General features: G+C 73.9%; 100 protein-coding genes and 1 riboswitch (2 of these 101 running past the window's edge). Of the genes, 48 read left to right on the top strand and 52 right to left on the bottom strand.

The genetic code is table 11. The annotated features are described in order from the left end of the window. Positions 1–570, bottom strand: the 5' portion of a protein-coding gene (locus tag ACIQF6_RS22205; RefSeq protein WP_400897579.1) for a PucR family transcriptional regulator. 1,026 nt of this gene lie to the left of the window's left edge; 570 of the gene's 1,596 nt are visible here — the first part of the coding sequence; its start codon is at positions 568–570; the stop codon falls past the left edge of the window. Between the two features lie 295 nt (positions 571–865). On the opposite strand from ACIQF6_RS22205, the gene pruA reads away from it, so the two are divergent. Continuing rightward, positions 866–2,494, top strand: a complete 1,629-nt coding sequence (pruA, locus tag ACIQF6_RS22200) for an L-glutamate gamma-semialdehyde dehydrogenase (RefSeq protein WP_400897577.1) — start codon at positions 866–868, stop codon at positions 2,492–2,494. 139 nt (positions 2,495–2,633) lie between these two features. Continuing rightward, complete coding sequence (locus tag ACIQF6_RS22195) at positions 2,634–3,563, top strand: proline dehydrogenase family protein (protein ID WP_400897575.1); 930 nt, start codon at positions 2,634–2,636, stop codon at positions 3,561–3,563. Positions 3,564–3,632: 69 nt separating this feature from the next. Here the strand turns inward: ACIQF6_RS22195 and ACIQF6_RS22190 are convergent, their stop codons facing one another. From ACIQF6_RS22190 to ACIQF6_RS22180, 3 genes are read right to left on the bottom strand one after another with little or no spacing between them, the layout of a single operon-like run. Then, positions 3,633–3,830: a hypothetical protein gene (locus ACIQF6_RS22190; protein ID WP_400897826.1), complete on the bottom strand. Its 198-nt coding sequence runs from the start codon at positions 3,828–3,830 to the stop codon at positions 3,633–3,635. Then, positions 3,800–4,063 (bottom strand): hypothetical protein, encoded by a 264-nt coding sequence (locus ACIQF6_RS22185; RefSeq protein ID WP_400897573.1) that lies wholly within the window; start codon positions 4,061–4,063, stop codon positions 3,800–3,802. The genes ACIQF6_RS22190 and ACIQF6_RS22185 overlap by 31 nt, the downstream gene beginning before the upstream one ends. Then, on the bottom strand, positions 4,060–5,214 hold the full coding sequence (locus tag ACIQF6_RS22180; protein ID WP_400897824.1) for a TerD family protein: 1,155 nt from the start codon (positions 5,212–5,214) through the stop codon (positions 4,060–4,062). The genes ACIQF6_RS22185 and ACIQF6_RS22180 overlap by 4 nt, the downstream gene beginning before the upstream one ends. A gap of 139 nt (positions 5,215–5,353) precedes the next feature. On the opposite strand from ACIQF6_RS22180, the gene pepN reads away from it, so the two are divergent. Next, a complete protein-coding gene (gene pepN, locus ACIQF6_RS22175; RefSeq protein WP_400897571.1) occupies positions 5,354–7,846 on the top strand; it encodes an aminopeptidase N in 2,493 nt (830 codons plus the stop codon). A gap of 175 nt (positions 7,847–8,021) precedes the next feature. On the opposite strand, the gene ACIQF6_RS22170 is transcribed toward pepN, so the two are convergent. Next, entirely contained in the window at positions 8,022–8,939 is a 918-nt protein-coding gene (locus ACIQF6_RS22170) for a hypothetical protein (RefSeq protein WP_400897569.1), read from the bottom strand. Positions 8,940–9,229: 290 nt separating this feature from the next. On the opposite strand from ACIQF6_RS22170, the gene ACIQF6_RS22165 reads away from it, so the two are divergent. Beyond that, entirely contained in the window at positions 9,230–9,730 is a 501-nt protein-coding gene (locus tag ACIQF6_RS22165) for an SsgA family sporulation/cell division regulator (protein WP_400897567.1), read from the top strand. Here ACIQF6_RS22165 and ACIQF6_RS22160 read toward each other — a convergent pair. The 3 genes from ACIQF6_RS22160 to ACIQF6_RS22150 all read right to left on the bottom strand — a co-directional run bounded on the left by ACIQF6_RS22160 (position 9,646) and on the right by ACIQF6_RS22150 (position 12,538). Continuing rightward, positions 9,646–11,058 carry a GAF domain-containing protein gene (locus ACIQF6_RS22160; protein WP_400897565.1) on the bottom strand — a complete coding sequence of 471 codons (1,413 nt, stop codon included), beginning with the start codon at positions 11,056–11,058 and terminating at the stop codon, positions 9,646–9,648. The genes ACIQF6_RS22165 and ACIQF6_RS22160 overlap by 85 nt on opposite strands. Positions 11,059–11,180: 122 nt before the next feature. Further along, entirely contained in the window at positions 11,181–12,173 is a 993-nt protein-coding gene (locus ACIQF6_RS22155) for a M56 family metallopeptidase (protein WP_400897563.1), read from the bottom strand. Beyond that, positions 12,170–12,538 (bottom strand): BlaI/MecI/CopY family transcriptional regulator, encoded by a 369-nt coding sequence (locus ACIQF6_RS22150; protein ID WP_400897561.1) that lies wholly within the window; start codon positions 12,536–12,538, stop codon positions 12,170–12,172. The genes ACIQF6_RS22155 and ACIQF6_RS22150 overlap by 4 nt, the downstream gene beginning before the upstream one ends. A 188-nt stretch (positions 12,539–12,726) precedes the next feature. Between ACIQF6_RS22150 and ACIQF6_RS22145 the strand changes: the two genes are divergently transcribed. From ACIQF6_RS22145 to ACIQF6_RS22130, 4 genes are all read left to right on the top strand, one after another. Then, positions 12,727–13,365 carry a phosphatase PAP2 family protein gene (locus tag ACIQF6_RS22145; protein WP_400897559.1) on the top strand — a complete coding sequence of 213 codons (639 nt, stop codon included), beginning with the start codon at positions 12,727–12,729 and terminating at the stop codon, positions 13,363–13,365. A 96-nt stretch (positions 13,366–13,461) separates the two neighbouring features. Beyond that, a complete protein-coding gene (locus ACIQF6_RS22140; protein WP_400897557.1) occupies positions 13,462–14,583 on the top strand; it encodes a TIGR03364 family FAD-dependent oxidoreductase in 1,122 nt (373 codons plus the stop codon). Between the two features lie 35 nt (positions 14,584–14,618). Next, entirely contained in the window at positions 14,619–15,299 is a 681-nt protein-coding gene (locus tag ACIQF6_RS22135) for a phosphonatase-like hydrolase (protein WP_400897555.1), read from the top strand. Positions 15,300–15,393: 94 nt separating this feature from the next. After that, positions 15,394–16,605, top strand: a complete 1,212-nt coding sequence (locus ACIQF6_RS22130) for a glycoside hydrolase family 3 N-terminal domain-containing protein (protein ID WP_400897553.1) — start codon at positions 15,394–15,396, stop codon at positions 16,603–16,605. Between the two features lie 48 nt (positions 16,606–16,653). Here the strand turns inward: ACIQF6_RS22130 and ACIQF6_RS22125 are convergent, their stop codons facing one another. From ACIQF6_RS22125 to ACIQF6_RS22090, 8 genes are all read right to left on the bottom strand, one after another. Further along, positions 16,654–17,220, bottom strand: a complete 567-nt coding sequence (locus ACIQF6_RS22125; RefSeq protein WP_400897551.1) for a DUF6584 family protein — start codon at positions 17,218–17,220, stop codon at positions 16,654–16,656. 31 nt (positions 17,221–17,251) lie between these two features. Next, on the bottom strand, positions 17,252–17,764 hold the full coding sequence (locus ACIQF6_RS22120; protein WP_400897549.1) for a DUF6584 family protein: 513 nt from the start codon (positions 17,762–17,764) through the stop codon (positions 17,252–17,254). A gap of 52 nt (positions 17,765–17,816) precedes the next feature. Then, positions 17,817–18,137 carry a DMT family transporter gene (locus ACIQF6_RS22115; protein WP_400897547.1) on the bottom strand — a complete coding sequence of 107 codons (321 nt, stop codon included), beginning with the start codon at positions 18,135–18,137 and terminating at the stop codon, positions 17,817–17,819. Then, complete coding sequence (locus ACIQF6_RS22110) at positions 18,137–18,805, bottom strand: HAD family hydrolase (protein WP_400897545.1); 669 nt, start codon at positions 18,803–18,805, stop codon at positions 18,137–18,139. The genes ACIQF6_RS22115 and ACIQF6_RS22110 overlap by 1 nt, the downstream gene beginning before the upstream one ends. A 167-nt stretch (positions 18,806–18,972) precedes the next feature. Then, complete coding sequence (locus ACIQF6_RS22105; protein ID WP_400897543.1) at positions 18,973–20,040, bottom strand: ABC transporter ATP-binding protein; 1,068 nt, start codon at positions 20,038–20,040, stop codon at positions 18,973–18,975. A gap of 22 nt (positions 20,041–20,062) precedes the next feature. Further along, positions 20,063–20,890, bottom strand: coding sequence for an ABC transporter permease (locus ACIQF6_RS22100; RefSeq protein ID WP_400897541.1), 828 nt, complete (start codon positions 20,888–20,890; stop codon positions 20,063–20,065). Further along, positions 20,878–21,834 carry an ABC transporter permease gene (locus ACIQF6_RS22095; RefSeq protein WP_400897539.1) on the bottom strand — a complete coding sequence of 319 codons (957 nt, stop codon included), beginning with the start codon at positions 21,832–21,834 and terminating at the stop codon, positions 20,878–20,880. Before ACIQF6_RS22095 ends, ACIQF6_RS22100 begins: the two co-directional genes overlap by 13 nt. 8 nt (positions 21,835–21,842) lie before the next feature. Then, entirely contained in the window at positions 21,843–23,009 is a 1,167-nt protein-coding gene (locus ACIQF6_RS22090) for an ABC transporter substrate-binding protein (RefSeq protein WP_400897537.1), read from the bottom strand. A gap of 289 nt (positions 23,010–23,298) precedes the next feature. Here ACIQF6_RS22090 and ACIQF6_RS22085 point away from each other — a divergent pair, with 289 nt between their 5' ends. The 3 genes from ACIQF6_RS22085 to ACIQF6_RS22075 all read left to right on the top strand — a co-directional run bounded on the left by ACIQF6_RS22085 (position 23,299) and on the right by ACIQF6_RS22075 (position 26,296). Beyond that, complete coding sequence (locus ACIQF6_RS22085) at positions 23,299–24,066, top strand: GntR family transcriptional regulator (RefSeq protein WP_400897535.1); 768 nt, start codon at positions 23,299–23,301, stop codon at positions 24,064–24,066. A 43-nt stretch (positions 24,067–24,109) separates the two neighbouring features. Continuing rightward, the gene (locus ACIQF6_RS22080) at positions 24,110–24,553 is read left to right on the top strand and encodes a RidA family protein (RefSeq protein ID WP_400897533.1); all 444 of its coding nucleotides are present in this window, start codon (positions 24,110–24,112) and stop codon (positions 24,551–24,553) included. Positions 24,554–24,712: 159 nt separating this feature from the next. Beyond that, entirely contained in the window at positions 24,713–26,296 is a 1,584-nt protein-coding gene (locus ACIQF6_RS22075) for an MBL fold metallo-hydrolase (RefSeq protein ID WP_400897531.1), read from the top strand. 102 nt (positions 26,297–26,398) lie between these two features. Here the strand turns inward: ACIQF6_RS22075 and ACIQF6_RS22070 are convergent, their stop codons facing one another. Further along, positions 26,399–27,976: a TauD/TfdA family dioxygenase gene (locus ACIQF6_RS22070; protein WP_400897529.1), complete on the bottom strand. Its 1,578-nt coding sequence runs from the start codon at positions 27,974–27,976 to the stop codon at positions 26,399–26,401. Positions 27,977–28,116: 140 nt separating this feature from the next. Between ACIQF6_RS22070 and ACIQF6_RS22065 the strand changes: the two genes are divergently transcribed. Then, positions 28,117–28,797, top strand: a complete 681-nt coding sequence (locus ACIQF6_RS22065) for an SMI1/KNR4 family protein (RefSeq protein WP_400897527.1) — start codon at positions 28,117–28,119, stop codon at positions 28,795–28,797. Between the two features lie 39 nt (positions 28,798–28,836). Here ACIQF6_RS22065 and ACIQF6_RS22060 read toward each other — a convergent pair whose 3' ends face one another. Continuing rightward, the gene (locus tag ACIQF6_RS22060) at positions 28,837–29,919 is read right to left on the bottom strand and encodes a pyridoxal-phosphate-dependent aminotransferase family protein (RefSeq protein ID WP_400897525.1); all 1,083 of its coding nucleotides are present in this window, start codon (positions 29,917–29,919) and stop codon (positions 28,837–28,839) included. A 116-nt stretch (positions 29,920–30,035) separates the two neighbouring features. Between ACIQF6_RS22060 and ACIQF6_RS22055 the strand changes: the two genes are divergently transcribed. The 3 genes from ACIQF6_RS22055 to ACIQF6_RS22045 all read left to right on the top strand — a co-directional run bounded on the left by ACIQF6_RS22055 (position 30,036) and on the right by ACIQF6_RS22045 (position 33,150). Then, complete coding sequence (locus ACIQF6_RS22055) at positions 30,036–31,121, top strand: amidohydrolase family protein (RefSeq protein ID WP_400897523.1); 1,086 nt, start codon at positions 30,036–30,038, stop codon at positions 31,119–31,121. 103 nt (positions 31,122–31,224) lie between these two features. Beyond that, entirely contained in the window at positions 31,225–31,902 is a 678-nt protein-coding gene (locus ACIQF6_RS22050) for a uracil-DNA glycosylase (RefSeq protein ID WP_400897521.1), read from the top strand. 333 nt (positions 31,903–32,235) lie between these two features. After that, entirely contained in the window at positions 32,236–33,150 is a 915-nt protein-coding gene (locus ACIQF6_RS22045) for a JmjC domain-containing protein (protein WP_400897519.1), read from the top strand. Positions 33,151–33,238: 88 nt separating this feature from the next. On the opposite strand, the gene ACIQF6_RS22040 is transcribed toward ACIQF6_RS22045, so the two are convergent. After that, positions 33,239–33,373 carry a hypothetical protein gene (locus tag ACIQF6_RS22040; RefSeq protein ID WP_400897517.1) on the bottom strand — a complete coding sequence of 45 codons (135 nt, stop codon included), beginning with the start codon at positions 33,371–33,373 and terminating at the stop codon, positions 33,239–33,241. Between the two features lie 244 nt (positions 33,374–33,617). Between ACIQF6_RS22040 and ACIQF6_RS22035 the strand changes: the two genes are divergently transcribed. Together ACIQF6_RS22035 and ACIQF6_RS22030 are read left to right on the top strand one after the other, a co-directional pair. Then, a complete protein-coding gene (locus ACIQF6_RS22035; RefSeq protein ID WP_400897515.1) occupies positions 33,618–36,872 on the top strand; it encodes a lantibiotic dehydratase in 3,255 nt (1,084 codons plus the stop codon). 216 nt (positions 36,873–37,088) lie between these two features. Then, a complete protein-coding gene (locus ACIQF6_RS22030) occupies positions 37,089–38,288 on the top strand; it encodes a lanthionine synthetase LanC family protein (RefSeq protein ID WP_400897513.1) in 1,200 nt (399 codons plus the stop codon). 89 nt (positions 38,289–38,377) lie between these two features. Here the strand turns inward: ACIQF6_RS22030 and ACIQF6_RS22025 are convergent, their stop codons facing one another. Next, positions 38,378–39,382 carry an alpha/beta fold hydrolase gene (locus ACIQF6_RS22025; RefSeq protein WP_400897511.1) on the bottom strand — a complete coding sequence of 335 codons (1,005 nt, stop codon included), beginning with the start codon at positions 39,380–39,382 and terminating at the stop codon, positions 38,378–38,380. A gap of 490 nt (positions 39,383–39,872) precedes the next feature. Here ACIQF6_RS22025 and ACIQF6_RS22020 point away from each other — a divergent pair, with 490 nt between their 5' ends. The 7 genes from ACIQF6_RS22020 (at position 39,873) to glnII (ending at position 46,144) form a co-directional block, all read left to right on the top strand. Further along, positions 39,873–39,998: a hypothetical protein gene (locus tag ACIQF6_RS22020; protein WP_400897509.1), complete on the top strand. Its 126-nt coding sequence runs from the start codon at positions 39,873–39,875 to the stop codon at positions 39,996–39,998. A gap of 49 nt (positions 39,999–40,047) precedes the next feature. Continuing rightward, positions 40,048–40,725 (top strand): response regulator, encoded by a 678-nt coding sequence (locus ACIQF6_RS22015; protein ID WP_400897507.1) that lies wholly within the window; start codon positions 40,048–40,050, stop codon positions 40,723–40,725. Between the two features lie 28 nt (positions 40,726–40,753). After that, the gene (locus ACIQF6_RS22010) at positions 40,754–41,932 is read left to right on the top strand and encodes a sensor histidine kinase (protein ID WP_400897505.1); all 1,179 of its coding nucleotides are present in this window, start codon (positions 40,754–40,756) and stop codon (positions 41,930–41,932) included. 103 nt (positions 41,933–42,035) lie between these two features. After that, positions 42,036–42,935 carry an ABC transporter ATP-binding protein gene (locus ACIQF6_RS22005; RefSeq protein WP_400897503.1) on the top strand — a complete coding sequence of 300 codons (900 nt, stop codon included), beginning with the start codon at positions 42,036–42,038 and terminating at the stop codon, positions 42,933–42,935. Continuing rightward, positions 42,928–43,680, top strand: coding sequence for an ABC transporter permease (locus ACIQF6_RS22000; protein ID WP_400897501.1), 753 nt, complete (start codon positions 42,928–42,930; stop codon positions 43,678–43,680). The genes ACIQF6_RS22005 and ACIQF6_RS22000 overlap by 8 nt, the downstream gene beginning before the upstream one ends. 334 nt (positions 43,681–44,014) lie before the next feature. Continuing rightward, entirely contained in the window at positions 44,015–44,944 is a 930-nt protein-coding gene (locus ACIQF6_RS21995) for an SCO1860 family LAETG-anchored protein (protein WP_400897499.1), read from the top strand. 177 nt (positions 44,945–45,121) lie between these two features. Next, a complete protein-coding gene (gene glnII, locus ACIQF6_RS21990) occupies positions 45,122–46,144 on the top strand; it encodes a glutamine synthetase GlnII (protein ID WP_400897497.1) in 1,023 nt (340 codons plus the stop codon). Positions 46,145–46,327: 183 nt separating this feature from the next. Here glnII and ACIQF6_RS21985 read toward each other — a convergent pair whose 3' ends face one another. Then, positions 46,328–47,092, bottom strand: a complete 765-nt coding sequence (locus ACIQF6_RS21985) for a GNAT family N-acetyltransferase (protein ID WP_400897495.1) — start codon at positions 47,090–47,092, stop codon at positions 46,328–46,330. Positions 47,093–47,177: 85 nt separating this feature from the next. Here ACIQF6_RS21985 and ACIQF6_RS21980 point away from each other — a divergent pair, with 85 nt between their 5' ends. The 5 genes from ACIQF6_RS21980 (at position 47,178) to ACIQF6_RS21960 (ending at position 51,613) form a co-directional block, all read left to right on the top strand. Then, on the top strand, positions 47,178–48,110 hold the full coding sequence (locus tag ACIQF6_RS21980) for a MerR family transcriptional regulator (RefSeq protein ID WP_400897493.1): 933 nt from the start codon (positions 47,178–47,180) through the stop codon (positions 48,108–48,110). A gap of 272 nt (positions 48,111–48,382) precedes the next feature. Beyond that, a complete protein-coding gene (locus ACIQF6_RS21975) occupies positions 48,383–49,546 on the top strand; it encodes a M48 family metallopeptidase (protein WP_400897491.1) in 1,164 nt (387 codons plus the stop codon). Positions 49,547–49,614: 68 nt separating this feature from the next. Further along, the gene (locus ACIQF6_RS21970) at positions 49,615–50,148 is read left to right on the top strand and encodes a hypothetical protein (protein ID WP_400897489.1); all 534 of its coding nucleotides are present in this window, start codon (positions 49,615–49,617) and stop codon (positions 50,146–50,148) included. Positions 50,149–50,300: 152 nt separating this feature from the next. Then, positions 50,301–50,840, top strand: coding sequence for a hypothetical protein (locus tag ACIQF6_RS21965; RefSeq protein WP_400897487.1), 540 nt, complete (start codon positions 50,301–50,303; stop codon positions 50,838–50,840). Beyond that, positions 50,837–51,613 (top strand): MOSC domain-containing protein, encoded by a 777-nt coding sequence (locus ACIQF6_RS21960; protein WP_400897485.1) that lies wholly within the window; start codon positions 50,837–50,839, stop codon positions 51,611–51,613. Before ACIQF6_RS21965 ends, ACIQF6_RS21960 begins: the two co-directional genes overlap by 4 nt. Before the next feature lie 7 nt (positions 51,614–51,620). On the opposite strand, the gene cobC is transcribed toward ACIQF6_RS21960, so the two are convergent. Together cobC and ACIQF6_RS21950 are read right to left on the bottom strand one after the other, a co-directional pair. Next, the gene (gene cobC, locus ACIQF6_RS21955) at positions 51,621–52,661 is read right to left on the bottom strand and encodes an Rv2231c family pyridoxal phosphate-dependent protein CobC (RefSeq protein WP_400897483.1); all 1,041 of its coding nucleotides are present in this window, start codon (positions 52,659–52,661) and stop codon (positions 51,621–51,623) included. Further along, on the bottom strand, positions 52,658–53,086 hold the full coding sequence (locus ACIQF6_RS21950; RefSeq protein ID WP_400897481.1) for a cobalamin biosynthesis protein: 429 nt from the start codon (positions 53,084–53,086) through the stop codon (positions 52,658–52,660). Before ACIQF6_RS21950 ends, cobC begins: the two co-directional genes overlap by 4 nt. A gap of 269 nt (positions 53,087–53,355) precedes the next feature. Here ACIQF6_RS21950 and ACIQF6_RS21945 point away from each other — a divergent pair, with 269 nt between their 5' ends. The 3 genes from ACIQF6_RS21945 to ACIQF6_RS21935 all read left to right on the top strand — a co-directional run bounded on the left by ACIQF6_RS21945 (position 53,356) and on the right by ACIQF6_RS21935 (position 56,879). Then, positions 53,356–54,246 (top strand): alkaline phosphatase family protein, encoded by an 891-nt coding sequence (locus ACIQF6_RS21945; RefSeq protein WP_400897479.1) that lies wholly within the window; start codon positions 53,356–53,358, stop codon positions 54,244–54,246. 6 nt (positions 54,247–54,252) lie between these two features. Continuing rightward, positions 54,253–55,590, top strand: a complete 1,338-nt coding sequence (locus ACIQF6_RS21940; RefSeq protein WP_400897477.1) for an MFS transporter — start codon at positions 54,253–54,255, stop codon at positions 55,588–55,590. 206 nt (positions 55,591–55,796) lie between these two features. Further along, positions 55,797–56,879: a TolB family protein gene (locus ACIQF6_RS21935; protein ID WP_400897475.1), complete on the top strand. Its 1,083-nt coding sequence runs from the start codon at positions 55,797–55,799 to the stop codon at positions 56,877–56,879. 64 nt (positions 56,880–56,943) lie between these two features. Here ACIQF6_RS21935 and ACIQF6_RS21930 read toward each other — a convergent pair whose 3' ends face one another. Beyond that, complete coding sequence (locus ACIQF6_RS21930) at positions 56,944–57,411, bottom strand: GbsR/MarR family transcriptional regulator (protein ID WP_400897822.1); 468 nt, start codon at positions 57,409–57,411, stop codon at positions 56,944–56,946. 153 nt (positions 57,412–57,564) lie between these two features. Here ACIQF6_RS21930 and ACIQF6_RS21925 point away from each other — a divergent pair, with 153 nt between their 5' ends. Beyond that, a complete protein-coding gene (locus ACIQF6_RS21925) occupies positions 57,565–58,470 on the top strand; it encodes an ATP-binding cassette domain-containing protein (protein WP_400897473.1) in 906 nt (301 codons plus the stop codon). Next, positions 58,467–60,071, top strand: coding sequence for an ABC transporter permease (locus ACIQF6_RS21920; RefSeq protein ID WP_400897471.1), 1,605 nt, complete (start codon positions 58,467–58,469; stop codon positions 60,069–60,071). Before ACIQF6_RS21925 ends, ACIQF6_RS21920 begins: the two co-directional genes overlap by 4 nt. Positions 60,072–60,277: 206 nt before the next feature. On the opposite strand, the gene ACIQF6_RS21915 is transcribed toward ACIQF6_RS21920, so the two are convergent. The 3 genes from ACIQF6_RS21915 to ACIQF6_RS21905 form a co-directional block, all read right to left on the bottom strand. After that, positions 60,278–61,804 carry an alpha/beta hydrolase gene (locus ACIQF6_RS21915; RefSeq protein WP_400897469.1) on the bottom strand — a complete coding sequence of 509 codons (1,527 nt, stop codon included), beginning with the start codon at positions 61,802–61,804 and terminating at the stop codon, positions 60,278–60,280. 118 nt (positions 61,805–61,922) lie between these two features. Further along, a complete protein-coding gene (locus ACIQF6_RS21910; RefSeq protein ID WP_400897467.1) occupies positions 61,923–62,402 on the bottom strand; it encodes an OsmC family protein in 480 nt (159 codons plus the stop codon). Between the two features lie 4 nt (positions 62,403–62,406). After that, a complete protein-coding gene (locus ACIQF6_RS21905) occupies positions 62,407–63,048 on the bottom strand; it encodes a GntR family transcriptional regulator (protein ID WP_400897465.1) in 642 nt (213 codons plus the stop codon). A gap of 149 nt (positions 63,049–63,197) precedes the next feature. Here ACIQF6_RS21905 and ACIQF6_RS21900 point away from each other — a divergent pair, with 149 nt between their 5' ends. Then, positions 63,198–64,937, top strand: a complete 1,740-nt coding sequence (locus ACIQF6_RS21900; protein ID WP_400897463.1) for a DUF4190 domain-containing protein — start codon at positions 63,198–63,200, stop codon at positions 64,935–64,937. Between the two features lie 73 nt (positions 64,938–65,010). On the opposite strand, the gene ACIQF6_RS21895 is transcribed toward ACIQF6_RS21900, so the two are convergent. From ACIQF6_RS21895 to ACIQF6_RS21865, 7 genes are all read right to left on the bottom strand, one after another. Beyond that, positions 65,011–66,396, bottom strand: a complete 1,386-nt coding sequence (locus ACIQF6_RS21895) for a cobyrinate a,c-diamide synthase (RefSeq protein ID WP_400897461.1) — start codon at positions 66,394–66,396, stop codon at positions 65,011–65,013. Positions 66,397–66,400: 4 nt separating this feature from the next. Beyond that, positions 66,401–66,997 (bottom strand): cob(I)yrinic acid a,c-diamide adenosyltransferase, encoded by a 597-nt coding sequence (gene cobO, locus ACIQF6_RS21890; RefSeq protein ID WP_400897459.1) that lies wholly within the window; start codon positions 66,995–66,997, stop codon positions 66,401–66,403. A gap of 6 nt (positions 66,998–67,003) precedes the next feature. After that, positions 67,004–69,028, bottom strand: a complete 2,025-nt coding sequence (locus ACIQF6_RS21885) for a putative cobaltochelatase (protein WP_400897820.1) — start codon at positions 69,026–69,028, stop codon at positions 67,004–67,006. A gap of 44 nt (positions 69,029–69,072) precedes the next feature. Then, positions 69,073–70,620, bottom strand: a complete 1,548-nt coding sequence (locus ACIQF6_RS21880) for a cobyric acid synthase (protein ID WP_400897457.1) — start codon at positions 70,618–70,620, stop codon at positions 69,073–69,075. A gap of 196 nt (positions 70,621–70,816) precedes the next feature. Beyond that, positions 70,817–71,767, bottom strand: coding sequence for a cobalamin biosynthesis protein (locus tag ACIQF6_RS21875; protein ID WP_400897455.1), 951 nt, complete (start codon positions 71,765–71,767; stop codon positions 70,817–70,819). A 53-nt stretch (positions 71,768–71,820) separates the two neighbouring features. Then, a riboswitch (cobalamin riboswitch) is annotated at positions 71,821–71,903 on the bottom strand. A gap of 102 nt (positions 71,904–72,005) precedes the next feature. Further along, positions 72,006–72,323 (bottom strand): hypothetical protein, encoded by a 318-nt coding sequence (locus tag ACIQF6_RS21870; RefSeq protein ID WP_400897453.1) that lies wholly within the window; start codon positions 72,321–72,323, stop codon positions 72,006–72,008. Further along, positions 72,320–73,513: a Shedu anti-phage system protein SduA domain-containing protein gene (locus ACIQF6_RS21865; protein ID WP_400897451.1), complete on the bottom strand. Its 1,194-nt coding sequence runs from the start codon at positions 73,511–73,513 to the stop codon at positions 72,320–72,322. Before ACIQF6_RS21865 ends, ACIQF6_RS21870 begins: the two co-directional genes overlap by 4 nt. A 102-nt stretch (positions 73,514–73,615) precedes the next feature. Here ACIQF6_RS21865 and ACIQF6_RS21860 point away from each other — a divergent pair, with 102 nt between their 5' ends. Both ACIQF6_RS21860 and ACIQF6_RS21855 read left to right on the top strand, forming a co-directional pair. Then, a complete protein-coding gene (locus ACIQF6_RS21860) occupies positions 73,616–74,728 on the top strand; it encodes an alpha/beta fold hydrolase (protein WP_400897449.1) in 1,113 nt (370 codons plus the stop codon). 386 nt (positions 74,729–75,114) lie between these two features. After that, a complete protein-coding gene (locus tag ACIQF6_RS21855) occupies positions 75,115–76,446 on the top strand; it encodes a hypothetical protein (RefSeq protein WP_400897447.1) in 1,332 nt (443 codons plus the stop codon). Positions 76,447–76,551: 105 nt separating this feature from the next. On the opposite strand, the gene ACIQF6_RS21850 is transcribed toward ACIQF6_RS21855, so the two are convergent. The 9 genes from ACIQF6_RS21850 to ACIQF6_RS21810 all read right to left on the bottom strand — a co-directional run bounded on the left by ACIQF6_RS21850 (position 76,552) and on the right by ACIQF6_RS21810 (position 88,006). Then, positions 76,552–77,430: a CDP-alcohol phosphatidyltransferase family protein gene (locus tag ACIQF6_RS21850; RefSeq protein WP_400897445.1), complete on the bottom strand. Its 879-nt coding sequence runs from the start codon at positions 77,428–77,430 to the stop codon at positions 76,552–76,554. Then, complete coding sequence (locus ACIQF6_RS21845; protein WP_400303007.1) at positions 77,417–78,094, bottom strand: phosphatidylserine decarboxylase; 678 nt, start codon at positions 78,092–78,094, stop codon at positions 77,417–77,419. The genes ACIQF6_RS21850 and ACIQF6_RS21845 overlap by 14 nt, the downstream gene beginning before the upstream one ends. 434 nt (positions 78,095–78,528) lie before the next feature. Next, a complete protein-coding gene (locus ACIQF6_RS21840; protein ID WP_400897443.1) occupies positions 78,529–79,731 on the bottom strand; it encodes an acyl-CoA dehydrogenase family protein in 1,203 nt (400 codons plus the stop codon). Between the two features lie 145 nt (positions 79,732–79,876). Then, positions 79,877–80,374: a MaoC family dehydratase gene (locus ACIQF6_RS21835; RefSeq protein WP_400897441.1), complete on the bottom strand. Its 498-nt coding sequence runs from the start codon at positions 80,372–80,374 to the stop codon at positions 79,877–79,879. 4 nt (positions 80,375–80,378) lie between these two features. After that, complete coding sequence (locus ACIQF6_RS21830) at positions 80,379–81,338, bottom strand: HpcH/HpaI aldolase/citrate lyase family protein (RefSeq protein ID WP_400897439.1); 960 nt, start codon at positions 81,336–81,338, stop codon at positions 80,379–80,381. A 21-nt stretch (positions 81,339–81,359) separates the two neighbouring features. Further along, positions 81,360–83,384: a protein meaA gene (locus ACIQF6_RS21825; RefSeq protein WP_400897437.1), complete on the bottom strand. Its 2,025-nt coding sequence runs from the start codon at positions 83,382–83,384 to the stop codon at positions 81,360–81,362. Further along, on the bottom strand, positions 83,384–84,754 hold the full coding sequence (gene ccrA, locus ACIQF6_RS21820; protein ID WP_400897435.1) for a crotonyl-CoA carboxylase/reductase: 1,371 nt from the start codon (positions 84,752–84,754) through the stop codon (positions 83,384–83,386). Before ccrA ends, ACIQF6_RS21825 begins: the two co-directional genes overlap by 1 nt. A 370-nt stretch (positions 84,755–85,124) precedes the next feature. Then, positions 85,125–86,036: a TetR family transcriptional regulator gene (locus ACIQF6_RS21815; RefSeq protein ID WP_400897433.1), complete on the bottom strand. Its 912-nt coding sequence runs from the start codon at positions 86,034–86,036 to the stop codon at positions 85,125–85,127. Between the two features lie 194 nt (positions 86,037–86,230). Further along, entirely contained in the window at positions 86,231–88,006 is a 1,776-nt protein-coding gene (locus ACIQF6_RS21810; RefSeq protein WP_400897431.1) for a 3-hydroxyacyl-CoA dehydrogenase family protein, read from the bottom strand. 367 nt (positions 88,007–88,373) lie between these two features. Between ACIQF6_RS21810 and ACIQF6_RS21805 the strand changes: the two genes are divergently transcribed. Next, positions 88,374–88,940: a Uma2 family endonuclease gene (locus ACIQF6_RS21805; RefSeq protein ID WP_400897429.1), complete on the top strand. Its 567-nt coding sequence runs from the start codon at positions 88,374–88,376 to the stop codon at positions 88,938–88,940. A gap of 61 nt (positions 88,941–89,001) precedes the next feature. On the opposite strand, the gene ACIQF6_RS21800 is transcribed toward ACIQF6_RS21805, so the two are convergent. Further along, positions 89,002–90,489 carry an MFS transporter gene (locus tag ACIQF6_RS21800; RefSeq protein ID WP_400897427.1) on the bottom strand — a complete coding sequence of 496 codons (1,488 nt, stop codon included), beginning with the start codon at positions 90,487–90,489 and terminating at the stop codon, positions 89,002–89,004. Positions 90,490–90,611: 122 nt separating this feature from the next. Then, a complete protein-coding gene (locus ACIQF6_RS21795; protein WP_400897425.1) occupies positions 90,612–91,244 on the bottom strand; it encodes a TetR/AcrR family transcriptional regulator in 633 nt (210 codons plus the stop codon). 195 nt (positions 91,245–91,439) lie between these two features. On the opposite strand from ACIQF6_RS21795, the gene ACIQF6_RS21790 reads away from it, so the two are divergent. After that, on the top strand, positions 91,440–92,750 hold the full coding sequence (locus ACIQF6_RS21790) for a glutamine synthetase (RefSeq protein ID WP_400897423.1): 1,311 nt from the start codon (positions 91,440–91,442) through the stop codon (positions 92,748–92,750). 55 nt (positions 92,751–92,805) lie between these two features. Here the strand turns inward: ACIQF6_RS21790 and ACIQF6_RS21785 are convergent, their stop codons facing one another. The 4 genes from ACIQF6_RS21785 to ACIQF6_RS21770 form a co-directional block, all read right to left on the bottom strand. Further along, positions 92,806–94,014, bottom strand: a complete 1,209-nt coding sequence (locus ACIQF6_RS21785) for a hypothetical protein (protein WP_400897421.1) — start codon at positions 94,012–94,014, stop codon at positions 92,806–92,808. Between the two features lie 58 nt (positions 94,015–94,072). Next, positions 94,073–94,609: a SigE family RNA polymerase sigma factor gene (locus tag ACIQF6_RS21780; protein ID WP_400897419.1), complete on the bottom strand. Its 537-nt coding sequence runs from the start codon at positions 94,607–94,609 to the stop codon at positions 94,073–94,075. A 110-nt stretch (positions 94,610–94,719) separates the two neighbouring features. Further along, a complete protein-coding gene (locus tag ACIQF6_RS21775; RefSeq protein ID WP_400897417.1) occupies positions 94,720–95,376 on the bottom strand; it encodes a hypothetical protein in 657 nt (218 codons plus the stop codon). A 201-nt stretch (positions 95,377–95,577) separates the two neighbouring features. Continuing rightward, positions 95,578–95,967: a DUF4406 domain-containing protein gene (locus ACIQF6_RS21770; protein WP_400897415.1), complete on the bottom strand. Its 390-nt coding sequence runs from the start codon at positions 95,965–95,967 to the stop codon at positions 95,578–95,580. 49 nt (positions 95,968–96,016) lie between these two features. Here ACIQF6_RS21770 and ACIQF6_RS21765 point away from each other — a divergent pair, with 49 nt between their 5' ends. After that, on the top strand, positions 96,017–96,775 hold the full coding sequence (locus tag ACIQF6_RS21765) for a DeoR/GlpR family DNA-binding transcription regulator (RefSeq protein WP_400897413.1): 759 nt from the start codon (positions 96,017–96,019) through the stop codon (positions 96,773–96,775). A gap of 48 nt (positions 96,776–96,823) precedes the next feature. On the opposite strand, the gene ACIQF6_RS21760 is transcribed toward ACIQF6_RS21765, so the two are convergent. Beyond that, positions 96,824–97,420 (bottom strand): helix-turn-helix domain-containing protein, encoded by a 597-nt coding sequence (locus ACIQF6_RS21760; protein ID WP_400897411.1) that lies wholly within the window; start codon positions 97,418–97,420, stop codon positions 96,824–96,826. A gap of 143 nt (positions 97,421–97,563) precedes the next feature. On the opposite strand from ACIQF6_RS21760, the gene ACIQF6_RS21755 reads away from it, so the two are divergent. Beyond that, positions 97,564–98,553 carry an alpha/beta fold hydrolase gene (locus ACIQF6_RS21755; protein ID WP_400897409.1) on the top strand — a complete coding sequence of 330 codons (990 nt, stop codon included), beginning with the start codon at positions 97,564–97,566 and terminating at the stop codon, positions 98,551–98,553. A gap of 163 nt (positions 98,554–98,716) precedes the next feature. Here ACIQF6_RS21755 and ACIQF6_RS21750 read toward each other — a convergent pair whose 3' ends face one another. Next, positions 98,717–99,412, bottom strand: a complete 696-nt coding sequence (locus tag ACIQF6_RS21750; RefSeq protein WP_400897407.1) for a hypothetical protein — start codon at positions 99,410–99,412, stop codon at positions 98,717–98,719. 993 nt (positions 99,413–100,405) lie between these two features. Between ACIQF6_RS21750 and ACIQF6_RS21745 the strand changes: the two genes are divergently transcribed. Further along, positions 100,406–103,315, top strand: coding sequence for a glycoside hydrolase family 48 protein (locus tag ACIQF6_RS21745; protein WP_400897405.1), 2,910 nt, complete (start codon positions 100,406–100,408; stop codon positions 103,313–103,315). Between the two features lie 214 nt (positions 103,316–103,529). Beyond that, positions 103,530–105,035 carry a S8 family peptidase gene (locus tag ACIQF6_RS21740; protein ID WP_400897403.1) on the top strand — a complete coding sequence of 502 codons (1,506 nt, stop codon included), beginning with the start codon at positions 103,530–103,532 and terminating at the stop codon, positions 105,033–105,035. 428 nt (positions 105,036–105,463) lie between these two features. On the opposite strand, the gene ACIQF6_RS21735 is transcribed toward ACIQF6_RS21740, so the two are convergent. Beyond that, positions 105,464–106,366, bottom strand: coding sequence for a HipA family kinase (locus tag ACIQF6_RS21735; protein ID WP_400897401.1), 903 nt, complete (start codon positions 106,364–106,366; stop codon positions 105,464–105,466). A 119-nt stretch (positions 106,367–106,485) separates the two neighbouring features. On the opposite strand from ACIQF6_RS21735, the gene ACIQF6_RS21730 reads away from it, so the two are divergent. The 5 genes from ACIQF6_RS21730 to ACIQF6_RS21710 all read left to right on the top strand — a co-directional run. Beyond that, positions 106,486–106,926: an SRPBCC family protein gene (locus ACIQF6_RS21730; RefSeq protein WP_400897818.1), complete on the top strand. Its 441-nt coding sequence runs from the start codon at positions 106,486–106,488 to the stop codon at positions 106,924–106,926. Between the two features lie 120 nt (positions 106,927–107,046). Then, positions 107,047–108,210, top strand: a complete 1,164-nt coding sequence (locus ACIQF6_RS21725) for a glycosyltransferase (RefSeq protein ID WP_400897399.1) — start codon at positions 107,047–107,049, stop codon at positions 108,208–108,210. A gap of 237 nt (positions 108,211–108,447) precedes the next feature. Then, positions 108,448–109,959 (top strand): sugar transferase, encoded by a 1,512-nt coding sequence (locus ACIQF6_RS21720; protein WP_400897397.1) that lies wholly within the window; start codon positions 108,448–108,450, stop codon positions 109,957–109,959. 8 nt (positions 109,960–109,967) lie between these two features. Further along, positions 109,968–111,314, top strand: coding sequence for an O-antigen ligase family protein (locus tag ACIQF6_RS21715; protein ID WP_400897395.1), 1,347 nt, complete (start codon positions 109,968–109,970; stop codon positions 111,312–111,314). Next, positions 111,311–112,422, top strand: the 5' portion of a protein-coding gene (locus tag ACIQF6_RS21710) for a lipid II flippase MurJ (protein ID WP_400897393.1). Its footprint extends 607 nt past the window's final position; 1,112 of the gene's 1,719 nt are visible here — the first part of the coding sequence; the start codon lies at positions 111,311–111,313; its stop codon lies beyond the right edge, outside the window. The genes ACIQF6_RS21715 and ACIQF6_RS21710 overlap by 4 nt, the downstream gene beginning before the upstream one ends.

The raw sequence follows: 112,422 nt of genomic DNA, 5'->3' as shown, positions 1-112,422 counted from the left end.
GAGGTACGGCTCGGGGCCCTGGCGGCCCAGGATGGAGAGCCGGCGCAGGTCGTCGACCTCGTCGGAGTCGGAGGTGCGGGAGTAGGCGAGGACCCGGCTGGAGGTGTCCTCGATGGAGACGATGCCGCCGGTGAGGACGGCCACGGTCTGGGCGAGCGAGAACAGGTCGCCGGTGTCGGCCTCGCCCGGTTCGGCGCTGTCCGGGCCGGAGAGCAGAGTGCGGGCGAGCGAGTCGAGGTGTTCCCAGCGGGTCTCGCGGCGTACCGACAGCAGGGCCACGCCGGCTTCGGTGGCGGCCTCGCGCAGCGCGTCGGCCTGGCCGGGGCCGTCGAGTTTGACGGCGACGGCGGCGGCCCGGGCGCGGCCGGCGGCGCGCAGGGCGGGGAGGGCGGCGCGGCCGCGGGCGCCGATGGCGAGGACGAGTTCGCCCGGGGCGGCGGTCGGCGGGTCCTCCGGGTCGAGGATGGCGACGTGGCGGACCGGGACGTCCAGGCCGGCCGGCGCCGCCTGGAGTTCGACCAGCGGTTCGCCGAGCGACATCAGCAGCTGGCGCAGCGGCAGGCCGTTCATGTGCGGGTTCCTCGTGGAGTCGCTGTCGGATCTGTCGGGTCTTCGTCGGGTCTTCGTCGGGTCTTCGTCGGGTCTTCGTCGGGACGGACAACATCCCGGCCACGAGTTTAGTGAGTCGGACAGGATCGGGCGGCCGTGACCGCGGCGTGACGCTGTTCGTCCGGGCGGACAACGGCGAGCGGGGGACTTTGGCGGCGCGGCCAACAGTTGGCGGCGGGAACGGGGAATAGCGTTCGTGACACGGCCGACGTGTGAACCCCGTCGGCGTCCCATGACGAGAAGGAGAGCGTGCGCCATGGATGCTGTGACCCAGGTCCCCGCGCCGGTGAACGAGCCGGTCCACAGCTACGCCCCCGGGAGCCCCGAGCGGGCCCGCCTGGAGGCGAAGCTGAAGGAGCTGGGCGGCCAGGGGCCGATCCAGCTCACCATGACGATCAACGGCGAGCAGCGCCTCGGCGGCGGCTCCGAGATCCACGTGGTGCAGCCGCACAACCACGCGGCCCGGCTCGGCACGCTGCGCAACGCCACCCAGGACGACGCCCGCGAGGCCGTCGACGCCGCGCTGGCCGCCGCCCCGGCGTGGCAGGCGCTCTCCTTCGACTCGCGTGCCGCGATCTTCCTGCGCGCCGCCGACCTGCTGGCCGGCCCGTGGCGCGAGACGCTGGCCGCCGCCACCATGCTCGGCCAGTCGAAGACCGCCCAGCAGGCGGAGATCGACACCCCCTGCGAGCTGGTCGACTTCCTGCGCTTCAACGTGCACTTCGCCCGGCAGATCCTGGCCGAGCAGCCGGTCTCCTCGGACGGCGTGTGGAACCGCATGGACCACCGCCCGCTGGAGGGCTTCGTCTACGCGATCACGCCGTTCAACTTCACCGCGATCGCCCTCAACCTGCCGACCGCGCCCGCGCTGATGGGCAACGTGGTGATCTGGAAGCCGTCCCCGACGCAGCAGTTCGCCGCGCACTACCTGATGCGCCTGCTGGAGGCCGCCGGCCTGCCCAAGGGCGTCATCAACATGGTGACCGGCGACGGCCTGGACGTCTCCGAGGTCGCGCTGAAGCACCCCGCGCTGGCCGGCATCCACTTCACCGGTTCCACCGCCACCTTCCAGCACCTGTGGCGCGAGGTCGGCACCAACATCTCCGGCTACCGCACCTACCCGCGGATCGTCGGCGAGACCGGCGGCAAGGACTTCCTGGTCGCCCACCCGTCCGCCGACAAGGCGATCCTGAAGACCGCGATGACCCGCGGCGCCTTCGAGTTCCAGGGCCAGAAGTGTTCGGCGCTGTCCCGGGCGTACGTCCCGGCGTCGATCTGGGCCGAGCTGAAGGACGACTTCCGCGACGAGGTCGAGTGGCTCACCATGGGCGACGTCACCGACCTGGCGAACTTCATGGGCGCCGTGATCGACGAGCGCTCGTTCGCCAAGAACAAGGCCGCGATCGACCGTGCCCAGGCCGACCCGAAGGTCGAGGTGCTGGCCGGCGGCACGTACGACGACTCGGTCGGCTACTTCGTCCGCCCGACCGTGCTGGTCTGCGAGGACCCGTCCGCCGAGTACTTCAAGGACGAGTACTTCGGCCCGATCCTCGCCGTGCACGTCTACCAGGACGAGAAGTACGACGAGATGCTCGCGCAGATGGAGTCGGTGTCGTCCTACGGCCTGACCGGCTCGATCATCGCCCAGGACCGCGAGGCCGTGGAGCACGCCATGCACGTGCTGCGCAACGCCGCGGGCAACTTCTACATCAACGACAAGCCGACCGGCGCCGTCGTCGGCCAGCAGCCCTTCGGCGGCGGCCGGGCCTCGGGCACCAACGACAAGGCCGGCGCCAAGCAGAACCTGATGCGCTGGACGTCCACCCGGTCCATCAAGGAGACGTTCGTCCCGCCGACGGACTACCGCTACCCGCACATGGGCTGATCCGCCCCTGTCGCCCGCCGCCGCCCTCCCCGGCGCGCGCGGCGGGCGGCCGCCCCTCTGTGCTGCCCGCGGGGCGGCCGCCACCCCCGGCCGCCCCGCACCTCTCGCCACCAGCTGATCCTTGATCCGGGAGTCCCCGATGCTCCGTTCCGCCCTCCTCGCCGCCTCGCGCTCCCCGCAGGTGCGCACCATGGTCGAGAAGTTCCCGCCCACCCACGCGATAGTCGAGCGCTTCGTCGCCGGCGACCGCCTCGACCAGGGCGTGACCGCGACCGAGACGCTGGTCAACAGCGGCCGCAAGGTCACCCTCGACCACCTCGGCGAGGACACCAAGGACGCCGCCCAGGCCGCCGGCACCGCCCTGGCGTACGAGCACCTGCTGACCGCCCTCAAGGAGACCGGCCTCGCCGCCGACGCCGAGGTCTCCGTCAAGCTCTCCGCGGTGGGCCAGTTCCTGCCGGTGGACGGCGAGAAGATCGCGCTGGAGAACGCCCGCCGGATCTGCCAGGCCGCCGCCGACGCCGGCACCACGGTGACCCTCGACATGGAGGACCACACCACCACCGACTCCACCCTGGCCATCGCCCGCGAGCTGCGCGCCGACTTCCCGTGGCTCGGCGTCGTCCTCCAGGCGTACCTGCGCCGCACCGAGGCCGACTGCCGCGACCTCGCCCACGAGGGCTCCCGGGTCCGGATCTGCAAGGGCGCCTACAAGGAGCCCGAGTCGGTCGCCTTCCAGGGCAAGCGTGACGTCGACCTGGCGTACGTCCGCGCGCTGAAGGTCCTGATGGCCGGTCAGGGCTACCCGATGGTGGCCTCGCACGACCCCAACATGATCAAGATCGCGGGCCAGCTGGCCGAGTGGAACCGCCGCGACGTCACCTCCTTCGAGTACCAGATGCTGTTCGGCATCCGCCCCGAGGAGCAGCTGCGCCTGGCCGAGGCCGGCAACACCATGCGCGTCTACCTGCCCTACGGCCAGGAGTGGTACGGCTACTTCATGCGCCGCCTGGCGGAGCGCCCCGCCAACCTGACCTTCTTCCTGCGGGCGATGGCCACCCGCGGCTGACGGTCGCTCAACTCCCGTACGGGGCCCGTGGCGTGACGCCGCGGGCCCCGTCGGCGTGCGGCGGGGCGGTCAGCCGGCCGTGCCGCGCAGGCCGATCAGGCAGCGCAGGAAGGTCGGGCGGCCCATCGTGAAGACCGGGTCGGCGAGGGTGTCGGCGACCCTCGTGAGGACGTCGACGGCGTCCCGGAACGCCTCGGGGGCGCGGTCGCGCAGGAGGGTGAGGTCGGTCAGGACGATCAGGGCGGTGTCGCCGGGGGCCTCGTCCAGGCCGCCCCACAGCGAGTCGTCGAGGGCGTCCCAGCTGTTCCGGCCGAGCAGCGGGGGGCCATCGGGAGCGCGTCGCGCACGGCGTCGAAGAAGTCGGCGCGGGAGGCGACCGCGGCGGTGTCGACCCGGTGGCGCACGGCGGCGTCCGGGGCGGCGGCCGCCCGGTCGATCGCGGACGGATCGACCAGGGCGACCCCGGCGGCGCGGGCCGGCATCGGCGCGGGGCCGCTCACAGCATCGCGGCGGCGGGCTTGACCATGGAGCGGGCGGTCTTGGCGTCGACGTACTCGCCGAGGGCGGTCATCACCCACTCGCCGGAGAACTGGCGGACCAGCTTGCACATGGCGACGCCGGTGCGGGGTTCGGCGTGGGTGAGGTCGAAGCGGACCAGTTCGTCGCCGGTGGCGGCGTCGGTGAGCCGGCAGTAGGCGTTCTTGACGTCGGTGAACTTCTGGCCGGAGAAGGAGTTGACGACGAAGACCAGGCCGCAGACCTCCGCGGGCAGGCCGTCGAGGTGGACGGTGATGGACTCGTCGTCGCCGGCGCCGTTGCCGGTGAGGTTGTCGCCGGAGTGGGCGATCGCGCCGTTGAAGACGGACAGCTTCATGAACCAGGCGGTGTCGATCTTCTCGCGCCGGGCGTCGAAGGCGATCACCGAGGCGTCCAGGTCGATGCCGCGGCCGTGCGTGGCGGGCTCCCAGCCCAGGCCCATCCGGACCGCGGAGAGGAACGGTTTTCCGGCCTTCTCCAGCGAGACCGAGCCGCCCTTGACCAGGCTGACCCGGCCCTTGTCGAGGGTGATCTTGCCGACGGCCGGCGAGCCGGACGGCATCGGCGGGGCGGCGGGCGGCGCGGTGGGTCTCGGCGGGGCGGCCGCCGCGGTCGGGGGCGCGTCCTCGACCGTGACGCCGAAGTCGGTGGCGATGCCGGCCAGGCCGTTGGCGTAGCCCTGGCCGACGGCGCGGATCTTCCACTCGGCGCCGCGCCGGTACACCTCGACCACCACCAGGGCGGTCTCCACGCCCAGCCGGGGCGGGGTGAAGGTGAACAGCGCACGGCCGCTGTCGGCGTCCCGGACGGTCGCGGTGGGCTCGGTGCCGGCGAAGGTGGCCCGCCGGTCGTCCAGCGAGGCGGTGACCACGATCCGGGTGATGTCGGCGGGCACCGCGGCGGTGTCGACGGCGATCGCGTCGGCGGTGGCGCCGGCGGCCGGACGGTGCGTCACGCCCGGGCCGTTCGGGGCGTTGAAGAAGACGAAGTCGGCGTCCGAGCGGACCTTGCCGGACTGGGTCAACAGCAGCCCGGAAACGTCCAGTTGCTTGGGTGCGGTGACCTCCACCACGACCCGGCCCGCACCGAGCGGCGCATTGCCGCCCTGCACCAGAACAGACGTCACGTGCTCCTCCTCGACTCGCCGCCGCGACACACCCTAGCCGTCGCGCTCGAACACCCCGGGTACGCCACCAGCGAATCCGGGTCGAACGCGCTTGCCGGGCCCGGGCGGGCTCGGCGAGCATGCAGTCATGCCAGCACTGCAACGAGCCGAAGCAACTGTCCGTGCCCGCCTGTTGGAGGTCCGCGGCTACACCGTCCACCTCGACCTGACCCGCGGACCCGAGCGGTTCGGCAGCACCTCCGTGATCCGGTTCGGCTGCGCCGAGCCCGGCAGCGACAGCTTCGTCGACCTCGAACCGGCCGCCCTGCACCGGGCCGTCCTGAACGGGCAGCCGCTGGACGTGGCCGCCCTGGACGGCAACCGCCTCGCGCTGCCCGGACTGCACGCCGACAACGAGCTGCTGATCGAGACCGAGATGCGCTACTCGCGCACCGGCGAAGGCCTGCACCGCTACATCGACCCCGCCGACGACGCCGTCTACCTGTACGCCACCTGCGGCCCCGACCTGGCCACCAAGGTGTTCGCCTGCTTCGACCAGCCCGACCTCAAGGCCCCGATCACCCTCACCGCCACCGCCCCCGACGACTGGACCCTGGTCGCCAACGGGGCGCCGGTCAAGTCCGAGGACGGGCACTGGGAGTTCGCCGCCACCAAGCCGATCTCCACCTACCTGTTCACCGTGGTCGCCGGCCCGCTGCACTCCGTCTACGGCGAGCACGACGGCATCCCGCTCGGCCTGCACGCCCGCCGCTCGCTGGCCGCCGAACTCGACCGCGAGGCCCCCGAGTTGTTCGAGGTGACGGCCGCCTCGTTCGACCGGCTGCACGAACTCTTCGACGAGCGCTACCCGTTCGGCGAGTACCACCAGGCGTTCGTCCCCGAGTTCAACTGGGGCGCGATGGAGAACCCCGGCTGCGTGGTCTTCCGCGACGAGATGCTGTTCCGCTCCCCGGCCACCTTCGTCGAGCACGAGCGCCGCGCCATGGTGGTCTGCCACGAGATGGCCCACATGTGGTTCGGCGACCTGGTCACCATGCGCTGGTGGGACGACCTCTGGCTGAACGAGTCGTTCGCCGAGATGCTCGGCTACCGGATCGCCGCCGAATCCACCCGCTTCACCGGCACCTGGACCGGCTTCTCCGTGCAGCGCAAGGGCTGGGGCTACGACGCCGACCAGCGCTCCTCCACCCACCCGGTGGCCGGCAACGGCACCCGCTCGGTCGCCGAGGCGATGGTCAACTTCGACGGCATCTCCTACGCCAAGGGCGCCTCCGCGCTGCGCCAGCTCGTCGCCTGGCTCGGCGACGAGGCCTTCTTCGCCGGCCTCAACGCCTACTTCGCCGACCACCTGTACGGCAACGCCGAACTGCCCGACTTCCTGGCCGCACTGGCCACCGCCAGCGGCCGCGACGTGCACGGCTGGGCCGAGAGCTGGCTGCGCACCAGCGGCGTCGACACGCTGCGCGCCGAGACCGAACGCGCCGCCGACGGCGCCCTCACCGCGCTCACCGTGGTCAACGAGGGCGAGCGCCCGCACCTGATCGAGGTCGGCGGCTACCGGATCGAGGACGGCCGGGTCGTCCCCGCCGGCCGGGTCGCCGTCGAACTCGGCCCCGGCCGCCGGGTCGCCGTGCCCGCCCTGGTCGAGGCCGGCGCCCAGCTGGTCGTCCCCAACGACGGCGACCTCACCTGGGCCAAGATCCGCCTGGACGCGCACTCCTGGCAGCTCGTCGCCGAGTCGCTGTCCGCGGTCGAGGACGACGTCACCCGCGCCGTGCTCTGGGCGCACGCCCGCGACCTGGTCCGGGACGCCGAACTCGACCCGGCCGCCTACCTCGACCTGATGGAACGCCACCTGCCCGCCGAGAACGTCGACGCCATCGTCGAGGCGGTGCTCACCTTCGCCCACGTCCACGTGGTCGGCCGCCACCTGACCGGCGCCCGCCGCACCGAGGGCCTGGCCGCGATCAGCCGCACCGCGCGGGCGCTGCTGGCCGGTGACGGCGGCGACGGCATTCGGCTGGCCGCGCTGCGCGCTGCCGTGGAGTCCTCCGGCGGCGAGGAGCAACTCGCCGAACTGCGAGGCTGGTTGGCCGGGGACGACGTCCCCGCCGGGCTGGCGATCGGGCCCGAACTGCGGTGGGCGGGCCTGGCCCGGCTGGCCGCGCTCGGCGAACTCTCCGAGCCGCAGATCGCCGCGGAGCTCGCCCGCGAGCCCGGCACCGAAGCCGAGTTCGGCGCCGCGAGGTGCCGGGCGGCGCTCCCCGGGGCCGACACCAAGGCCGCGGCCTGGCAGGCCCTGTTCACGCCCGACGCGATGGGCAACCGCCTGCTGGAGGCCACCGCCCGCGGGTTCTGGTCCTCCGGCGACGACACGGAGATGGGCGGGTACGCGCTGCGCTACTTCGAGCGGATCGGCGAGGCCGCCCGGCGCGGCGACATCATCGCCCGCCTGCTCGGCGAGACCCTGTACCCGGCCGCCCACGCCACGCCCGAGGTGCTCGCCGCCGCGGAACTGGCCCTCGCGGACCAGGAGTTGACGCCCTCGCTGCACCGCAACCTGGTCGACTGCACGGACGACCTGCGGCGCACCCGCGCGGTGCGCGCGGCATTCGAGTAGGGGAGAGGGCGCGAAACCAGGGGCCGGGGAACGGCGGGGTCGTGTCTGCGGAGGGTCAACAGGGCGCTTTGCGTTCCGTTGTTTCGGGTTCCTGTCCTGAGGCCCGCCGCAGCCATGGCCAACCGCTGTCTCCGGCCGCCGGCAACAGGGCGTCGCCGTTCTTCGAGCCCCTGGATCAGAACGAGCCGCGGGCGGCGACCGCGCGGCTGGTGGGGAGGGCGAAGGCGGAGGCGGTCCAGGTCTCCGGGGCGGTGGGGGTGGGGGCGGGGATGGCGCCGGTGACGGTGAAGGTGTAGGTGCCCGGGGGGAGCGGCTGGTCGGAGGGGGTGGTGAAGCGGTAGACGAGGGTGTCGCGCTCCAGGGCGACGGTGGCGACCGCGCCCGGGAGGTCGGTGGCGGGGGCGGTGCCGGGGAGGGCGACGGGGCGGATCAGGCGGAACTCGACCTGGAGGGCCGTCATGGTCTCGTCGACCTGCAGTTGCACCACGTGCCGGGTGCCGTTGCGGCCCAGCGCGTCGACCCGGGCGGAGCCGCTGAGCGACTGCGGCGCGGTGGGCTCCGGTTCGGGCCGCGGCGAGGGCGACGGCGAGGGCGACGACGGCGGGGCCAGTGGCGCGCGGCTGTCGCTCGCGGAGGGGGACGGGGACGGGGACGGGGCCGGGGTCGTCGCGGCCGGCCCGGTGAACGACGGCGAGGGCGGCGTCGCGGCCACCGGGCGGGTCACCGAGGCCGGGCGGACGCCGGTGCGGGTCGGGCCGGGGAGGGGCGCGGCGGTCGCGGAGCCGAGCGGGGGCAGCGGGGCGGCCCGGGTGGCGGTCGGCTCGTCGACGGGGGTGGCGTCGGCGGTCGCGGAGGCGTCGGGGCTGGGCACGGGCGGGCCGCCGACGGTCACGTTCGGGCGGCGGCCGATCTGCTGCTGCTCGTTCAGCAGCCAGGTGGTGGCCAGGCTGATGCCGACCACCGTGGACATCGCCATCGCCGCGCCGGAGAACCGGATGGTGGGCAGTCGCAGCCGCCCGCCGAACGGCCGCGGTCGGCCGTGCCGTCCGGTCCGGCCCGTGGTGACGGGCCGGGACTGCTCGCGGAGCGCCACCGGGCTCCCCTTCCTGGGTATGGTCCGCGTCCGGCGTCCGGTCCGAACGCGACGCCGCACCCGGTGTCGTCGGGGTGCCCGGACGAACGGCGCGTGAGGGACGAGACTACCAGCGGTCTGACGGACCGCCAGATCCCGTACCGAACCGGGGTGCGAATCAGGCCCCGGGGGCGGCGGACGGCCGGAACCGGCCACGCCGAACAGCGTGTGCAACCCCCCTGCAACCGTTGCAGGGGCCGGGGTGCGGGAGCAGGCTGGGCGGACACCCAGCCCGCCTCGGAGAGACCGTCATGCCGCGCGATCCGCTGTCCGCCCCGTCCGACCAGCCGTTCGCCGCCACCCCCACGGGCGGCGAGCAGCCCGGAGCCGTCGTGCCCGGTGCGGTGGAGGAGGAGCTGGTGCTGCGGATCGCGCTGGACGAGGAGCAGGTCGGCGAGGTGCGCACCCGGTTCCGGTACGACGCCGCGGCGCCGTACGAGGTGCGGCTGACCTTCCACGCGGACCGTCCCGACGAGGCGGACTGGGTGTTCTCCCGCGAACTGCTGCGCGACGGCCTGGACTCGCTCAGCGGCCAGGGCGACGTCAAGCTGTGGCCCACCCACTGCCCGTGCCACGGCCTCACCCTGCACGTGGCGCTGGAGTCCCCGTACGGCAGTGCGCTGCTGGAGGCGTCCCGGCCGCAGGTGAAGGCCTGGCTGGATCGTACCTACCGGCTCGTCCCCGACGGCCAGGAGGTCGAACTGCTGCCCAGCGACGAGGAGTTGGCGAGGCTGCTGGCCGAGGGCCGCTGAGTCCCGGGCGCGGTGGGCAGTCGCAGCATGCCGTGCGCCAGGTCGGCGCGCAGGGCCCGGACCGCGGGGGCGGCCGAGCCCGGCAGGAGGTCGTACGGGTCGTCCGGGCCGTGCACGGTCGCCCGGGCGCAGGCCGCAAGCCGGTACGGCCGGGCCTCCAGGAGCGGGCCCAAGTGCCGTCTCAGCCGGGAGAGTTCGGCGCGAACAGTGACGGTGCGGCCGGGGTCGGCGAACAGCGCCTCGGCGAGTTCGGCGGCGCTCAGGCCGTCCCGGTGCAGGGCCAGCAGCAGGAGCAGCTCGGTGTGCCGGGGGCTCGGGGTGTGCGACCAGCAGCCCGCGCTGCCGCTGACCCGCAGCTCGGGGCGGTCGGTGCGGCGCAGGTCCAGCTCGACCAGGCCGGAGCCGCCGGGCTCGTCGGGGTCGGCGGGCTGCGGCGCGGACGGGCGGATCAGCCAGCCGTCGGCCAGCGGCTCCACCACGCACTCGCCGAGCGTCGGCACCCAGTGCACGCCGCCGCCCTCCCAGCTCTCCGCGGGCAGCGTCAGCCGGGGCGGGGCGGGGACGCCGACGGCGGCGGCCGTCCAGCCGGCCGGGTCCACCACCAGCGCGGGGCCGCCGAAGCGGGCCAGCAGCGGCACCGCGACGGTGCGCAGGTGGTGCAGCGACTCCAGGTGGGCGGCGCGCAGTTCGGTCTCGGCGAGGCGGGCGGCGGTCAGGGCGAGCTGCCGCAGGTAGTGGTGGTCGCCGACGGCGGGTCCGCTCAGGTCGACCACGCCGGCCGGGCGGCCGGTGCGCGGGTCGCGGATCGGCGCGCCGAAGCAGGACCAGGTGTGGTGGCTGCGCAGGTAGTGCTCGGCGGAGTGCACCTGGGCGGGCCGGGCGGTGCGGGCGGCCAGGCCGATGGCGTTGGTGCCGACCTCGTCCTCGGCCCACAGCGCGCCCTGTTCGAACCCGATCGCGTCCACCGCGCGGCGCATCCGCCGTTCGCCGTCCATCCACAGGATGCGGGCCTTCGGGTCGGCGACGGCCAGCACCAGCGGCGTGGAGTCGCCGGGCGGGAACAGGGTGGAGCGCAGCAGCGGCAGCACCGGGGCCAGGCCGGTGGCGCGGCGCAGCTCCTCCAGTTCGGCGGGCGTCACCCGGTGGGTCTCGCGGGGGCGTTCCGGGTCCAGTCCGAGGCGGCGCAGCCGGGCCCAGGAGTCCTCGATCTCGGGTCGGACGGCGTGGTCGTCGGGGGCGGGCCGGTCGCCGGCCATGATCCGGTCGTAGGCCCGGGCCGGGGCGTGCGTGCGGGGCGCCGACCGGGGGCCTCCGGTGCCGTGCTGCATGGGTACCCCCGGTCTCGACGTCGGCTGTCAGCGTATGCCGGTCGACGTGGACACGCCGAGCCGGGGAAAGGATGTCGTCCGCCGGGCCGCGGCCGGTGCACACTGGTCGGTTCTGCGCGGGCTCAGCGGTGCTGGGCGGGGTGTTCGCCCTGGGCGGTTTCGACGGCGCGGTGGAGGTCGTGGCCGGCCTCGGCGGTGGTGACGGCGGTGGCGGCGAGGCAGCCGGCCAGGGCGAGCGCGGCCAGGGTGCGGACCGCGCGGCGGTGGCGCGGCGGGGCGGGGGCGAGCAGGGCGCGGACCCGGCGCGGCACCGGGCCGCCGGCCGCGGCGGGCGCGAGCCGGGGGCGCGGGGCGGGCGGGGCGCCGGCGGAGGCGAGGGCGGCCCGGCCGATCGCGCGGGCGGTGAGGGCGCGGTCGCCGACCTCGGCGGCGGCGCACTCGTCGGCCCACCGCTCCAGGTGGTAGCCGAGCGCGCCGCGCAGCGGCCGCAGCGCCGGGTGGCAGGCGGCGGCGTACTCGGCGGCGGCCAGCAGCAGGTGGTGGCGGCCGGCCAGGTGGGCGCGTTCGTGGGCGAGCAGCGCGGCCCGCTCGGGGGCGCTGAGCGCGGCCAGCATGCCGGTGGTGGCGACGATCCGCGGCGGGCGGCCGGGCAGGGCGTAGGCGTCGGCGCGGTGGTCGTCGAGCACGGTGAGCGCGGCGGGGGCCGGCCCGGGGCGGCGCAGCCGGTCGCGCAGCCGGGCGGGGGCGTCGCCGGTGGCGTGGCGGGCCCGGCGCAGGTCGGCCAGCTGGTGGTGGGCGGTGCGGGCGGCGAGGGCGCCGATCACCAGCAGGGCGAGCGCGGCGGCGGCCGCGGCGGGCGCCCACTGCGTCCCGGACAGGGCGTCGGGCAGGCGGCGGGCGGGGGAGAAGTGGGCCAGCGCGGCGGCGTACGGCAGGTGCAGCAGGCCGGTGACGGCGAGCAGGCCGAGCGAGGCCAGGGCGGCGGTGCCGAGGGCGGCGGCGGTGGCGGCCAGGGTGAGCGCGGCGGTGCGCGGGGCGAGCTGTTCGGCGACCCGGCGGGCCAGTGGCGCGGCGAGCAGCGGCAGCAGCAGCGGGATCCAGACGGCCAGCGTCACGGCTGGTCCCCGAGGAGTTCGCGCAGCAGCCGTTCGTCCTCGCCGGAGAGGTCGGAGACGAACCGGGCGAGCACCGTGGAGCGGTCGCGGCCGCGGTCGAGCTCGGTGCGCATCCGGCGGGCGGCGAGCCCGTCGGCGTCCTGGACGGTGGGGGTGTAGGCGAAGGAGCGGCCGGCCTTGCTGCGGGCGACGGTGCCCTTCTCGTGCAGCCTGGCCAGGATGGTGGCGACCGTGGTGCGGGCCAGGTCGGCGTCGACGGCGTCCTGCACCTGCTGGGGGGTGAGCGGCGTGCCGGCGGCCCAGAGAGCGGCGAGCACCTGGGCCTCGAGCTCTCCCGCCGGGCGACGGGCGGGTGAATCCGTCATGTCGCGCGAACCTCCGGGATTCGTCTACAGTCCTGTCGATCGACGTCTACACCACTGTAGACGCAGGGGCGGCCCGCGTTCGGCCACCCCCAAAGGTAACGGGAGGTCCGCCAGCCTTGCCCCAGTCACTCCTGCTCGCAGCCGCGAACGAGCCGTCCGCCTCGTCCGTTCTGGTACATGTTGTCCCTGTGACTCCGAACGTTCATCCCTCCGCCCGCCTGCTCGCCTACGACGGCAGCGGCATCGACGGCGGCCTCTACACCCGGGTCACCGGGTGGGCCGAGGTCGCGCCGCACTGGTTCGACGAGCTGGTCAAGGTCTGGTCGGCGCTCGGCCTCGGCGTCTTCGCGCTGCTGATGGTGTGGGGCTGGTGGCGGGCCCGCGGCGCGGACTCGGCCGTGATGGCCCGGGTGCTGGCCTCGCCGCTGATCGTGGTCGGCGCGTACCTGGCCAACTCGGTGCTCAAGGGCCTGGTCGAGGAGAACCGGCCCTGCCAGCAGATCTCCGGCAGCTTCACCCTGGAGACCTGCCCCGGCGCCGGCGACTGGTCGTTCCCCAGCAACCACACGGTGATCGCGTTCGCCGCCGCGACCGCGCTCTGGTTCGCCGACCGGCGGCTCGGCTGGATCGGCCTGCTCGCCGCCGTGCTGATGGGCGCCTCCCGGGTCTGGGTCGGCGTCCACTACCCGCACGACGTGGCGGTCGGCGCCGTGGTCGGCGTCCTGGTGGCCGTCGTGCTGGCGGCGCTCGCCGGACGGGCCGCACCGCTGGTCGACCGGCTGCGCACCGGCCCGCTCGGATCCGTGCTCGGCGCCGGAGCCGCCTGACCCGCCGCAGGTTGTATGGACAACTCTTGCGGGCGGTTCACCTGCCCGACGAGAGCCGGACGACCTGCGGCCACCTCGACGCCCCAGCCTGTCCGCATGAAGGTAATCGTCGTAGGAGCAGGCGTGCTGGGCACCATGCACGCCTGGCAGGCCGTCGAGCGCGGCCACGAGGTCGTCCACCTGGAGCGCGAGGCCGAGGCGCGCGGCGCGTCCGTCCGCAACTTCGGACTGGTCTGGGTCAGCGGACGCGCCGCCGGTGAGGAACTCGAGGTCGCGCTGCGCGCCCGCGAACTGTGGGAGCAGATCGGCGCCCGCGTCCCCGGCCTGTGGTTCCGCCCCAACGGCTCGCTCACCCTGGCCCGCACCGAGGCCGAACTGGCCGTCGCCGAAGCCGCCGTGAAGCTGCCCGACGCCGAGGCCCGCGGCTACCGGCTGCTCGACGCCGGCCAGGTCCGCGCCGTCAACCCGGCGCTGCGCGGCAGCTTCCTCGGCGGCCTGCACTGCACCCGGGACGGCGCCGTCGAGTCCCGGGTCGCCCAGCCCGCGCTGCGCGCCGCACTGGAGGCCACCGGCCGCTACACCTTCCTGCCCGGACGCGAGGTCCGCGAGGTGGTCGGCGCCGCCGCCGTCCGCGACGACCACGGGCAGCTGCACCAGGGCGACCAGGTGATCCTGTGCACCGGCGCCTGGCTCGGCGGCCTGGTCCGCGAACTCGCCCCCGACCTGCCGGTGCGCCGGGTGCGCCTGCAGATGATGCAGACCGACCCGCTCGGCGAGACCCTCACCACCTCCGTCGCCGACGGCGACTCGTTCCGCTACTACCCCGCCTTCGCCGGCCCCGAGCTGGACGCGCTGCGGGCCGGCCAGCCGCAGCCGCCGGTCGCCGCCGAGCACAAGATGCAGCTGCTGATGGTCCAGCGCAAGGACGGCGGCCTCACCATCGGCGACACCCACGAGTACGACCAGCCGTTCGGCTTCGACGTGGTCGAGGACCCGTACGAGCACGTGGCCGAGGTCGCCGAGGCGCTGCTCGGCCGGCCGCTGCCGAAGATCCGCCGCCGCTGGGCCGGCGTCTACGCCCAGTGCCTGGACAGCACCCGGGTGGTGCACCGCCAGCAGGTCGCCGAGGGCACCTGGCTGGTCACCGGCCCCGGCGGGCGCGGCATGACCTGCTCGCCCGCGATCGCGGAGACCACCGCGAACCTCGCCGGCCTCTGAGCCTCCCCCTTCCCGTACGACTGCAAGGGCAGAACATGACCACGCACGATGTGTCCCTGGTGGTGCTCGACATGGCCGGCACCACCGTCGCCGACGACGGCCTGGTGGAGCTCGCCTTCGCCGCCGCCGCCCGCTCCCAGGGCGTCGAGCCCGGCAGCCCCGAGCACGCCGCCATGCTGGAGCACGTCCGCGCCACCATGGGCGAGTCCAAGATCTCGGTCTTCCGCCACCTGTTCGGCGACGAGGACCGCGCCCAGGCCGCCAACCTGGCCTTCGAGGCGGGCTACGACAGCCTGGTCGACGAGGGCCGCTGCGAGGCGCTGCCCGGCGCCGCCGAGGCGATCGCCGAGCTGCGCGGCCAGGGCCGGAAGGTGGTCCTCACCACCGGCTTCTCCCGCACCACCCAGGACCGCATCCTCGCGGCGCTCGGCTGGCAGTCGGTGGCCGACCTGACGCTGTGCCCCGCCGACGCGGGCCGCGGCCGCCCCTACCCCGACATGGTGCTCGCCGCGCTGCTGCGCACCCGCACCGACTCGGTCCGGCAGATCGCGGTGGCCGGCGACACCGGCTACGACATGCTCACCGGCACCCGGGCCGGCGCGTCCGTGGTGGCGGGCGTGCTCACCGGCGCCCACGACGAGGCCCGGCTGCGCGCCGACGGCGCCACCCACGTGCTGGGCTCGATCGCCGAACTGCCTGCGGTGCTGCTCGGCTGACGGTGCGTCATATTGTCGTGCGGCCCCGGGGTGGCGACGCCCCGGGGCCGCGCGGGTACTGGCTCCGGGCTTGTTCGCGTGCTTATCTGACGGTATGTCGCTCTCACTGAGGTCGGTCGGACTGCTCACCCTGGGCCTGGCGCTGCTCACCGCCTGCGGATCGCCCGGCAACGGCGGCGGCAACCCGTCGCCGACCCCCTCGGCCACCAGCGCCGAGCCGACCGGGAGCCCCCAGCCGGCCGGCTCGGCGCCGAGCCCCACGCCGAGCGCCGAGCCGACGTCCGCCGCCACCACCGACGCGAGCTCCGCCGAACTCGCCGGGCAGCGGATCGTCTACTCCTACCCCGGCACCACCCCGCCCGCCGCGCTGCTGCAACGCATCCGCGAAGGCCGGGTGGCCGGAGTGATCTTCTTCGCCGAGAACGTCGGCAGCGACCCGGCCGCCCTGCGCACCGCCGTCAACCAGCTGCGGCAGGCCGAACAGCAGAGCCCGAACCCCCGGCCGCTGCTGCTGATGACCGATCAGGAGGGCGGCCTGGTCCGCCGGGTGCCCGGCGGGCCCGCCCAGTCCGCGAAGGACGTCGGTCGCGCCGCCGATCCGACCGCCGCCGCGACCGCCACCGGCAACCAGGCCGCCGCCGCCCTGGCCGGCTTCGGACTCAACCTCAACCTGGCGCCCGTGCTCGACGTCTACCGCACCGCCGGCGACTTCGCCGACAGCGCCCGGCGCTCGTACAGCACCGACCCCGCGGTCGTCGGCCGGCTCGGCTCCGCCTTCATCAAGGCCCAGCAGGGCGCGGGCGTCGCCGCCACCGCCAAGCACTTCCCGGGCCTCGGCAGCGCCCCCGCCGGGGCCAACACCGACGAGGAGCCCGTCACCCTGACCGTCCCGCTCAACCAGCTGCGCAGCGTCGACGAACGGCCCTACCAGGACGCGGTCGCCGCCGGCGTCAAACTGGTGATGCTCTCCTGGGCGATCTACCCCGCCCTCGACCCCGGCACCCCCGCCGGCCTGTCCGGCACCGTCGTCCGCGACGAACTCCGCGGCCGCCTGGACTACCAGGGCGTCACCGTCACCGACGCCCTGGAGGCCAAGGCCCTCGACCCCGTCGGCACCACCGCGCAGCGCGCCCTGGCCGTCGCCCGGGCCGGCGTCGACCTGATCCTCTGCTCCGCCCGCGACGTCGCCCAGGGCGACCAGGCCGCCGCGGCGCTGGCCGGGGCACTGGACTCCGGGGACCTCGACCGCGACGCGTTCACCGCCTCCGCGAACCGGGTGGACGAGCTGCGCGGATCGCTCAAGTAGGCGGCGGATCACCCGACTTCGGACCGTCGTCGCCGGGCGGAACGGGCGTCAGCCGAGCAGGTGCAGGACCAGGGCGATCAGGGCCACGCCGCCGGCGACGAGCAAGGTCAGCCGGAAGGCGGCGACATGCATCGGCAGCTCGGGCGGGCGCGGTGCGAACCGGGGCTGCGGCGCCTGCTGCACCGGCGGGGGCGGCAGCGGGCGCGGCGGCAGCGGCGCGTCCGGCGTCGCCGCGTCGTCCGGGTGGTCCGGCCAGTCGGGGCAGACGCCGGTGGCCCGGCGGTGCAGGGCGGCGAGGCGGCGGCGGGCGAGTTCGGTCGACGGCGGGTTGTGGTCGGGGTCGGGCCAGCGCAGGGCGGCGAGGCGGAGGCCCGGGTCGCGGAACTGGCGTTCGAAGGCGACGAGTTGCTCCGTGGTCAGCGACTCGTCGAGGTAGTTCCAGCGCCCGGCCTCGCTCCGGGTCGGCGGCCCCGCGTAGGCGTGGGCGAGTTCCCGGCGGACCGTCAGGTCGGTGGGGAGGCTCGACAGCAGACCGCGCAGGCGGTCCCGGGCCAGGTCGACCCGCTCCTCGCGCAGGTCGGCGGCGGCCTTGGCCAGGGTGGATTCGACGCTCACCGCGGGGGCCCTTCGGGGCGGGGGGACCCGGTCACAGGAACCGGCGGACGACGGCGACCGCGCCGATCGCGGCCAGGACGAGCAGGACGACCGCGACGGCCAGGCAGGTGGGCAGCAGGAAATCGCGGGGCTCGGGCCCGGGGAGCCGGTCCTCCGGTGCGACGAACAGGTCGGTCCAGGTGACGGGGCCGCCGTCGCCGCCCACGGCCGTCCCGCGGAGGGCGGCCAGCCGGGCCCGGGCGGTCTCGGTCGGGGCGTGGTCCTCGGGGGCGAGCCAGCGCAGGGCGATCATCCGGCGCAGCGGACTCGGGTACCGGGCCTCGAACGCCGCGGTCTCCGCCGGGTCGGCCGACTCGTCCAGGTAGTTCCAGCGCCCGGCCTCGGCCGGCTCGCCGTACAGGCGGTACACGGCGGCCAGGCGGTGACGCACCGTCAGGTCGGTGGGGTGGTGTTCGACCAGGCTGCGCAGCCGCTGCCGGGCCATCGGGACGCGGCCCGCCGCGAGATCGGCCTCGGCCCGGGCGAGGGTGGCTTCCAGGGACATGAGGGGGATGCTCGCGGACCGACGGCACGGCGGTCAACCGGGTTTGTGCAGGTCAGTGGGTGGAGCGCAGGTTGAGCAGGACCACGCCGGCGATCACCAGGGCGATGCCGCACCACTGGAGCCGGCCCAGCGACTCGCCGAAGAAGGTGGCGCCGATGGCCGCCACGGCGGCCGTGCCCGCGCCGGACCAGACCGCGTAGGCGACCGAGACCGGTATGTGCTTGAGGGCGCGGCCCAGCAGGTAGAACGACAGGACGTAGCCGGCGCCGACGGCGAGGCTGGGCCACAGCCGGGAGAAGCCGTCGGTGAGTTTGAGCAGGCTGGTGGCGCAGACCTCGCAGGCTATCGCGAGCGCGAGCAGCAGATACGGCATCAGGACGCCGGCGCGGCGGTGAGGGAGCCGAGGAACGCGAGGTCGGCGAGCTCCAGGCTGTCCAGCACGGTGACGCCGTCGCCGGCCGGGATCGGGACGGCGGACGGCACGGCGAGGACGGCGCAGCCGGCGGCGTGCGCGGAGGCGACGCCGGTCGGGGTGTCCTCGACGGCGACGCAGGCGGCCGGGGCGAGGCCGAGCCGCTCGGCGGCGGCCAGGTACGGGTCCGGGGCGGGCTTGGTGCGGGGGGTGTCCTCGGCGGCGAGCGTGGTGGCGAACCAGTGCGGGCCGAGGGCGTTCAGGACGAGGTCGACGACCCGGCGCGGGGACGCGGACACCAGCGCGGCGGGGATGCGCGCGTCGCGGAGCGCGGCGAGCAGGGCGAGGGCCCCCGGGCGGGGGACGATCTCGGCCTCGACCTTGGCGGCGAACGCCTCGTTCAGGTGCTCGATCAGGTCGGCCTCGGCCCGGCCGGTGCGGCTGCTGCGGTGCAGGTGGGCGGCGGTGTGCTCGACGGCCTGACCGAGCACCTCCGGGAGGTCGGCGTCGGTGAGGGTGAGGTCGAGTTCGGCGGCGAGTTCGGACGCGGCCTGCCACCAGAGGTGCTCGGTGTCGACCAGGGTGCCGTCCATGTCGAACAGGACGGCGGCGGGGTGGGATGCAGGCATGGCGGTACCTTACGTGGGCTCATCGGGCGACGCGGGGCGAAGTGACGCGGTGCGGCGCGGCGCGGGCCGGAAATGGCTGTCGGCGGGCGGGTGTTGGGCGGGGTCCTGCCGTCGCGGGCGCTTCTCCCCCGGCCCCGGCGGGCCGGGAGGCGCGGTTCCGCGGCCGGTCAGGACGCCCGGTCGACCAGGACGGGGCGGTCGGGCAGGGTGAGGGTGGCGTGGGCGCCGAGGGGAAGGGCGGCGGCGGTCTCGGTGGGGAGGTCGGACTTGATCTCGGTGCCGTCGGGGAGGCGGACGGTGAGGCGGGTGACGGCGCCGAGGAAGGACGCGGCGACGACCTGGGCGGGGCCGTCCGCGGCCGGGGTGAGCTCGACGTTCTCGGGGCGGACCAGGACGTGCAGCTCGCCGTCGGCGGGCAGGGTCCCGTCCACGGGGTGGCGGCGGCCGAGCACCTCGACCCGGCCGTCGGCCGTGCGCGCGCACGGGATGCGGCTCATGGTGCCGACGAACTCCGCGACGAACGCGGTGGCCGGCCGGGAGTACAGCTCGGAGGGCGTCGCGCACTGTTCGAGCCGGCCGGCGCGCAGCACGGCGACCCGGTCGGCCATCGAGAGGGCCTCCTCCTGGTCGTGCGTCACGAACAGCGTGGTGATGCCGAGTTCCTGCTGGAGGCGGCGGATCTCCTCGCGCAGCGAGAGGCGGACCTTGGCGTCGAGTGCGGACAGCGGTTCGTCGAGCAGCAGGACGCGCGGCTGGAGGGCGAGGGCACGGGCCAGCGCGATGCGCTGCTGCTGGCCGCCGGACATCTGGTGCGGGTAGTGCTCGGCGCGCTGCGGCAGGCCGACCAGTTCCAGCAACTCCTGGGCGCGCTTGCGGCGTTCGGCCTTGGCGGCGCCGCGCATGCGCAGGCCGAAGGCGACGTTGTCGGCGGCGGTGAGGTGCGGGAAGAGGCTGTAGGACTGGAACACCATGCCGGCGTCGCGCTTGTGGGCGGGGATCCGGGTGATGTCCTCGCCGTCGACCAGGACCTCGCCGGAGTCGTGGGTCTCGAACCCGGCGAGGATGCGCAGCGCGGTGGTCTTGCCGCAGCCGGACGGGCCGAGCAGGGCGAGGAGTTCGCCCGGCTCGACCGTCAGGTCGAGGCCGTCGAGGGCGGTGGTGGTGCCGAACTGCCGCCGCAGCGAGCGGAATTCGACGGTGGCGCTGGTGGTGGGGGCGACGGTGGCGGTGCTCATGGGTGGTGGTCTCCGGGGAGGCTCAGGAGGCGGTGGCGGTCTTGTGGCGGCGCTCGCGGCCGGCGGCGGCCAGCAGGAGCAGCAGCACCCAGGTGATCAGCAGGCTGAGCACGGACACCGCGACGGACATCTGGCCCTGGCTGTTGCCGACCGAGTAGATCCACACGGCGAAGGGCTGGTAGCCGAGGATCGAGGCGGTGGTGAATTCGCCGAGGACCATGGCCAGGGTGAGGAACGAGGCGTTCAGCAGCGCGCCGCGCAGGTTCGGCAGGATCACCGAGACGACGGCCCGGGGCCAGCTCGCGCCGCAGTTGCGGGCGGCCTCGACCAGGGTGCGCACGTCCACGGCGCGCAGGCCGGAGTCCAGGGCGCGGTAGGCGAGCGGCAGCGCCATCAGCACGTAGGCGATCACCAGGACCAGCGGGAACTGCGGCTGCTGGACGAACACGAAGGTCTGGAAGAACGGGGTGTCCATCAGGTAGTCCGGGCCCCAGCGGAGCACGCCGATCAGACCGGCGGTCAGCGCGACCGGCGGTACCACCAGCGGCAGGGTGCAGACCACTTCGAGCACCGGGCGGAGCCTGGGCGAGCCGAGTCGGACCGCGATCATCGCGGGGACCAGCAGGAGCAGCAGCACCACCACGGTGACGGCGGCCAGCTCCAGGGTGAGCACCAGGCTGTCGGTGAAGCCGGGGGCGGACAGCAGACCGGTGTAGGCGTCGAACGAGATGCCGTTGACGTCGTCGATGGAGAACCACACCGAGGCGGCCATCGGGATCAGGAAGTACAGGCCGGCCAGCAGCAGGACCGCCCCGCGCCAGACCCGCAGACGGGAGATCAGCTGAGCCATCGGGCACTCCGGCGCTGGAGGGGCAGGTAGACGGCCATCACCAGGACGGCGACGATGATCATGTCCAGGCTGAGCGCCAGCGCCAGGTTGCCCTGGCCGGTCAGCACGTTGCCGGACAGCGCGTCGGCGATCTGACGGCTGATCAGCGGGACGGTGGCGCCGACCATCGCGGCGGCGGTGGCGTACGCGGCGAACGCCGAGCCGAACAGCAGCACGAAGCCGCCGAGCAGCGACGGGAACAGGATCGGCAGCGCGACGTGCCGCCAGTACTGGAGGCCGGTGGCCCGGTTGTTCTGGGCGGCCTCGCGCCACTGGACCCGCAGGCCCTCCAGCGCGGGGGTGATGGTGAGCACCATCAGCGGCACCAGGAAGTACAGGTAGGCGACGGTCAGGCCGGTGAAGCTGTACAGCGACCAGCCGTGGTCGGTCAGGTGGAACATCTTGGTCAGCTCGCCGGCGTTGCCGAGGGTGGCGACGAAGGCGAACGCCAGCGGCAGGCCGCCGAAGTTGGCGAGCACGCCGGAGGCGGTCAGCACCGCCTCGCGCAGCACCCGGAACCGGGAGGTGAGCACGGCCTGGGCGATCGGCACGCCGATCGCGGTGCCGAGCAGCGCGGTGAGCGCGGACAGCTTCACGCTGGAGACCAGCGCCGTCCAGTAGGCGCCCTGCACGGAGTCGGTGACGTTGGCGGTGGTGAACGTGCCCGCGCCGGTCTCCGCGTCGTTGGAGACGGTGAACGCGCCGGTGACGATGGCGACGGCCGGCAGGCCGAAGCCGATCAGGAAGAACACCAGCAGCGGGACGGTGGCCAGCCAGGACTTGCCGCGCAGCAGGCGGCGCCCGGCGGGCTTCGGGGTGGGGGAGGCGGCGGTGTCGGTGGCCACCGGGCCGCCGCTGAGGTCAGCGGCGGCCGGGGCCGGCACCGGGGTGGGAGCCGTGGTCATGTCGGTGATCAGCCCGCGATCGCCTTGGCCCAGTTCTCGGTCACGACCTTCTTGGCCGCGTCGATCTGCTCCGAGGTGGGGAAGTTGGTGAACGGCTTCTCGACGACGGGCAGCTTGGCCGCGGCGGCGCTGTCCAGGGTGCCGTCCTGCTTCATCGCGTCGAACAGCGCCGGGGTGGCGTAGCCGCCCATGAAGCCGTTCTGGCCCTCGGCGGAGTACAGGTACTCCATCCACAGGCGGGCGGCCGCCGGGTGCGGGGCGTCCTTGTTGATGGCCTGGTTGTAGAACTGGGCGTAGGAGCCGTCGGAGGGGATCGACACCTTCCAGTCGACGCCCTTGCCCTTGAACTCGTCGGTGTAGCCGGCGTTCAGGTACGACCAGTCGATCGAGATCGGGGTCTCGCCCTTCTCGACGGTCGCCGGGGTCGACTCGACCGGGTTGAAGTTGCCGGACTGCTTCAGCTTGGCGAAGAAGTCGATGCCGGGCTGGATGTTGTCCAGCGAGCCGCCGTTGGCGAGCGCGGCCGCGTACACGCCGCCGAACGCCGAACCGGACTTGGTCGGGTTGCCGTTCAGCGCGACCTGGCCCTTGTACTCGGGCTTGAGCAGGTCGGCGAAGGTGGTCGGGCAGTTGGCGACCTTCTTGGCGTCGCAGCCGATCGAGACGTAGCCGCCGTAGTCGTTGACCCGCAGACCGGCCGGGTCCTTCATGGTGTCCGGGATCTTGTCGAAGGACGCGACCTTGTACGGGGCGAGGATGCCGTCCTTCGCGGCGGACAGCGCGAACGCCGAGCCCAGGTCGAGGGTGTCGGGCGCACGGTCCTGGCCCTTGCGGGACTTGACCGCGTTGATCTCGTCCTGGCTGGAGCCGTCCGGGTTCTCGTCCTCGATCTCGATGCCGTACTTCGCCTTGAAGTCGTCCATCAGCTTGCCGTAGTTGGCCCAGTCGCGGGGGAGGGTGATGACGTGCAGCTTGCCCTCCTTCTTCGCGGCGGCGACCAGGCCGTCCATGCCGCCGAAGTCGGCCAGCGAGGTGGCGGTCTTGGCGTTGCCCGAACCGCCCTTGGCGTCGCCGGACTTGGCGGTCGAGCCGGCGGAGCCGCAGGCGGAGAGGGAGAGCGCGGCAGCGGTCAGCACGGCCGCGAGGGCGGCGGCGCGGTGGCGGTGCACGGTCACGGGGAGGTCTCCTGAAGGAAGGGGAGCTGCAGAGATCACGAGAAGGTGTTCGGTGCGCGGCGCGGCATGTCGCGGCCAAGTTGGCCAGCCAACTTCCGTCGCCCGAGGTAAGTACGCCCGAGGCCGGTGACGGGAAAGTGAACGGACGGCCCAGTACAGGGGGCGGCTGTCGGAACGGTCGCGCCCGACACGGGGGAGGCCCGCAGCAGCGGCTACAGTCAATGGTGTACGCGCGATCACGCCGCGGACACAGCCCAATCTCCTTACCAGCCAAGGGAACTCGACGCACGTGGCACTCGAACAGGACAGCGGGGCCGGCTCGCTCTACCGCAAGGTGGCCGCCGACCTGCGCGAAGCGATCACCTCCGGCTCGTTCGGCGACGCCGGACGACTGCCGGCGGAGGGCGCCCTCGCCGAGCAGTACGGCGTCTCCCGGGGCACCGTCCGCCAGGCCCTCGCCCTGCTGCGCGCCGACGGGCTGGTCACCTCCCGCCGCGGCACCCGCCGGGTCGTCCTCGGCAGCGCCCGCGTGCAGTCCTTCTCCGAACTGCTGTCCTTCACCCACTGGGCCCGCTCCATGGGCGAGGAGCCCGGCGGCCGGCTCGAATCCATGGTCCGCCGCCCCGCCGACGCCGCCGAACGCGAACACCTGCGCCTCGACCCCGGCACCGAGGTCTACGTGATGCTCCGGCTCCGCACCCTCTCCGGCACCCCCGTCATGGTCGAACGCACCGTCTACCCGCCCCGGGTCGGCGAACTCGTCGCCCAACTGCCGCCCGACGCCGTCTCCCACACCGAACCGCTGCGCGAGCACGGCATCCTGTTCAGCGACGCCGACCACACCATCGACGTGGTCGGCGCCAACGCGGAGGACGCCCGCCTGCTCGGCTGCCGCCGGGGCAGCCCGCTGCTGCGCGAGAAGCGCCGCACCACGGACCCCACCGGCACGCCGGTCGAGTGGTCCCAGGACCGCTACCTGCCCGGGACGGTCGCCTTCTCGATCCACAACTCCCTTGCGTCCTCGGCGCTTTCGCGGCACGCCCGGGAGAGCGACTGATATTCGGCTGCGGCCGGCCGGGCGTGCGGGCGACCATCGGCGGATGACCGACATCACTCGCATCAGCCCCGCCGAACTCCACCCCACCGCCGGCTACGCCCACATCACCGTCGTCGAGTCCGGCCGCACGGCGCACCTGGCCGGCCAGTGCCCGCTGGACCGCGACGGGGCCCTGGTCGGCGAGGGCGACCTGTTCGCCCAGATCGACCAGGTGGTGGCCAACTCGCTCGTCGCGCTGGCCGCCGTCGGGGTCGGCCCGGAGCGGGTGGTCCGCTCGGTGATCTACATCGTCGGCGACCGGAGCGAGGTGCTGGGCGCCGCCTGGGCGCACCTCCAGGCCGGCCCGCTCGCCCCCGCGTTCGCCACCGCCAGCACGCTGCTGGGCGTCGCCGCGCTCGGCTACCGCGGCCAGTCGGTGGAGATCGACCTGACGGCGGCGCTGTCCGACCGGCACCCCGCGCACCGGGCGGCCGCACCGCAGAGGTGACGGCCCCTGCTCCCCGCCGGGGCCTTCCAGCGGTTCTCCACCTCGTTTCCGGCGTCCGGTGCGACGGTGACCGGGGCGGCCCGTCCGGCGGGGCGCTCCGGACTCCCCCCGGGACGGGTCGGCCGACTTCGTGTTTCCGATGATCGGGGAGAGTCACTGATGGAAGAACAGCTGAAGTACCTGCGTTCCCGAACCATCGTCGAGCCACTGGTGGACCGGTTCTACGCCTGGCTCTACACGGTCGCGCCGGTGCAGGCGGCGATGAACCTGGCGTTCCGGCAGGTTCCGCTGCTGGAGTCGTACCTGCAGTCCCCGCAGGTCCACATCGCGGCGAGCAGCAACCCCGAGCTGCGCGGCGGCTACTACGTCAACATCCCGGAGGAGCGCGTCGAGGAGGTGCGCGAGCTGCTCGCCGCCATCAAGCGCGACCGCGCCGACATGCTCCGCTTCGCCGAGGCGATCGCCGAGGGCCAGGAGCTGCTGCGCGCCAACGCCACCGGCTTCGACCTGACCCCGCTCTACCCGCAGCTGCCCGAGGAGCTCGGCGGCATCGTCGAACTCGCCTACGACACCGACAACCAGGCCGCGGTCCGGTTCATGGAGCCGCTCGCCTACCTGAGCCCGGCCTACACCGAGGACCGGCAGTCCGTGCAGCTCTCCCTGGAGCCGGACACCGAGCGTCCGTTCATCCTCAGCACCCCGCGCCTCACCGACCCGAACGTGCTCGATCTCCGGATCCCGTTCAACCACCCGGGCCTGACCGAGCTGTTCAAGTCCCGCGTGCACGGCGCCACTCTCGGCCACCTGCGCGACGCCCTCGGCCTCGACGACGCCCAGACCGAGCAGCTGCTCGGCCTGCTGGCCGACGAGCCGAGCCTGTCGACGGACCGTCACATCGACGAGGGCGGCCGGATCCGCTACTTCGGCCACGCCTGCCTGGTGCTGCAGACCCCCGAGGGCACCGTCGTCACCGACCCCTTCATCTCCGCGGACAACTCGCAGGGCGACCGCTACACCCTCGACGACCTCCCGGACTTCATCGACCTGGTGCTGATCACCCACGGCCACCAGGACCACATCGTGCTGGAGACGCTGCTCCAGCTGCGCGGCCGGGTCGGCGCCATCGTCGTTCCGCGCCCCTCCCGCGGCAACCTGGCCGACCCGTCGATGGCCCTGGTGCTGCGCCACCTCGGCTTCGAGGTCGTCGAGGTCGACGACTTCGACGAGGTGCCGTTCCCCGGCGGCAAGGTCACCGCGACCCCGTTCCTCGGCGAGCACTGCGACCTGGACATCCGCAGCAAGTCGACGTACTGGGTGGAACTGGCGGGCCGCAAGGTCTTCGTCGGCGCCGACTCCTCCGGCATCGAGCCGAAGCTCTACCGCTACATCCGTAACCACCTGGGCCGGGCCGACCTCGCCTTCGTCGGCATGGAGTGCGACGGCGCGCCGCTGACCTGGCTGTACCAGGCGCTGCTGACCAAGCCGGTCACCAAGAAGATGAGCAACTCCCGCAAGCTGTCGGGCTCCGACGCCAAGCAGGCCGGCGACATCCTCACCGAGCTCGGCGCCGAGGAGGCCTACGTCTACGCGATGGGCGAGGAGCCGTGGCTGGGCCACGTCATGGCCACCACGTACAACGAGGACACCTACCAGATCAAGCAGATCGAGGAGTTCCTGGAGTGGTGCCGCAGCCGCGGCATCAAGGCCGGTCACCTGTACGGCCAGCAGGAGTGGCGCTGGTAGCGGCGACCGGGCGGGGTCCGTCGGGCGGCGCGGCAGCGTGAGCGGCGCCGGGACGCGGCGGACACCGCCCGGGAGCGCGGGCGGCCGCGGGCCGAGCCCGGCTCAGCTCATCAACTCCAGCAGCAGCGGCCGGAATTCGGCGAACTCCGGGGCGCCGGCCGAGGGGTCCTTCGCGGCCTCGTCCCAGCGGCGGACGGCCACCGCGTCCGCGGCGAACGGGTTGGCGGCGAACTCCTCGGCCTCGGCGGGGGTCATCGGGCCGCCCTGGAGGCCGAGGGTGTGGACGGAGGCGGGGGAGAGCTTGGCGAAGTAGTCCGGTTCGGCAGTGCACAGGTAGCGCTTGGCGGGGACGTGCAGGCGGACGGGTTCGGTGACGGCGGGCGGGAAGCAGCGGGAGAGCCAGGCGGCGGCGGTCGCGCCGTGGCGGTTGTCGGCGCCGGCCATCAACTCCAGTCCGCTGCCGTGGAAGTGGCCGATGTCGTGGAGCAGGGCGGCGGCCACCAGCGCGGGCGGGGCGTCGGCGGCGCGGGCCAACCGGCCTGCCTGGAGCATGTGTTCGGCCATGGTGACGGCCTCGCCGAGGTACTCGCCGGCGCCCTCGCCGGCGAACAGGGCCTCCAGTTCGTCGAGCACGGCGACGTTGCGGCGCAGCACGGAGAGGGTGGAGGAGAGCGAGTCGAGGTCGGCGTAGCAGCCCTGGAGGTGCCGGCCGCCGGCCTGCTCGAAGGCGGTGCGGGCGTGCAGCAGACGGGTGTTGTCGAAGATCAGGCAGTCGCCGGGGCCGAGCCGGAACTCCAGTTGGAGTTCGGGCCGCAGGGTGATCTCCGCGAAGCGCCGGTAGGCGGCGTAGAAGGCGTCGAGTTCGGCGCCGCGGAGCGTGCGGAGGGTGTCGATGGAGCGGTTGTTGAAGCGGATCTCCCGGATCGCGCCGCGCGGGTCGAGCCCGATCATCGGCAGGTCGGCGGACAGGTCCGCGGTGCGGTCGCGGTAGCGGAACGGCACGGGGGTGCGGGCGAGCAGGGCGAACGCCGCCGGGTCCTCCGCGCGCAGCAGCGCGGCGGCGCGGAAGCCGTCGACCAGCCCGGAGTCGCCGCCGTCGGCCTCGTTGCGCAGGCAGTGCAGCAACTGGAGGGTGGGGACGGGGTCGCGGTAGGGGTTGTCGGTGTGCGGGGCGATGGCGGCGTCGGTGAAGGCGAAGTTCACCGCGTCGGGCTCCACCCGGACGTCGAACAGCTCGCCGTAGTTGGTGTCCCGGACGTAGCCGAACGTCCGTGCCACGGCGAGGACCTGGCGTTCCTCGACGGGGACGCCGCGGAGCACCGCGAAGCCCGAGCGGCGGACGGCGGACAGGACGGCGATCTTCTCCTCCGGGTCGGCCAGGTACGCCGACCAGTCGGCCTCGGGCAGGCCGCCGGCGAAGTCGGCGGCCTGCCACAGCTGCTTGCCGTGCTCGGTGCGGTGGTCGCCGCCTTGGTTCGGCGTGTCCCAGCCGGCCGGGTAGAACGAGCGGTGGCCGTCGGACCACAGGACACTCGACCCGGTCTCGTCCTCGACGGCCTCGGTGGCGGTCAGGTCGTCCGGCAGGTCGCCGATCCGGAACCGCTTCTGCCCGCTGTACGGGTTGCGGCACTCGGTGCACGGACAGTTGTCGCGCAGCCAGTAGGGGTTGGGCACGGACATGGGAGCAGCCTCCGGTTGTACAGACAACTTGGCGGGGCTGCTCAGCCAAATGCCCGTCCGCGTCCACCGGTTGCCGAGCCGGTGAACGGTCGGCCACCGGCAGCCGAACGCTGTCCGTGCCGAGGGGTAGCGTGCGCGGCATGACGCTCGATCTGGTCCGCGACCTGCCCGCCGCCCTCACCGACCGCGCCGCCGCATGGCGGCTGATCGCCGACATCGCCGCCTTCTGGGGCGCCCCGCTGACCTCGGACAGCGGCTGCGCCGATGCCGAACTCGACGCCGCCGAGGCCCGGTTGGGCCTGACCCTGCCCGCCGCGCTGCGCGAGGCGTACCGGCTGGTCGGCAATCGCCCCGACCTGACCGGCAACCAGGACACCCTGCTGCCGCCCGAGAAGCTGTACGTCGACCGGGACTGCCTGGTCTACCGGGTGGAGAACCAGTCCTGCGCCTACTGGGGCATCCCGCTGGCCGCGCTGGACCGGGCGGACCCGCCGACGGTGGCGTGGCCGGACGTCGCGCCCACCGTGGAGCCGGAGATCGGCCCGTGGACGGCGAGCTTCTCGGCCGAGTGCCTGGGCATCGTCCTCATCGAGCCGCTGTTCGACGACAGCGCGTACCTGGACGGGGGCGGGGTCGACCCGGCCGGGCTGACCGGCTGGACGGAGCTGCCCCGGGTGCACGCACCCGGGGTCGACACCCGGTTCTTCGTCCGACCGGACGCCCTGCTGGTGCTTCAGGGCGACGCCTGGCTGGCCGTACGGGCGGTGGACGAGGAGAGCCTGGACGCGATCTGCGACGAACTCCCCGAGTTCGAAGACTGACGTGGCGTCAGATCGCCCGTCCCCTGACCCGATGCGGCGTCAGATGGCCTGCTCCCACGCCTCGGTGGCCGCCGCCACCGCCGCGGCGGCCGAGACGCCGGTGGTCTGGGCGAGCGCCTCCAGGGCGGCGATCACCGTCTCGGCGGTGGCCGCCGGGCCGTAGTGGTTGAGCCGGAGCATGCTGGAGGCGAGTGCGCCGCCGCCGGCCTGGAGGGGCAACTGCGGGGCGTGGCGGCGGAGTTCGGCGGCGAGCTCGGTGGCGTCGACGCCGTCCGCGGTGCGCAGCGTGGTGGCGACGGGGGCGGCGTGCTCGGGGAGCCGGACGAACGGGGCGACGGTGCCGAGGGCGGTGGCGCCCGCGCGGGTGGCGGCGGCCGCGGCGCGGTGCCGGGCGATCACCGCGTCCAGGCCCTCGGCGGTGATCGCGTCCAGGCAGGCGTCCAGCGCGAGCATCTCCAACTGGGCGGGGGCGTGCGGCAGTTGGGTGCGGCCGGCGTCGGTCCAGCGGGCCTTCCAGTCGAGCAGCGAGAGGTAGGAGCGGCGCGGCGCGGCCGGGTTGGCCCCGATCCGCTCCCAGGCGCGCTCGCTGACCGAGACGGCGGAGACGCCGGCCGGGCCGCCCATCGCCTTCTGGCCGCCGATCACGCACAGGTCGATGCCCCAGGCGTCGGTGAGCAGCGGCTCGGCGGCCACCGAGGCCACCGCGTCCAGCATCAGCAGCGCGCCGTGTTCGCGCACCACGGCGGCGATCTCGGCGACCGGGTTGGTGTTGCCGGTCGCGGCCTCGGCGTGCACCAGCGACACGAAGTCGATCTCCGGGTTGGCCCGCAGCGCGTCCGCGACCTGCTCGGCGGTGACGGCGGCGTCGAACGGCGCGGCCAGGTCCACCACCTCGGCGCCCGCGTCGCGCAGCCAGCCGCCGAAGGTCTGGCCGTACGGGCCGGTGATCACGTTCAGCGCGGTCGAACCTGGGTGCGCCGCGCCCTTGATCGCCGCCTCCAGCGGCAGCAGCGCCTCACCCTGGGTGACGATCACATCGGCCCGGGTGTGCAGCAGCGCCGCCACCTTGTCCTCGATCGCGGCGAACTGGGCGGCGGTCATCGGCGGGAGGTCGAGCAGCATGCGGGGAGGCCTTTCGGGCAGCGGGGGATTCGCCGGGGCGACCAGGGGGATCGCCGTCGAACAGTCTGCCGCAGATCGCCCCGTGCCCCGCACAGGCGCCGAGTACAGTGCGGGGCATGAGCGACGGTGGGGTGCTGCACATCAGGGGCCGGGTGCTGGTCGGGCCGGAGGACGTCCGGGACGAACTGTGGGCGGTGGACGGCCGGGTGACCTTCGAGCGGCCCGCCGCGGAACCCGCCGCGACCCTCACCGGCTGGGCGCTGCCCGGCCTGGTGGACGCCCACTGCCACGTCGGACTGGACGCGCACGGCGCCGTCGACGCGGCCACCAGCGAGAAGCAGGCGCTCACCGACCGGGACGCCGGCACCCTGCTGATCCGCGACGCCGGCTCCGCCGCCGACACCCGGTGGATCGACGACCGCGCGGACCTGCCGAAGATCATCCGGGCCGGGCGGCACATCGCCCGCACCCGCCGCTACATCCGCAACTACGCGCACGAGATCGAGCCCGGCGACCTCGCCGCGTACGTCGCCGCCGAGGCCCGGCGCGGCGACGGCTGGGTCAAGCTGGTCGGCGACTGGATCGACCGCGGCGTCGGCGACCTCGCCGCCTGCTGGCCCGGCGACGCGCTCACCGAGGCGATCGCCGCCGCGCACGCCGAGGGCGCACGGGTCACCGCGCACTGCTTCGCCACCGAGTCGCTGCCCGACCTGCTGGCCGCCGGCATCGACTGCATCGAACACGCCACCGGCCTCACCGAGGAGCTGATCCCCGCCTTCGTGGAGCGCGGCGTGGCGATCGTCCCGACCCTGGTCAACATCGCCACCTTCCCCGCCCTCGCCGACGGCGGCGAGGCCAAGTTCCCGCAGTGGTCCGCCCACATGCGCCGCCTGCACGCCGATCGCTACGCGACGGTGGCCGCGGCCCACGACGCCGGCATCCCGATCTACGTCGGCACCGACGCCGGCGGCTCGCTCGCCCACGGCCTGGTCGGCGCGGAGGCCCTCGAACTCACCAAGGCAGGCCTCACCCCCACCGAGGCCCTCGCCGCCGCCAGCTGGTCCGCCCGCGCCTGGCTCGGCCGCCCCGGCCTCACCGAGGGCGCCCCCGCCGACCTGGTGGTCTACGACGCCGACCCGCGCGCCGACCTCCGCGTACTGGGCGCGCCCCGGCACATCGTGCTCAACGGCGCGGTGGTGTGACGTCGGCGGTCGCGGCGCCCGCCCGCGTCGGGGCGGTGCGCACGCCGGGTGCGCCCCGGACCTCCTGAACTGGCGTTGTCGGTGCGGCCGATAGGCTTCCGTCATGGCTGCTCGACCCTTGCACGAAGTTGTTGAACCCGGCTGGGCCCAGGCCCTTGCGCCGGTCGCCGGACAGGTCGCCGCGATGGGCGACTTCCTGCGTGCCGAAATCGCGGCCGGCCGCACCTACCTGCCGCCGGGGCCGCAGGTGCTGCGGGCCTTCCAGCAGCCGTTCGCCGACGTCCGGGTGCTGATCGTCGGTCAGGACCCGTACCCGACGCCGGGCCACGCCGTCGGCCTGAGCTTCTCGGTCGGCGCGGACGTCCGGCCGATCCCGAAGAGCCTGATCAACATCTACCGCGAGTACAGCGACGACCTGGGCTTCCCGCCGCCGTCCAACGGCGACCTGACGCCGTGGGCGAACCAGGGCGTGCTGCTGCTCAACCGCGCTCTCACCACTCAGACCCGTAAGACCAACGGCCACCGCGGCAAGGGCTGGGAGGCCGTCACCGAGCAGGCCATCAAGGCCCTCGCCGCGCGCGGCGGCCCGCTGGTCGCCATCCTCTGGGGCCGCGACGCCCGCGAGCTGCGCCCGTGGCTCGGCCAGGTCCCCAGCATCGAATCGCCGCACCCCAGCCCCTACTCCGCGGACAGCGGCTTCTTCAAGTCCCGCCCGTTCAGCCGCGCCAACGACCTGCTGGTCCGGCAGGGCGGACAGCCCGTGGACTGGCGTCTGCCGTAACGCCGCCGGGCGGACTGTCCGCGTACTGGCGTCTGCCGTAACGCCGCAGGGCGGGATCGGTCCTGTACGCCCGACCCCCGGGGGCGGTTGCTGTGACGTATGTCACTCCGGAGTGATCGGGGATCGCACCGCCCTCGGACATTACCGCGCGTAACCTCCCGTGAACTGCGATGTCGCGGCGGTGGCCGTGACGTGGCCGAGCGGCGGCGTTCTCGCAAAGGTGGCCGATAGCCGACCGACCGTTCGGGCCGGGGTGGACCGACGGCCGGTTGCCGTCCGTAGTTGGGGGAGACGGCCGGCATCCGATCGGCCGCCGGAGCGGGAGGACGGATGATGGCGGGAGCACTGGCCGGGCTGGTGGGGGACACGGCGGCCTTCGTCGAACTGCTGGCGCAGCGGCGGCCGGAGGTGTTCGGCCCGGCCGGGTGGCCGGCGGGGATCCCCGGGCCGGCGGACCTCGACGAGGTGCTGCGCAGCGGGCTGCTACGGGTGCCGTACGTCGAGATGGTCCGGGCCGGGGAGGTCGTTCCGGCCGACGAGTTCTGCACGACCCGCACCGTGGCCGGGCGGCGCGAGCAGGGCTTCGCCGACCCCGGGCGGATCGGCGAGCTGCTGGCCGAGGGGGCCACGCTGCTGTTGCCGCAGCTGGACCAGTGGCACCCCTCCGTGCGGGCGCTGGCCGCCGAGATCGCGCTGACCCTGGGCCGGCGCACCGAGGCGTTCTGTTTCGCCACCGGCGCCGGCCGGCGCGGGCTGGACGTGCACCGCGACGACGCGGACGTGCTGGTCGTCCAGCTGGCGGGGGAGAAGGAGTGGACCGTTCACGAGGCGCCCGCCGACGGGCGGTGGCACCCCGGGCCGGCCCCGTCGCCCGGCCCGGTCGCGCTGGCCGCGGTGCTCCGGGCGGGGCAGGTGCTCTACGTGCCGCGCGGGTCCGCGCACGCCGCGACCGGCCACGCGGGGCTCTCCGTGCACCTGTCGTTCACCGTCCGGGAAGCGGGCACCGGAGGGATGCGGGGAGCCATCGGCCAGTGGCTGGCGGGCGGGGGCTGGGGCGCGGCACTGCCGCAACGCCCGGCGACGGAGAAGGAGTTGCTGGACACGGCCGCCGAACTGCTGCGGCTCGGCCGGGCCCGGCTGGCCGCACTCACCCCCGAGGAGCTGTTGCGCCTGGCCAGGGGCCCACTGCCCGCGGCGGACGGCGGCGACGGGTCGCCGACCGCCCTGCTCGGCGAGGGGCCGGCGTAGCGGCGCACACGCAGGCAGGGGCGCGGCGGCCAGGACCGTTCGGACGGTCCGGGCAGCCGCGCCCCGTGCTGACCTGAGTGGCGAAGCGTCAGATGCAGAACGGGCGGTGGCAGGAGCCGGTGATGCAGGGGTCGCTGATGCTGGCCGCCTCCTGCGCGTCGGCCTCGGTCGAAACCAGGTCGTGGACGTCCAGGTCGAACATCTCGTTCATGTCGTCGGCCATGTGAGCCTCCCATCGTCGTTGCCGCATCCACCGCGGCGAGCTGCAGCGGACGTTAGGCAGTGGGCGACCGGCCGGGCAATGGTTCCGCGCCGCGGGGGGGCTGTATTCGGTCAATCATCGACTTGGTCCGCGTACTGTTGATCACCCGTGGACAGTTCTCGATCGCCGCGATAGACAACCCGGATGCCGTCCGAACTCGACCGACGGCATCCAGGAGCGACCCGATCAGCGCGTGAGGAGCACTGTGGGCGAGACAGCGGCGGCGCGAGCGGACGCACTCTTCACGGCCACCGGCCCGGTTCTGCTGCGCAGCCCGGCACTGCCGCGCTCGCAGCGCTGGGCGGCCCCCGCCGAGCCCGCCGACCACGCGGACGAGGACGCCCGGCGGGCCGCACTGGCCCGGTACCTCGCCGAAGCCGCCGCCGACCCGGTGCTGCGGGAGGCGATCGAGATCTCCAGCCCCTCGCTGGCCGACCAGCTCGCCCAGGTCGCCGCCGGAGCCGAGCTGCGGCCCGCCGCCCTGCGCCGCGCCGCCGAGGCGGTCGGCCGCTACCGGCTCCGGATGGCCGGCCGGCCCACCCCGTTCGGGCTGATGGCCGCCGTCGCCCCCGCCCGCTTCGGCACGGCGGCCGAGGTCCGCCGGACCGGCGGCCCGCGCCGGGCCCTGCGCCCCGACCTCGGCTGGCTGCTCCCGCTGCTCGACGGGCTGCGGACCGACCCCGCCGTGCTGCCCGGCCTGCTCCTGGTCGCGGACCAGCAGGCCGTGGTGCGCGGCGACCGGCTGGTCCTGCCCTACCTGCCCGAACGCGGGACCGCACCCGGGCGCGGCGCCGAGGCGCAGCCGATCGCCGAACGCACCGTCCGCGCCACCGCCGTGGTCCGGGCCGCGACGGCGGCGGCCGCCGCACCGATCCGGCACCCCGACCTGCTCGCCGCGCTGGCCGCCGAATTCCCGGCCGCGCCCGCCGAGATGATCGCGAACCTGGTCCGCGCCCTGGTCCGGCACGGCTTCCTGTTGACCGACCTGACCCCGCCCGCCTCCTGCCCGGACCTGCTGGGCCACGTCCTCGAACGACTCCCGGCCGGCTGGCCGCTGAGCGCCGAACTGGCGGCCGTCAAGGCCGGGTTGAAGGAGGTGGAGGCGGCCGGGGCCGGGCGCGGCGGGGAGCTGATCCGCGGGCTGCGGGCCCGGATGGCCCGGCTCGCCCCGGCCGACCGGCCGATCCACGCGGACCTCGCACTGGACGCCGAGATCGTGCTGCCCGACCAGGTCCGCACCGAACTGGAGCGGGCCGCCACCGTGCTCTGGCGGCTCTCGCCACCGGCCCCCGCGCCCGAGCACCTGCGCTCGTACCACCGGGAGTTCCTCGAACGGTACGGCACGGGCAGCCCCGTCCCGCTGCTCGAACTCCTCGACCCCGCCACCGGGTTGGGCCCGCCGGCCGGCTACCGGCGCCCGGTCGGCAGCCGGGGCTCGGCCAACCCGCAGCCGTCCCGGGAGCGCACCGACGCCGAAGCGGCCCGCGACCGGCTGCTCGCCGAGCTGGCGGCCGGAGCGCTCGCGGACCGCGGCCCGGACGGTCGGCTGCCCGAAGTGGTCCTGGACGACGCCCTGGTGGAGCGCCTGACACTGCCGACGGACGAAGCGGCGAGCCCGTCCGCCGACCTCCCGTCCGCCTCGCTGGAGCTGTACGCCGAACTGGCGGCGGACTCCGTCGAGGCGCTGGACGCCGGGGACTTCCGGCTGGTGATCTCCCCGATGGCAGGCAGCGACCGCGCCGGAGCGACCTTCGGCCGCTTCGCCGCGCTGCTCGCCGGGGGCGGTGCGGATGCGGGCCGCGCCGGCTCGGGCGGTGTGGATGCGGGCCGCGCCGGCTCGGGCGGTGCGGCACTGATGGCCGAGGTCGCCGGGACCGGCGACGACGACGCGATCGAGGCGCACCTGGAGTTCGCCCCCTACCGGCCGCGGCACGCCAACATCGCGCTGACCCCGCAATGGCTCGACCACCGGATCGTGGTCAGCGCCTTCCCCGCACCCGGCGGACCGGCCCAACTGCCGCTGGACGACCTGGTGGTGATCTCCGACCAGGAACGGCTCGCGGTCTTCTCCCGGAGCCTCGGCCGCGAAGTCCGGGCCGGCGCGCACCACGCGCTCAACCAGCGGGCGGGCGCGCCCAACGCGGCCCGCTTCCTCCAAGAAGTGACGCTCACCGGCCAGCGTCCCTGGCAGCCCTGGGACTGGGGCGCGGCTGGCAGCTCCCCCGCACTGCCCCGGGTCCGGTGCGGCAGAGTCGTTCTGGCGCCGGCCAGTTGGCGATTGACCGCGCCCGTCCCGGACGCCACCGCCCCGTTCGAGCAGTGGGCCGACGGGCTGGCCCGCTGGCGTCGGCGCTGGGGCGTGCCGGCCGCCGTCCGGCTGGTCAGCGCCGACCACCGGATCGGCCTGGACCTCGAACTCCCGTGGCACCAAAGGCTGCTGTACAGCCAGGCGCGCTCGTCCGAACCGGTGCTGCTCCAGGAGGAGTTGGCGCCCGACGGCGACGCGGGCTGGCTGTCCGGCCCGGACGGTCCGAGCATCGCCGAACTGGTCGTCCCGATGCGCCGCCGACCCGTCGTACGCACCTCCCCGCGACCCCGCCGGCCGCTGCCCGCGCCCCGGTCGCACCGCCCCGAACTGCCCGGTGGGCCCTGGATGTTCGCCCGGCTGGCAGCCGTCGAGGCCCGCCACGACGAGATCCTGGCCGACCGGCTGCCCCGGTTGATCGCCGCCCTGCCGGGCGACGTGGACCGCTGGTTCTTCGTCCGCTACCGGGACCCCGAGCCGCACCTGCGGCTGCGGTTCCACGGCGCGCCCGCGGCCCTGGCCGCCGAACTGCTCCCCACCCTGCACGACTGGGCGGCGGACCTGCGCCGGGCCGGACTCGCCGCGGACCTGCGCCTGGACAGCTACCTGCCGGAGGCCGACCGCTACGGCGGCCCCGAACTGCTCGCCGACGCCGAGCGGGTGTTCCACGCCGACAGTCTGGTCGCCCTGGCCGCGCTCCGGCTGGCCCGCGCGGACCACGGCCCGGCCCCGGAACTGCTGGCCGCCGTCAACGCCGCCGGCACCGCACGGGACTTCCTCGCCGCACGCCCCGACGGCCCGCCGCCGGCCGACTGGCTGCCGGCCGTCTTCCCGAAATCGGAGCAGCACCACCAGGCGTTCCGCACCCACCGCCGCGCCGCCCTCCACGCGATCGGCCCCGACGGCCCGACCGCCCCGGCCGGCGGCCTGCTGCCCGCGGACGCTGCGCTCACCGAGGTCTGGCACCGGCGTGCGGCCGTGCTCGCCGAGTACGCGGCCCGGGTGCCGGCCGCCTCGGTCGACCCGGTGTTGTCCTCGGTCCTGCACATGGGGCACAACCGACTGGCCGGGATGGACCGCGAGGCGGAGAACCGGGCGTACGCAGTGGCGAGAGGCGCCGTGGCGGCGCACCGGGCACGGAGGTCGATCCGATGAGGGGGCCGGGCGGCGAGGAGCGCGGGGCGAGTGCGTCGGTCGGAGGGGTCGTGGTGGCTCGGTGGGTGGGGAGGCCGAGTCGATGAGTGCCTGGGGAGTGGTGGGCGGGGTTGCTGAACTGCCGGGCCTTCCAGGGGTGTTCGAAGGCGAGGGGCGCCGGGTGTGTGCGTCGGTCGGAGGGGCTGTGGTGGCCAGGTGGGGGCGAGGGTGGAGCCGATGAGCGCGCCTGATGTGATCCGTGGGGTGGCGGAACTGCTCGGCGCCCCAGGGGCGTTCGACGATGAGCGGACACCGGCGCATGCGCTCGGCACCGGTCGGGTCGGGGCCGCGTTGACCCTCGCCGTGCTGGCCGACGGCGGGCCGGACACCGGCCTGCGGCGGGCCGCGCACGGGCACCTGGTGGCTGCCGTGAAGTCGCCCGGGGCGATGCGGCCCGGCGGGCTGTACTTCGGCGTCGCCTCCCTCGCGCTCGCCGCCCACACCATGGCGCGGCCCGGCGAATACCGCTCGCTGCTCGACGGGTTGACGCCCGGGGTACGGGAGGCCGCCGCCGTGCGCACCGCCGCGCTCCGAGCCGAACTGGCCGCCGGAGCGGGCCTGGACGCCCCGACTTTCGACGCCGTCGCGGGTGCGGCGGGCCTGGGCCGGCTGCTGCTCGCTCTGGAGCCGGACGGGCCCGCTCTCGCCGATCTGCTTGCCGCCGTGGTCGAGTTGGCCGTGCCCGGCGACGGCGACCGGCTGCCGCGCTGGTGGACCGCCGGCGGCCCCGGAACACTGGGCGACGACCCCGAGTACGCCGGCGGGCACTTCAACCTGGGCCTGGCGCACGGGATTCCGGGTCCGCTCGCACTGCTGGCCGCGGCCCGGCTGCACGGTGTCCGGGTGCCGGGCCAGGACGAGGCCGTCGCGGCGCTCGCGGAGTGGCTGGCCGGCCGCCGGGTGGGCCACCACTGGCCGATGGCGCTGCACGTCGAGGACGAGGAGGCCGGCCGGCTGCCCGCCGACCCGCCGACCCGCGCCGCCTGGTGCTACGGCACGCCCGGCGTGGCCCGCGCGCTCTTCCTGGCGGGCGCCGCCCTGGCCCGGGCCGATTGGCAGCACGACGCCGTCGCCGCGCTGGCGGGCACCCTGGGCGAGCCGGCCGACTGGAACCTCGAAGGGCCCGGGCTCTGCCACGGCACCGGCGGCCTGCTGCGGATCACCCAGCGGATGGCCGAGGACTCCGGGTCCGCCGAACTGGCCGCCCACCTCCCCGGACTCGCCGCCACCGTCACCCGCGAGCTCGACGCGGCACTCGGCGCGGACCCCGCCCTCGGCCTCCTGGAGGGCGCCCCGGGCGCGGCCCTCGCCCTGCACGCCTGCACCGCCCCGCACCCCGGCCCACCGGCCTGGGACACCTTCCTGCTGCTCGGCTGAGCCCGTCGACAGCCGATCGTCGAACCGGCCGGCCACGCATCGAACCGCACGCGCCGCGGCGGCGACGTGTCCAGCGCCCGCCGCGCGGGTCAGGGACGGCCGAGGAAGTCGAGCAGTGTTGCGGTCAGTTCGGCCGGGTGTTCCTCGTAGATCCAGTGGCCGGAGTCCGCGACGGTCAGCCCGGTGACGTCGGAGGCGTACGACCTGACCTGGTCGGCGACGGCCGGGCCGAGGCTTCCCGACGCGCCGATGGCGAGCACCGGCATCGCGAGCGGGGCCTGCCGGAGCTGCTCGTTGTCGCGGATGTCCTGCGGGAACACCCGGAACCAGGTCAGGCTCGCCTTCAGGTGGGCGGGGTCGCGCAGGTAGTGGGCGTACACCTGGATGTCCTCGGGGGTGACCGCGCCCTTGACGCGCTCCAACGCGTCGACGAAGCCGGCGGTCCAGGTGGTCTCCCGGCCCCGGATCATGTCCTCCGGCAGGCCGTTGGTCAGGCTGAAGAACCCGAAGTTCCACACCCCGGGGCCGTTCTCGGTGAGCGAGGGGAACCGGTAGATGCCGTCGTCCGGGATCGGCGCTTCGCTGAGCACCAGCTTCCGGACGGTGGCCGGGTACTGCGCGGCGTAGGCGTAGGCGACCATCGAGCCGATGTCGTGGCCGACCACCCGCACGTCCTGGTCCTTGCCGAGTGACGCCAGCAGCGCGTGGATCCCGGCGGCCATCGTCTTCTTGTCGTAGCCCGCCGGCGGGGCGTCGCTCTGCCCGGCACCGGGCAGGTCGGGGGCGACGACCGTGTAGTGCTCGGCGAGGGCCGGCATGATTCGGTGCCACTCGTACCAGGTCTGCGGGTAGCCGTGGAGCAGCACCAGCGTCGGTCCGTGGCCGCCGATCACGTAGTGCAGGCCGAGGCCGGCCACGTCGGTCCGGTGCTCGCTGAAGCCCGCGGGGATCCGCTCGCCGGCGGACGAGTCGGGGGCGGCCGCCCTGGAGCCGCCGGCGGCGGTGATCACGGTCGTGCCCAGGGCGACCGTCACGGCCAGGGCGGCACGGAGCAGGCGGCGCTCGCCGCGGTTGCCGGGGATCTGGAACTTCACGCGGGACTCCAGGGGTGACGGAGGGGCGACGGCGACCCTTCGGGAGGCGGGTGCGCACAGCGGGTGCGCACAGGACGTCGGTCGTGCCGCCGTCGACGGGACGGCCGGACCGGTGATGGTGCCCGAGCGCCGGCCCGCCGTGAACAGCATGACGCCGGCCACTTCGGCGGGCCCGCCGAGGCGGCCGGTGGCGGATGCCGCGGCGGCGTCCGGGTGAGGGGCGAGCCGGCCGCCTCGCCCCCGACCGGCCGCCGCCGGGGCCGCCGGGCTGCTCCCCGGAGTCGGCCGGGGCCCGGGACGGCCCTGTCCGGAGCGCATCCGGTCCTCGCCGGACCGGACGAGGCAGCACCCGCCGGGCCGGACGAGGCAGCACCCGCCGGGCCGGACGAGGCAGCACCCGCCGAAGTCGCCGACCCGCCGCCACCTTGACGGCGGCAGCGTCGGCCACCGGTGGGGCGACCTGCTCGGCGACCGGCTGCGGGCCGGCGCGATGCCGGACTCTCCACCCGTCCGGCGCGCCGCCGAGGTGTTCGTCCCGCTCGCGCCCGGGGACACCCGCGCCGGCGACGACCACATCCGGGCCCTCGCCAACGCGACTGCTGTGCAGGCCTCCTGACGGTAGGTCGGTGTCCGGGCGGCAGGGGTGCGGCGCATACAGTGGGGCCATGGCCGACACGATTCGAGTGCTGATCGCGGACGACCAGGCACTGCTGCGCGGCAGCTTCCGGCTGCTGGTGGACTCCACGCCCGGCATGGTGGCGGTGGGGGAGGCCGCGGACGGGGCGGAGGTCGTCCGGCTCGCGCGGGAGCTGCGGCCGGACATCGTGCTGATGGACCTCCGGATGCCGGTGCTCGACGGCGTCGCCGCCACCCGGGAGATCTGCGCCGACCCTGGGCTGGCGGGCGTCCGCGTGCTGGCGCTGACCATGTTCGACCTGGACGAGTACGTCTATCCGGCGCTCCGGGCAGGGGCCGGCGGCTTCCTGCTGAAGGACGCCACTCCGGGCGACCTGGTGGCCGGGATCCGGACCGTCGCGGCCGGCGAGGGCATTCTGTCGCCGAGCGTGACACGGCGGCTGATCGCCGACGCGTCGCGGAGTGCCGGACCTGCCCGGCCCGAGCGGCGGCTGGTCGGGCTGACCCGCCGCGAGCACGAGGTGCTGGTCCAGATCGCCAACGGGCTCTCCAACCAGGAGATCGCCGGGCGGCTGGTGATCAGCCTGCCCACCGTGAAGTCCCATGTCGGCAGCCTGCTGGCCAAGTTGAGCGCCCGGGACCGCGCCCAGCTGGTGATCATCGCCTACGAGGCCGGGGTCGCCGAGCCCGGCATGCCGCAGCTCTGACGGCCGACCGCGAGTTAGGGTCGCCGCCATGGTGTCCGCATTCCGAAAGGCCCGCTCCGTACGGCAGTTGATCGCGGTCGATGCCGCGGTCGCGCTGGGGCTGGCGCTGCTGCCGGCGCTGTCCCCGTTGCGGCGGCCGGGCGGGGACGGTGCGCTCGGGTGGGTGATGTGGGCGGCGGCCGCGGCTCCGCTGGTGGTGCGGCGGATCCGGCCGTGGCCGGTGTTCCTCGCGGTGCTGGCGGTGGCCGTGGCCTCGGTGCCGCTGGGCCTGGCGCCGACCGCGTTCCTGGCCGCCGCCTTCGCCGCGTACCCGGTGGCGCTGCTGACCGGCCCGCCGCCGTTCGGGCGGAGCGCCGCGGTGATCGGCGGGACGAGTGCGGCGGGCGTGGCCCTGCTGGCCGTCGGCGGCAGTCCGCACTACTCGGGCGGGACGCAGGCGGTGCAGGTGGTCTTCGGAGTGCTGCTGCTCGGCGCCACCTGGGCGGCGGGGCTCGCGGTACGGGAGCGCAGGGAGGGCGTGCGCCGGGCCGTCGAGCTGGCCGGGGAGCGGGCCAGACGCGAGGAGCGGCTGCGGATCGCCCGGGAGATCCACGACGTGGTCACCCACAGTGTGGGCCTGATCGCCGTCAAGGCGGGCATCGCCAACCACGTCGCCGCCACCCGCCCCGAGGAGGCCGGGCCGGCGCTCACCGCCATCGAGGAGATCAGCCGGAAGGCGCTGAGCGATCTGCGCGCGACCCTCGTCGTGCTGCGCGGCGAGGACGGTTCGGGCGGGGGCGACCTGCGGCCGGCCCGGGGCCTGGCCGACCTGCCCGAGCTGGTCCGCGCCGCCGAACTGGCCGGGGTGCGGGCCGAGTTGACGACGCACTGGGCGGTGGAGCCGCCGGGCGGGGTGGCGCTCGCCGCGTACCGCATCGTGCAGGAGGCGCTGACCAACACCGCCAAGCACGCCGGCCCCACCCGCTGCCGGGTCCACGTGGTCGCGGTCGACGGCGAACTGACCGTCGAGGTGGCCGACGAGGGCCCGTCCGGCGGCGGACCGGGCGGACCGGGCGAGCCGGGCGGACCGGGCGGACCGGGCGGACCGGTGCCCGGCGGCCGTCTCGGCCTGCTCGGCATGCGCGAGCGCGCCCACGCCCACGGCGGCACCCTCGCGGCCGGGCCCGGCGACAGCGGCTGGACCGTCCGCGCGGTGCTGCCGTACTGACGCGGACTCATCCCCGAGTAGGGGTTCGGGCGGCGGCCCGGCGCGGGCGGAACCGGCCCGGGGCCCGATGTCCCGCCGGCGCCGCCCGCCGAGACTGGACGCCGTGATCGACGTCAACGACCTGACCAAGCGCTACGGCCCGCACACCGCCGTGGAGGGGCTGACCTTCGCCGCCCGGCCCGGTGCCGTGACCGGATTCCTCGGCCCGAACGGCGCCGGGAAGACCACCACCATGCGGGCGATCCTCGGCCTGACCCGCCCGGACGGCGGCAGCGCCCGGATCAACGGCCTGCCGTACCGTCACCTGCGGTTCCCCGCAACGCAGGTGGGCGCGCTGCTGGAGGGCAGCGGCGCGCACCGCGGCCTCACCGCCCGCGACCACCTGCGCTGGCTGGCCCGGAGCAGCGGCATCGCAGCCGAGCGGGTCGGCCGGGTGCTCGACCTGACGGGCCTCGGCGCGGTGGCCGGCCGGCGGGTCGGAGCGCTGTCCCTCGGCATGTCCCAGCGTCTCGGGCTGGCCGCGGCACTGCTCGGCGACCCGCCGGTGCTGGTGCTGGACGAGCCGGTCAACGGCCTCGACGCGGAAGGCATCCGCTGGCTGCGGGAGTTGCTGCGGACGATGGCCGCGGAGGGGCGCACCGTGTTCGTGTCGAGCCACCTGATGGCGGAGATGTCGATGGTCGCGGACCGGCTGGTCGTGATCGATCGCGGCCGGCTGGTCGCGGACGCCCCGCTGGAGGAGTTCCTGGCCCGGTACGCCCGCGCCCACGTCCTGGTACGCACCCCCGAACCGGGGCCGCTGGCAGCCGAGTTGCAGCGGGTCGGCGCCACCGTGCGGCGCACCGGGGACGGCGGCCTCCAGGTCGCCGGGCTGCCCGCGGCCGAGGTCGGCCGGTTGGCCGCCGCCCGCGGCCTGGCACTCGACGAGCTGAGCACCCGGACCGATTCGCTGGAGGAGACCTTCCTCGCCCTGCTCGCCGAGAGGAACGCCGTCCGTGCCTGAGGCCCTGGCCGCCCTGCGGGGCGAACTCGTCAAACTGCGCAGGGTGCGCGGCACTTTCCTCGCCCTGCTGCTGTTCGCCCCGGTCAGCCTGGCGATCGGCGCGCTCGACGGCGCCTCCGCCCGCTCCGCGCTGGACACCCACAGCCCGCTGCTGCGCGCCGACTTCACCCCGGAGCAGACCGGCCTGGACGGCATCATGTACGGCCAGCTCGCCCTGATCGTCTTCGCGGTGCTGGCGGTGGCCGGCGAGTACGGCTCCGGGATGCTGCGGACCTCGCTGCTGGCCGTTCCCGGTCGGGGTCGGCTCTACCTGGCGAAGACCGCCGCAACGGCCCTGGCGGCCCTCGCGGTCGGCGCTCCGGTGACGGTGGCCGGGTACCTGGTCACCCAGTACGCCCTCGGCCCGCACGGCGCGGGCCTCGGCGCCGACGGCGTTCCCGTCGCCCTGGTCGGCGCGGCCGGCTACCTGGTGCTGATGAGCCTGTTCGCGGCCGGCCTCGCGGCGGCGGCGCGCAACGCCGTCGTCCCGCTGGTCGTCCTGCTGCCCATGGTGCTGGCCGGCTCGCACCTGCTGTCACTGCTCGGCGCGACCCGGCAGCTCGCCCGCTACCTGCCGGACCGGGCCGGGGCGGAGCTGCTCACGGTCGGCTCGCACGACCAGGCCCGGGGCCTGCTGGTGCTGCTCGCCTGGACGGCCGCCGCGCTGGCCCTCGGCCTGCTGCGACTGCGGCGCTGGGACGGCTGACGGGCGGCGCGCGGCGGGCCACCGGTCGTCGGCGGCGCCGAGTCGCTCGGCGAGCACGCCGCGCGGCCCGCGTTCCCGCCGCGTGGCCCTCGCCCCCGCTGCGCGGCCCCTGCTCCGCCGGGAAGGCTCCGATGCGTGCCGGAATCTCTCCGGAAAAGGTCAGTCCGGATCGTCAACCTCACTCGAAGGAGTGAACTGACGCTCCGTGTTGCTGGGGTGACGCACGGTTCGAGAAGACTGGCGGCAGTCGAGAGCGCGAACCCCCTCCCCGTGCGTGGTGCCGGGTGAGGTCGCGGGTGCGCTCTGCCATTCACCATGTGTGGGGGTTCCTGTCATGTCTGTTCTGCGCACGGTTGCCGTGTCCGCCCTGGCCGTGTCCGCCCTTGCGGTCGCACTTCCGCTGCCGGCCTACGCCGCCGACGGCGGCACGCCCGCGAAGCCCGGCAAGGCGAGTGCGGTGACGGCCGAACTCGCCCTGGACGTCACGCTGTTGAACGCGGTGAAGGTGCCGGTCGACGTGGCGCTGAACAAGGTGGAGTCGCCGGCCCAGCGCAACGGCGCGATGCTCACCGCGACGGTCGACGGGGTGGCCAACGGGCAGCCGGTGACCCTGGTGAAGGCGCAGGTCGGCAAGTCCGTGACCAAGGTGGACGACCAGCAGGCCACGGCCTCCGTGCAGTTGGTCGGCGCGGACGTGCACGTTCCCGGGCTGCCGCTGACCACGCTGCTCGGCCTGGACGCGATGAGCACCGAGGTCAACTGCCCGGTGGACGGGCAGCCGACCGCCAAGGTGACCGCGCCGGTGAAGCTGACGGTGCTCGGCAAGTCGGTGACGGTGGGCCTCAACTCGCCCACCCACGTGGACGTTCCGGCGGTCGGCACGGTGGACCTCGAATTCTCGAAGAAGACCGTCACCAGCAGCACCGCCGCCGCCTCCGCGCTGGAGGTGCAGGTGTCGATCAACCCGCTGAACCTGAACGTCGCCAAGGTGGACGGCAAGGTGACGGTCGCCGCGGTGTCCTGCGAGAAGCCGGTGGCGGCGGTGCTGCCGGCCGCCTCGTCCCCCGCGCCGAGCCCGTCCGACTCCGCGTCGCCGACCGCGCAGAACCGGACGGCGCCGAAGGAGTCCGGTGAGGAGCTGGCGTTCACCGGCTCGACCGGTACCACCGCACTGGCCGCGGGCGGCTTCACCCTGGTGGTGGCCGGCGGGGCCGCGGTGTGGATGACCCGCCGCCGCCGTGCCGCGCACGCGCGCCAGCGTTGAGTCGTGCCCCACTGACCCCGGCGGTGTGCTCACGTTCAGGGACGCGCGTTCCCGGAGCGTGAGCATGCCGCTGCGCACCGTTGGTTCACATGGGCGTTACATAGGAGGAACAACCGGGAAACGGCGGCTTGCGAGGCTACGCAGGCACCCACCACCCGAGCAGTGAGGTTCACCGCGATGGCAATCAAGGCCGAGTACATCTGGATCGACGGCACCAAGCCGACTGCGAAGCTGCGCTCCAAGACTCGGGTCCTGCCGAACGCGGACAAGATCCCCAACTGGGGCTTCGACGGCTCCTCGACCAACCAGGCCGAGGGCCACGCCTCGGACCGCGTGCTGCAGCCGGTGCGCGTCGTCAAGGACCCGATCCGCGGCGGCGAGCACATCCTGGTGCTGTGCGAGGTGCTGGAGACGGACGGCACCGCCCACGCGTCCAACAACCGCGCCCTGCTGCGCGAGGTCGCCGAGCGTTACGCCGACCAGGAGTCGATCTTCGGCATCGAGCAGGAGTACACCTTCTTCAAGGGCTCCCGTCCGCTCGGCTTCCCGGAGGGCGGCTACCCGGCCCCGCAGGGCGGCTACTACTGCGGCGTGGGTGCCGAGGAGGTCTTCGGCCGCGAGATCGTCGAGCTGCACCTCGACCGCTGCATGGACGCCGGCCTGGCGATCTGCGGCATCAACGCCGAGGTCATGCCCGGCCAGTGGGAGTTCCAGATCGGCCCGGTCGACGCGCTGACCGTCTCGGACGACATGTGGATCGCCCGCTACCTGCTCTACCGCACCGCCGAGGAGTTCGGCATCGACGCCACCCTGGACGCCAAGCCCGTCCGTGGCGACTGGAACGGCGCCGGCGCGCACACCAACTTCTCCACCAAGGCGATGCGTGAGGGCTACGAGGCCATCATCACCGCCTGCGAGGCGCTCGGCGCCTCCCAGGAGAAGGTGCTCGAGCACGTCAACCAGTACGGCGACGACATCCAGTCCCGCCTGACCGGCAAGCACGAGACCGCCCCGTGGAACGTCTACTCCTACGGCGTCTCCGACCGCGGCGCGTCGGTCCGCATCCCGTGGCAGGTCGAGGTGGAGCAGAAGGGCTACATCGAGGACCGCCGCCCGAACGCGAACGTCGACCCCTACGTGGTCACCCGCCTGATGATCAACACCTGCTGCGAGGCCCTGGAGAAGGCCGGCCAGGTCTGATCCGCCGCACCATCGCGCAACGGCGCCCGTCGAACCCCTGCTCGGGGGGTTCGGCGGGCGCCGTCGTGTGGCGCGCGCGGGCGTTGCGTGCGGGTGTTGCTCGCGGGTGTTGCGCGTGGGTGTCGTTCGCGTGACGCGGCTGCGCGTGCGGACGAAGCCGTAGGTGCGGCCCGCTGCCGGGTGTCACATGCGGACGAAGCCGTAGGTGCGGCCCACCGTCACGAAACCGCGGCGGGCGTACCACTGCTGCGGCCAGTCCTCGGCGTCCGCGACCAGGAAACGCAGGCCGTCCGGGGCCTGCTCGGCGGCCAGGTGCAGGGCGGTGGTCAGGACGCGGTCCGCGAGGCCGCGGCGGTGCCGGTGGTCCGCCGTCGCCAGGTCCTCGATCTGGGCGGTGCCCGCCGCGTCCTGGTACAGGTCCGCCCAGGAGCCGAGCTCGCCGTCGTCGTCCCGCGCGGCCAGGATCAGCACCCGGTCCGCGCCGGCCTCACGGGCGATGCGGCGCGACACCAGCTGGGCGATCGAGTCGTCCGAGGCCCACGGCAGCCAGCTGCGCCACTGACGGTCCAACGCCGGTGCCAGCTCGTCGAGTTCGACCTGCTCCGCGCCGCCCGCGGCCGGCACCGGGCCCCGGTGGACCATCACCAGCTCCACCTCCTGCTGGTACCCGGCCGCGACCAGGCCCGGCGCGAGCGCCTGCGCGGCCGCCTCGTCGAACACGGCGATCCGCCGGTACCCGAGGTGCCCGAGCACCTCCTCGGCCAGCCCAGCCACGTCCACCCCGCTCGGCGGGACGTCCAGGATCAGCTGGTTGTGCTCGTGCGAATACCCGTACGTCTCGCTCAACACCGCGAAACCGCCCGGCAGCTCCACGACCTTGTCGGCCTGTCGGCGGGCGAACCCGCGACGGAACTCCAGTGCGGTCCGCAGACTCTCCTCGCCCATCATCCGGCCATCGTAGGTCGGACCATCGGCTCTGAACGAAGGATATTCGGCTTGAGTCTCCCCCGGGGGGAGACCCCAGAGTGGGGGCATGGACGGCGAAGAGCTGGTGACGATCGGCGAGTTGGCGCGGCGGACCGGGCTGACGGTGAAGACCATCCGGTTCTACGCGGACACCGGCCTGGTGCCGTCCACCGACCGCAGCCCCGCCGGATACCGCCGGTACGGGGCACAGGCCGTGGCACGCCTGCAACTGGTCCGCACACTGCGCGAGTTGGGGCTCGACCTGAGCACCGTTCGGCGGGTGCTGGACCGTGAGACCACGGTCGGCGAGGTGGCACGCGCCCACGCGGACGCCCTGGACGTGCAGATCCGGGCCCTGCGGCTGCGCCGGGCGGTGCTGCGCGCGGTCGCCGAACAGGGAAGCGAAGACGAGGAGATCGCAATGATGCACCGACTGGCGAGGCTGTCCGACGAGGAACGCCGCCGAATGATCGAGGAGTTCGTCGAGGACACCTTCGGCACCGCGGACGCCAACCCCGAACTGGTGGAGCTGCTCCGGGCGGCGGTGCCCGAGCTGCCGGAGGAACCGAGCCCCGGGCAGGTCGCGGCCTGGGCGGAGCTCGCCGAACTGACCCGGAACGAGGACTTCCGGGCCGCGCTGCGGCGAATGGCCGCCTACCAGGCCGCGGAGCGCGCCGCCGGCGACACCACCGGGCTGCACCACGAACTGACCGAACAGGTACGGGAGTCCGTCGGCGGGGCACTGGCCGCCGGGGTCGCCCCGGGCTCGCCCCCGGCCGCACAGGTGGTGGCCGGGCTGGCGGCCAGGTACGCGCAGGTGTTCGGACGGCCGGACGACGCCGCGCTGCGGGCCTGGCTGCTGACCAGGCTGGAGGTGGCGGGCGACCCCCGGGTGGAGCGCTACTGGACCTTGCTGGCCCGCATCAACGGCTGGCCGGAGCCCCCGTCGCTGGCCCCGGTGTTCGCCTGGTTCACGGCGGCCCTGCGCGAAGCGGCCTGACGGCCGGAGGTCCGGGAGGTTCGGGAGGCGCGGGAGGTCCGGGAGATTCGGGCCGGGCTGCCGGGCGACGGTTCTGGTGCTGCGGCGGGTTGCTTGCCGTGCGGCGGCGGCAGCACGCGTAGCGGTGCGGTGGTGAGGGCGTGCGAACCGGTCGGACGGCGGTCGGACGGTTCGACGCGTTGCGCCCGGCGGCCCGGGGCCCGGCGGCCCGGCGGCGGGGCCGGGCTGCGTGGAGGGGCCCGACCGCGGGGTCGGGTCACTACGCTGAGGGCATGGCTGACACTCCGTCCCCCGTGGCGTCCGGCGACTTCACCCCGCAGGAGGTGGCGCGCGGGCGGGCGTTGCGGCGGGCACAGGTGCCGTGGGCGCTCGGCGGGCAGCTGGCCTCGCTGGCGCTGTCGGCGGTGCTGGGCTTCACGGCCGCCGGGGCCGGGCTGGTGACGGCGGTCGGCGGCTGGTTCGGGGGCAGCTGGGCGGCCGAGGTGCTGGCCGGGAGCGCGGCGCTGGTGCTGCTCGGACAGGCGGTGACGCTGCCGTTCGCGGCCCGGGTCCGCACCGTCCGCGCCCGGTTCGGCCTGGTCACCCAGGGCTGGGCGGGCTGGGCGGTGGACGTGCTGCGCTCAGCGGCGCTGTCCCTCGGTCTGTTCCTGCCGCTCGCGCTCGGCCTGTACGCACTGATCGGGCACTCGCCGCACCGCTGGTGGCTGCCGGGGGCGCTGGCGGCGGCACTGCTGACGGTGGCGCTGTCGTTCCTGCACCCGCTGGTCTTCGAGCCGCTGTTCAACCGGTTCTCCCCGATGCCGGACGGCGAACTGCGCACCGCCCTGCTGGAGTTGGCCCGCCGCGACGGCATCGCGGTGCGCGACGTACTGGTCGCCGACGCGTCCCGTCGCACCACCGCGCTGAACGCGTACGTGTCCGGCTTCGGCCCGACCCGGCGGATCGTGGCCTACGACACCCTGTTGGCGACCGCCGACCCGCGCGAGGTCGAACTCGTCGCCGCGCACGAACTCGGCCACGTCAAGCACCGCGACGTCGCCACCGGAACCGTGCTGGGCGCGATCGGCGCGGCCGTCGTGGTGCCGGTGCTGGCGGCGCTGCTCGCCTGGCGGCCGCTGCTCGACGCCGCCGGCGCCGCGCACCCCCAGGACCCGCGCTCCCTCCCGCTGCTCGCCGCCCTCGCCGCCCTGCTCGGCGCCGTCAGCACCCCCGTCCAGTGCGCGGTCAGCCGCCGGATCGAGACCCGCGCCGACCGGCACGCCCTCGAACTCACGGGCGACGCCGAGCAGTTCATCGCCATGCAGCACCGCCTCGCGGTCGCCAACGTCTCCGACCCGAACCCGCCCCGCGCCCTCGAACTCCTCCTCGCCACCCACCCCAGCGCCACCCGGCGCATCGCCGCCGCCCGCAACTGGCAGGCTGCGCAGGGTTCCTGACCCGAAGTGGTGGCCGGGCGGGCCGGGCGCGGGGGAGAATCCGGCACAGGCCGACCGAGGGAGAGCGCATGACAGACCGTCCGCTGCTGATGCTGGACGTCGACGGGCCGATCGCCCCGTACGACCGCTTCCTCCGCCCCCGGGGCTACCGGACGCACCGGGTGCCGTCGCAGACCTGGCGGCAGCGGCAGCTCGACAAGGGGGTGACGGATCCGAAGCCGCTCCGGGTCTGGCTGAACCCCGCCCACGGTCCGTCCCTGCTGGCCCTGCCGTACGACCTGGTGTGGGCGACCGCGTGGCAGGGGGAGGCGGACGAGCACCTGGCGCCACTCCTCGGGCTGCCCAAACTCCCGTACGTGAGCTGGGAGTCGATGTACGACGGGGACCCGGACGGCCTGCACTGGAAGACCCGGCAGCTGGTGTGCTGGGCCGACCAGCAGCCGTTCGCCTGGGTGGACGACGAGATCCAGCCGCAGGACACCGAGTGGATCGCCGCCCACCACCCGGGCCCGGCGCTCACCCTGAAGGTCGACCACCGGTACGGCCTGCGGCCGGAGCACTTCGCCCGACTCGCCGAATGGGCCGAGGAGGTGGGCCGTTGAGGGGCCCGGCCGTGCTCCTCCTGCCGTAGGCCTGCCGCCCGCGCCGCCCGCGCCGCCCGTGCCGCCCGCGCGACCCCCGCCCGGGACAAAGCCGCTGGCCCGAGGGTCCGGCGGCGGGGGAGAATCCGGCCCTGGCCGCGGAGGAGGAGAACATGACGGACCGCCCGTTGCTGATGCTGGACGTCGACGGGCCGATCGCGCCGTACGTCGGGAAGCCGTACCGGCGGCCCGAGGGGTATCTGACCCACCGGGTGGAGTCGCAGACCTGGCGGCAGCGGCAGCGCGAGATGGGCCTGCGCAACCCGAAGCCGCTGCGGGTCTGGCTGCACCCCGCCCACGGGCCGTCCCTGCTGGCGCTGCCGTACCGCCTGGTGTGGGCGACCACGTGGCGGGCGGAGGCGAACGAGCACCTGTCGCCGCTGCTCGGGCTGCCGCAACTGCCCGTCGTGGACTGGGAGTCGATGCACCACGGGGACCCGGACGGGTTGCACTGGAAGACCCGGCAGCTGGTGGCGTGGGCGGCGGGGCGGCCGTTCGCCTGGGTGGACGACGAGATCGAGCCGCAGGACACGGCGTGGATAGCCGACCACCACCCCGGGCCGGCGCTTACGCTGAGGATCGATCACCGGTACGGGCTGCGGCCCGAGGACTTCGCACAACTCGCCGCCTGGGCCGAGGAGATCACCCGTTGAAGGTCGCCGCGCTGTACCGCCACCCCGTGAAGTCGATGCTCGGCGAGGAGATCGTCCGGGCCCGGATCGACGAGCACGGCGTCGAGGGCGACCGCCGCCGCGCCCTGCTGGACGTGACCACCGGGCGGATCGCCAGCGCCAAACAGTCGCGCCTGTGGCGGCAGTTGCTGATCCTGCGCGCCACGGCCGAGGGCGGCGACGTGCGGATCACCGGCCCGGACGGCGGGGAGCTGAACGAGGACGGGATCACCGCGCTGCTGGGCCGCCCCGTCCGGCTGGTCGGCGAGCGGCCGGACGGGTCCACGCTGCTGCGGTCGGTGCCGGAACAGGTGCTGGCCGACGGCATCGAGGCCGAAGTGGATTACACCGTCCAGGACTTCGGGAAGGCCGCGGCCCCCGGCAGCTTCTTCGACTTCGCCCCGCTGCACCTGCTCACCACCGCCAGCCTGGCGGGCGCAGCGGCGGTCCGCTACCGGCCCAACCTGGTCGTCGACACCGACGGCGAACCGTTCGAGGAGAACGCCTGGGTGGGCCGCGAGCTCACCGTCGGCGCGGAACTGCGGCTGTGCCTGATCGCCGCCAGCCCGCGCTGCGCCGTCCCCACCCTCGCGCACGGCGGGCTGCCCGCCGACCCGGAGGCGCTGCGCCGTCCGGCCCGGCTCAACCGGGTCGAACCGCTGCCCGGCATGGGCCCGTTGCCGTGCCTGGGGGTGTACGCGCAGGTGCTCACCCCGGGCGCCGTGGAGGTCGGCGACCGGGTCGAGCTGCACTGAGGGCCGATCAGCCGTCGATCGCCGCGGCCAGGGCGTCGAGGAAGCGGTCGGTGGTGTCCCGGTCGCGGACGGCCAGGCGCAGCCAGTCGGGGCCGAGGCCGGGGAAGGTGTCGCCGCGGCGGACGGCGAAGCCGGCGGTGCGCAGGCGGTCGCGGACGGCCGCGGCGCCCGGGAGCCGGATCAGCACGAAGGAGGCCGCGGGGTCGCCGTGCACCCGGACGGCGGGGAGGGCGGCGAGGCCCTTCAGCAGGTGTTCGCGGTCCAGGGCGGTGGCGCGGGCGGCGGCGTCGGCCTCGGCGAGGGCGGCGGGGGCCGAGCAGAGTTCGGCGGCGGCCAGCGCAGGGGTGGAGACCGGCCACAGCGGCTGGGCGGCGGCGAGGTCGGCGACCAGGTCGGCGGGGGCGAGCAGGTAGCCGATCCGCAGGCCGGCCAGGCCCCAGGTCTTGGTGAGGCTGCGCAGCACGACCACCCGGCCGGGCAGGTCGCGGGCCCCGGCGAGGGTCTGGGTCTCGCCCGGGTCGGTGTCCATGAACGCCTCGTCGACCACCAGGGTCCGCCCGGGCCGGGCGAGTTCGGCCAGCGCGGCGGCCGGGTGCAGGATGGAGGTGGGGTTGGTGGGGTTGCCGACCACCACGAGGTCGGCGTCCTCCGGAACGGCCCCGGGCAGCAGGCGGAAGTCCTGCTCCGGCGTGAGGAGGACCCGGTGGACGGTGTGCCCGGCGTCCCGCAGCGCCGCCTCCGGTTCGGTGAACTGCGGGTGCACCACCACCGCGTGGCGCGGTCGCAGCACCCGGGCGAGCAGTACGAACGCCTCGGCCGCGCCGGAGGTGAGCAGCACCTCGGCGACCGGGCGCCCGTGCCTTGCGGCGACGGCGGCGCGGGCCGCGGTGCCGTCCGGGTAGGCGGCCAGCGTGTCCAGCGTGGCGGCGAGGTGTGCGCGCAGCCACGGCGGCGGGGTGCCGGTGCGGACGTTCACCGCGAGGTCGACCAGCCCGGCGGAGCGGACTTCGGCGTCGCCGTGATGGCGCAGATCGGGCTCGGCGTTCACCTGGTGGTCTCCTGTGGGGGTGCGGCGAGGGCTGCGGTGGCCGACGCCGAGGCGGTGCGGGGTGCCAGCAGACGGGCGGCCGGTCCGGCGGAGGCCAGGGCGGCGGCCTCCGCGACGCTCGGGGTGCCGACCGCCGCGGCCACCCGGGCGGAGCCGGCCACCGGGACGGCGGCCAGCACGGCGGCCGGGTGGCCGACCATCGGTACGCCCAACTCCCGTGCGGCGGCGCACAGTCCGGGCTCGGAGAGCTTGCTGTCCAGGGTGGCGACCAGGATGACGGCGGTGCGGTCCAGGCCGCAGGCGGCGAGTGCGGCGTCGGCGGTGCGGAGCAGTTCCGCGGCGGGGGTGCCGCGGCGAAGGCCCAGTCCGAGCACCACGCGGGAGGTGGTGGTCGCGCCCGGCACCACGGGGGAGGTGGCTGTCACGCCCGGTCCTCCCGTTGCTCGTCCACCGCGCCGGTCGTGCGCGCCGGGCCGCGAAGATCCCACCATGTCGGTCCGAGCCGGGTCAATCGGGACAGGTGTGAGCCGCGCCGCTCCGGCGGCCGGAAAGCGTCGGCGCGGCCCTGCTGTCCAGCCAACCGTTCGCTTGTTCTTAACCTGTCAAAAGGCGTTCCGGTCACCGGTCGCCCCTAGCGTTTCCGGCGCTCCAACAGCCCTGTCCCGCACGTTCCTTGCCCCGGAGGGACCTCGCCATGACCGCTGTACCGCTCGACCGCCGCACCAAGCGCCGGCTGACCGCGATCGGAAGCACCGTCGCCCTGGCCGCCGCCTCGCTCGGACTGTGGGCCGCCACCGGCTCCACCGCGCAGGCCGCCGGACTTCCCGCGCCCGACCACGTCGTCGTGGTGGTGATGGAGAACCACGCCTACAGCCAGGTGATCGGCAGCTCCGGCGCCCCGTACCTGAACAACACCCTGGTGGCCGGCGGCGCCAACCTCACCCAGTCCTACGGCCTGACCCACCCGTCCGAGCCGAACTACTACATGCTGTTCTCCGGCTCCAACCAGGGCCGCACCGACGACAGTTGTGTCAGCGTCGGCTCGATGACCGCCCCCAACCTGGCGTCCGAGCTGATCGCCGCCGGGCAGAGCTGGGGCTCGTACAACGAGACCCTGCCCAGCCAGGGCTCCACCGTCTGCTCCAGCGGCAAGTACGCGCAGAAGCACAACCCGTGGTTCGGCTTCTCCAACGTGCCGACCAACACCGCGTACACCTTCGCCCAGTTCCCCACCGACTACACCAAGCTGCCGAAGGTCTCCTTCGTGGTGCCGAACCTGTGCAGCGACATGCACGACTGCTCGGTCTCCACCGGCGACACCTGGATCCAGAACAACCTCGGTGTGTACGCCAGTTGGGCGCAGAGCCACAACAGCCTGCTGGTGGTCACCTTCGACGAGGACAACAGCCTCTCCGGCAACCGCATCCCCACCGTGGTCTACGGCCAGCACGTGACCCCCGGCTCCACCAGCGCCACCACCTACAACCACTACAACGTACTGCGCACCCTGGAGGACCTGGCCGGCCTGAGCGCCCACGCCGGCAACGCCGCCTCCGCCTCCGACATCACCGGCATCTGGAACTGACGCCGGATGTACCTCGCGGACGCCCGCTCCACCAAGACCGGCCGCGCCGCGGCCGCCGCCCCGGGCACCCGCCCGGGGCGGCGCGCCGCCGTCCCCGGCACCGTGCTCGCACTCGGCGCGGTCAGCCTGGTCACCGACGTCTCCTCCGAGATGGTCGGCGCCGTCCTGCCGCTGTACGTGGTCGCCGCGCTCGGCCTGTCGCCGCTCGGCTTCGGCCTGCTCGACGGCATCAACAACGGCGTCGGCGCGCTGGTCCGCCTGCTCGGCGGCCACCTCGCCGACCGCGGCGGACGCGGACACAAACTCGTCGCCGGGATCGGCTACGGCCTGTCCGCGCTGTGCAAGCCGCTGCTGCTGCTCGTCCACACCGTGCCGCTGATCGGCGGCGTCCTCGCGATCGACCGCACCGGCAAGGGCCTGCGCACCGCGCCCCGGGACGCGATGATCTCGCTGGCCACCGCACCCGAGCACCGCGGCCGCGCGTTCGGCGTGCACCGCGCGATGGACACCACCGGCGCGCTGCTCGGCCCGCTGCTCGCCTTCGCGGTGCTGCGGATCGCCGACGACCGGGCCGAACGCGCGGGCTACAGCGCGGTGTTCACCGTCTCCGGGTGCGTGGCCGTGCTCGGCGTGCTGCTGCTGGTGCTGTTCGTCCCCGCCCGGATCGTCCCCGCCCGGACCGCGCCCGTTCCCGAGCGGACTGCGCCCGTCCCCGAGCGGACCGCCCCGGTCGTCGCCCCGACGGGACCGCGGCCCACCCTGCGGGACTCGCTCGCGCTGCTGCGCCGCCCCGCGCTGCGCCGGCTCACCCTGGCCGCCGTGCTGCTCGGCCTCACCACCGTCAGCGACTCCTTCCTGTACCTGCTGCTGCAACGCGAACTCGACCTGCCCGTACACCTGTTTCCGCTGCTGCCGCTCGGAACCGCCGCGGTCTTCCTGACCCTCGCCGTGCCGCTCGGCGTGATCGCGGACAAGGTCGGCCGCCGCACCCTGTTCCTGGCCGGCCACGTCGTCCTGCTCGGCGCGTACGGGACGGTGCTGTCCCCGCTGCGCGGCGCGGGCGCCGCCGTGCTGGTCCTGCTGCTGCACGGCACCTTCTACGCCGCCACCGACGGGGTGCTCGCCGCCGCCACCGCCGCGACCGTCCCCGACGGCCAACAGGGCGCCGGCCAGGCCCTGGTGGGAACCGGCCAGGCCCTCGCCCGATTCGTCTGCTCGCTCGCCTTCGGCGCCGCCTGGACCCTCTGGGGCCCCCGGGCCGCCCTCACCGCGACCGCCCTCGCGCTCGCCGCCACCGCGATCACGGCCACCCGCCTGCTCCGCCCGGCCGCCACCGCGGACTGACGCCCCGCCACCCGCCGACCTCCGCCCGGAGGGCGCCCCGCGTCGTCCCGCTGTCGTCCCGCTGCCGTCCCGGGAGGCGGCGAGTCGGGCAGGTCCGCCGCTCGCCGAGCCCGCCCGGAGGCACGCTGCACGGCGTTCCGCGCGACGGACCCTTCCCCGCCCCTTCCCCGCCCCTTTCCCGTCAACCCGCCCGGAGGGCACCCCAGATGACTGCTCCCGTCGTTGCAGAGCCGGACTCCGAGCAGCCCGAGCCCCCGACAGGGGACGTCTCGGTGCGGCGCAAGGTGCTGGTGCTGGTGATCGCGGTGCTGCTGCTGGCCGGCGTCGGAACCGTCGCCGTCCGGTACGCCGCCGGGCGCGCCGATCGGCGCAACCAGGAGCAGGCGGGCGGGCCGCCCGTGCGCGAAGGGACGGTGACGCTGGAACCGGCGGGGCGTCAACTGCTGCTGCGCAACCTGGCCTGGGGCCCGCACCGGGACGAGGTCGCCGCGGTGCCCGCCGACCGTCCGGACGGCCCGCGCACCGCGTCCGGCGTGAAGTGCCTGCGCTTCCATGCCGCGGCCGGAACCGGAATCTGCCTGCAGGCCGAGCACGGCGCGCTGGACGACACCTACCACGCGTCCGTGCTGGACGCCTCGCTGCACGAGGTCAGGCGCTTCCCCGCCCCCGGCATCCCCACCCGCGCCCGGGTCTCCCCGTCGGGCCGGCTGGTCGGCTGGACGGTGTTCGTCAGCGGCGACTCCTACGCGGGCACCGACTTCTCCACCCGCACCGCGATCGTCGACACCCGCAACTGGCAGTTCTACGACAACCTGGAGACCTTCCAGGTGCTGAAGGACGGCCGCCCCGTCCGGGCGTCCGACCTCAATGTCTGGGGCGTCACCTTCGCCGCCGACGACAACCGCTTCTACGCGACGGTCGCCACCGGCGGCCAGACCTACCTGGTGCAGGGCGACCTCGCCGCCCGCACCCTGACCACCCTGCACCAGAACGTCGAGTGCCCCTCGCTGTCGCCGGACGGCACCCGGATCGCCTACAAGAAGCGGGTGGCCGGCGCCGACCCGGCCGCGCCGTGGCGGCTGTACGTGCTCGACCTCGCCACCATGGCCGAGACCGCGACCGCCGAGCAGCGCAACATCGACGACCAGGCGCTCTGGTCCGGCAACGGCACGCTGCTGTACTCGCTGCCCGGCGACTACGGATCGGACCTGTGGACCGTCCCCGCCGACGGCACCGGCACCCCGGCGGTGCTGGTGCACTCCGCGGTCGCGCCTGCCTACCTCGGCTGACCGTCCGGGCACCGGAGCCCCGCGGACGGTAGCGGGCCGGCGGGCCGTCACTCCCGGCGGGCCGTCACTCCCGGCGGTCGCGCCAGCGCTGCATCATCTCCTGGAGCTCGACCCGCAGGAACGCGAAGAACTCCAGGGACTCGGCGAGCCGTTGGCCCGCCGGGGTGTCCGGGCCGAGGGCGTCGATGCCCTCGGCGAGGCTGGACTCGAAGCGGGAGAGCGTACGGTCCCGGTTGGCGGTGGCCTCGTACCAGACGTGGTCGTGGATGCGGTAGCGGTCGCGGCGGGTGCCGGGTTCGCGCTCCCGGCCGACCAGGTCGACGTGGGTCAGGTAGCGGACCGCGCCGGAGACCGCGGCGGGGGAGATCTGGAGCAGTTCGCTCAGTTCGGCGGAGGTCAGCCGCCCGGAGTCGGCGGTCAGCAGGGCGGTGAACACCCGGGCCGGCATCCGGGGGAACCCGCCGTCCGCCAGCACGGTGGCGAACCGCTCCACGAACTCCGACACCACCGCCGGATCGCGCTGCGCGCCCATCCCGTCCACCTCGCTCACCTGCACCGTCCGTACCTCCCCGACACCCCGCCCGGCCGGGCGTCCGCCCGCCTTCGCACACCTTCGGCCGCCACGCGAAGAACCGGGACTTTCGGTGACTTCACGAAGTTGTGAAACAAGAGTAGCGTCGAGCACATGACGACGGCCATCTCGGTGTCCGGCCTGGTGAAGACCTTCGGCCGCACCCGCGCCCTGGACGGACTGGACCTCACGGTCGAGCAGGGCGAGGTACACGGGTTCCTCGGCCCCAACGGGTCGGGCAAGTCCACCACCATCCGCGTGCTGCTCGGACTGCTGCGCGCCGACTCCGGCACCGCCACCCTGCTCGGCGGCGACCCGTGGCGCGACGCCGTCCCCCTGCACCGCCGACTTGCCTACGTGCCGGGCGATGTGACGCTGTGGCGCAACCTCTCCGGCGGCGAGACGATCGACCTGCTCGGGCGGTTGCGCGGGGGACTCGACCCCGCCCGCCGGGCCGCACTGCTGGAGCGCTTCGAACTGGACCCCACCAAGAAGGGCCGCTCCTACTCCAAGGGCAACCGGCAGAAGGTCGCGCTGGTCGCGGCGTTCGCCGGGGACACCGACCTGCTGATCCTGGACGAGCCCACTTCCGGCCTGGACCCGCTGATGGAGGAGGTGTTCCGCGAGTGCGTCGCCGAGGCCCGCGACCGGGGCACCACGGTGCTGCTCTCCAGCCACATCCTGTCCGAGGTGGAGGCGCTCTGCGACCGGGTGTCGATCATCCGGGCCGGCCGCACCGTGGAGACCGGCACCCTCGACGACCTGCGGCACCTCACCCGCACCTCGGTGGACGCCGTCCTCGCCGGCCCGCCGCCGCGCCCCGACTACGTCCACGACCTGACGATCGACGGCGACCGCCTGCGCTGCCAGGTCGACACCGAGCAACTCGGCGCCCTGCTCGCCGAACTCACCGCCGTCGGCGTGCGCAGCCTCGCCAGCCGGCCGCCGACGCTGGAGGAACTCTTCCTGCGCCACTACGCGAACACCGACGACACCCCCTCGACGGCGGCAGTCCGATGAGCAGCTACGCGCTGACCGGCACCGGCACCCTCTACCGCCTCGCCCTGCGCCGCGACCGCATCGCCCTGCCGGTGTGGGTGTACATCGGCACCGGGATGGTCGCCTCCACCGCCTTCTCCTTCCGCAAGCTGTACGGCGACGAGGCCTCCCGGCGGACCTTCGCGGCCGGCATCGACGGCAACGGCTCGCTGCGCGCCCTGTACGGCCCGATCTTCGACGGCTCCACCATCGGCGGGCTGACCGCATGGCGGATGGGCGTGTTCGGGGCGGTGCTGGCCGCGCTGATGTCCACCCTGCTGGTGGTGCGGCACACCCGCGCCGAGGAGGAGGACGGCCGGTTCGAACTGATCGGCGCGGGCGCGGTCGGCCGGCGCGCCCCGCTGACCGCCGCACTCGCCACCGCCCTCACCGCGAACGCCGCATTGGCCGCCCTGGTGACGATCGTTCTGCTGGCGGCGGGTCAGCCACTGGCCGGCGGGCTGGCATTCGGCCTCGCGCTCGGCGCCACCGGACTGTTCTTCGCCGCGCTGGCCGCCGTCACCGCGCAGGTCGCCGAGACCGGCCGGGCCGCCAACGGCCTGGCCGGGGCGGCGATCGGCCTCGCCTTCGTGCTGCGCGCCGTCGGAGACTCCGGCAGCGGCACCGGCTGGGCGAGCTGGCTCTCCCCGATCGGCTGGAGCGAACAGGTCCGCGCGTTCGCCGGCGACCGCTGGTGGGTGCTGGCGCTGCCGCTGGCCGGGGCCGCGCTGCTCACCGCGCTGGCCCGGGCGCTGGTGGAACACCGCGACCTGGGCGCCGGCATGCTCCCGCAGCGCCCCGGACCGGCCGCCGCCGCACCCGGCCTGGCGAACGCCGCCGCACTGGCTCGCCGCCTCCAGCGCGGCGCCCTGCTCGGCTGGGCGCTGGCCTTCGCCGCGGGCGGCGCGGTGTTCGGCAGCGTCGCCAAGGGCGTGGTCGACCTGGTCGGCGACAACAGGCAGATGGCCGACGTGATGGCCCGCCTCGGCGGACAGCAGGGCGTGCTGAACGCCTACCTGTCCACCATCGCCGGGGTGTTCGGCATGATCGCCGCCGTGTACGCCGTGCAGTCCGTGCTGCGGCTGCGCGCGGAGGAGAGCGGCGGCCGGGCCGAACCCGTACTGGCCGGCGCCGTCCCCCGGCTGCGCTGGGCCGGCGGACACCTGCTGTTCCCGCTGCTCGGCACCGCCGTACTGCTGGCCGTCGCCGGCACCACCGCCGGGCTGGCGCAGAGCGCCGCGCTCGGCAGCGGGACGGGCGACACCGTCGCCCGGATGCTCGGCGCGACGCTCGCCCAACTGCCCGCGGTCTGGCTCACCGCCGCCGTCGCACTGGCCATGTACGGCCTGCTGCCGCGCTGGACGCCGGCCGGCTGGGCCGGCTACGGCGTGTTCGTCCTGATCGCCTGGCTCGGCCCGATCCTGCAACTGCCGCAGTGGGTGCTCGACCTGTCGCCCTTCACCCACCTCCCACACCTGCCCGGCGGAACGTTCGAAGCCGCACCACTGCTGTGGACCACCGCCCTGGCAGCCCTCGTCACCCTGACCGGCCTGACCGGCCTGCGCCGCCGCGACCTGGGCTGACGGGACGGCGCGGACGGGCGCACAGCCACCGGCGGTGCGGGCGGGCGCACAGCCACCGGCGGTGCGGGCGGGCGCACAGCCACCGGCGGTGCGGGCGGGCGCACAGCCACCGGCGGTGCGTGCGAAAGCCGGGATCGGTCCGGCCGGGACGGTGCCGGCTGTGCCCGCCCCCGCCGGGGTGGCGTTGAGCGTGTTGCGCACCGGCCTCACCCGGCCTTCGGGCAGAACGCGTCCCTTGCGGGGCGGTGGCCGGTGGTCAGGAACTCCGTCACCAGGGCGTCGCCGCAGGCGTTTCCGTTGGCCAGGTAGGAGCGGTGGCCGCCGGAGTCGACGGTGACCATCCGGGCCCGGTCGCCGAATGCCGCGCGCATCTTGAGCGCTCCCGCGTACGGCGTGGCCGGGTCTCGCAGGTTCTGCACCAGCAGCACGTTCGACGGCCCGTCGGGGGTGACCCGGACCGGCGGCTCGGCGGGCTGCCAGTGCCAGAACGCGCAGGCCGTCGCGTTCATCGGCATGCCTGCGGTGAGCGGGTGCGCGATCCGGTCGGCGGCCACCGCGGCGGCGTACGTGTCGAGGTTGCGCGGCCACGCCACGTCGTTGCACAGGGTGGCGGCCGATACCGCCGCGGTGGCCTGCAACTGCGCCGGTGTCGGATCGTTCGGCCCGGGAACGTACGCGGGCGGCGGAGTGTGGTGCAGGGCGGACAGGATCAGGGTGGCCACGGTGGGGAACCTGTCGTAGGCCTGGAGGCCGTTCAGCAGCATGGCGCGCAGGCCGTTGCCGTCCAGTACGTCCGGGTTGTTGCCGGACCAGGGCAGCGGCGCGGCGTCCAGTTGCTGAGCGGCCGTCAGGTACGCGGTGCGGACCTGCTCGGGGGTGTCGGCGATCCGGAGGTCGTCGGCCTCGGGGGAGGACGCCCAGGCCGCGAAATCGGGAAAGCGGTCCTCCGCGCCGGTGGCGAAGGCGGCCAGCCAACTGCGTTCGGCGTTCACGGGATCGGGGTTGTCGTTGCTGTCCAGCACGATCCGGTCGGTGCGGTCGGGGAACATCGTGGCGTACGCCGCGCCCGCGTAGGTGCCGTAGGAGACGCCCCAGGCGGAGATCCGGCGCTCGCCGAGGGCCTGCCGGATCCGGTCGAGGTCGCGTGCCTCGTTGCGGGTGGTGATGCTGTGCAGCACCGGGCCGCCGTTGGTCGCGCAGCGGTCGGCGACGCGTTGGCCGGTGGTCAGGCTGGCGTCGCCGCCGTGCCCGTCGGGCACGGGCCAGGGCAGCAGCCTGCCGGGTGCCAGATCCTCGTAGTCCAGCCCGCAGGTGACCGGGCTGGAACGGCCGACGCCGCGCGGGTCGAAGCCGATCAGGTCGTACCTGTCCAGCACCGACTGGGGGAGCCGTTTTGCCGCGCTGCTCGGCCCGTTCAGACCGCTGCCGCCCGGCCCGCCCGGGATCAGCACCAGCACCCCGCGCCGCTGATCGGCCCTCGCGGCGGGAATCCGGGAGATCGCCAGCGTGAGGGTGGGCCCGCCGGGTCGGAGGTAGTCGACCGGGACGGTCACCTCGGCGCACTGCTGCCGGCCGTCCGGCGCGCCGCCCGCGCACGCACCCCAGGCGGGGCGGTCGGGGGTGGACGCGCCGGCGGCGAGCGGCGCCGTCAGACCGAGCAGGACGGTGGTGGCGGCGGCCACGCCGACGCCTCGACGAGTGATTCGACGACTGATTCGTTGAGTGATTCGCATGGCTGCGAGTCTTCGCCGTCGCGCCGCCCGGATCGATCCTGCAAGCCACCGTCTTTTCCCTGGAGCCAGCCTCACTGTTCGCACTGAAGCCAGATACACCATGGGAATTGACGAAGAGTCAGGAAACGGCGGCCCGCACCGTCACCACAGGCTCGTGGTGGACCGGGAAGTTCACCGAGGAGGCGATGAAGCAGTCCCGGCTCGCCGGACCGTGCAGCGCCTCGGCCTGCTCGCGCATCGACTCGTCGGCGATCTCCACCCGGGGCCGGAGCATCGCCCCGGTGAAGTGGCCGCCCCCGGCCGAGGTCTCCATGGTGGCCTCCGCCGCGTCCGTGTAGGACAGCACCACCACGCCGCTGCGCGCGCAGTGCGACAGGTACGACAGCATGTGGCACTGGGCGAGCGCGGCCAGCAGGAACTGCTCCGGGTTCCACCGCGAGCGGTCGCCGCGGAACGTCGGGTCGGCGCTGCCGAGCAGGGTCGGCACCCCGTCCGAGGAGACGTCGTGGTCGCGGGAGTACGAGCGGTAGGTGTCGGTACCGGTGCCGAGGTTGCCGGTCCAGTCGACACGGACCGCGTAGTGGTGGGACAGGGCCATCAAGTCACTCCTTCTCGGGCGGCCGGGCGGCGGCGCAGGTGTCCAGGACGTGCCGCCGGGCGGCCGCCCCGGCAGCGGCCGGATCCCCGGCGGACACGGCGGCCAGCAGCTCACGGTGCTGGTCGTCCACCAGGGCGGTGCGGTCGGGCGCGTGCAGGGAGCGGTGGGTGGAGACCTGGATCTGGTCCCACAGCCGCTCCAGCGAGTGCAGGGCGACGGGGTTGCCGGCGAGCTCCGCGACCCGGCGGTGGAACTGCCGGTTGAGCCGCACCGCCTCCGTCAACTCGCGCTCCACGGTGGCTCGGTGGGTGCGGTCGGCGAGCGCGGACAGATCGGTCAGCTCGGCGGGGGCGAGCCGGCCCGCCCGCTGCCGCTCGGCCGCGAGCTCCGCCGTCAGCGCCTCCAGCGCGGCCCGCACCCGGTAGACGTGCGTCAGCTCCTCCGCCGACAGCTCCACCACCCGCACGCCGCGCCCGGCGGTGGCCAGCAGGCCGTCCGCCGTCAGCGCCCGGAACGCCTCCCGGACCGGGGTGCGGCTCACCCCGAGGGTCTCCGCGACCTCCACCTCGCCCAGTCGCGCCCCCGGTGGGTAGCGGCCGTCGAGGATCAGTGCCCGCAGGCTGCGGCGGGTGCTCTCGGTCTGCACATCGGCAGCGTAGAGCTTTGCATGCATTGCATGCAATGGATTTCCGCACGTTGCCGGGGGCGAGGAGGTGGAACTCGTTGGGAAGCCGACAGACCCGTCCGCTATATTCGCGCAACCGTCGAACAGTTCCACGTCCAGGGGAGAAACCCATGTCGTTCGGCCAGGAGCGCTCCGGGGAGGCCGGCCCCGACGCCGCCCGGAACGACTCCCCGACCACACCCGCCACGCCCCCCGCAGCGGACGCCGAGGGCGTCGCGCCGGTGGCCGGAATCTCCTTCGACAAGGAGCCGGGAGCGCCCGAACCCGAGGCCCCCGTCGCAGAAGCCGGAGAGGCCGGAGAAGTCGGAGAAGCCGGAGACGCCACCGGGGCAGCCGAGGACCCCGCGCCGGCCGCGATCTCCTTCGCCAAGCAGCCCGCCGCGCCGGAGACCGCCGCACCCGTCGCCGTCGGCGCCGAGCCTGTCCCCGCAGGTACCGAGCCTGCCCCCGGCGTCCCGGCCGATGCCCCGCCGGCCCCCGGCGTCCCGCCCGCGCCCGTGAACCCGTGGGCGCTGCCCACCGCGCCGCCGCCGCCCGCGCCCGGCGCGGTTCCGCCCGGTGCGCCGGTCCCGCCCGTCCCCGGCCCCGCCCCCGCGAACCCGTGGGCCGCGGCCCCGCCCGGCGCGCCCGTGCCGCCGCCCAGCACCCCCGTGCCGCCCGGCACCGCGGTTCCCGGGCCCGGCGGGGGCAATCCGTGGGCGCCGACGGGTGTTCAGCAGCCGTGGGGGACGGGCGGGTACCCGCCGCCCGGAGCGCCGGGTTCGCCGGTCGGGCCTCCGATGTACCCGGTGCCGCAGCGCTCGCTGTACACCAACAACCTGGCCATCGCCTCGCTGATCGTCGGCGTGCTCTGCTGCTACCTCGGCTTCATCGGCATCGGCCTGGGCATCGCCGCGCTGCGGCAGATCAAGCGGACCGGCGAGCGCGGCAGGGCGCTGGCGACCTCCGGCATCGTGGCCGGCAGCATCGGCATGGTGCTGTTCGCGCTCTCGGTGATCGGCGGCCTCTTCAGCTCCGACGACTTCGACGACAGCGGCTCCCGGCCTTCGACCGTCTCGCCCGCCGGGAAGTCGGGCCTCGCCGCGAACTCGCCGTTCCGGCTGACCCCGGGCCAGTGCTTCGAACGCGTCGGGCTCGGCAACGCCAAGGTGGTCGACTGCGCGTCCGCGCACTTCGGCGAGGCCTACTGGACGCAGGCCACCGAGGAGAAGGGCGCCACGTACCCGGGCGACGACGTGATGACGGCGGAGGCCGAGAAGCTCTGCATGGACCAGGTGGACACCTACGTGGCGGACACCTGGTCGATCCCGGACGAGGTCTCCACCTTCTACTTCTACCCCGACCGGGCGTCCTGGAAGGACTCCGCGACCCACCGCATCGTCTGCTTCCTGGGCAACCACGACAAGTCCTCGCGCACCGGCGCGCTGCAGAAGTTCTCCAGCAGCCTGACCGCCGACCAGCGCCAACTGCTGGACGCCACCAACCAGTTCGACAAGGCGTGGGCCAAGGGCCCGGACGAGGACGTCGAGGTCGAGGACGACCCGCAGGCGTACCGGGCCTGGGCCAAGGACATGAGCGCGGCGGCGAGCCGACAGGCCTCCCAGCTGGAGGCCGCCCACTGGACCACCGCCGACAAGGCGACCGTCGACCGGCTGGTGGCCAAGTCCAAGGCCGCCGCCGGCCACTACCTGCTGGCGTCCAAGGCCGCCGACAACGCCACGCTCCGCCGTGAACTGGGCCTCGCCGACGACAATTTCGGCGACGACGAGATCATCTCGCTGCGCCGCGCGCTGGGCCTGGCGACCCAGCAGGAGGAGCCCGCCAAGCACCCGGGCAACCAGGCGGTCTGACCACGCCGGGGCGGTCCGACCGCCCGCCGGCCGCGCGGGCACTCCGGGGAGAGCCCGCGCGGCCGGTCCGTCGTCAACTCCCGTCGTGCGAGGCCGCCCAGGCGGCGGCGTGCCGCACCAGGCGGCTCGGCAGCGCCGGGGCGCCGGTCCAGTGCAGGTGCAGGTACGAGGCGTGCACCGAGCCGTGCAGGTGGCCCTCGGTCTGCGGGCCGGTGGCGGTGCGCCAGCCCCAGGCGGGGGACGGGCCGGCCGCCGGGTCGGTGGCGGTGCGGTGGAACTCGTGCCCGCGCACCCGGGACCCGGCCGCGGCGAGCGGGGAGTCGGCGAGCGCCACCGCCTCCCGGTAGCCGAGCGTCAGCCGGGGCGTCATCCGGGCCGTCGCGTCCAGTACCCCGCACATCGGCAGGCCGTCCAACTCCCGCCCCAGGTACAGCAGTCCGGCGCACTCGCCGACCACCGGCGCGCCGCTCGCGGCCAGTTCGGCGACCGCCGCCCGCAGCGACGCGTTCGCGCTGAGCTCGGAGACGTACACCTCCGGGAAGCCGCCGCCTATCACCAACCCGGCCGTCCGCTCCGGAAGTCGCTCGTCGTGCAGCGGGTCGAACGGCACCACCTCGGCCCCGGCGGCGGCCAGCAGTTCGGCGTTCTCCGCGTACGAGAACGAGAACGCCGCGCCGCCCGCCAGCGCGATCCGGGGCCGCGGGCCGGCGAACGGCTCGACCTCCGCCGCCGGGTCCCAGGGGTCCGCGGACAGCGGCGGGGCGGTCCGGGCCAGGGCCAGCACCGCGTCCAGGTCGACCGAGGCGGCCACCAGTTCGCCCATCTCGCGCACGGCGCGCAGCGCCTCCGCCGAGCGCTCCACGGCCGGCACCAGGCCCAGGTGCCGGGACGGGGTGTCCACCGCCTGCGCCCGCCGCACCGCGCCGAGCACCGGCACCCCGGAGCCCTCCTCCAGGGCCTCCCGGAGCAGCGTCTCGTGCCGGTCCGAGGCCACCTTGTTGAGGATCACCCCGGCGAGGCGCACCTGCGGATCCCAGGACGCGAAGCCGTGCACCAGCGCCGCCACCGAACGGGACTGCGAGGAGGCGTCCACCACCAGCACCACCGGCGCCCGCAGCAGCTTCGCCACCTGCGCGGTGGACGCCAACTCGCCCCGCCCGGCGGCCCCGTCGTACAGGCCCATCACGCCCTCGACCACCGCCACGTCCGCCCCGGCCGCGCCGTGCGCGAGCAGCGGGGCGATCCGCTCCGGGCCGCTCATCCAGGCGTCCAGGTTGCGGCCCGGACGCCCGGCGGCCAGCGCGTGGTAGCCGGGGTCGATGTAGTCCGGGCCGACCTTGTGCGGCGACACCTTCAGCCCGCGCGCCGTCAAGGCCGCGATCAGGCCGGTCGCCACCGTGGTCTTGCCCGCGCCGGAGGACGGGGCGGCCACCACCAGCCGAGGAATGCTGTCGTTCAACGATCTACCACTCAATACCGCGCTGGCCCTTGCGGCCGGCGTCCATCGGATGCTTCAGCTTCGTCATCTCGGTGACCAGGTCGGCCAGTTCGAGCAGCGGTTCGGGCGCGTTGCGGCCCGTCACCACCACGTGCTGGCTGCCCGGCCGCTCCCGCAGCACCTCGACCACCTCCGCCACGTCGATCCACCCCCAGTGCAGCGGGTAGGTGAACTCGTCCAGCACGTAGAACCGGTACGTCTCGGCCGCCAAGTCCCGCTTGACCTGCGCCCAGCCCTCGCGGGCCGCCTCCTCGGACGACTCGATGTCGCGCTGCACCCAGGACCAGCCCGAACCCATCTTGTGCCACGCCACCGTGCCGCCCTGCCCGGACTCGCCGAGCACCCGCAGCGCGTTCTCCTCGCCGACCTTCCACTTCGCCGACTTGACGAACTGGAACACCCCGATCGGCCAGCCCTGGTTCCACGCCCGCAGCGCCATCCCGAACGCCGCCGTGGACTTCCCCTTGCCCGGACCGGTGTGCACCGCCGTGATCGGCAGCGTCCGCCGCTGCCGGGTGGTCAGGCCGTCGTCCGGGACGTTCTCCGCAACTCCCTTGGGCATGTCGGCTCACGCCGCCTTTCGTGTCGTCGAACCGGAGGTCATCGTCGAACGGGTCTCCCGCACCAGCGCGGCCACACCGTCGCCCCGCAGCTCGTCCAGGCTGACCGCGTCACCGTTCAGGTGCGCCGCCAACTCCCGTGCCAGGCCCAGTCGGACGGGGCCCGACTCGCAGTCCAGCACCACCGCGGCCACGCCCTGCGCGGCCAGCAGCCCGGCCGCCCGGTGCGAACGCGCCACCGCGTCGCGGGCCCCGGTCGCCCGGCCGTCGGTCACCACCACCAGCAGCGCCCGGCGGTCCGGGTCGCGCAGCCGCTCCACCCGCAGCACCTCGTGCGCCCGCAGCAGGCCCGCCTCCAGCGGCGTCCGGCCGCCGGTCGGCAGCTGTTCGAGCCGGGCCGCGCCCACCTCCACCGAGGAGGTCGGCGGCAGTGCCAGCTCCGCGCCGGAGCCGCGGAACGTCACCATGCCGATCTTGTCGCGCCGCTGGTAGGCGTCCATCAGCAGCGACAGCACCGCGCCCTTGACCGCGGTCATCCGCTGCCGGGCCGCCATCGAGCCGGACGCGTCCACCACGAACAGCACCAGGTTCGACTCCCGTCCCCGGCGCACCTGTTCGCGCAGATCGTCCCGGCGCAGCACCAGCGCCCGGCCGTCCCGCCCGCGCGCCACCTGGTGCGGGGCCGCCGCCCGCAGCGTCGCGCTCAGGTGCAGCCGGGTCAGCCGCCCCTGCGGACGGCGCGCCCGAACGGTGTGCCCGGCGTCCGTCTCGGCGGGGGAGCGCCGGCCCTGCGCGCCCCGGCCGGTGCCGTCCACCTTGAACAGCCGCGTCCGGTACGGCCGGTCGGCCGCCACCGGCGACTTCGCGCCGCCGGACCGCTGCTGCGGCGGAGCGGCCGGCGCGTCCTCCGAACTCCCGGACGCCGCAGGCTCGTTCGGCTCGGACGGGGCGGGGGCGCCGCCGCCGTCCGGACCGCCGCCGGGGCCGTCGTCGGTCGGCCCCCCGTCGTTCGGCCCGTCGCCGTCAGGGCCGTCGCCGTCCGGGCCGTCGTCCTCCGGCGCCCGGTGCTCGGCCAGCGTCCGGTCCAGCTGCTCCTGGTCCAGGCCCGGCGCGTCGAACGGGTTGCGCCGCCGCCGGTGCGGCAGGGCCAGCTGCGCGGCCTTGCGGACGTCCTCCTCCAAAACCTCGGCGCGCCCCGCCCACGCGGCCAGCGCCACCGCGGTGCGCGCCATCACGATGTCCGCGCGCAGACCGTCCACCTCGAACGCCGCACACACCGCCGTGATCTGACGCAGCGCCAGGTCGGACAGCTCGACGGACGGCAGCAACTCGCGGGCAGCGGAGATCCGTTCGGCGAGCTCCCGCTCCCGGGCGTCCCAACTCGCCCCGAAACCGGCCGGATCGGCGTCGTACGCGAGGCGGCGACGCACCACCTCGGCACGCTCGTCCGCGTCCCGGGTGGCGGCGATCTCCACCGTCAGGCCGAACCGGTCCAGCAGCTGCGGACGCAGCTCGCCCTCCTCCGGGTTCATCGTCCCCACCAGCAGGAACCGCGCCGCATGCCGCACCGAGACGCCCTCGCGCTCCACGTACGAACGCCCCATCGCCGCCGCGTCCAGCAGCAGGTCCACCAGGTGGTCCTGCAACAGGTTCACCTCGTCGATGTACAGCACGCCCCGGTGCGCCTTCGCCAACAGGCCCGGCTCGTACGCCTTCACGCCCTCCGCGAGCGCCCGCTCCAGGTCCAGCGAGCCGACCACCCGGTCCTCGGAGACGCCCACCGGCAGCTCCACCAGGAACGCCGGACGCTCCGCCGACCCCGCACCGGCGTGCGGCCCGTCCGGGCACTGCGGGTCCGGCGACGCCGGATCGCACGCGAAACGGCAGCCGGCCACCGTCGCGATCGACGGCAGCAGCCCCGCCAGGGCGCGCACCATCGTCGACTTCGCGGTGCCCTTCTCGCCCCGCACCAGCACGCCGCCCACCGCCGGCGACACCGCGTTCAACAGCAGGCCCAGCCGCAGGTCGTCCATCCCCACGATCGCCGTGAACGGGTAACGGACATCGGTCAGTTCAGTCACTTCGCCCTCTCCATCTCCACCGGGGCCGGCGGCCCGGGCGGCACGAACGGCAGACCCGTCGGCGCCCCGTTCTCGATCAACTTCCACAGCGCGTCCGTGTCGGCGTGCTCCGCCACCAAGTCGCCCAGCGCGTCCAGCCGTTGCTCGCGCGCCGTCGCGAACGAGGTGTCCGGCGCCGGCACGAACGCCCGCCCCGACGCCTCGGCGACCGCGGTCAGGAACGCCCGGCGGAACGCGTCGTTCTCCAACACCCCGTGCCAGGTCGTCCCCCACACCGGCCCGACCCGGCAGCCGTCCAGGGCCGCACCGTCGGCACCGGTGACGAACGGCTCGCCGCCGTCCACCGCCACCACCCCGTGGTGGATCTCGTAGCCCGCCACCCGCTCGCCGAGCGCCACACCCGTCGGACGGGCCAGCACCTTCTCCGCGCCGAACACCACCCGGGTCGGCAACAGCCCCAGACCGTCCACCGCGCCGGCCCGCGACTCCACCTCGTCCACGATCTCCCGGCCCAGCATCTGGTAGCCGCCGCACACGCCGAGCACGGGCAACCCCGCCGCGACGCGCCGCGCGAGCGGCTCCACCAGACCCTGGCCCCGCAGCCACGCCAGATCCGCGACCGTCGCCCGCGTCCCCGGCAGCACCACCAGGTCGGCGTCCGCCAGCTCCTCCGGACGGGTCGCCCAGCGCACCAGCACACCCGGCTCCTGCGCCAGCGCATCCACATCCGTGAAGTTCGACAACCGCGGGAACCGCACCACCGCGACCCGCAACACCTCCGCCCCCACCGGGCCGCCCGCCGCCGGGCGCTGCGCCACCGACGCCAGATCCAGCGAATCCTCCGCGTCCAGCCACAGCCCCTGAAGCATCGGGAACGTCCCCAGCACCGGCCGCCCCGTCAACTGCCGCAACATCTCCAACCCCGGCGCGAGCAGCCGCGCGTCACCGCGGAACTTGTTCACGAACCAGCCCGCGACGAGCGACTGATCGTCCGGCGAGAGCAGCGCGAGCGTCCCGAACATCGACGCGAAGACGCCGCCGCGGTCGATGTCCCCGACCACCACGACCGGCAGCCGGGCCGCCGACGCCAGACCCATGTTGGCGATGTCCCGGTCCCGCAGATTGATCTCCGCCGGGGAGCCCGCGCCCTCGCACACCACCACGTCGAACCGCGACCGCAGATCCGCCAGACACTCCAACGAACGCTCCAGCAGCACCGGCTTGCGCTCCCGATAGTCCAGCGCCCCGACCTCCGCCACGGCCCGGCCCATCAGCACCACCTGGCTGCGGCCGTCCGCCCCCGGCTTCAACAGCACCGGGTTCATCGCCGCCTCCGGCTCCACCCCCGCCGCCTGCGCCTGCATCGCCTGCGCCCGCCCGATCTCCGCCCCGTCGGCCGTCACGAACGAGTTCAACGACATGTTCTGCGCCTTGAACGGAGCCACCCGCACCCCCTCCCGCCGCAGCCACCGACAGATCCCCGCCGTCACCACACTCTTCCCGGCGTCCGAGGTCGTGCCGGCCACCAACAACGCGCCGCTCACGGACGGCCTCCTTCGGAGAAGAGAAAGGGAAGAGAGCGGGAGGAACGGACCGGCACGGGCAGCTGCCTGCGCGCGGACGTCCCGCCGGGCGGCGGTGAGAGGCGCGCGACGGAGGCTGCGGTGCCGAAGCGGTCCGGATGTCCGGTAGGCCGGTTCGGCCGTTCGCCCGTGGGTGCCCCGCTTCGTGCGGGCGCGGTCACTCGGATCGCCGTCCGCGCCCGGCGAGGATCAGGCACCGCGTGGTGGCCGTGACGGCGAGGGCGAGCATGCCGACCCGGCGGGAGAGGCGGCAGGCGCGTTCGATGTCGGGGACGGCGACGGGGGGCTGACCGGTGCCGAGGACCGGGCGGTGCTCGACCCGCTCGCCGTAGCGCAGGGTGCCGCCCAGCCGGACGCCGAGCGCGCCCGCGAACGCGGCCTCCGCCTGGCCCGCGTTCGGGCTGGGGTGGGCGGAGCCGTCCCGGCGCCAGACCCGCCAGGTCCGGGCGGGGGAGTCGGACGCGGCCACGGTCAGCAGGGCGGTGAGGCGGGCGCCGGGCCAGCCGGCCACGTCGTCGAGGCGGGCCGAGGCCCAGCCGAAGCGGCGGTAGCGGTCGGACTTGTGGCCGACCATCGCGTCCAGCGTGTTCACGGCCCGGAACGCCAACAGCCCGGGGACGCCCGCCACGCCGCCCCAGACCAGGGCGTTGACGACCGCGTCGGCGGTGTTCTCGGCCACCGACTCGACCACGGCCCGGGCGATCTGCTGCTCGTCCAGCCCGGAGGGGTCGCGCCCGCACAGGTGCGGCAGCCGCTCCCGCGCGGCCGTCAGATCGTCCGCGGCCAGCGAGCGTCCGATCGCCCGGGCCTCCCGGGTCAGCGATGTCCCGCCGAGGACGGTGAACGTCGCGCCGGCGGTCAGCGCCGCCGCGGCGAGCGGCGAACGGCGGACGGCCCGCGCGGCGAGCGCCGCGCCGCCCGCGACGGCGCCGACGGCAAGCGCGGTGTGCAGGGTGCCCGCCCCGCGGTGGTCACGCCACAGCCGCCGTTCCAGCCGGGCCGCGGCGGTGCCGAACAGGGCGACGGGGTGTCCGCGCCGGGGGTCTCCGAGCCGGGCGTCCGCGAGGAATCCCGCGACCGCGCCCACCAGGTACGGGGCAGCCCGCATGGCGTCGTGTCCTCACTCAGGGTCCGCGCCCTGGATCGACGGAACGAAGGCCAGAGTCTCCTGACTTCCGGTCACCCCCGCGCGGGGTGTCCGGTCACAGTGGCGGGACCGCGCCGGACTCGCACCGGCTTCCTCTGCTTGCCTCCGTTTGGCCCGAAGATCCCACCACGCCCCGTTCCGGCCAGTCAACCGAGGTGACGGAGGGTTTGGTCACACGCCGTCGTCGACCGATGGGCCGTCACTTCGCCCGCAGGTGGCGGGAGGCGGCGAGGCACGAGGACAGCCAGGTCGCCTCCGTCCGATCGACGATCATCCCCTCCACGGTGGTCACCCCGGGAAGCACCTCGCCGACCCGGACCGAGTGGTCGCCCACCCGGATCAACTGCCAATCCATGTCGCTGTGCCACATGCGGGCGGTCTTCTCGCCCTTGCGCTGCGCGAAGACGACTTCCTCGCCGTGCTCGTTCAGGAAATAGCCCACATAGTCCTTCGAGGTGATCGGCTCGCCGCACAGCTCGGAGAGCAGCTTCTCGATGCCGGGACGGGTTTCGGTCATGATTCGGTCTCCTCCTGCGGGGACGAAAGCGCCAGCATGCGGGCGGCCGACTCCAGCAGTGTTTCGTAGGTGATCACTTCAATGCGGGAGTTGTGCGAATTGAACGTGCGGATCGTCTCCGCCACCTCCGACGGGGTGATTCCGCCGCCGACGTACTGCGAGTGGCCGACGACCACGGTCGCGGAGGCCCGGCGGGCGTCGACGCCGTACTTGGCCAGGATCTCCGGCCGGCTCTCGTCCAGAGTCCGGAGGTAGTTCATCGCCTGCGAGACGGCGCGGTGCGCCGGTGCGCCGAGCATCAGGTGGCCGCTCCGTCGGACGACCAGGCTCTCGATGTTCGCCCGCTTGAGCTCAACGACGTGCAGGGAGCCGTCGGCGCGCAGGAGGGGTATGTCGAGGATGGTGTCGGGGGTGTACTGGCGGCGCGCCAGCTCCGCGACGAACGCCCCGCCGAAGATCCACTCCTGCTTCTTCAGACAGGCATGGAGCGCGCCCTCGGAGCTGTCGGGATCGTCGACGGCGGCTCCGAGCGTGTCCAGCGCGGCCTTCCGAGCCTTGAATTCGAGCATTCGCGTCAACAGTTCGGCGTCGGCGTCCGCCAGCACCTCCTCGGCCAACCGGAGGTCCTCCGCGGACAGTTGCGGAAGGCTTCGGAGGAAAATCTCCATATGGCCGAACCGCTGAAGTCGCCGCAGATCCAGGGTGGAGAGTCTGACTCCGTTCTCACCGGCCTCGACGCCGAGCTGGTCGACCGATTTGGAGAGCCCCCGGAAGAGATCCCTGGCGTCGGCGGCGGTTGCCTCCGGATTGTCCTGGCAGAGCATCTCCAGAATGGTCACGGCCCGGTCGACGCCTTCGGCGATGTAGCGCCTGATGTATTCCTCGCTTCTCTGGCGCGCCCGCTCGTCGTAGTGCAACTCCAGGACCTCTAGGAACAGGTCGCCCCGGGCGTACGCGGCGAACCGTTGGAAGCGCTGGGCGAGGTCGAAGTCCCCGTGCAGGATCGCCGTCCGGGCGACCTCCTCCAGCGCGTCCACCAGCGGCCGCCCCTTGCCGTACAAGCGGTCGCGGTAGCCGCCCATGATGTGCTCGACGGCCGAGATGTCCTTGAGCACGTCCACTGCGGTGGTGAGTTCCCTCGCTGCTTCGACCATGCGCAGCAACGAGAAGCTCGATCGGAATGTCGCCATCCGGGCACCGTATGGCCCACCTGCGACAGTGCCCCGATTCGCCGAGCGGCCCGTGGGCGGGTGGACTGGAGGCACAGGACCGCCAGTACCCGGGAGACCGCCATGCGTTGGGGAACCGCCGCCGTTGTCGCAGCCGCCGCCGCAGGGACCGGAGTGGCGGCGTTCCTGCTGCTCGGCCGGAAGGCGTCGGACGGGGTGGTGCAGCCGGGCACGGTCGAGCCGCCACCGCCGGTCACCGTGCACGAGCTCGGCCCGGGCCGGGTGGTGCTGACCGCGACCGCGGACACCGTCCGCCGGGGGCACTACGCGCTGGAGTGGGGGCTGGGCGGCCACGCGGTGGTGGGCGAGGTGCTCGGCTCCGGCGGCGGGCGGGTCACCCGGCGGCTGGAGCGGGCCGAGCACGGCACCCTCGCGGTCGGGACGGAGGTCCGGCTGACCCCGCGGGTGCTGCTCGGCGACCCGCGCACCGCGCTCGGCCTGGACTACGCCGAGACCGCCGTGCCCGGCGAACTGGGCGCCTTCCCCGCGTGGCGCACCGCCGGCATCCGCGGCACCTGCGTGGTGCTGATCCACGGCGCCGCCGCCGACCGCTCGCAGGCGCTGCCCGTGCTGCCCCTGCTGCACGCGCTGCGGCTGCCCGGCCTGACCGTCACCTACCGGGGCGACGCCGGTGCGCCCGCCTCGCCGGACGGGCTGGCGCATTTCGGTGAGACCGAGTGGCAGGACGTCGACGCGGCGATCCGTGCCGCGCTGGAGCACGGCGCCGGCCGGGTCGTGCTGTGCGGGTGGTCGATGGGGGCGACCATCGCCATGTACACCGCTGCCCGCTCCGCCCATCGGGGCCGGATCGCCGGGCTGGTGCTGGACTCCCCGGTGCTGGACTGGGAGGAGTCGGTGCGCCGGGTGTCCGCCCGGACCGGGGCGTCCCCGATGCTCGCCGAACTCGGCGCCCTCGCCGCGCAGGGCCGTACCGGCGTGGACCTGGCCGGGTTCGCCCGGATCGCGTCCGGCGCGGATCTGCCCGCCCCCACGCTGCTGCTGCAGAGCCCGGACGACCCGATCAGCCCGTGGGCCGCCGCCGAACGGCTCGCGGACGGGCGCACGGATGTGGTCAGCCTGCACTCGGTGCCACACGCGCAGCACGCCGCGCTGTGGAACGCCGACCCGGCCCGGTACACCGAGACGCTGCGCCGCTTCCTCACCCCGCTGCTGTGACCTCCGGGTGACCTTCGGGTGACCTCCGGCCGGAACCGGAACCGGTCCCGCCGCGTCCTCATCTCGGAGTGGTCACGCTTTGCGACATGTCCATGACGCAAAGCGGAGTGGTTCGTCCCGCTTTGCACGGGCTTGTCCACCGACTGTTCGAACGGTTCGGACAATGCGCCGAGACAGGCCGGCAGTCGATGTGACAGAAGGCCCGTACAAGGGGAAGACTGCACGGCGTGACGTCTCGGAACCCGCGCGACCGTGATGCCCCGCACCCGCCCCGCCGCATCGGTGCGACGGTGACCCGTCTGCCCGGAACGGCCGTCGGGCGTGCGGAGGGCACCGTACCCGCAGCCAACCGCCGCCGGGTACCCGCCAAGCCCGGACGGGGCCGAGTGCCCGTCCCGGACGGCTTCCCCGCACCCGCCGAGCTCGCCCCGCTGGCCCGCCGGATGCTCGCCGACGCGGTCCGCGTCGCCCGCTGGGCCGGCGAGCTCACCGAGGTCGACAAGCGCGGCGAACTCCTCCCCGAGGACGCCCGCGCCGCCGGCCGCGCCCTCGCCATGACGGTCGGCGCCGCCGCCAACGCCTGGGGCCAGGCGCTGCTGGTCGGCCTGGTCGAGCTCCGCGACGGCGGCGCCGGTCCCGGCTGGCGCCTGCACGCCTGGGAACGCGACGACGAGGCCGTGGTCCGCGGCTGGTCCGCGCTGTTCGACGCCTGGACGCTGCTCGCCCCCGTGCCGCCCGCCGCCCTGCGCGGCGTGTTCGCCCAGCTGGCCGGACAGGCCGTCGACCAGGCCCCGCAGCTGCTGTCCTTCCTGCACCTGGTGGACGGGCCGGTCGCCGACAGCGAACTGCTCGAACTGCTGCGCCGCGGCCTGGACGAGCGCCGCCTCGGCCCCGGCACCTTCCCGCTGTCCCCGGTCCCGCACGCCGCCTCCGCGGTCTCCGCGGTCCGCGGCACCTGCCGGGAACCGCAGATCGACACCCCGCACGCGCCCGCCGACGTGGCCGCCGTGCTGGACTGGATGCTCGACGGCCTGGCCGCCGTCGGCGCGCTCGGCCGGCAGGACGAGGCCGCCGAGCTCTCCCCGCTCGGCCACTGGGCGGTGCGCGCCAAACTGGAGGAGATCTGCACCGTCGCGCAGACCGCCGCCGGGCACATCGAACAGAGCGCCCTCGAACTGCTCAGCGCCTGCGCCGACTACAGCCCGGGCCCGGCCCGCGCCGAGTTCCGCGCCTGGGTCGCCGCCCGCCCCGCCGACCGGGCCGTCGCGGAACTCCTGGAGGCCGCCCGCGGTGAGGACGCGCTGGTCCGCGGCCTCGCCTTCGAGGCGCTGCGGGTGGTGGCCGGCTCCACCGCCGAGCAGGGCGTCCGGGCCGCCGTGGAGGAGGCCGTGCTGCGGCCCTACGCGCTGCTCTGGCTGGCCGAACAGTTGGACGAGGGGGGCGCCTCCCCGGCCGACGTGCTCGGCGCGGAGGACGCCGCCTGGCTCTGGGTGGACACCGCTGCCGCCGTGCTCGACCACGGCGAGACCGACCTGCTGGTCGGCCACGTCGAGGGCGCGTCGGCCGGTGAGCCCGTCCGCCTGTTCAACCGCGCTCGCCAGTCCAGCCACCCGCGTGCCGCGAGCGTCCTGACGGCCGTCGCCTCGGTCCACCCCGACCCGGCGGTGGCCCGCGCCGCCCGCCGCAGCGCCTTCTCGGTCCACACCGGCGGCGCGTGAGCCCCCGGCCGGACAACGCACAGCACGGCAACGCAACGCACAGCACGGCAACGCAGAAGCCCCCCGCTCGGTTCGAGCGGGGGGCTTCTGCTGTGCGGGTGCGGGTCAGCCGCGGTTCTCCGCGCGGCGGGCGCGGACCACGCCGACCTTCTCGCCGACCTTGCGGCGGATGACCAGCAGCGGCGCCATCGCGGCCAGCGCGATCTGGGCGAGCGCGCCGATGTGCATCAGGGTGTCGCCGCCGGGCAGGCCCGCGGCCCAGGAGGCCAGGCAGCCGATGGAGACCACGATCCAGGCCACCGTCGCCGTGGCCAGCAGGCCCTGCGGCTTCGGGTACTCGATCCGGCTGACCATCAGGTAGGCCACGCCGAAGATCAGCAGCAGGCCCGGGAGGAACGGCGGGTCGAGCAGGACGATCGCGATGACGGTCATCGCGCCCATCGGGCAGGGCATGCCCTGGAAGATCCCCGGCCGCATCTTCACGGCCGAGAACCTGGCGAGCCGCAGCACCACCGCCAGCAGCACGGTCAGCGCGATGAACGCGGACAGCTGCTGGTTGGAGCCGGAGGAGACCAGGCCCCAGACCGCGACGAAGTACGCCGGCGCGATGCCGAAGCTGATCAGGTCGGCGAGGTTGTCGAGCTCGGCGCCGAGCGCGGAGGAGCGCAGCTTGCGCGCCACCAGGCCGTCGAAGAGGTCGCACATCGCGCCGATCAGCAGCAGCGTCACGACGGTGGCGGCGCTGTGCTTGACCGGGGCGTTCGACTCACCGGTGAGGTGCGGCATCAGGATGCCGGTGGTGGTCGAGTAGATGGCCAGGAAGCCGCAGACGGCGTTGCCCAGCGTCAGGAAGTCGGCGGTGGACAGGTGCTGCGGGGAGCGGGGCGCGCGCAGTTCGCGGTCCCGCGCCCAGCGGCGGCGGCGCAGATCGGTGGATTCCTCGTCACCGAGGCCCACGAGGGTCTCCGGATCAGTCACGGTCAAGGCGAGTCACCCCGGCGGTCGTCTTCTGGCCGACCGTGACGCCGACCTCGACGCCCGCCGGCAGGTAGGTGTCGACGCGGGAGCCGAAGCGGATCAGACCGACCCGCTCGCCCTGCTCGACCTTGGTGCCGGCGTCCATGTAGGGGACGATGCGGCGGGCGACGGCGCCCGCGATCTGCACCATCTCGATGTCGCCGAGCTCGGTGTCGAAGTGCCACACGACGCGCTCGTTGCGGTCGCTGTCCTTGTTGAACGCCGGGACGAATCCACCGGCGATGTGCTCGACGGACGTCACGGTGCCGGGCAGCGGCGCGCGGTTGACGTGGACGTTGAGCGGGCTCATGAAGATCGCGACGCGGGTGCGGCCGTCCGGCCACTCGTCGATGGACTGGACCACGCCGTCGGCCGGGGAGATCACTCTGCCGGCGCCGATCTCACGCTCGGGGTCGCGGAAGAACCACAGCATGCCCGCGCTGAGCGCGCAGGCCGGCACGGCCGCCAGGGCCCACTTGCCGGAACGCCGGGTGAGGGCGGTCGTCACGGCGGCAGTGGCCAGCGTGGGAACGAACCAGGGGGTGGCACCGCGCGCAATGGTGACGCGGGGACGCCGACCCTCGGGGGCGAATCCCTGGGCGGAGGTGTGAGAGGACGGGCTGATGGGCATCGAGGACCTTTAGTCGCGGGCCCCGCGCGGGGACACAGAATGGCCCCTGGACGAGGGCCACCGCGGGGATCGAGTTGTCTGGGACGGCTGCTGTCCCGGTGGATGCTATCGGGACCTGCCGGTATCTGGGCAAGCCGCCTGCTAGTGGAACTACGCCTGCCTGCCGAGTCGGGCACCTGCTATGTGTACGACCGTAACCGGACTGAGTCCGTTCCCCAAGAGGTCTCGGGTCACGGGTGATTCACGTCTCAGCGACACGCCGGTCACGGGCCGTGCACGGAAGCGGCCACCCGGCGCGCACCTGGGGAAACGCGCCGGGTGACCGCATCGAGTGCCGCGCCCGTCCGGTCCGGCTGACCGGGCCGGGGGACGGGCGCGGCCGGGCCGGCGGCGGGCCCGCACGCCCGCCTTCCGCCCCGATACAGGGGACTGCCTCAGTCGGCGAGCCGGTACTCCTCCAGCAGGCGACGTCCCACGATCATCTTCTGGATCTCCGCCGTACCTTCACCGATCAGCAGCATCGGGGCCTCCCGGTACAGCCGCTCGATCTCGTACTCCTTGGAGAAGCCGTAGCCGCCGTGGATCCGGAAGGAGTCCTCGACGACCTCCTTGCAGTACTCGGAGGCCAGGTACTTGGCCATGCCGGCTTCCAGGTCGTTGCGCTGCCCGCTGTCCTTCTTGCGGGCGGCCATCACCATCATCTGGTGCGCGGCCTCCACCTTGGTGGCCATCTCGGCGAGCTTGAACTGGATCGCCTGGTGCTCGGCGATCTTCTTGCCGAAGGTGGTGCGCTGCTGGGCGTAGGCGATGCCCAGCTCGAAGGCCCGGCGGGCGACGCCGCAGCCGCGGGCGGCCACGTTGACCCGGCCGACCTCGACGCCGTCCATCATCTGGTAGAAGCCCTTGCCGGGGACGCCGCCGAGGATCCGGTCCGCCGGGACGCGGACGTCCTGGAGCACCAGCTCGGTGGTGTCGACGCCCTTGTAGCCCATCTTCTCGATCTTGCCGGGCACGGTGAGGCCCGGGACGGTCTCGTTCGGCCCGAAGCCCGGGGTCTTCTCGATCAGGAAGGTGGTCATGTTCTTGTAGGGGGTGCTGCCGCCCTCGTCGGTCTTGCACAGCACCGCGACCACGGACGAGGTGCCGCCGTTGGTCAGCCACATCTTCTGGCCGTTCAGGACGTAGAAGTCTCCGTCCTTGACGCCCTTGGTGGAGATCGCCGAGACGTCGGAGCCGAGGCCCGGCTCGGACATCGAGAAGGCGCCGCGCAGTTCGCCGGCCGCCATCTTCGGCAGGAAGTAGTCCTTCTGCTCCTGCGTGCCGTGCGCGTTGATCATGTGCGCCACGATGAAGTGGGTGTTGACGATGCCGGAGACCGACATCCAGCCGCGGGCGATCTCCTCCACCACCAGGGCGTAGGTGAGCAGCGACTCGCCGAGGCCGCCGTACTCCTCGGGGATGGTCAGCCCGAACAGGCCGAGCTGCTTCATGCCCTCGACGATGGCGGTCGGGTACTCGTCCTTGTGCTCCAGCTCGGTCGCGACCGGAATGATCTCCTTGTCGACGAAATCCCGCACGGTGGCGAGGATGTCCCGCTGGATCTCGGTGAGGCCGTCGGTCTGTGCGAGGCGTCCCATCGTGCGGCTCCGTGAATGCTCAAGAGGGTTGGGGGTTGGGGGGCTCCGCGGCGCGTGGCTGCCGCGGAGCCCCCGGGAACCGGGTAGGGGCTGGGCCGATGACGGCGGCCCGCCCGTCCGGGGCCTGTGAAGGGCGTCAGGGGTGTCAGGCGAGCGGCTCGGGGCGCCCGGGCTGCTCGCCGCCGCGCTCCTTGATGTACGCCTCGGTCGGCACCATCACCTTGCGGCGGAAGATGCAGACGACCGTGCCGTCCTGCTTGTAGCCCTTGGTCTCGACGTGGACGATGCCGCGGTCCGGCTTCGAGGTGACCTTCTTGTCGAGAACGGTGGTCTCGCCGTAGATGGTGTCGCCGTGGAAGGTCGGTGCGATGTGCCGCAGCGACTCGATCTCCAGGTTGGCGATCGCCTTGCCGGAGACGTCCGGGACGGACATGCCCAGCAGCAGCGAGTAGACGTAGTTGCCGACCACCACGTTCTGGCCCTGCACGGTGGTGGTCGCGTAGTTGGCGTCCAGGTGCAGCGGGTGGTGGTTCATGGTCAGCAGGCAGAAGAGATGATCGTCGTACTCGGTGACGGTCTTTCCGGGCCAGTGCTTGTAGACCGCGCCGACCTCGAACTCCTCGTAGGTGCGTCCGAACTGCATGTGGTCAGGCCCCCGGGATCTCGAACTTGGTGGTGCGCTGCATGCCCGCGGCGCGGCCCTTGCCCGCGATGACCAGGGCCATCTTGCGGCTGGCCTCGTCGATCATCTCGTCGCCGAGCATGGCCGAGCCCTTGGCGCCGCCGGCCTCGGAGGTGCACCAGTCGTAGGCGTCGAGGATCAGCTCGGCGTGGTCGTAGTCCTCCTGGCCGGGCGAGTAGATCTCGTTGGCGGCGGCGACCTGGTCCGGGTGCAGCACCCACTTGCCGTCGAAGCCGAGGGCGGCGGAGCGGCGGGCGACCTCGCGGTAGCCGTCCTGGTTGCGGATCTGAAGGTAGGGGCCGTCGATCGCCTGGAGATCGTTGGCTCGGGCGGCCATCAGGATGCGCATCAGGATGTAGTGGTAGGCGTCGGCGCCGTAGCCGGGCGGCTGCTCGCCGACCACCAAGGACTTCATGTTGATGGACGCCATGAAGTCGGCCGGGCCGAAGATGATGGTCTCCAGCCGGGGCGAGGCCGCGGCGATCGCGTCGACGTTGATCAGGCCCTTGGCGTTCTCGATCTGCGCCTCGATGCCGATCTTGCCGACCTCCAGGCCGACGGTCTTCTCGATCTGGGTGAGCAGCAGGTCCAGCGCGATCACCTGCTGGGCGTCCTGCACCTTGGGCAGCATGATGCAGTCCAGGTTGTGGCCGGCGCCCTCGACGACGGTGATGACGTCGCGGTACGTCCAGTGCGTGGTCCAGTCGTTGACCCGGACGACGCGGGTCTTGCCGCCCCAGTCGCCGTTGTTCAGGGCGTCCACGATGGTGTGGCGGGCGCTCTCCTTGACCAGCGGGGCGCAGGCGTCCTCCAGGTCCAGGAAGACCTGGTCGGCGGGCAGGCCCTGGGCCTTCTCCAGGAAGCGCGGGTTGCTGCCGGGCACGGCCAGGCAGGAACGGCGCGGACGGAGGCGGTTCACAGTCATTGCGGGGAGTTTCCTTCCGGGTCAGCTGGTCGCGGCGGTGGTCGCGGCCCACGGCTGAAGCCTGTTGGCCAGCCGGATCTCGTCCACGATCCGGCCGATGATGGTGGTGATGCCGAAGTCCTTGGGTGTGAACACGGCAGCGATTCCGGCGGCCTTGAGGGCCTCGGCGTCCGCTGCGGGGATGATTCCACCCACGATCACCGGCACATCCTCCACCCCCGCGCGGCGCAGCCGCTGCAGGACGTCCGGCACCAGTTCGGGGTGCGCGCCGGAGAGGATGGAAAGGCCCACGCAGTGCACGTCCTCGGCGACGGCCGCGGAGACGATCTGTTCGGGCGTCAGCCGGATGCCCTGGTAGACCACCTCGAAGCCGGCGTCGCGGGCCCGGACGGCGATCTGCTCGGCGCCGTTGGAGTGCCCGTCCAGGCCGGGCTTGCCGACCAGCAGACGGAGCTTGCCGGTGCCGAGTTCGGCGGCGGTGGCGGCCACGGCCTCGCGCACGGCGGCGAGTTCGCCGCCCGGCTCGGCGGCGACCGCGACCGGCGCGCCGCCGACCCCGGTGGGGGCGCGGTACTCGCCGAACACCTCGCGCAGCGCGAACGACCACTCGCCGGTGGTGGCGCCGGCCCGGGCGCAGTCGAGGGTGGCGGCCATCAGGTTCTCCTCGGTGGCGGCCGCCTCCTTCAGCCGGGCCAGCGCGATCTGCACCGCGGCCTCGTCCCGACTGCCGCGCCAGGCCTCCAGGTTGGCCAGCACGGAGCGCTCGGACGCCGGGTCGACCACCATGATGGCGGTGTCCAGGTCGGCGGTGAGCGGGCTGTCCTCGGTGGTGTCGAAGCAGTTGACGCCGACGATCCTGTCCTCGCCGGCCTCGATCCGGGCCCGCCGGGCGGCGTGCGAGGCGACCAGGCTGGACTTCAGGTAGCCGGACTCGACGGCCGGGATCACCCCGCCCATCTCCAGCACCTTGGCGATCTCCGCCTCGGCGCCGGCCAGCAGCTCCTCGGTCTTCGCCTCGACCACGTGCGAGCCGTTGAACAGGTCGCCGTACTCCAGCAGGTCCGACTCGTACGCCAGCACCTGCTGGATGCGCAGCGACCACTGCTGGTCCCACGGCCGCGGCAGGCCCAACGCCTCGTTCCAGGCGGGGAGTTGGACGGCCCGTGCGCGGGCGTCCTTGGACAGTGTGACGGCCAGCATCTCCAGCACGATGCGCTGGACGTTGTTCTCCGGCTGGGCCTCGGTCAGGCCCAGCGAGTTGACCTGGACGCCGTAGCGGAACCGCCGCTGCTTGGCGTCCTCGATGCCGTAGCGCTCGCGGGTGACCTTCTCCCAGAGCCGGGTGAAGGCCCGCATCTTGCACATCTCCTCGACGAAGCGGACGCCCGCGTTGACGAAGAAGGAGATCCGGGCGACCACCTCGCCCATCCGCTCGGCCGGGACCTGCCCGGAGTCGCGGACGGCGTCCAGGACGGCGATCGCGGTGCACATCGAGTAGGCGATCTCCTGGACCGGGGTGGCCCCGGCCTCCTGCAGGTGGTAGCTGCAGATGTTGATCGGGTTCCACTTCGGGATGTTGCCGACCGTGTAGGCGATCATGTCGGTGATCAGCCGCACCGACGGGCCGGGCGGGAAGACGTGCGTCCCGCGCGACAGGTACTCCTTGACGATGTCGTTCTGGGTGGTGCCGGTGAGCTTCGCGATGTCCGCGCCCTGCTCCTCGGCGACCACCTGGTACAGCGCCAGCAGCCACATGGCGGTGGCGTTGATGGTCATCGAGGTGTTGGTGCGCTCCAGCGGGATCCCGTCGAACAGGGTCCGCATGTCGCCCAGGTGCCCGACCGGCACGCCGACCCGGCCGACCTCGCCGCGGGCGAGGACGTGGTCGGAGTCGTAGCCGGTCTGGGTCGGCAGGTCGAAGGCCACCGACAGGCCGGTCTGGCCCTTGGCGAGGTTGCGCCGGTACAGCGCGTTGGAGTCGCTCGCGGTGGAGTGGCCGGCGTACGTGCGCATCAGCCAGGGGCGGTCGCGTTCCTGAGCGGCCATCAGACGGTCCGGCCGTGCTCGGTGTTCCGCTCGTCGAGCCCGCGGAAGAGGTTGATGGCGGGCAGGTGCTTCTCCCGCAGTTCGTGGTCGCGCACGCCCAGGCCTTCCTGCGGGGCCAGGCAGAGCACGCCGACCTTGCCCTGGTGCTTGTTGTGGTGGACGTCGAGGGCGGCCTGGCCGGTCTCCTCCAGTGCGTACACCTTGGAGACGGTCGGGTGGATCCTGCCCTTGGCGATCAGGCGGTTGGCCTCGAACGCCTCGCGGTAGTTGGCGAAGTGCGAGCCGACGATGCGCTTCAGCGACATCCACAGGTAGCGGTTGTCGTACTGGTGCATGAAGCCCGAGGTGGAGGCGCAGGTGACGATGGTGCCGCCCTTGCGGGTGACGTAGACGGACGCGCCGAAGGTCTCCCGGCCCGGGTGCTCGAAGACGATGTCGACGTCCTCGCCGCCGGTGAACTCGCGGATCTTCGCGCCGAGACGCTTCCACTCGCGCGGGTCCTGGTTGTTCTCGTCCTTCCAGAACCGGTAGCCCTCGGCGGACCGGTCGATGATCGCCTCGGCGCCCATGGCCCGGCAGATGTCGGCCTTGGCGTCGTTGGAGACCACGCAGATCGGGGTGGCGCCGCCGGCCAGCGCGTACTGGGTGGCGTACGAGCCGAGGCCGCCGCTGGCGCCCCAGATCAGCACGTTGTCGCCCTGCTTCATGCCCGCACCGTTGCGCGAGACCAGCTGGCGGTAGGCGGTGGAGTTGACCAGGCCGGGGGAGGCGGCCTCCTCCCAGGTGAGGTGCTTCGGCTTGGGCAGCAGCTGGTTGGTCTTCACCAGCGCGAGCTGGGCCAGGCCGCCGAAGTTGGTCTCGAAGCCCCAGATGCGCTGCTCCGGGTCCATCATCGTGTCGTTGTGGCCGTCGGGGGACTCCAGCTCGACCGACAGGCAGTGCGCGACGACCTCGTCGCCGGGCTGCCAGGCGTTGACGCCGGCGCCGGTGCGCAGCACCACGCCCGCCAGGTCGGAGCCGACCACGTGGTACGGCAGGTCGTGACGCTTCGTCAGCGGGGAGAGCCGGCCGTAGCGCTCCAGGAACGAGAAGGTGGAGACCGGCTCGAAGATCGAGCTCCACACGGTGTTGTAGTTGACGGCGCTGGCCATCACGGCGACCAGGGCTTCGCCCGGGCCGACCTCGGGCAGCGCGACGTCGTCCAGGTGGAGCGACTTGCGCGGGTCCTTGTCGCGGCTGGCGAGGCCGGCGAACATCTGCTCCTCGTCCTTGTGGAGCGTCACGGCCCGGTAGGACTCGGGCAGCGCGAGGCCCGCGTAGTCGGCGGACGTGGCGTTGCCGCTGAGGATCGCGTCGAGAATTTCCTGCATGGCTGCCTCCGAAGGCGTACCTGTGCGAGGGACACAGGGCGTCTGGGGGAGCCGGGAGCGGACACCGGCTTCGCTGAGGGTCTGAGGGCGGGGTACTGCGGTGGTGCGACGTGAAGGGTGGAGTCGCGGGTGCGTGTCCCCCAGGTGGGGGGACGCCGGACGACGGCGCGCCGAGGTGGGGAGCCGCGGCGCCGCGACCGGTGGCAACAAGGTAGTGGCACCCTGTGCCACTCGTAAAGACACGGGGTGCCAACTTCTGGCGTGAGCCAGGACACGCGACCCGGGGGGTTGACGGGAACGCGCGAAGGCCCGTTCCCGAAACCGGGAACGGGCCTTCGATTCTGTCTGTCACCTGCGGAAATCGCCTGGATTACATGGCACTTCGCCCGGCCAGCGCGGCCCGGATCGAATCCACCACGGTCTCCAGCGGGGCATCCGTGCGAGCCACTGTGATCAGCACCTCACCGCCCGGGCTGGCACTCAGTGTGCTCACCGCCGAAGCGGCCTCCGGTGGCACTCCGTCACCATTGGCACCGGGTGCCAGCGTGGTGCCGCGGCGGCGGGCGCCGCTCGGCGGGGTCGGCCAGAACGTCCCCCGGATCACCTCGAAGGAGTGGTCGAGCTGCGCCTCCACGTCGCCGTGCCCGCCGGCCCGCAGCCAGCGCCGCAGCACGTGGTTGTGCGCCGCGACCACCGCCGCCGCCGACACCTCGGCCAGCATCGAGTCGTCGTCCCCGCCGCGCTGCCAGCCCGGCGGAGTCTGCTCGGCGGCGTCGAACCGGCCCAGCAGGTAGCGGGTGAACAGCCGCTCGTACCGGGAGACCACCGCGATCTCCCGCTCGCGCAGCGCCGCGACCTGACGGATCAACTGGTAGCGGGCCACCGACATGTCCGGGGTGGAGGCGTACATCCGCAGCACCTCCTTGATGCCCCGGCACACCACGTCCAGCGGGTGCTCCTCCGGCTCGGCGCTGGCCAGCAGGTCGGCCACCCGCACCAGGGTGTCGTCGTGGTCCGGGAAGATCGCCTCCTCCTTCGACCGGAAGTACCGGAAGAAGGTGCGCCGGGCCACCCCGGCGGCGGCCGCGATCTGGTCGACCGTCGTCTCCTCGTACCCCTGGGTGGCGAACAGCTGCATGGCCGCCGCCGTGAGGTCCTGGCGCATCTGCAGCCGCTGGGCGGCGGCCCGGCGACTGCCCGCCCCGGACTCCACCCCCGACCGCGACTGGTCCGGCCCGGCGGCCGGCGGCTGCTGCTGGGAGAGCGAGGTCTGGCGATCCATGCCCGGAACGCTACACGCCCCCGGTGCCGCCCCCGCCGGCCTGGCCCTGCGCACCGGCGCCGCGGGCGGCACCACGGCGGGCCGCGGCCACCGCGAGGAGACCGCGCCGGCACCCCAAGGGGGCCTCTCGCCGGCCTGGTTGACGCCCCCGGCGGGTGCCGGACGCGGGCTCGGCGAGGGCGCCGGACGGCCGGTCATCGCCGTGCGTGGTCGCGGAAACCGCGACCGGTCTTGCGGCCCAGACAACCCGCCGCCACCAGGTGCTCCAGCAGCGGCGCCGCCGCCAGGCCCGGCTCGCGGAACTCCTGGTGCAGCACCTTCTCGATGGTCAGCGACACGTCCAGGCCCACCACGTCCAGCAGCTCGAACGGGCCCATCGGGTAGCCGCAGCCCAGCTTCATGGCGGTGTCGATGTCGTCCACCGTCGCGTAGTGCTCCTCCAGCATCCGCACCGCGTCGTTCAGGTACGGGAACAGCAGCGCGTTCACGATGAAACCGGCCCGGTCGCCGCACTCCACCGGGTGCTTCTTCACCTTCCCGCACAGCTCCAGCACGGTCGCCGTGACGTCCTCGGCGGTCAGCACCGTGGAGACCACCTCGACCAGCTTCATGGCCGGCGCCGGGTTGAAGAAGTGCATGCCGATCACGTCCTGCGGACGGGACGTCGCCGTCGCACAGGAGATCACCGGCAGCGAGGAGGTGGTGGTGGCCAGCACCGCGCCCGGCTTGACGATCTTGTCCAGGGCGGTGAACAGCTCGCGCTTGACCGCGAGGTCCTCCGCCACCGCCTCCACCACCAGGTCGACGTCCGCCAGGTCCTGGTAGTCGCCGGTCGGGGTGACCAGCGCCAGCGCCGCGTCCCGGGCCTGCTCGGTCAGCCGGCCCTTGGTCACCGAACGCTCCAGCGACCTCGCCAGCTGCGCCTTCGCCCGCTCCGCCTTCTCCTGGCTGCGGGCCGCCAGCAGCACCGGGAGGCCCGCCTTCGCGAACACCTCCACGATGCCGGTCGCCATCGTCCCGCTGCCGCACACGCCGACGCTGCGCACCTCCCGGCCGGCCGGCCTCGCGCCGCTCTCCGCGGCCTCCTCGGCGACGGCCTTCGACGAACCCGGGGCCTCGTAGGTGTAGAAGCCGCGGCCCGACTTGCGGCCCAGCAGACCCGCCGCGACCAGCTGGCCGAGGATCGGCGCCGGGGCGTGCAGCCGGTCCTTCGACTGCTCGTACATCGCCTCCAGCACGGTGCGGGCGGTGTCCACGCCGATCAGGTCCAGCAGCGCCAGCGGGCCCATCGGCAGGCCGCAGCCCAGTCGCATCGCCGCGTCGATGTCCTCCCGGGTGGCGTACCGGGACTCGAACATGGCCGCCGCCTGGTTCAGGTACGCGAACAGCAGGCCGTTGGCGATGAAACCCGCCCGGTCGCCCGCCGCGACCGGCTCCTTGCCCAGGTCCCGCGCCAACTCGGCGACCTGCTCGGCCGCCTGAGGGGACGTCAGCACCGTGCGGACCACCTCGACCAGCTTCATCGAGTGCACCGGGTTGAAGAAGTGCACCCCCAGCACCCGCTCCGGGCGGGCGGTGGCCGCCGCGATCCGGGTCACGCTCAGCGCGGTGGTGCCGGTCGCCAGCACCGTCTCCGGCGGGCAGATCCGGTCCAGCTCGGCGAACAGCCCGCGCTTGAGCTCCAGGTCCTCCGGGACCTCCTCGATCACCAGGTCCGCCTGCGCGGCCACCGCCAGGTCGTCGCCGACCTCGATCAGCGCGAGCAGCGCGGTGCGCTCCTCGGCGGTCAGCCGCTCGCGGGCCACCGCCCGGGCGGTGGCCGCCTCGATCCGGGCCAGCGCCCGCACCGCCCGGGTCGGACCGGCCTCCACGCCGATCACCCGCCGGCCGCTGCGGGCCACCGCCACGGCCACCCCGGCACCCATGGTGCCCAGGCCGACCACGGCAACAGTGGGGAAGGGACGCTCCATTGTCCAGACTCCTTGTCACGGGCCCGCGCCGACGGCCCCCGCCACCGCCCGGGCATCCGGGCACGCGTGACGGGGGAGGGTGTGCCGACGGCACGGGAGAAATGGGAGGAACGGAAGAAGAACAGCGGCGACCCCGCGGTACGGACCGGTCCGCTCCGGTTCCGTCGAGGGGGAATGCCGTGGTGCTCAGGCGCTCCGAAAGGTCATGAAGCGACGCCGACGTGCACACAGGGAAGAAGGGGCGCAGCCCACCGGTGCGGCTCCCGAAGCCCGGCGCTGACGCGTGCCGACACTGTAGCCCAGCTACTTGCGGGTAGGAAGAGGGAAGTTCGGTTCACGCGACGGCGATTGCCCCTACGTTGCCCCCATGACCAGCGAATGCCCGCACATGCTCCCCGGCCAGTTCGAAGCGATCGCGGAGACGGCCGAGACGAACGACGTGACGTTCGAGTTCGTCGGCGGAAGACTCGGGGTCAAACCGATGCCCGACGGCGACCACGCGGAGATCGTCATGTGGCTGATGGAGCGCTGCATGGCGCAACGGCCGGATCTCCGCCTCTACCCCGGGCGGCGCCTGCGGCTCTCCGGCGGCTGCCGAGTCAAACCGGACGGAGTACTTGCCCGCCGGCGGGCATTCATCGGCCACGGGGAGTGGTCCGACCCCGCGGAGGTGCTGATGGTGGTCGAGGTGACCTCCCGCGACCCGCATGCCCGCAGGTGCGACCGGGCGGAGAAGCCGGCGGCCTACGCCCGGGCGGGTATCCCGGTGTTCCTCCTGGTCGACCGGGAGGCCGGGGCCGTGTCGGTGTTCAGCGAGCCCCGGGCGGGCCGCTACGAGATCGTCGTCACTCTCACCGACGGGCACACCGTGGATGTGCCGAAGCCGGTGAGCGTCGCCCTCGACACGGAAGTCCTGAAGGAACTCGGCAGCTGACATGCGAAACGGCCCGGCCGGAGGGTTTCCGGGCGGGCCGTTTCGTGTGTGTGGTGTGGGGTCAGTGGGCCATGACCGGGACGGCGTCCTCGATCTCGGACGTGGACTCGTGGTGCTGGGGCTTGCCGGCGTTGATGAGGGTGAAGGCGGTGAGGCCGGCCAGGGCGAGGATGCCGAAGGCCCACCAGATCGCGGTGGAGAAGGAGTGGACCTGGGCCTGGAGCGCGAACAGCTTCGGGTCGGTGGCGGTGGCCGCGTGGGTCTTGGCCCAGCTGGTTCCGGCGCTGTGGGCGACGGTGCTGAGCAGGGCGGTGCCGATCGCGCCGCCGACCTGCTGGGAGGTGTTGACCATCGCGGAGGCGACACCGGCGTCCCGCGGCTGGACGCCGAAGGTGGCGAGGCTCATCGCGGGCATGAACGCGGTGCCCATGCCGAGGCCCATCAGGACCAGGCCGGGCAGGATCCGCCAGTACGAGGTGTCCACCTCGATCTGGGTGAGGATCAGCAGGCCGAGCGAGGCGACCAGGAAGCCGGGGGCCATCAGGTACCGGGCCGGGACCCGGGTCATCAGGCGGGCGCCGATCTGGGTGGAGCCGGTGATCATGCCGGCCACCATCGGGAGGAAGGCCAGGCCGTTCTTGACCGGGCTGTAGCCCAGCACGTCCTGCATGTAGAAGGTGAGGAACAGGAACAGGCCGAACATGCCGATCACGGCCATGCCGAGCGAGAGGTAGACGCCGCCGCGGTTGCGGTCGGTGATCACGCGCAGCGGCAGCAGCGGGGCCTTGACCCGGCTCTCGACGAGGACGAACGCGGCGAGCAGCACGGCGGCGGCGACGAACAGGCCGATGGTGACGCCGTTGCCCCAGCCGTCGCTCTCGGCGCGGGTGAAGCCGTACACCAGGGAGACCAGGCCGGTGGTGACCAGCAGCACGCCGGGGATGTCGAGGCGGTTGCGGTTGAGGCCGACGGCGGGTTCGCGGATGACCAGGATCGCGCCGGCGAGGGCGACCGCGGCGAACGGGATGTTGACGTAGAAGGTCCAGCGCCAGTTCAGGTACTCGGTGAGGGCGCCGCCCAGGATCAGGCCGATCGCACCGCCGCCGCCGGCCACGGCGCCGTAGATGCCGAACGCCTTGGCGCGCTCCTTGCCGTCGGTGAACATGACCGCGAGCAGCGAGAGCGCGGCGGGCGCGAGCAGCGCGCCGAAGACGCCCTGCAGAGCGCGGGCGCCGAGCAGCATGGTGGTGTTGGCCGCGGCGCCGCCGATCGCGGAGGCCGTGGCGAAGCCGATCAGGCCGACCATGAAGGTCCGGCGGCGGCCCCACAGGTCGGCGATCCGGCCGCCGAAGAGCAGCAGGCCGCCGAAGGCCAGTGCGTAGGCGGTGATGACCCACTGGCGGCTGCTGTCGGCGAAGCCGAGGTCGACCTGGGCGCGGGGGAGCGCGATGTTCACCACGGTCGCGTCGAGCACGACCATCAGCTGCGCGAGCGCGATGAAGGCGAGGGCCTTCCAGCGGCGTGGATCCGGCTGGAGGGTTTCGGACATGGAGGTACCCACCTGTAGGTGCGAGAGCGTACGAGGGTGCGGAGGGGCGCAGCCGTCCCGGCCGGACGGGCTGTCGCAAGTCGTGTGTGCGGAACGGAAGTGGTGCTGGAGCGCGGGGGTGTTCAGCCGCGCCGGGCGAGGTCCTCCAGGGTCACGGCACAGCCGGGCAGCGGGGACGGGGCGACGGTGCGCAGACCGTCCAGCAGGAGCTGGAGGTGGCGGTGGGCCAGGCGGTCCAGGTCGAGGCAGCCGGTGCCGGGGAGCGGGCGGGTGAGCTGGGACATGGCGACCATGACGTCGCCCGCGCCGACGTCCGCGCGGAGCAGTCCGTCGGCCTGCGCGCGGGCGATCAGGTCCTCGGTGACCTGCTTCATCTCGGCGCGGGCGTCGGCGAGTTCGGGGTAGTGCGGGTCGATGCTGTCGGACAGCAGGGAGCACAGTGCGCCGATCCGTTCGTCGGCGGCGGCGTGCACGAAGCGGCTCACCGCGGCGAAGGAGTCGGGCTCCTCGGCGGCGGCCGCGTGCGCGTGCGCGACGACCCGGTCGATGACGGCGAGCGACACCTGGTGGATCAGCGTCCGGCGGTCGGCGAAGTTCCGGTAGAGCGTGGCGTTGCCGACGCCGGCCCGGCGGGCGATCTCGTCGAGCGGGGCCATCGCCCCGTACTCGACGAAGGCCTCGCGGGCGGCGGCGACGATCCGGGCGCGGTTGCGGGTGGCGTCCGCGCGTCGGCGGGGAGCGGCGACGGTGGTCATGGTGCGTGCTCCCTTCGCTCGGGCGGAGAGTGGGGAGGAATTCCCCGTTTAGGTCCGGACAGAGGTTCAAACGGGGAGTAGCCCCCCGGAATTTCATCATTTTATGTGAGCTGCGTCACATTGAGGTTTCCACGGACGAGTGACCTGTCGGCCGGGTCGCCCAACCACCCCATCGGCCCGGGCCAGCATGGGCGCATGAGCACCGAGAAGCCGCGCGCCGAGCGCGCCGCCGAGGCCCGGCTGGCCGCCACCAGGATCGAGGCCGAGGGCGTCGACGGGGTGATCGTCGGCTGGGTCGACAACTCCGGCGTCACCCGGGTCAAGTCCGTACCCGTCCGCGGCCTGGAGAGCGCCGCCCGGTGGGGCGTCGGCGCCGCGACCTGCTTCGACGCGTTCCTGGTCGACGACTCGCTCGCCCCGGCCGGCAGCCCGGTCGGCGACCTGCGGCTGGTCCCCGACCTCGCCGCGCTGCACCGCCTCGCCGCCCAGCCCGGCTGGGCCTGGGCCCCCGGCGACCGCTGGACCCAGCAGGGCGAGCCGCACCCCGGCTGCCAGCGGCAGTTCGCCCGCCGTACCGCCGAGGCGCTCGCCGAGCGCGGACTGACCGTACAGGCCGGCATCGAGGTCGAGTGGATCGTCGAGGGCGGCGAGGCCGGCCCGGCGTACGGCATGCGCCGCCTGATCGGGAACAGCGACTACCTGCGCGACCTGCTGCGCACCCTGCGCGAACAGAAGCTGACGGTGCTCCAGCTGCACCCCGAGTACAGCGCGGGCCAGTTCGAACTGTCCGTCGCCCCCGGCGGCCCGGTCGAGGCCGCCGACACCGCCCTGCTGGTCCGGCACACCGTGCAGGCCGTCTCGCTGCGCCACGGGCTGCGGGCGAGCTTCGCGCCGGTCGTCACCCCCGACGGCGTCGGCAACGGCGGCCACCTGCACCTGAGCCTGTGGCGCGACGGCCAGAACCTCGGCCACGGCGGCAGCGGCCCGCACGGCCTGACCCGCGAAATGGAGGCGTTCCTGGCCGGCGTGCTGGCCGAACTGCCCGCACTGCTCGCCCTCGGCGCCCCGTCCGTGGCCAGCTACCTGCGGCTGGTGCCCGGCCACTGGTCCGGCCCGCACCGCTGCTGGGGGCTGGAGAACCGGGAGGCCGCGCTGCGGCTGATCACCGGCTCGGCGCCCGAACAGGCCAACGCCGAGGTCAAGTGCTTCGACGCCGCGGCCAACCCCTACCTGGCGGTCGGCGGCGTCCTCGCCGCCGGCCTGGCCGGCCTCGGCGACGCCCTGCGGCTGCCCGCCGAAACCACCGGCGACCCCGACGGCGTCGCCGAACGCCTGCCCGCCACCCTCGGCCAGGCCGTCGACGCCCTGCGCAAGTCCGAGGTGCTGCGCGCCGCGATGGGCGACTCGCTGTGGCAGTCGGTGATCGACGTCCGCGAGGCGGAGATCGCCCGCTTCGCGGGCCTCCGCCCGGCGGAGATCGTCGAGGCGGTCCGCTACCGGTACTGACGCACCGTCGGCCGGCCCGGCGACCGGGGTCGCAGGGCCGGCGAAGGCCGGCGGGTCAGTTCTGCGGCGGCACCGTCCATCCCCGGCACAGCGCGATCGCGGTCACCTGGTCCAGCGTCAGCAGCGGGGCCTGCCCGGCGTCGGGGGTGCCCGCGCCCGCCGGGTTGGCCGCCGTCACCCGGACCCGCTCGCCGTCGGGGCGCAGCACGTCGGCGATCGTCTCGGTGGCGCCCTGGGCATTCGGGATCGGGCGGGCGGCGACGCTGCGGACGAGGGTGCCGTCCGGCAGCGCGGGGGCGCCCGCGAACCACTCCCGCACCGGCGCGCCCGCCCGCTGCTGCTGGACGGTCAGCTCGACCGTCCGGCCGTCGACGGCCAGCGTCGCCTGCTGGAGCTGTCCGCCGCCGGTGCTGTACAGCACCTTCACCCCGGCCGGCAGCAGGTCGGGCCGTTGCACCCAGCCGCCCGTGGGGCTCGACGTCTGGTGCAGGGCCGGCTGCAGCGAGTCGAACGCACGCCACCAGGGGTCGACGGCCAGCGCGCGGAGCTGGTCGGCGGACAGCACCGGGTTCGGCCGGGTCGGGTCGCCCGACGGCGTCGCGGAGTTGAACGACGCGACGGTGATCCGCATGCCGTCCGGGGCGTCCAGCTGCACTTCGGCGTACCGCACCGCCCGGGGGCCGTCGGCGGCGTACTCCGTGACGGCCACGTTGGCGCCGTCGGGCTCGGCCGTCTGCCGGCACTTCACCCCGTCGATGGGGTAGTTGGGGCACGGGTGCGACGGCCCCCAGCCGGTGGTGTTCAGGATGGTCACCGTCAGCACGCTCGGTCCGTGCCCGTCGTCCAGCGCCAGTTCCGCCTGCTCGTAGCTGGCGTCGAAGGCGACCGTGCCGTGCGTCGTCCCGCCCGAGCGGACGATCCGCAGACCGGCGGGCAGCCGCTCGGCCACCGCCGAGACCAGGTGCGCCTCCTGCGGGATCCGGGCGGCGTCGGCCGGGTCGCCGACGGAGGGGGAGGGGCTGGAGGACGTCGCCGGGCCGACGCTGTTCGTGTGCAGGGCGTTCGGCAGCATCGTGGCGCCCACCCCGCTCACCGCCAGCACGGCGACGGCGGCGCCCAGCGCCAGCCGGCGGCGGTGCCGGCGACGGCCCCGGATCGCTCCGCCCATGGCCAGGAGCGGGGTGTCCGGGACGAAGCTCTCCCCGGTCTCGTGGAAGACCTGGCTGAGCCGGTCCTCGAAGTCGTGCTCGGGCAGTGCGGGCATGCGTGATCACCGTCTCCGGGGGCAACAGGAAAAGAACAAGGCGCGATCCGGCGGGGCGTCAGCGCGCAGCGAGGTCGGCCAGGCCGTCGCCCAGCAGGGCCCGCAGCCGGGCCAGCGCCCGGGAGGACTGGGAGCGGACCGCGCCCGGGCGACAGCGCAGGATCTCCGCCGTCTCCTCGACACTGACGTCCTCCCAGTACCGCAGCACCAGCACCGCGCGGTCGCGCGGCGCGAGTTCGCCCAGCGCCTGGAGCAGCGTCATGCGCAGCGTGCTGTCGTCCTGCGGACTCGGCAGCTCCGGCAGTTCGGCGACCGGGCGCTCGGTCGAACTGCGCCGGCGGTGGTGGTCGATGAACTGCCGGTACAGCACGCCCTGCGCGTAGCCCGCCGGATTCTCTATCGCCCGACTGCCGAACAGCCGTCCCGGACGACGCCACACCACGTACATCCGGCTCAGCGTCTCCTGCACCAGATCCTCGGCGAGGTGGGTGTCGCCACCCGTCAGCAGACAGGCCGAACGGTACAGCGCGCCCGACCGGTTGGCGGCGAACTCCGCGTACTCCAGGTCGGCGCTGCGCCTTGCTGTTCCAGCCACGTCCGCTGTTCTCCCCCGACTCGTGCCTTGTCATCCTTCAGACGGGACGGGGTGCCGGGCGCGTCACGGGGCCCGCGCGAATATTTTTCCGCACCTGTTCCGGCCGGGTTTCAGCGGGCCCGGCGTTCGCCCGCGCCGCGGCAGAACGGGCAGGCGCGGCTGCCGTGGCAGTCGCCGCAGGTGGCCCGGCCCTCGGTCCGGCCGCCCCAGGTGATGCCGCCCATCGTCCAGCCGCGCCCCCAGCAGCGGTCGCACAGGCCGAGGCCCTCGCACTCCGGGCACAGCTCGTAGCCCGGCCGGACGTCCTCCGGTGCGAGCAGCGGCTCGGGGCGGACGAACACCTCCGGGAGGTGCAGTGCCATCGGTTCCAGGTCGGCCCGGGCCAGAGTCAGGCCGCGCACCGGGTGGACGTGCAGACGCAGTGTCATGCCGTCCCGCCAGGCGTGCAGCACCGTCGAGCCGGACTCGGTGCGCTCCTCCGTCGACTGCCAGCCGGCCAGCGCGGCCCGGGCCAGTGCCACCGGGTCCGGTTCGGTCGGGGTGCCGACGAAGGCGACCTGGCGGTGGTGGCCGAAGCTCAGCGGATTGCCGAACGCGGTGATGTCCGGATAGTCCGGCAGTGCGGCCGGCGGCGCCTGCCCGGGCGCCAGCGTCTCCAACAGCTCCGCGAACTCGGCGTACAGCCGCTCGCCGCGCCGCCGCAGCTCCTCCCGCGCCCCGGGTATCTCCTCGCCCGACATCCGCCCCTCGCTTCGACGTGCGGTCAACTGGCCGGAGGCGTCCGGATGTTGCTCGGGTGCGCGCCGGGCGAGCCGATTCTAGGCACGGGCCGCCGCCGTCCGGGCCGTTCCGGCAAGCTGCACGTTTCTGCACGGTTCAGGGCGCCCTTGGCGGGGCGAACGGCCCGCGCGGCGCCGCCCGCCGGAGCAGCGGCACGGTCCTGCCGTCGGCGACCCGGCCGTTCCCGGTCACCGGTTCACCTGTGGTGCGCGGCGCGGGAGTTCGGACACGTCGTGGTAGACCGGGAGGCCGCGGCGGCGGGCGGTGGCGACGTCCTGATCGGCGCCCGCCGAGTCGCCGGGCAGGCGGAGCACGGCGTCGCAGTGGGCGAGCAGGCGGTCGGCGGCCGGGTACAGCACCTCGTCCGCGAGCGGGTCGGTCGGGCCCGCGCCGGCCGAGCGCAGCACGGGCAGCGCGATCCACTCGCCGATCACCGGCAGGTGGCCGGCCGCGAAGACCGGCCAGGCGGCGGCCTCCAGCCGGGCCAGGTTGGCGGCCATCGCCTGCGGGTCGCCGTCGGTGCCGGAGCGGTACGGTCCGGCGATCAGGACGAGCATGGGTGCGTCGGTGTCGGTCATGGGCCGCTACCATACACGCAGAAACGTGAAAGAACAGGAGAGAACGAGAATGCTGGCTGCTGAACGGCGCGACCACCTGCTCGGCCTGCTGGCCCGCGAGGGCAAGGTGGTGGCCAAGGACGTCGCCGCCGACCTCGGCATCTCCGAGGACAGCGTCCGCCGCGACCTGCGCGACCTGGCCGCCGAGGGCCTGTGCCAGCGGGTCTACGGCGGGGCGCTCCCCGCCTCGCCCGCCACCGCCGGCTACGCCGAACGGCAGTCGGTGACCCCCGACGGCAAACGCCGGGTCGCCGCCGCGGCCGTCGAACTCGTCCGCCCCGGCAGCACGTTGATCCTGGACGGCGGCACCACCGCACTCGCCGTGGCCGGCCTGCTCCCGCCCGACCTCGACTGCACCGTGATCACCCACAGCCCCACCGTGGTGGCCGCCCTGCTGGAGCACCCGCGCGCCGAACTCTTCCTGCTCGGCGGCCGGGTCTTCAAGCACTCCGCGGTCGCCTGCGGCGCCGCCGCCGTCGAAGCAGCCCAGAACGTCTCCGCCGACCTCTGCCTGCTCGGCGTCACCGGCGTCCACCCGGACGCCGGCCTCACCACCGGCGACGCCGACGAGGCCGCCATGAAACGCGCCCTGGCCGCCCGCGCCGCCGAAACCTGGATCCTCGCCTCGGCCGAAAAGATCGGCGCCGCCTCCCCCTTCCGCGTCCTGCCCTGGCCCCGCATCGCCGGCCTGATCACCGACGCCGCCCCCACCCACCCGACCCTGGTCCGCCTCGCCGACGAAGGGGTCGAGATCCTGACGGCCCGCTGACCGGATGCCCGGGCGCGGCGCGGTGGGGACGCCGGTGCGGCGGCAGCGTCAGGAGGCCGGGGTGCGCGACCGCAGCCGCTCACCCTGCGGCCCGAACATGATCAGGTATTCGACCGGCCCGCCCGGCCCGGCGTTCGCGACCCCGTGGGCGGTGCGGGTGTCGAACTCGGCCACGTCCCCGGCGCTCAGCACCAGGTCCTGCTCGCCGAGCGCCAGCCACAGCCGCCCGTACAGGACGCACAGCCACTCGTACCCGTCGTGCGAGACCTGCCGGGGCCGGGCCGGCGGCGTGTCGACGGCGGGCAGGACGTGCTTGTGGGCGTGCAGGCCGCCGACGTACCGGGTCAGCGGCAGCACCGCCTTCTCGGTGCCGGAACGCCGTGGCACCGGGGTGCGCGGTCCGGCCGCGGCGGCGGGCGGCGCGGTGCCGGCCAGCTCGTCCAGCGAGACTTCGTATGCCTTCGCGAGCTGCAGCAGCACCTCCAGGGTCGGCTTGCGCCGGCCGGTCTCGATCCGCGACAGCGTGCTCAGCGAGATGCCGGTCGCGCGGCCGACACCGGTGAGGGTGGCGCCGCGCTGCTCGCGCGCGGCCCGCAGCCGGGGGCCGATGGCCGCAAGCGTGTCGGCCGTCCAGTCGTCCGTCACCGTCGCTCCGCTCCCTCCGGCCGTGCCGCCTCCACCGCCCTGTGCTGCCAGTTTGCCAGAATGGCAAGGGTCCTCGCGTCGCGCGGCCGCCGCGCCGCATGATCGGCTGGTAACCGCGGCCGACCCTGAACCGAGGAGCAGCGATGCACCAGCCCACGCCGTCCGCCCACCCGCGCCACCGCACCGTCGAGGCGCCCGCCGGGCGCCTGCACCTGGTCGAGCAGGGCACCGGACCGCTGGTCCTGCTCGTCCACGGCTTCCCCGAGTCCTGGTACTCCTGGCGCCGCCAGCTCCCGGCCCTCGCTGCGGCGGGGTACCGGGCCGTCGCGCTCGACGTGCGCGGCTACGGCCGCTCCTCCAAGCCGGCCGCGACGGACGCCTACCGGATGCTCGACCTGGTGGCGGACAACGTCGCCCTGGTGCACGCCCTGGGCGAGGAGAGGGCGGTGGTCGTCGGGCACGACTGGGGCTCCAACATCGCGGCGGCCTCCGCCCTGCTCCACCCCGGGATCTTCCGCGCCGTCGCCCTGCTGAGCGTCCCCTACGCGCCGCCCGGCGGCCCGCGACCCACCGACGTCTTCGCGCAGTTGGGCGGCGACGAGGAGTTCTACGTCTCGTACTTCCAGCAGCCCGGCCGGGCCGAAGCGGAGATGGAGCCCGACGTCCGCGGCTGGCTCGCGGGCTTCTACGCGGCCCTGTCCGCCGACACCATGCCCGACCGCGGCCGGCCCGACCCGCACTTCGTGACCCGCACCGGCGGCCGGCTGCGCGACCGCTTCCCCGCCGGCCGGCTGCCCGGCTGGCTGACCGAGGACGACCTCGACGTCTACGCCGGGGAGTTCGAGCGCACCGGTATGACCGGGGCCCTCAACCGCTACCGCAACATGGACCGCGACTGGGCGGACCTCGCCCCGTACGCCGGAGCCCCGATCACGCAGCCCTCCCTGTTCATCGGCGGAGCCCTCGACGCCTCCACGACCTGGATGGCCGACGCGATCGACGCCTACCCGGCCACCCTCCCCGGCCTGACCTCCTCCCACCTCCTGGACGGCTGCGGGCACTGGATCCAGCAGGAGCGCCCCGAAGAGGTCAACCGCCTGCTGACCGCCTGGCTCGCGGCCCTCCCGGCCTGAACGGCGGGGCGCGCCGGTCGGCCAGCACGCGGAACGTTTCCCCGGCGCCCCGGGGCGGCAGGGCCCGGGTGACGACGGCGGACCTCGCCCCGTACGCCGGAGCCTCGATCCCGCACCGCCCCGATCGCGCACCGCCCCGGACGAGTGCACCCCGTCGGCCGTCCTACGGCTTCAGCGGCACGGCCGGCGCGGGCAGGTCGAGAACTCGGGCCAGGGCGACAGCGACCGGATCGGAGTGCTCGGGCATCTGCCGACCGACCCAGTCGGTCGCCAGCGCGAGGAAGTCGGTCAGGTCGCGCTCGGCGTCGGCGAGCAGGCGGCGGAGCTCGGTCACGGACAGCTCGATCACCGGGCTGCCACTCTGCTGGACGTTGACGGTGAGCCGGACGGTGTCGCCGAAACGCTCGGCAACCGGTGACACGGGCTCGTGGCCGAACCCGAGCAGGCTGCCGCCGTCGACGAACGCGTGCCAGTCGCGCCAGTCCTCCAGCCCGTCGCAGCAGCCGGGCAGAAAGGCGACCCCCGTGGACCGGTCGATGACTCGCAGGCCACCGGCCGCGTAGAGATGGTCGAAGGTCAGCAGCCCATGAAGGAAGGACGCGACCGGGTCGGCCGGCCGTGGCGGGCGGTCCCCGTCGGGGTCGATGTCGTTGCAGCCGATGATGCGCGCCATCGCCGTCCCGACCTCGGCGGACGAGAGTTCGCCGTTCAGGGACAGAAAGGCGAACCGCCCGACTCGGGCGACAGGCCAGAGGTCGAAGCCCTCCGGGATGTTGATCTCAAGGACAGGCTGCATCACGATCACCTGGCGCAGTGTTCCGCACTCTTGCCCGCATCGCCGCTCGATTACGCCGAGCATCTCGCCTCGTCCGGGAGCTGAACCGGAGGAGGAGCAGTGTGGCCTCTGAGCGGGTGGGACGGCAGCCGGACGGTGTCGGTGCCCCTCCTGCGGGTGGGCGAGGTCGGGTAGGTGCCCTCTCCCGCAGGGGGCGTTGCGTGGCTCGCCGGACCCGCCGGGTGTGCCGAACGACGACTCCGGCCGAGCGGTGATCGGGCGTTGGCGCGCGGGCCGCCTCGATCGGCTGTCGACGGGTTGCGATCCTGATGACCCGTCCACCGGCCCGCCGTCCCGAAAGCCGTGGCGGTCGACGGCCCGCGCCTGCGAAGCTGTCGACCTCGACCCCGACCCGACCCAGACTCGGATCCCGACCCCGACCCCGATCGCTCCGAGGAGTCCGCGCCCGTGCCCACGCCCGCCGATCATCTGGCCGCCGCCCGTGGTTCGAGCGATCCCGCCGTGCTGCGCGGGCTGGTGGGGACCGGTCTCGGGTTCATCGACCGGGCGTTGGCCGCCAACCCGTGCACTCCGGTGGATGCGCTGTTGGGGTTGGCCGGGGCCCGGCACGGTGAGTGGAACGGCAATGGGCTGCTGCGGCTGCTGGCGGGGCATCCGGCGGCGGACGGGGCGGTGCTGGATGCAGTGCTCACGGCGGTGGCCGAACGGCTCGGGGCGGGGGAGCGGCCGTACGCTGCCGCGCTCGTGCTGGCGGGGCGGCGGGAGGTGCCGGTCGAGCGGGTGCGGGCGTTGGGGTGGCTGGCGGGGTCTCGGGGAGGCTGCGCGGCGGGCTGGCCCGGGTGCTGGCGGAGCGTTCGTAAGTTTCAGGTCGACGGTGGCGCGGGGAGCGGCGGGATGGGTGCGCTCCCACTGGCCAGGGCCGAACAGCGGTCTGGCGGAGGGGAGTTGGGGTTGTCCCCGGCTGTGCACTCTCTTGACACTGCCCTTACCTCTCTCGATATTTGGGAGCGCTCCCATCCTCAGGACTCCCCACCCACCCCCACCCGAGGAGCCGTCATGTCTCCACCCCGCAACCGGGCCACGGCGCTGAGCGCCGCCCTCCTGCTGCTCACGGCCGGCCTGTCCAGCGCCGTGGCGGTGCCCGCGTCCGCCGCCGCCGTTCAGTGCTCCGTCGACTACACCGTCAACGACTGGGGCGGCGGCTTCACCGCCAACCTGGCGATCAACAACAAGGGCGCCGCGGCGCTGAACGGCTGGACGCTCACCTACGCGTACGCCGGCAACCAGACGCTCTCCGGGGCGGGTTGGAGCGGCACCTGGAGCCAGTCCGGGAAGAACGTCACGGTGGTGAACGCCGACTGGAACGGGACGGTCCCGGCCGGCGGTTCGGTCAGTGCGGGTGCCAACTTCTCGTACAGCGGCACCAATGCGGCCCCCACCGCGTTCGCCGTCAACGGGACCAGCTGCACCGGGGCGCACGCGGCTCCGACCACCGCGCTGACCAGCCCCGCCCCGGGGGCCAACTACCAGGCGGGGGCGACGATCCCGCTGTCCGCGACGGCGAGCGCGGCGGACGGCGCGAGCATCAGCAAGGTCGAGTTCTACGACAACACCACGCTGCTCGGCACCGCCACCACCGCGCCGTACAGCTTCAGTTGGACGGGCGCGGCGAGCGGCAGCCACTCGGTCTACGCGAAGGCGTACGACAGTCTCGGGGCGAGCAGCGAGTCCACCCCGGCGGGCATCACGGTGGCGGCCGGGCCGGCCGTCACCGCCACGCCGCTCAGCCTGTCGGTGAGCCAGGGCAAGACCGGCGGTTTCACGGTGAAGCTCAGCAGCCAGCCGAGCGCGAACGTCACCGTCACCACCACCCGCACCTCGGGCAACACCGGACTGTCCGTCAGCTCCGGCGGGACGCTGACCTTCACGCCGAGCAACTGGTCCACCGCGCAGACCGTCACGCTCGCCGCCGACGCCACCTCCACCGGCTCGGCGACGTTCACCTCGGCCGCCGCCGGCTACACCTCCTCGGCGGTGACGGTGACCGAACTGGCCGCCGCCTCCGGGGTGTACAACGACCGGTTCCTGCAGCTGTACAACAAGATCAAGGCCCCCGCGAACGGCTACTTCTCGCCCGAGGGCATCCCGTACCACTCGGTGGAGACCCTGCTGGTGGAGGCCCCGGACCAGGGTCACGAGACCACCTCCGAGGCGTACTCGTACCTGCTGTGGCTGGAGGCCCAGTACGGGCGGGTGACCAAGGACTGGTCGAAGTTCAACTCGGCGTGGACGCTCATGGAGACGTACATGATCCCGGGTCACGCCGACCAGCCCACCAACTCGGCGTACAACGCGTCCAAGCCGGCCACCTACGCGCCCGAGCACCCGCTGCCGAGCGACTACCCGTCGGCGATGGACTCCTCCGCCACCCCGGGGAACGACCCGATCGCCGCGGAGCTGAAGAGCGCGTACGGCACCGACGACATCTACGGCATGCACTGGCTGCAGGACGTCGACAACGTGTACGGCTACGGCAACGGGCCGGGCAAGTGCGAGGCCGGGCCGACCTCCGGCGGGCCGTCGTACATCAACACCTACCAGCGCGGCCCGCAGGAGTCGGTGTGGGAGACGATCCCGCAGCCGACCTGCGACAAGTTCGCCTACGGCGGCAAGAACGGCTACCTGGACCTGTTCGTCAAGGACAGTTCCTACGCCAAGCAGTGGAAGTACACCGACGCGCCGGACGCCGACGCCCGCGCCATCCAGGCCGCGTACTGGGCGGACACCTGGGCCAAGGCGCAGGGCAACGGTTCGCAGGTGGCCACCACGGTGGCCAAGGCCGGCAAGATGGGCGACTACCTGCGGTACTCGTTCTTCGACAAGTACTTCAAGAAGATCGGCAACTGCGTCGGCCCGACCAGCTGCGCGGCCGGCAACGGCAAGGACTCCGAGCACTACCTGCTGTCCTGGTACTACGCCTGGGGCGGCGCCACCGACACCTCGGCCGGCTGGGCCTGGCGGATCGGCGACGGCGCGGCGCACGGCGGCTACCAGAACCCGATGGCCGCGTACGCGCTGGTGAACGACCCGGCGATGGCGCCGAAGTCGAGCACCGGCAAGACCGACTGGAACACCTCGATGGGCCGTCAGGTCGAGTTCGTCCAGTGGCTCCAGTCCAACGAGGGCGCCATCGCCGGTGGTGCGACCAACAGTTGGAACGGCAGCTACGACACCCCGCCGGCCGGCACCCCGACCTTCTACGGGATGTTCTACGACGAGGCGCCGGTCTACCACGACCCGCCGTCCAACCAGTGGTTCGGCTTCCAGGCCTGGGGACTGGAGCGGATGGCCGAGTACTACTACTCGAGCGGCGACGCCAAGGCCAAGGCCATCCTGGACAAGTGGGTGACCTGGGCGCTGTCCCAGACCACCTTCAACGCCGACGGCAGCTACCGGATCCCGTCCACGCTGGCCTGGAGCGGCAAGCCGGACACCTGGAACGCGAGCTCGCCGGGCAGCAACGCCGGCCTGCACGTGAGCGTGGTGGACTACACCAACGACGTCGGGGTGGCCGGCTCGTACGCCAAGCTGCTGTCCTACTACGCGGCCAAGTCCGGCAACGCGGCGGCGAAGACCGCGGCGCAGAAGCTGCTGGACGGCATGTGGACCAACAGCCAGGACGCGCTGGGCATTTCGGTGCCGGAGACGCGGACCGACTACAGCCGGTTCAAGGACTCCGTGTCGGTGCCGAGCGGCTGGACCGGCACCATGCCCAACGGCGATGCGATCAACAGCAGTTCGACCTTCCTGTCGATCCGTTCCTGGTACAAGAACGACCCGTCGTTCGGGAAGGTGCAGAGCTACCTGAACGGCGGTGCGGCGCCGACGTTCACCTACCACCGGTTCTGGGCGCAGGCCGACATCGCCACGGCGATGGCCGCCTACGGTGAGCTGTTCGGCGGCTGATCGTCCGTCAGCAGCGCTGCCCCCGCAGCCCGGGTGCCCGGTCCGACCGACAGCGGACCGGGCACCCGTCCGTTCTCCGGCGTTCTACGGCGATCTGTGGCGATTGTTTTACTACCTCTTGATTTTTGTCATATGGGCTGAATAGTCTCCCGGCCATTCGCGCGCTTTCGATCACCTCGATCGCGTCTGCTGCCACTCAGGAGGGCCAACCCCTATGAGCGTTCCCCGGATCCGCCGCTCCGCAGTCCTCGCCGCAGGTCTCGCCTTGATCACGGCCGGCGCTCTTGCCGGGCCCGCCGCCGGTGCCGCCGTCGCGGCCGACACCTCGGCCGGCGCCTCGGCCGCCACCGGGCAGCCGATGAACTACGTGGTGAACACCAAGGCCAACCACGGGCAGACCAAGAAGGCCGAGCGCGAGATCGAGGCGGCCGGCGGCACCGTGGTCGCCTCCTACGAGCAGATAGGCGTGGTGATCGCCCGCTCCAGCGCCCCCGGCTTCGCCGCCAAGCTGCGCCAGTCGAAGACCATCGACTCGGTCGGCGCCAGCCGCACCGCCGGCATCCAGGCCTCCGCCGACGTCGAGGCCACCGTCGAGGAGACCGCGGCGTCCGCCGCCACCGCCGACGGCACGGAGCCGCTCTGGGCCAACCAGTGGGACATGAAGCAGATCGGCGTCGACGTGGCCCACAGGACCACGCTCGGCAGCCGCAACGTGGTGGTCGGCGTGCTCGACTCCGGCATCGACGCCACCCACGAGGACCTGGCCGCCAACGTCGACGCCTCGCTCTCCGCGTCCTGCCTCTCCGGCGCCCCCGACACCAGCTGGCAGTCCTGGCAGCCCACCAGCAGCAGCCACGGCACCCACGTGGCCGGCACCATCGCCGCCGCCAAGAACGGCAAGGGCATCGAGGGCATCGCCCCGAACGTCCGGCTGGCCGCGGTCAAGGTGGTCGACGACGGCGGGTTCATCTACCCCGAGTACGCGGTCTGCGGCTTCGTCTGGGCCGCCGAGCACCACTTCACCCTGACCAACAACAGCTACTACGTCGACCCGTGGATGTTCAACTGCGCCGGCGACCCCGACCAGAGCGCGGTCAGCGAGGCCGTCCGCCGGGCCGTCGACTACTCCCGCCGGGGCGGGGTGCTGAACGTCGCCGCCGCGGGCAACGAGAACATCGACCTGGCGCACAAGACCGTCGACGTCAGCAGCCCCGACGACACCAACCCCGGCAGCCGTCCGATCGACGCCAGCTGCCTCAACCTGCCCGCCGAACTGCCGGGCGTGATCTCGGTGTCGGCGATCGGCTCCAAGGGCGACAAGTCGTACTACTCCAGCTACGGCCTGAACAAGATCACCGTCGCGGCCCCCGGCGGCGACGCCACCGCCTTCCAGACGCCCGACACCCCCGACCGCAAGGGCGGAGTGCTCTCCACCCTCCCGGGCAACAAGTACGGCTACATGTCGGGCACCTCGATGGCCTCCCCGCACGTCGCCGGCGTGCTCGCCCTGCTCGCCTCCACCCACCCGGGCGCCGGCCCGGACAAGCTGACCAGCCTGCTGGTGAAGCAGGCCGACCCGCACGCCTGCCCGACCGGCGTGTTCAACCCCGGCGGCAGCGGGGCCTACAAGGCCACCTGTGAGGGCACCGACGCCAACAACGGCTTCTACGGCGCCGGCGTGGTCTCCGCCGCCAAGGCCGCGGACGCCTGGCGGAACTGACGCTGCTTCGGCCGGCGGCGTGTCAGCGGCCCGACCGTTGGCACACCGCCGGCCCGCAGGGCGGTGGCTCCGCCGGGACGCCCCCGGCGAGCGGCCGCCCGACCGGCCGCGAACCGGTGGTCCGACCCGAGGCGCGCCCGGCCGGGCGTCAGCGCTTCTGCGCCATGGGCTCGACCGGTCGGTGGGCCGCTGCCTCCGGCACAGCCCTCGATCGGTCCGTGACCGCTGCCTCCGGCACAGCCCTCGATCGGTCCGTGACCGCTGCCTCCGGCACAGCCCTCGATCGGTCGGTGACCGCTGCCTCCGGCACAGCCGACTCCGCGTCAGCGGTTCGGCTCGCGGCGCGGCCGCCCGTCGCCGGTGATCTCACCGCGGTGCGACCGGCCCGGGGCAGTCGGCGGCCGTGACCGGCGAGAGCCGACCGCGGGTCAGCTCTCCTCGCCGACGTGCCGGGACCAGTCGGACTCCACGGAGGCCAGGCCGGCCCGGTTCGGCACCTGCTTCAGCCAGGCCGGGCGGGCCGCCGTGCGGGCCGCGGCGGCCCGCTCCTCGGCGGCCCGGATCTGCTCCGGGGTGGCGAACCCCTCCGGCAGCCAGGCCGCGGAGTTCGCGACCCTGGCCGCCAGGTGCTCCACGTACGCGGCTCGCACGGCGGCCGGCGAGTCGAAGCCCGGTTCGTCGGCCAGCCAGGCGTCCGGCACCAACGCGGCGACCTCGGCGAGCAGTTCGGGCGTCACCCGGGGCGCCAGTTCGGCGTCCGCGGCGGCCAGGTCGGGGCCGTAGCCGCCGAGTGCGTGGCCGCTCAGGTCGTAGCGCTTGTGCACCGAGGCGTGCGCCGAGGACCAGCGGTGATGGAAGATCAGCCCGGCGCCGTTGTCGATCAGCCAGAGCTTCCCGTGCCAGACCATCAGGTTCGGGTTGTGCACGCTGCGGTCGACGTTGCCGGTCAGCGCGTCCAGCCAGACGATCCGGCCCGCCTCGACGGGGGCGACGTCGATCATTCCGGGCCTGAAGTCGCGGGCGCCCGGCAGCAGGTCCATGCCCAGGTTGCGGCCCGCGCTGGCCCGCAGCAGGTCCTGGATCTCCTGGTCCGGCTCGTCCGCCGCCACCGCCGGGTCGAAGTCGACCAGCACCAGCGGCGGCACCCGCAGCCCGAGCCGCCGGGCCAGCTCGCCGACGATCACCTCGGCCACCAGCGCCTTGACGCCCTGTGCCGCACCGGTGAACTTCACCACGTACGTGCCCAGGTCGTCGGCCTCCACCACACCGGGCACCGACCCGCCCGCGCGCAGCGGATCGACGTACCGCAGCGCCGTCACCTCATCCAGCATCCGCCCACCCTAACGCCACCCCCCTGCCGGTTTGGCGCGGACCGGCGGCGATGGTTGGCTTGGCGGCGACGTCGAGTGCAGATGCGCGGATGACCGGACCCAAGAGGAGAAGTGAGCAGATGGGCAAGGTGCACGCCACCACCGAGCGGACGTACGGGGCCGACCCGGCCCGGGTGTACGAGGCGCTGGCCGACTATGCGGTGACCCGGCCGAAGCTGCTGCCCGCGCAGTACAGCGAGTACGAGGTGCGGGCCGGCGGCACCGGTCCGGGCACCCAGGTGCACTGGCGGCTCCAGGCCACCGAGAAGCGGGTCCGGGACTGCCTGTTCACGGTGACCGCGCCGACCCCGGACACCCTGGTGGAGACCGACGCCAACTCCTCGATGGTGATCACCTGGACGGTCGCGGCCAACGGCGCGAGCGGCAGCAAGGTCACCGTGGAGGCGACCTGGACCGGCGCGACCGGCATCGGCGGCTTCTTCGAGCGCACCTTCGCCCCCAAGGGCCTGAACCGGATCCACGACCAGGTGCTGGCCAACCTGGCGGCCGAACTCGGCTGAACGCCACGATGATTCGGACACCCGTACGGCGGATCAGCCGTACGGGTGTTCTGCTTCCCCGGGACGAGTGAAGCGGCCCCGGTCCCGGACGGTCGTCAACCTAGGCTCCGGGCCGTGCAGATGACGATCCTTCATGTCTCCCAACCGGTCGACGGCGGCGTGGCCCGGGTGGTGGTCGACCTGGTGCGCGGGCAGCGCGCGGTCGGCTGCCGGGTCCTGGTGGCCTGTCCGCCCGGCGGCCGGCTCGCCCAGGAGGCCGCCGCCGCCGGCGCCCGGGTGCTGGACTGGCCCGCCGAACGCTCACCCGGACCGGGCACCGTCGGCGAGACCTGGCGGCTGCACCGGATCCTCCGCGGTGCCCGCCCCGACGTCCTGCACCTGCACAGTGCGAAGGCCGGGCTGGCCGGCCGGCTGGCCGCCCGCGGCTCCGTGCCCACCGTGTTCCAGCCGCACGCCTGGTCGTTCGCCGCCGTCGAGGGCGCGCTGGCCCGGGCCGGCCTGCGCTGGGAGCAGTACGCCACCCGGTGGTCCCGGACGGTGCTGTGCGTCAGCGAGCGGGAGAAGGCGGACGGGCTGGCGGCCGGGCTGGTCGCGGACTGGCGGGTGGTGCCCAACGGCGTGGACCTGGCGCACTTCGTGCCCACCGACCAGGCGTCCCGGCGGGCCGCCCGGATGACCCTGGGCCTGGAGCAGTCCGCCCCGCTGGCGGTGTGCGTGGCCCGGCTGTGCCGGCAGAAGGGCCAGGACGTGCTGCTGGACGCCTGGGAGCAGGTGCAGCGGCGGCTGCCCGAGGCCCGGCTGGTGCTGGTCGGCGGCGGCCCGGACGCGGACGCGCTGGCCCGGCGGGTGCGGGCGCTGCCCGACCCGTCCCGGGTGCGGCTGGTGGGCGACGTGGCGGACCCGCGGCTGTGGCTGGCGGCGGCCGACCTGGCGGTGCTGCCCTCGCGCTGGGAGGGGATGGCGCTGGCGCCGCTGGAGGCGATGGCCTGCGGGCGGCCGGTGCTGCTGACCGACGTGGCGGGGGCGCGGGAGTGCGTGCCGCCCGGCGAGCTCGGCCGTTCGGTGGTGCCGCCGGAGAATTCCCGTGCGATGGGCGAACGGCTGGTCGAATTCCTCTCGGATCGGATCGAATGCGAACGGCGTGGCGTTCTGGCCCGTTCGCACGTGGCAGATCATCACGATATCCGGCAAGTAATCTCGCAGGTGGCGGCCATTTACCGGACTATTGTTCGGAGTCGGGTGGTCCCGGCGGGCCGTGCATCCCGTGTCCCGCAGCGGTTCTGATCGTTTGTCAGGCCGTGAACGCCCGCCCCCCAACGGGTGAGGCCTTCTTTCCTGAATGTCTGATTATTGGGCGGGTGGAATGAAATGGCATGTCAGCTCCCTGTGCTGGTAAAGGCGTTCGGTAATGTCTGATTCTGCCTGCTTCGTCCCATTTTTCGCCAGGGAAATGGCCGACCGTGCTCTTTCGGCAGCAGGTGCATACCTGGACGGGTTCACAGCAGGGGAGTTCGTGCGCTGATGACCATTGACCACGAGAGTGTGCCGCGGCCGCCCGACGTACTGGCGGGCCTCGGCCGCCACGGCAACCGGCACGGCGCGGGAGTCCTCGACCGTCCGCGGACCCGGGCGCTGCCGACCCGGGCCGCGACCGGGGCCGGGCGCCACCGCGGCCGGCTGCACTCTCGGGTCGCCCTGCCGCTCGCGCTGGCCGGCGCCGACGCCCTGGCGGTCGCGCTGGCCGCCGCCGCCACCGCCCCGGCCGCCGTCCGGCCGACCGGCACCGCCCTGCTGCTGCTGCCCGCCCTGCTCCCGCTCAACCTGGCCGGCGGCCTCTACCGCAGCCGGCTCACCCTCTCCGCCCTCGACGAGTTCCCCGCGCTGGCCGCCCGCGCCGCCGTCGCCACCGCCTTCGCCGTCACCGCCGACGCCTGCCTGACCGGTCACTGGACCGACCTCGGCGCGATGGGCCCGCTGCGGCTGCTCGCCCTGCTGCTGCTGATGCTCCCGCTGGCCGGCCTCGGCCGCGCCTACGTCCACCACCTCACCCGCCGGTCCCGCCGCCGCCGCCCCAGCCCGGTGCTGATCCTCGGCGCCGGCGAACTCGGCCAGCGGATCGCCGACGTGCTCACCGCCCGCCCCGAGTACGGCCTGCGGCCGGTCGGCTACCTCGACGCCGACCCGCTGCTGCTGCCGCCCGGCAGCCCGCTGCCGGTGTTCGGCGGCCGGGAGGCGCTCGGCCGGGTGCTGCGCCGCTACCGGGTCCACCACGTGCTGGCCACCGGCGGCGCCGCCGACGACGCCGACACGCTGGCCGCACTGCGGCACGCCGCCCGGCTCGGCTGCCAGGTCTGGCTGCTGCCCGGCCTGCGCGAGTTCGACTCGGTGCAGGGCGCCGGCGACCACCTGTGGGGCTTCCCCTGCCTGCGGCTCGGCGCCCCCGCGATGCGCCGGCACGGCTGGGTCGTCAAGCGCGGCTTCGACATCGCCGCGGCCGGCCTAGGCCTGCTGCTGATCTCCCCGGTGCTCGCCGCCTGCGCCCTCGCGGTGCGCTGGGAGACCGGCCCGGGCGTGCTGTTCCGCCAGCAGCGCACCGGACTCGACGGCCGGGTCTTCACCCTGCTCAAGTTCCGAACCCTGCGCCCCAGCAACGAGCACGAGTCGGCCACCCGCTGGAACATCGCCCAGGACCACCGGATGGGCGCCGCCGGGAAGTTCCTGCGCCGGACTTCGCTGGACGAGCTGCCGCAGCTGTGGAACGTGCTCCGCGGCGACATGAGCCTGGTCGGCCCGCGCCCCGAACGCCCCTACTTCGTCATGCGGTTCAGCCAGGCCTACCCCGAGTACGCCGACCGGCACCGGGTCCCGTCCGGGCTCACCGGCCTGGCCCAGGTCAGCGGCCTGCGCGGGGACACCTCCATCGAGGACCGGGCCCGCTTCGACAACCGCTACATCGAGGGCTGGACGCTCTGGCAGGACGCCAAGATCCTGCTGCGCACCGCCGCCCTGGTGGTCCGCCCGGACGGGAGCTGAGCCGGACCATGGCCGTCGCCCTCCAACTCCCGCTCTCCGTCCGCCGGTTCACCGGCATAGCCGCACCCCGGCCGAGCTGGCTCGCCGCCGCCACCGTGCTGCTGGTCTGCTTCCCCACCGGGGAGAAGGACGTCACCGCCGCCGTCCACGTCACCCCGGCCGACCTGGCCTCGCTGGCCCTGGTCGCCCTGACCGCGGTCGAGCTGCTGCGCGGCCGGCTGCGCCGCCTCGACGCGGCCGCCGCCACGCTGTTCGGCGCCGTGGTGCTGGCCGCCGCCGTCGCCACCGTGCACTCCGTCGACCCGTCCGCCAGCCTCACCGGCTTCGTCCGGCTGGTGCAGATCTTCGTGCTGGTGCCCGCCGCCGTGCTGCTCGCCGTCCGCGACCGGTACGACCAGCGGCTGGTGCTCGGCTCGTTCGTGCTGGCCGCGCTGATCGAGGGCGCGGTCGGCGCCCTCCAGTACCTGACCCGCACCGGCGCCTCCTACACCGGGCAGCCGATCCGCGCCGTCGGCACCTTCGGCGCGCTCGACATCATGGCGATGTCCGGCGTGGTCTCGTTCGGGCTGCTGGCCGCCCTCGCGCTGGGCCTGGCCGAGCGCCGCCCCGGCGGCAGCCGCCCGCTGCGCCGCGCGATGTGGGCGAGCGCCGCGTTCCTGGCGTTCCCGCTGGCGGTGTCGTTCAGCCGGGGCAGCTGGATCGCCACCGCGGTCGCCGCCACCGTGCTGCTGCTGCGCGCCGACGCCCGACTGGCCGTCCGGGGCGTGCTGGTCGGCGGGGCCGCCGCGGTGGTGCTGGTCGGCGGGCTCGGCCTCGGCGCGTCCGGCGTCACCGAGCGGCTCAGCTCGATCGGCTCGGTCTCCGCCGCGCCCGACCAGTCCGTCTCCGACCGCTACGACCTGTGGGCCACCGCCGGCCGGATCTGGCAGGACCACCCGGTGGCCGGCGCCGGACCGAAGGCGTTCCAGCAACTGCGCGACAGTCACGCCCCGCTCAGGCTCTCCTCCGGCAGCGACGCGGCCGACTCCACCATCGGCTTCCAGCGCGAACCGCTGCTCTCCCCGCACAACATGTACTTCCTGGTGCTCAGCGAACAGGGCCTGCTCGGCGTCCTCGCCTACCTGGCGCTGTTCCTGACCCTGCTGCTGGGCTGCCTGCGCCGCGCCGCCGGCCCCGGCCTGGCCGCCCTCGCCCTGCTCTGCTGGGTGCTCTGGGACTTCCTGTACGCCGACATCGGCGGCACCACCACCGTGCTGACCTCCGTGGTGCTCGGCCTCGCCGCCCGCACCGCCCTGCCGGGGCCCGACTCCCCGGCCGCAACCGGTCCCGACTCCCTGGGAGCGAACGGCGCATGACGACCGACCAGCCGGTGGCCGCGGTCACCACGACCGTCCCCGTACCGGCCCCGCGCACCGACGGCGAGGACGGCGCCCCCCGGGGCGGCTTCCTGGCCAAGGCCTTCGGGGTGACCGCGCTGCTCAGCGCCGCCGGCTCCGGCCTCGGCCTGCTCCGTGACCTGCTGCTGGCCCGCTACTTCGGCGCCAACCAGGGCACCGATGCGTTCCTGGTCGCCTGGACGGTGCCGGAGACCGCCGCGCCGCTGCTGATCGAGGACGCGATGGCCTTCCTGATGGTCCCGGCCTTCAGCCTGGCCCTGGTGCTGCGCGAGGAACGCAAGCAGGGCCCGGACCCGGTACGGCAGTTGACCCGCTCCACGCTGCCCGGGCTGCTGCTCGCACTGTGCGCGCTGTCCGGCACGGTCGCGCTGTTCGCCCCGCAGCTCGTCGACCTGCTCGCCCCCGGCCTCGCCGACCCGCGGCTCGCCGTCACCTGCACCCGGATCACCGCGTTCACCGTGGTGCCGTTCGGCGTGGCCGGCTACCTGGCCTCCGCGCTGCGCGCGCTGCACGCCTTCACCGCACCCGCCGTCATCTACGTGATGTACAACCTCGGCATCCTGGCGCTGCTGCTCAGCGGCCACCGGCTGCTCGGCGTGCGCTCCGCCGCGCTCGGCGTGGCCCTCGGCAGCGCGCTGATGGCCGGCGTGCTGGTGGTGCCGTTCGTCCGCCGGCTGCACGCCCGGCAGCGCAGGACCCGGCGGCGCGGGGCGGCCGGCCGAGGGCTGGTGCTGATCCCGCTGGCGCTGCTGCCGGTGGCCGCGTTCTCACTGACCAGGCAGTCCCAGGTGTTCATCGAGCGCTACCTCGGCTCGACGCTCCCGCCCGGCACCATCTCGCACCTCAACTACGCCGCGAAGGTCAGCCAGTTGGCGATGACCTCGGCGATCCTCATCGTCACCGTCACCTTCCCCGTGGTGGCCCGGGCGATGGCCGCCGGCGACCTCACCGCCGCCCGGGACCGGGTCGAGAAGGACCTCGGCCAGGCCGCGGCGCTGGTGCTGCTCGGCACCGCCTTCCTGCTGTCCTGCGCGCCCGCCGTGGTCGCGCTGCTGTTCCAGCGCGG

The sequence above is a fragment of the Kitasatospora sp. NPDC092948 genome, assembly GCF_044754805.1.
GTDB lineage: Bacteria > Actinomycetota > Actinomycetes > Streptomycetales > Streptomycetaceae > Kitasatospora.
The sequence above is the reverse complement of the archived record's forward strand: the minus strand, read 5'-3'. Positions and strand labels throughout refer to the sequence as shown.

What these genes read in the sequence shown, in the direction of transcription:
- pruA (WP_400897577.1), top strand. Translation starts at nt 866, where the DNA reads ATGGATGCTGTGACCCAGGTCCCCGCGCCGGTGAACGAGCCGGTCCAC.
- ACIQF6_RS22195 (WP_400897575.1), top strand. Translation starts at nt 2,634, where the DNA reads ATGCTCCGTTCCGCCCTCCTCGCCGCCTCGCGCTCCCCGCAGGTGCGC.
- pepN (WP_400897571.1), top strand. Translation starts at nt 5,354, where the DNA reads ATGCCAGCACTGCAACGAGCCGAAGCAACTGTCCGTGCCCGCCTGTTG.
- ACIQF6_RS22165 (WP_400897567.1), top strand. Translation starts at nt 9,230, where the DNA reads ATGCCGCGCGATCCGCTGTCCGCCCCGTCCGACCAGCCGTTCGCCGCC.
- ACIQF6_RS22160 (WP_400897565.1), bottom strand. Translation starts at nt 11,058, where the DNA reads ATGCAGCACGGCACCGGAGGCCCCCGGTCGGCGCCCCGCACGCACGCC.
- ACIQF6_RS22150 (WP_400897561.1), bottom strand. Translation starts at nt 12,538, where the DNA reads ATGACGGATTCACCCGCCCGTCGCCCGGCGGGAGAGCTCGAGGCCCAG.
- ACIQF6_RS22140 (WP_400897557.1), top strand. Translation starts at nt 13,462, where the DNA reads ATGAAGGTAATCGTCGTAGGAGCAGGCGTGCTGGGCACCATGCACGCC.
- ACIQF6_RS22135 (WP_400897555.1), top strand. Translation starts at nt 14,619, where the DNA reads ATGACCACGCACGATGTGTCCCTGGTGGTGCTCGACATGGCCGGCACC.
- ACIQF6_RS22130 (WP_400897553.1), top strand. Translation starts at nt 15,394, where the DNA reads ATGTCGCTCTCACTGAGGTCGGTCGGACTGCTCACCCTGGGCCTGGCG.
- ACIQF6_RS22120 (WP_400897549.1), bottom strand. Translation starts at nt 17,764, where the DNA reads ATGTCCCTGGAAGCCACCCTCGCCCGGGCCGAGGCCGATCTCGCGGCG.
- ACIQF6_RS22115 (WP_400897547.1), bottom strand. Translation starts at nt 18,137, where the DNA reads ATGCCGTATCTGCTGCTCGCGCTCGCGATAGCCTGCGAGGTCTGCGCC.
- ACIQF6_RS22110 (WP_400897545.1), bottom strand. Translation starts at nt 18,805, where the DNA reads ATGCCTGCATCCCACCCCGCCGCCGTCCTGTTCGACATGGACGGCACC.
- ACIQF6_RS22105 (WP_400897543.1), bottom strand. Translation starts at nt 20,040, where the DNA reads ATGAGCACCGCCACCGTCGCCCCCACCACCAGCGCCACCGTCGAATTC.
- ACIQF6_RS22100 (WP_400897541.1), bottom strand. Translation starts at nt 20,890, where the DNA reads ATGGCTCAGCTGATCTCCCGTCTGCGGGTCTGGCGCGGGGCGGTCCTG.
- ACIQF6_RS22095 (WP_400897539.1), bottom strand. Translation starts at nt 21,834, where the DNA reads ATGACCACGGCTCCCACCCCGGTGCCGGCCCCGGCCGCCGCTGACCTC.
- ACIQF6_RS22080 (WP_400897533.1), top strand. Translation starts at nt 24,110, where the DNA reads ATGACCGACATCACTCGCATCAGCCCCGCCGAACTCCACCCCACCGCC.
- ACIQF6_RS22075 (WP_400897531.1), top strand. Translation starts at nt 24,713, where the DNA reads ATGGAAGAACAGCTGAAGTACCTGCGTTCCCGAACCATCGTCGAGCCA.
- ACIQF6_RS22070 (WP_400897529.1), bottom strand. Translation starts at nt 27,976, where the DNA reads ATGTCCGTGCCCAACCCCTACTGGCTGCGCGACAACTGTCCGTGCACC.
- ACIQF6_RS22065 (WP_400897527.1), top strand. Translation starts at nt 28,117, where the DNA reads ATGACGCTCGATCTGGTCCGCGACCTGCCCGCCGCCCTCACCGACCGC.
- ACIQF6_RS22060 (WP_400897525.1), bottom strand. Translation starts at nt 29,919, where the DNA reads ATGCTGCTCGACCTCCCGCCGATGACCGCCGCCCAGTTCGCCGCGATC.
- ACIQF6_RS22055 (WP_400897523.1), top strand. Translation starts at nt 30,036, where the DNA reads ATGAGCGACGGTGGGGTGCTGCACATCAGGGGCCGGGTGCTGGTCGGG.
- ACIQF6_RS22050 (WP_400897521.1), top strand. Translation starts at nt 31,225, where the DNA reads ATGGCTGCTCGACCCTTGCACGAAGTTGTTGAACCCGGCTGGGCCCAG.
- ACIQF6_RS22045 (WP_400897519.1), top strand. Translation starts at nt 32,236, where the DNA reads ATGGCGGGAGCACTGGCCGGGCTGGTGGGGGACACGGCGGCCTTCGTC.
- ACIQF6_RS22040 (WP_400897517.1), bottom strand. Translation starts at nt 33,373, where the DNA reads ATGGCCGACGACATGAACGAGATGTTCGACCTGGACGTCCACGACCTG.
- ACIQF6_RS22030 (WP_400897513.1), top strand. Translation starts at nt 37,089, where the DNA reads ATGAGCGCGCCTGATGTGATCCGTGGGGTGGCGGAACTGCTCGGCGCC.
- ACIQF6_RS22020 (WP_400897509.1), top strand. Translation starts at nt 39,873, where the DNA reads ATGCCGGACTCTCCACCCGTCCGGCGCGCCGCCGAGGTGTTCGTCCCG.
- ACIQF6_RS22015 (WP_400897507.1), top strand. Translation starts at nt 40,048, where the DNA reads ATGGCCGACACGATTCGAGTGCTGATCGCGGACGACCAGGCACTGCTG.
- ACIQF6_RS22010 (WP_400897505.1), top strand. Translation starts at nt 40,754, where the DNA reads ATGGTGTCCGCATTCCGAAAGGCCCGCTCCGTACGGCAGTTGATCGCG.
- ACIQF6_RS21995 (WP_400897499.1), top strand. Translation starts at nt 44,015, where the DNA reads ATGTCTGTTCTGCGCACGGTTGCCGTGTCCGCCCTGGCCGTGTCCGCC.
- glnII (WP_400897497.1), top strand. Translation starts at nt 45,122, where the DNA reads ATGGCAATCAAGGCCGAGTACATCTGGATCGACGGCACCAAGCCGACT.
- ACIQF6_RS21985 (WP_400897495.1), bottom strand. Translation starts at nt 47,092, where the DNA reads ATGATGGGCGAGGAGAGTCTGCGGACCGCACTGGAGTTCCGTCGCGGG.
- ACIQF6_RS21980 (WP_400897493.1), top strand. Translation starts at nt 47,178, where the DNA reads ATGGACGGCGAAGAGCTGGTGACGATCGGCGAGTTGGCGCGGCGGACC.
- ACIQF6_RS21975 (WP_400897491.1), top strand. Translation starts at nt 48,383, where the DNA reads ATGGCTGACACTCCGTCCCCCGTGGCGTCCGGCGACTTCACCCCGCAG.
- ACIQF6_RS21970 (WP_400897489.1), top strand. Translation starts at nt 49,615, where the DNA reads ATGACAGACCGTCCGCTGCTGATGCTGGACGTCGACGGGCCGATCGCC.
- ACIQF6_RS21965 (WP_400897487.1), top strand. Translation starts at nt 50,301, where the DNA reads ATGACGGACCGCCCGTTGCTGATGCTGGACGTCGACGGGCCGATCGCG.
- ACIQF6_RS21945 (WP_400897479.1), top strand. Translation starts at nt 53,356, where the DNA reads ATGACCGCTGTACCGCTCGACCGCCGCACCAAGCGCCGGCTGACCGCG.
- ACIQF6_RS21940 (WP_400897477.1), top strand. Translation starts at nt 54,253, where the DNA reads ATGTACCTCGCGGACGCCCGCTCCACCAAGACCGGCCGCGCCGCGGCC.
- ACIQF6_RS21935 (WP_400897475.1), top strand. Translation starts at nt 55,797, where the DNA reads ATGACTGCTCCCGTCGTTGCAGAGCCGGACTCCGAGCAGCCCGAGCCC.
- ACIQF6_RS21930 (WP_400897822.1), bottom strand. Translation starts at nt 57,411, where the DNA reads ATGGGCGCGCAGCGCGATCCGGCGGTGGTGTCGGAGTTCGTGGAGCGG.
- ACIQF6_RS21925 (WP_400897473.1), top strand. Translation starts at nt 57,565, where the DNA reads ATGACGACGGCCATCTCGGTGTCCGGCCTGGTGAAGACCTTCGGCCGC.
- ACIQF6_RS21920 (WP_400897471.1), top strand. Translation starts at nt 58,467, where the DNA reads ATGAGCAGCTACGCGCTGACCGGCACCGGCACCCTCTACCGCCTCGCC.
- ACIQF6_RS21915 (WP_400897469.1), bottom strand. Translation starts at nt 61,804, where the DNA reads ATGCGAATCACTCAACGAATCAGTCGTCGAATCACTCGTCGAGGCGTC.
- ACIQF6_RS21910 (WP_400897467.1), bottom strand. Translation starts at nt 62,402, where the DNA reads ATGGCCCTGTCCCACCACTACGCGGTCCGTGTCGACTGGACCGGCAAC.
- ACIQF6_RS21900 (WP_400897463.1), top strand. Translation starts at nt 63,198, where the DNA reads ATGTCGTTCGGCCAGGAGCGCTCCGGGGAGGCCGGCCCCGACGCCGCC.
- cobO (WP_400897459.1), bottom strand. Translation starts at nt 66,997, where the DNA reads ATGCCCAAGGGAGTTGCGGAGAACGTCCCGGACGACGGCCTGACCACC.
- ACIQF6_RS21885 (WP_400897820.1), bottom strand. Translation starts at nt 69,028, where the DNA reads ATGGACGACCTGCGGCTGGGCCTGCTGTTGAACGCGGTGTCGCCGGCG.
- ACIQF6_RS21875 (WP_400897455.1), bottom strand. Translation starts at nt 71,767, where the DNA reads ATGCGGGCTGCCCCGTACCTGGTGGGCGCGGTCGCGGGATTCCTCGCG.
- ACIQF6_RS21870 (WP_400897453.1), bottom strand. Translation starts at nt 72,323, where the DNA reads ATGACCGAAACCCGTCCCGGCATCGAGAAGCTGCTCTCCGAGCTGTGC.
- ACIQF6_RS21865 (WP_400897451.1), bottom strand. Translation starts at nt 73,513, where the DNA reads ATGGCGACATTCCGATCGAGCTTCTCGTTGCTGCGCATGGTCGAAGCA.
- ACIQF6_RS21860 (WP_400897449.1), top strand. Translation starts at nt 73,616, where the DNA reads ATGCGTTGGGGAACCGCCGCCGTTGTCGCAGCCGCCGCCGCAGGGACC.
- ACIQF6_RS21845 (WP_400303007.1), bottom strand. Translation starts at nt 78,094, where the DNA reads ATGCCCATCAGCCCGTCCTCTCACACCTCCGCCCAGGGATTCGCCCCC.
- ACIQF6_RS21840 (WP_400897443.1), bottom strand. Translation starts at nt 79,731, where the DNA reads ATGGGACGCCTCGCACAGACCGACGGCCTCACCGAGATCCAGCGGGAC.
- ACIQF6_RS21835 (WP_400897441.1), bottom strand. Translation starts at nt 80,374, where the DNA reads ATGCAGTTCGGACGCACCTACGAGGAGTTCGAGGTCGGCGCGGTCTAC.
- ACIQF6_RS21830 (WP_400897439.1), bottom strand. Translation starts at nt 81,338, where the DNA reads ATGACTGTGAACCGCCTCCGTCCGCGCCGTTCCTGCCTGGCCGTGCCC.
- ACIQF6_RS21825 (WP_400897437.1), bottom strand. Translation starts at nt 83,384, where the DNA reads ATGGCCGCTCAGGAACGCGACCGCCCCTGGCTGATGCGCACGTACGCC.
- ccrA (WP_400897435.1), bottom strand. Translation starts at nt 84,754, where the DNA reads ATGCAGGAAATTCTCGACGCGATCCTCAGCGGCAACGCCACGTCCGCC.
- ACIQF6_RS21815 (WP_400897433.1), bottom strand. Translation starts at nt 86,036, where the DNA reads ATGGATCGCCAGACCTCGCTCTCCCAGCAGCAGCCGCCGGCCGCCGGG.
- ACIQF6_RS21810 (WP_400897431.1), bottom strand. Translation starts at nt 88,006, where the DNA reads ATGGAGCGTCCCTTCCCCACTGTTGCCGTGGTCGGCCTGGGCACCATG.
- ACIQF6_RS21805 (WP_400897429.1), top strand. Translation starts at nt 88,374, where the DNA reads ATGACCAGCGAATGCCCGCACATGCTCCCCGGCCAGTTCGAAGCGATC.
- ACIQF6_RS21800 (WP_400897427.1), bottom strand. Translation starts at nt 90,489, where the DNA reads ATGTCCGAAACCCTCCAGCCGGATCCACGCCGCTGGAAGGCCCTCGCC.
- ACIQF6_RS21795 (WP_400897425.1), bottom strand. Translation starts at nt 91,244, where the DNA reads ATGACCACCGTCGCCGCTCCCCGCCGACGCGCGGACGCCACCCGCAAC.
- ACIQF6_RS21790 (WP_400897423.1), top strand. Translation starts at nt 91,440, where the DNA reads ATGAGCACCGAGAAGCCGCGCGCCGAGCGCGCCGCCGAGGCCCGGCTG.
- ACIQF6_RS21785 (WP_400897421.1), bottom strand. Translation starts at nt 94,014, where the DNA reads ATGCCCGCACTGCCCGAGCACGACTTCGAGGACCGGCTCAGCCAGGTC.
- ACIQF6_RS21770 (WP_400897415.1), bottom strand. Translation starts at nt 95,967, where the DNA reads ATGACCGACACCGACGCACCCATGCTCGTCCTGATCGCCGGACCGTAC.
- ACIQF6_RS21765 (WP_400897413.1), top strand. Translation starts at nt 96,017, where the DNA reads ATGCTGGCTGCTGAACGGCGCGACCACCTGCTCGGCCTGCTGGCCCGC.
- ACIQF6_RS21755 (WP_400897409.1), top strand. Translation starts at nt 97,564, where the DNA reads ATGCACCAGCCCACGCCGTCCGCCCACCCGCGCCACCGCACCGTCGAG.
- ACIQF6_RS21750 (WP_400897407.1), bottom strand. Translation starts at nt 99,412, where the DNA reads ATGCTCGGCGTAATCGAGCGGCGATGCGGGCAAGAGTGCGGAACACTG.
- ACIQF6_RS21745 (WP_400897405.1), top strand. Translation starts at nt 100,406, where the DNA reads ATGTCTCCACCCCGCAACCGGGCCACGGCGCTGAGCGCCGCCCTCCTG.
- ACIQF6_RS21740 (WP_400897403.1), top strand. Translation starts at nt 103,530, where the DNA reads ATGAGCGTTCCCCGGATCCGCCGCTCCGCAGTCCTCGCCGCAGGTCTC.
- ACIQF6_RS21735 (WP_400897401.1), bottom strand. Translation starts at nt 106,366, where the DNA reads ATGCTGGATGAGGTGACGGCGCTGCGGTACGTCGATCCGCTGCGCGCG.
- ACIQF6_RS21730 (WP_400897818.1), top strand. Translation starts at nt 106,486, where the DNA reads ATGGGCAAGGTGCACGCCACCACCGAGCGGACGTACGGGGCCGACCCG.
- ACIQF6_RS21725 (WP_400897399.1), top strand. Translation starts at nt 107,047, where the DNA reads ATGACGATCCTTCATGTCTCCCAACCGGTCGACGGCGGCGTGGCCCGG.
- ACIQF6_RS21720 (WP_400897397.1), top strand. Translation starts at nt 108,448, where the DNA reads ATGACCATTGACCACGAGAGTGTGCCGCGGCCGCCCGACGTACTGGCG.
- ACIQF6_RS21715 (WP_400897395.1), top strand. Translation starts at nt 109,968, where the DNA reads ATGGCCGTCGCCCTCCAACTCCCGCTCTCCGTCCGCCGGTTCACCGGC.